Origin of the sequence: Glycomyces rhizosphaerae, from assembly GCF_042647865.1 — a bacterium.
Lineage (GTDB): Bacteria > Actinomycetota > Actinomycetes > Mycobacteriales > Micromonosporaceae > Glycomyces > Glycomyces rhizosphaerae.
The window spans coordinates 1-113237 of the sequence record NZ_JBHRWO010000008.1 but is presented as its reverse complement, the minus strand read 5'-3'; the positions used below and the strand labels follow the sequence as shown (position 1 = coordinate 113237).

Genomic DNA, 113237 nt, shown 5'->3' with positions numbered 1-113237 from the left:
TCAGCTGGTATGGGGAGCCGGAGAGCGCGGCCGTGGCCCCGGCGAGCAGCAGCGGGAAGAACGGGTTCGACAGTTCGGGGATCTCGATCCCGAGCGTGAACGTCTTGCCGCGCATGCCGCGGGCCGAGACGCTGGGCCGGTAGCCGAGCTGCTCGATCGCCGCCGCCACGCGCTCGCGCATGGCCGGGCTGACACCGTAGGCGTCGCGGATGACCTTGGAGACCGCGGCCCGCGAGACCCCCGCTTCACGCGCGACGTCCTCGATGGTGACCGAGCCCGTTGAGCTGCGCGATGCCGCCATTGGTACCTCCCCGCTGAGTGATGGAGATCAATCTACACATGTTGTAGAGCGATCTACAATACCCGGATTCGAGGAGATTTCCGGCCGTCCGGCGACGACGAAAAGGGGACCGGCCCCGTGAAGGAGCCGATCCCCTTGCGCCCGAAGAACTTCAGGCGGAAGATCCCGTGACGGTTCAGTCGGCCGTCAGGTGGAACATGACCGCCTGCACCGGCCACAGACCCGGCAGCTGCAGGCCGACCTCGGCGAGCACGCGTCCAGAGACCTGGACCGGGTCCTTGCCGAGCCATGGCGGCGTCGTCCAGCCGTGCTTCGCCGAGCCGATCTCGCCTCGCACCCGCAGCGTGTAGCGCCGCTCGGGGTCGAGGCCGTCGAGCCGGAGCCGTTCGGGCAGCGCGTCTTCGAGCGACGCGACCGTGGCGACGGTGAACACGGCCTGGGACCGGTCGGCCGCGACGACCCCGCGCACGCGCAGCGCCGGGTCCATCACGTCCGGGTGCACCACGGTGCCGGTGTGCAGCAGGCCGCGCAGCTCCTTGTAGAGCGCGGCGAACGCGGTGATCTGCTCGGTCTCTTCCTCGGTGCAGGACAACAGGTCCCATTCGAACCCGGCCGAGCCCTGCATGGAGGTCGCGATTCGGTAGGCGAGCGCCGTGGTCCGGCCGGAGGAGTGGGCGGGGGAGGGGCCGACGTGCGCGCCGATCAGCTCGGGCGGGAGCACGAGTTCGGTCCAGCGCTGGATGTCCTGGCGCTCGACGGGATCGTTCGAGTCGGAGGCCCAGACCCGGTCGGTGCGGGCCAGGATGCCGAGGTCGGTGCGGGCGCCGCCGGAGGAGCAGGACTCGATCTCCAGGCCCGGGTGGTCGGCCTTGAGCCGGTCGATGAGCCGGTAGGCCGCGAGGGTCTGCGGGTGCGTGCCCGGGGCGCCCTCGTGGACCGGTTCGACGAGGTCGCGGTTGTGGTCCCACTTGATGAAGGCGATGTCGAGTCGTTCGACCAGTGTGGACATCTGCGAGCGCACGTGCTCGAACGCCTCGGGGTTCGCCAGGTCCAGCACGTACTGCGTGCGGAACGAGAGCCCTTCCGGCGCGGGCACGGACGCGGGGTTGGCGAGCAGCCAGTCAGGATGCGCGCGGGCGAGATCGGAGTCGAGGTTCACCATCTCGGGCTCGAACCAGAGTCCGAACTGCATGCCGAGGGACCGGACGAGATCGGCCAGCGGCTCGAGGCCGTCGGGCCAGACCGCTGGGTCGACCTCCCAGTCGCCGAGCCCGGCCCGGTCGTGCCGGCGGGCCATGAACCAGCCGTCGTCGAGCACGAACCGCTCGACGCCGACCGCGGCCGCCTTGCGCGCCAGCGCTTCCAGGCGGACGGGGTCGTGGTCGAAGTACACGGCCTCCCAGACGTTGAGCACGAGCGGACGGGCCGTCTTCGGGTGCTGCGGGCGCTCGCGCATCCAGGTGTGGAAGCGGTCCGCGATGCCGTCGAGACCGGAGCCTGACCAGGAGAAGTACGCGGTCGGCGTGCGGTAGGAATCGCCGGTCTCCAGGCGGATCTCGCTGGGGCGCAGCAGTTCGCCCGCGCCGATGAGCGTCACGTGGTCGGTCGCGCGGTCGGTGCGGTGGCGCACGTCGGCGCTCCAGCCGAGGTGCACGGCCCACACCTCGCCGGTGCGGTTGCGCGGGGTTCCGTTGGAGGCCAAGGTGACCCACGGCGAGTCGTGGCCGCCGCGCCCGCGGCGCGATTCGCGTACGGTGCTGCCGCGCGGGATCGCGCTCGTCGCCGGGGCCTTCTCGCGGGCCCAGCGGCCGGTGAAGGAGGTGAGGTGGTCGGCGGTCTTGGGCACGGGGAGGGTCGCCTCCAGCCACGCGACCTCGACCGTGCCGCCGCCGTCGTTCCGCAGTTCGTGGTCGACCAGGACGAGTCCGCCCGCGCCGATCTCCAGCCGGGTCCAAAGCCTCAGGCCCGCTGCGGCGTCGACGGCCGTGACTTCGACGGCCGCATCCCCGGTCTGCTCCACGGTCGCTTCCCAGCGCGGGAAGAGCGGGCGCCCGTCGCGCGTCGCGAGCAGTGCCGGTCGGCCCGACCAGCCCTCGGACTCCTGCGGCGCCAAGGACAGCCGCCAGGCGGCGTCGAGGGTGCCGGGCGCGGTCTGGCGTCCGGTCAAGCCGGCGAGGCCGTCGAGGTCGGACTCCTCCAGAGGGCCGAGGTCGGCGCCCCAGTGCAGCACGGCCGGAAGGCCGGAGGGTCCGTGCTCGGCAAGGACGAGCGATACGCCGTCGCGGCGCAGGAGGGTCCAGGTTCCGTTGTTCACGATGTTCCTTCGAATGTGCGGATAAGGCTTGCGGCGCTTCGGATGTCGTCTGCGGCGGCACCGTGGCCCATTTCGGCATGTCGAAGGGCACGGTACAGGGCTTAACCGGGTTTAGGAAATCGGATTCTCACTCCATTCCAATGGTATGTGATATGTGATATGTTACTGCGAATCCGACTGCCCTTGCACAGCGGCGAGGCGAGGTCGGAGGTCAGACGGGTTCCAATGACGCCCACCCCCGACCCCCTGACACGGCCGACCGGCGCGAACTACCGATAGGAAATCCCCCCATGATCAAGAAAGCAACCCGCGCGGCGGCGGCGCTCGCCGCCGCAGCGCTGCTGCTCACCGCCTGTTCCGGTGGAGGCCAAGACGACGGCGACGGCGGCGGTGCGGACGGCACGCCCCAGACCGGCGGCACCGTCCACATGCTCCAGAACGCCGACTTCTCCTACCTCGACCCCGCCCGCGGCTGGGACGGCGGCGTCAACGCCTTCTACCGCCTCATCTACCGCGGCCTCACCATGCAGGCCGCGGGCGACGCCGAAGACCCGAACGCCGTCGTACCCGACATGGCCGAGGGCCTCGGCACCCCTTCGGAAGACGGCCTCACCTGGACCTACACCCTCAAAGAGGGCCTGAAGTTCGACAACGGCGACCCGATCACCTCCACGGAACTGAAATTCGGCATCTCCCGGGCCTGGGACCCCGAGATCGGCATCGGCTCGCCGTGGCTCCGCAACACCATCGAGGCCCCAAAGGACTACCAGGGCCCCTACCTCACCGGTGAGCACCCGGGCATCGAGACCCCCGACGAGCGGACCATCGTCTTCCACCTGAAAGCCCCTTTCCCGGAGTTCGACAACGTCGTGTCGCAGGTGAACGCGGTCCCGTTCCCGGTCGGCACCGGCGCGGGCGACGAGTTCATCAAGGACGTCATCGCCTCCGGCCCTTACACACTCGACTCGTACACCCCCGGCAGCTCCATCAAGCTGGTGCGCAACGAGCACTGGGACGCCGACACCGACGACGTGCGCAAGGCCTACCCGGACGCGTGGGAATTCGAGATCGGCCTCGAAGGCGCCACGATCGACGAGCGCCTCCTCGCCGGGCAGGGCTCCGACGTCAACGCCATCTCCGGCAAGATCCAGCCCGCCACCTTGGCGCGCATCCAGACTCCCGAACTGCAGGAGCGGGCGATCAGCGCCGACGCGTACTGCGTCACCTACATGGGCATGGACACCACCCAGGCCCCGTTCGACAAGCTCGAAGTGCGCCAGGCGATGAACTACGCCATCGACCGCACCTCGCTCCAGACGGCCTCGGGCGGCAACCAGCTCGCCCTCCCGGCCACCACGATCATTCCCGACGCGGTGAGCGGCCACAAGGACTTCGACCTCTACCCGAGCGAAGGCAACAACGGCGACCCCGAGAAGGCCCTCGAACTGCTCGAGTCGGTGGGCCTCGGGGACGGCTTCTCGTTCGTCCTCGACATCCGCTCGCAGCCGATCATGCAGGCGCAGGCCGAATCCATCCAGCAGGCTCTCGCCAAGATCAATGTGGACGTCCAGTTGAACGTCATCGACACCTCCACGTTCTACGAGACCATCGGCACGCCTTCGCAGATGAACGACGCCGCCATCACCGGGTGGTGCCCCGACTGGCCCTCCAGTTCCAGCACCATGGTCCCGCCGCTGGTCGACGGCCGCGTCATCACCGAGAAGGGCAACACCAACATCGCGCAGATCAACGACCCCGGCATCAACGCCCGCATCGACGAGATCCGGGCGATGACCGACCTCGAGGCGGCCAACGCCGAGTGGGGTGAGTTCGACGAGGAGGTCATGGCGCTGGCGCCGATCGCGCCGCTGCTCCAGGAGCCGAGCGTGTTCCTGCCGGGCGAGAACATCGCCGGGTACATCCCGAACACGAGCATGACCGACCTGACGATCATCGGCCTGAGCGACCCGTCGCAGGGCTGATTCCGATGACCAACACTTCGACTGAGCTCGAAGTCGAAGGCGCAGCCGGCGGCGAGGCGGGACATGCACCGGTCCCGTCCTCGCCGCCCGCTTCGGGGCGACGCCTCCTCCGCGCCTTCCTCCGCGACCGTGCGGCAGTCGCCTGCGGCGTCTACATCCTCCTGGTCATCCTGATGGCGGTGGCCGCGCCGCTGCTGGTCAAGATCAGCGGCTACGGGCCGCTCGAGTTCGACCAGGGCGCCGTCGACCCGAACCTGGGCGGCATCCCGCTCGGGGCCGCGGGCGGCATGGGTGCCGACCACTGGTTCGGCGTCGAACCGGGGAACGGGCGCGACATCTTCGCGCGCATCGTCTACGGAGCCAGGGTCTCGATGCTCATCGCCATCTCGGCGACGCTGCTGACGGGCATCCTAGGCGTGGTCTTCGGCCTCATCGCCGGATACTTCGGCGGCCGCATCGACATGGTGATCTCTCGCGTCATGGAGTTCCTCATGGCCTTCCCGGCGCTCATCTTCATGATCGCGGTCCTCTCGGCGCTGCCCGCCGAGAACCGCCAGTTCCTGCTGGTGCTGGTGATCTCGTTCTTCGGCTGGCCGTACCTGGCGCGCATCGTGCGCGGACAGACCATGTCGCTCAAGGAGAGAGAGTTCGTCGAGGCCGCGAAGGCCTCGGGGGCCACCAGCACGCAGATCATCTTCAAGGAGATCCTGCCGAACCTCTCCTCCACGATCATCGTGATGACCACCTTGGCGGTGCCCGGCTACGTCGGCACCGAGGCGGGCCTGTCGTTCCTCGGCGTCGGCGTCGTCCCGCCGACCCCCTCGTGGGGCCAGATGATCGCCAGCTCGGTGCCCTGGTACGCCGTCGATCCCGCCTACTTCCTCATCCCGGGGGCGTTCCTGTTCCTGCTCGTGCTCTCGTTCACCGTGCTCGGTGACCGCATCCGCAGACTGCTGGGGGAGGGGACGGCATGATCCGCTTCGTCGCCAACCGGGTGCTCGGCATGATCGTCGTGCTGTTCCTGGTGTGCCTGTTCACCTTCCTGATCTTCTTCGTCCTCTCGCCCGACCCGGCGGTGCAGATCTGCGGCAAGAACTGCACGCCGGAGGCGATCGACCAGATCCGCGCGAACCTCGGTCTCGACCAGCCGTTCTGGACCCAGTTCGGCACGTTCCTCGGAGGGCTCTTCGCCGGTCGCACCTACGGGACCGGGCCGAACGCGATCGACTGCGCCGCACCGTGCCTGGGCTACTCGTTCCAGTCGAGCCAGGCGGTCACCGACATGATCGTGCAGCGTCTGCCGGTCTCAGCGACCGTGGCCATCGGCGCGGCCGTGCTCTGGCTGCTCGCGGGCGTCGCCGGGGGCCTGCTCAGCGCCGTGCGCGAAGGTAAGTTCGCCGACCGCTTCATCGCGGGGCTCACGCTCACCGGTATGTCCATCCCGAACTACGTGCTGGCGCTCTCGCTCCAGTTCCTGCTCGTGGTCACCCTCGGCTGGCTCCCGTTCCCGCAGGCGGTGGCGTTCTCCGATGATCCGCTGCAGTGGTTCCAGAACTTCCTGATGCCCTGGATCGTGCTCGCCATCGGCATGGCGGCCGTCTACACCAGACTGACGCGAGCGAATGTGATCGAGACGCTGCAGGAGGACTACGTCCGCACCGCCCGCGCGAAGGGACTCAGCCCCGGCCTGGTCTGGCGGCGGCACGCGCTCCGCCCGGCGCTGACGCCGATCGTCACGATCTTCGGCATGGACTTCGCCGGCCTGCTCGGCGGGGCTCTCATCACCGAGACCGTGTTCGGGCTCAACGGCATCGGCAAGATGGCCGCCGACTCGATCACGAAGAACGACCAGCCGGTCATCATGGGCGTCACCCTGCTCGCGGCCTTCCTGGTCGTCGTCGGCAACATGGTGGTCGACCTGCTGTACACGGCCATCGACCCGCGGGTGCGAGTGGGGAGCACGGCATGAGCACATTGGACACACTGCTCCGGGTACGCGGCCTCACCGTCGGATTCCCGACCGCGCAAGGGCCCGGCGAGGTGGTCAAGTCGCTCGACTTCGACCTGGCCCGCGGCGGTGCGCTCGGCATCGTCGGGGAGTCCGGCTCCGGCAAGTCGATGACGAGCCTCGCGATCATGGGCCTGCTTCCCAAGGGCGCCAAGCGCACCGGCTCCATCGAGTTCGACGGCACCGAACTGACGGACCTGCCCGAACGCGCGATGCGCTCCTACCGGGGCGACCGGATCGCGATGATCTTCCAGGACCCGCTCTCCTCCCTCAATCCGTACTACACGGTGGGCACCCAGATCGCGGAGGCCTACCGCTCGCACCGCACCGGCGTGACCCGCCGCCAGGCCCGCGCCGTCGCGATCGAGGCGATGGAACGCGTCCACATCAACGACGCCGCAAGAAGAGTCGACCACTACCCGCACCAGTTCTCCGGCGGCATGCGCCAGCGCGTCATGATCGCGATGACCCTCAGCATGGACCCGGAGCTCATCATCGCCGACGAGCCGACCACCGCGCTCGACGTCACCGTTCAGGCTCAGATCCTCGACCTGCTGGCCGAGATCCGGGCCGACACCGGGGCGGGGCTCATCCTCATCACGCACGACCTCGCGGTCGTCAGCGAGGTCACCGACCACATCGTCGTCATGCGCGACGGCGACCTCGTCGAACAGGGCCCGGCCGAGCGGATCTTCACCGACCCGCAGGCGCCGTACACGCGGATGCTCCTGGACGCCGTGCCCCGCATCGACGACGAGATCGGGCTGCTGCGCACCATGTCGAACGCCGAGGAGGGCCGATGACCACCAGCGAAGCCGTGCCGCGCCAGGTCGCGCCGAGCGAGACCGCGGCACCCGAGACCCTGCTGCGCGCCCGCAACCTGGTCAAGGAGTTCACCGTCTCCGGCAACGGCCTCCTCGGCCGCTCCGGGAGGTTCCGCGCGGTCGACGACGTCTCACTCGAAGTGCGCAAGGGCGAGACCCTCGCGCTCGTCGGCGAATCGGGCTCGGGCAAGTCCACCACCGCCCGCCTGATCGCGCGGCTCATCGACACCACCAGCGGCACGATCGAGTTCGACGGCCGTGAAGTGCACGCGCTAACCGGAAAGGGCCTGCACTCGTTCCGCAGCGAAGTGCAGATGGTCTTCCAGGACCCGTACTCCTCGCTCAACCCCAAGCACACCGTGGAGCGGATCGTCACCGCGCCGCTGGCCTACCAGCGCCGCCCGATTCCCGGCGGCGCGCGCGCCTTCACCAGAGCGCTGCTCGACCGCGTCGGCCTCGACCCCGACCACGCGACCCGGTTCCCCGCTCAGTTCTCGGGCGGGCAGGCCCAGCGCATCGGCATCGCGCGCGCACTCGCGGTGTCGCCCAAGCTGATCATCGCCGACGAAGCCGTGTCGGCCCTCGACGTCTCGGTGCAGGCGCAGGTCATCAACCTGCTCCGCCGCCTCCAGGACGAGGAGGGCTTCAGCTACCTCTTCATCGCGCACGACCTCGCGGTGGTGCGGCAGATCGCCACCCGGGTGGCGGTGATGAACGGCGGCCGTATCGTCGAGACGGGCGACCGCGACTCCGTGTTCGGTGCGCCCCAAGACGACTACACGAAGAAGCTCCTCGCCGCGGTCCCGCGCATCCGTCCCGAGTGGGATGCGGCGAGAAGGCGGAACGAACAGGCCCGCCGCGAACGAGAGGGCACCGAACTGTGAATGAGCCGACCGCGGAGTACTCGATGCCGGGCATGTGGGTGCGCGAGCGCCGCGTTCCCGTCCCGCTGGACTGGTGGCACCCGGACGCCGGCGAGATCGAGGTCTTCGTCCGCGAACTCGTCGACCCCGACAAGCGCGGCGACGACCTGCCGCTCGTGACCTATCTGCAGGGCGGGCCGGGCGGGGCGAACCCCCGCCCGCTGGAGGCGAGCGGCTGGATCACCGAGGCCCTCAAGCACTACCGGGTCGTGCTCGTCGACCAGCGCGGCACCGGCCGCAGCACGCCGCTCGATGCGCAGGTCATCGCCGAGCTGGACGCCGAAGCGGGCGCCGACCACTTGGCGCACTTCCGCGCCGACTCGATCGTCCGCGACCTCGAACACGTCCGCGCCACCGTCTACAACGGACGAAAGTGGGCGACGCTCGCGCAGAGCTACGGCGGCTGGCTCACCCTCGCCTACCTCTCCCACGCCCCCGAAGCCCTCGCCGCCGCCTACGTGTGCGGCGGCATCCCCGGCAACCCGATGAGCGCCGAGGAGGTCTACCGCCGCACCTTCGACCGCGTCGCGTCCAAGACCGCCGAGTACTACCGCCGGTACCCGCAGGACGTCCAGCAGGTCGCCGCCATCGCCGACCGCCTTGCGGCCGAACCGGTCCTGCTCCCGGACGGCGACGTGCTCACTGTGCGCCGCTTCCAGTCCCTCGGCATCGACTTCGGCATGAAACCCGGCTTCGAACGCATGCACTGGCTCGTCGAGGACGCCTTCATCAGGGGCGACCGCCTCTCCGAAGGCTTCCTCGCCGGCGTCCTCGCCCGCACCTCCTCCGCCGGGAACCCGCTCTTCTGGACGCTCCAGGAGTCGATCTACGGCGACGGGCCCAACGGCCCCACCGCCTGGGCGGCGCAACGCGAACGCGACCGCCGCCCCGAATTCGACGAGAACGTACGACCGCTCCCGTTCACCGGCGAGATGGCCTTCCCGTGGATGTTCGAGGAAGTGCGGCTCCTGCGCGGCTTCGGCCCCGCCGTCCACGCCCTCGCCGAACGCCGCGAATGGAGCGCGATCCTCGACCCCGAACGCCTGGCGGCCAACGAGGTCCCCGTGGCCGCGGCCGTCTACTTCGACGACATGTTCGTCGACTCCGGACTGCAACTGGACACCCTGCGCGGCCTCGGCAACGCCCAAGGCTGGGTGACGAACGAATACGAGCACGACGGCATCGGCGCCGAGCGGGTCTTCGCCCGCCTGCGCGAGATGGTCCGCGATCGAGGAGGAGAACGGCGATGACCGACGCAAGGCCCCCGTACGCGGGCACCCGCTACCCGAGGATCGCCGAGCTCAAGGCGTTCACCGACTACATCGCCACCGGCTGGGGCACCGAGCCCGTCCCGGCGAACCCGGTCGCGGGCGCGGCCGAGGCCGCCGCCGAACATCGCCGCCGCCTCAGCGAGCGCCTGCCCGGCGAGACCGTCGTCGTCCACTCCGGCACCGCGCCCACCCGCAACGACGACAACGAATACCCCTTCCGCGCCGACAGCGACTTCGTGTGGCTCACCGGCTGCCAGGCCGAAGGCGCCGCCCTCGTCATGACCCCGCGCCCCGGCGGCCACGACGCCCGCCTCTACCTGCCCCCGCCGTTCCGCCCCGGCGAAACCGGCTTCTTCCGCGACATGAACCACGGCGAACTCTGGGTCGGCGCCTCACCCGGCCTGCCCGCCTGGGCCGAGGCGCTCCAGATAGACGTCGAACCGCTCAAAACCCTCGACGACGTGAACCTCAAAGGCGCGCTCACGATCCAGACGGTGAACCCGAACTTCGCGGCCGACCACGACCTCGAAACCTCGACACTCCTCGACCGCCACCTCTCCGTCCTCCGCATGGTCAAGGACGCGTGGGAGATCGAGCAGATGCGCCTCGCCGTCGACACCACCGTCGCGGGCTTCGCCGAAGTCGCCCGCGAGATCCCGCGCGCGATCCGCGACGGCCTCGGCGAGCGCTGGCTCCAAGGCACCTTCGACCGCCACGCCCGCACGCACGGCAACGGCGTCGGCTACACCACGATCGTCGGCTCCGGCTCCCACGCGCCCATCCTCCACTGGACCCGCTGTGACGGACCCGTGCTGCCCGACGCGACGCTCCTCCTCGACATGGGCGTGGAGGCAGACAGCCTCTACACGGCCGACGTCACCCGGACCCTCCCCGCGAGCGGCACCTTCAGCGCGCAGCAGCGCGAGATCCACGACCTCGTCGAGAAAGCCCACCGCGCCGGCATGGCGCACGTCCGCCCCGGCACGAAGTACCTCGACTTCCACTTCGCCGCAATGGAGGTCGTCGCGCAGGGCCTCCACGACTGGGGCCTCCTCCCCGTCTCCGTCGATGAATCCCTCTCCCCTGAAGGCCAGTACCACCGCCGCTACCTCGCCTGCGGCATCGGCCACCACCTCGGCCTCGACGTGCACGACTGCTCGCACGCCGAATACGAGGAGTACATGGACGCCGACCTCGAACCCGGCGTGGTCATGACCGTCGAACCCGGGATCTACTTCCACGCCAACGACCTCACGCTGCCGCCCGAACTGCGCGGCATCGGCGTACGCCTCGAAGACGACCTGCTCGTCACCGAGACCGGCGCCGAAGTGCTCTCCGACGCGCTCCCGATCGACGCGGCCGGCATCGAGGCCTGGACCCAGGCCCGCCTCCGGGAGGCCCCATGACCCAACGCCCCCGATTGCGGCCCTTCACACTCGGCGCGGTCCGCGTGGACGACGCGAGCGTCTTCGCGCGCGCCCGCGACGAGATGCTGCACCTCGCCCGCGTCTACCCCGTCGACCGCCTGCTCGCGGTCTTCCGCCGCAACGCCGGACTCGACACCCGCGGCGCGATCCCACCCGGCAACTGGGAGGACTTCGGCCATCCCGACGAGCGCGCTTGGAGCGAGGCGGACTACCCGGGCCGCGAGCACGCCCCCACCGCCAACCTCCTCCGCGGCCACTACGCCGGGCACTTCCTGTCGATGCTCGCCATGGCCGCCGCGGGCGAGGACGACCCCGCACTGCAATCCAAAGTGGATGAACTTGTGGCCGGGCTCGTCGAGATCCGGGACGCGCTGGCCGCCACGGGCCGCTACTCCCACTACGGCTTCCTCGCCGCATACGGCGAGTGGCAGTTCTCCCGGCTGGAGGACTGCGCGCCCTACGGTGAGATCTGGGCGCCCTACTACACCTGCCACAAGCTCATGGCCGGGCTCCTCGACGCATACGAACTCGTCGGGAACGAACAGGCTCTCGGCCTCGCCAACGCCATGGGCCGCTGGGTCCACCGCCGCCTCGTCCGGCTCGATCCCGAACGCCGCCAACGCATGTGGTCGCTCTACATCGCGGGCGAGTTCGGCGGCATGAACGAGACCCTGGCCCGGCTCAGCGCCGCCGCCGAGGAACCGCGGTTCCTGGAGACCGCGTCGTTCTTCGACCAGGAGAGCGTGCTCGAAGCGGGCGCTTCGGGCACCGACATCCTCACGGACATGCACGCCAATCAGCATCTGCCCCAGCTGATCGGCTATGTCGACGAGTACGAGCAGACCGGCGAGGCGCGCTACCTCGAAGCGGCGAAGGGCATCTGGGACCAGATCGTGCCTGGCCGCATGTACGCGCACGGCGGCACCGGCGAGAGCGAGCTGTGGGGCCCGCCGTCCACAGTCGCCGGGGACGTCGGCCACCGCAACGCCGAGACCTGCGCCAGCTACAACCTGCTGAAACTCGCGCGCAAGCTCTTCGCGCACACCCTCGATCCAACCTATATGGACTACTACGAGCGCACGGTCCTCAACCACGTCCTCGGCTCGCGCCGCGCCGTGCGCTCCGATACGAGCCCCGAGGTCACGTACATGTTCCCGGTCCACCCGGGTGCGTTCCGCGAGTATGACAACGTGGGCACCTGCTGCGGCGGCACCGGCCTGGAGAACCACGTCAAGTACCAGGACACGATCTACTTCCACGGGCAGGACGACCTCTACGTGAACCTGCCGATCGACTCCGAACTCGACTGGGAGGAAGCCGGGCTCCGCGTCCGGCTGCGCTCGGGCTACCCACTGGGTGAAAGCATCACGCTCGCCTTCGAAGGCATCGCGACCGAGGAGCGCACAGTCCACCTCCGCGTCCCCACCTGGGCCGCAGGCGACCTCGAACTGCGCCTCAACGGCGAACCGACCGAAGCGAAACCGATCCCTGGCCAGTACGTGTCCCTCACGCGCACTTGGCGTTCGGGCGACGAACTCCACCTCACCACCCCCGCCCGGCTCCGCGCCGAACCGGCAATCGACGACCCGCGCCAGTGCGCGATCTTCCTCGGCCCGACGCTGCTCCTGGCGCGCTCGGAGCTGACCACCTCGCTCCCATTCCCGCTCGCGGGCCGCCAAGAAGCTGACGGCGGCCTCATCACGGACACCACGGCAACCGAACTGCTCGCCGACCTGGCCCAGAGCGGCGTCGTGACGCTCGACGGCATCGAGTTCGAGCCCTGCTGGTCGGGCCAGGACACGAAGTACCACATGTACGTCCGCTCCCACGACGCCGAGATCGCGTTCGGCGCGGTCGAGTCCGGCAAACCTGCCGTCGCCATCGAGATCCTCGAAGAACCGTCGCCGTCAGGCTGGTACACGACCGCCCCCACGATCCGCCTCCACGCCCTCGAAGCCGACGCGTCCGCCGACACGGGCGACAGGCTCCGCCTGGAACTGCGGATCTCCGGCGGCGACTGGCAGCCGTACACCGCACCCGTGCTCGTCGAAACCGAAGGCGTGCAACGCATCGAAGCCCGCGTGACCGACGCCGACGGCCGCACCGGCACGACCGGCCGCGAGATCAGCGTCGACACGACCCCGCCGCGATCCCGTGCCACGGTGAAGGAACTCGGATCGAGCTGGGAGATCACCCTCCATGCGACCGACGAGGTCTCCGGTGTCGAGCGCGTCCAATGGGAGGGCCCGGGCACGTTCTGGGGGACCTTCCAGGAGGCCTTCGTGCGCGCCATCGGCCCCGAACCGCAGGTGATCGAGTACGCCGCGACCGACCGCGCGGGCAACGAGGAGCCGCGGCGGCGACTCGTGATCCCCGGGAAGGACGGCCCGCGGTGACTTCCCGGCGGCTGGAACCGGGCGAGAGCCTCCGCGTGCGCGTGGGCCGCATGCTGTCCCTCGCGATCATCTCCGGCGAACTCGCGCCGGGCACCCTCCTCACCGTGCCGAGGACCGCCGAGCAGTTCGCGGTGTCGGCGACCCCGGTGCGGGAGGCGATGCTCGACCTCGAGAAGCGCGGTTTCGTGGAGACGGTGCGCAACAAGGGCTTCCGGGTCACGGCGGTCAGCGACGCGCTGCTCCACGACATCGTCGAGATCCGGCTGCTGCTCGAACCGCCCGCCATGGCCCGTCTCGCGGGGGAGTTCCCGGCCGATCGCCTGGCGGACTTCCGCGCCCAGGCCGACGCGATCGTCGCCGGGGCCCGCTCGGGCGACCTTCCGTCCTATCTCCTCGCCGACCAGCGCTTCCACCTCGAACTGACCGCGCTGCTCGGCAACGAGGTGCTCGTCGAGACGATCGCGGACCTGCGCGAGCGCACCCGCCTCGTCGGGCTCGTCTCGATGGTCGAGTCGAGCAGGCTGCACCTCTCGGCAGACGAGCACCACCACCTCCTCGACCATCTCGCCGAGGGCGACGCGGACGCCGCGGAGACCCTGATGCGCCAACACATCCGCCACGCCATCGGCTGGTGGGCGGGCAGGGCCGAGGAGCCGAAACCGCGCTGACGGCGGCCGATCCGGTGGTCCGGCAGGAACTCCCGAGAGAACGACGCATTCATATACTTGACTACGTAAATTAAATATCGCTACGATCGTTCGGGAGCGCTCCCGAAAGGACGTTGCGATATGCGAAGCAAACGAAGCAGGCGGCTGGCCCTCACCACCGCGGCGGTCGCGGCCCTCGGCGCCGGGGCGCTGACGGTCGCCACCGCGAACCAAGCCCAGGCTGAAGACGGCTGCGAGGTCGACTACCGCGTCGTCAGCAATTGGGGCAGCGGTTTCCAGGCGAACGTCGCGATCACCGCCGCCGAACCCATCGACGGTTGGGAAGTGACCTGGGACTTCCCGGCAGGCACCCAGGTCTCCAGCGCCTGGAACGTCGACTGGAGCCAGAGCGGCACCGGTTTCACCGGCGCGGACGTCGGCTGGAACGCCGCCATCGCCTCCGGTCAGACCCGCGAGGTCTTCGGGTTCATCGGCTCCGGCAGCCCCGCCGCGCCGAGCGCGATCACCGTGAACGGCGACCTGTGCGACGGCCAGGTCGACCCGACCGACCCGCCCACCGATCCGACCGAGACGCCGACCGAGGACCCGCCCGGCGAGGCGGTCACGATCATGCCGCTCGGCGACTCCATCACCGGCAGCCCCGGCTGCTGGCGCGGCAACCTGTGGGACCTCCTCGACAAGGCCGGCCACGAAGTCGACTTCGTCGGCTCCCTCTCCCAGGCCTGCAACCCGACCGGCTCCGACCCCGACCACGAAGGCCACGGCGGCTTCCAGGTCACGCAGTCGGTCGCGAACGGCAGCGTCCGCGGCTGGCTCGAGCAGAACACCCCAGACGTGCTGATGATGCACTTCGCCACCAACGACGTCTGGTCGTCGATCCCGCCCGCGCAGATCCTCGCCGCCTACACCCAGATCGTCGCCGACCTGCGCGAACTCAACCCGGACGCGGTCATCCTGGTCGCCCAGATCATCCCGCTGGAACCGGACAACTGCGCCGACTGCCCGCAGCGGGCGATCGACTTCAACGCCCAGATCCCGGCCTGGGCCGCCGGGCAGACCACGGCCGAATCCCCGCTCATCGTGGTCGACCAATGGACCGGTTTCGACCCCGCCGTCGACACCTACGACGGCGTCCACCCCGACGAGGACGGGTACGTGAAGCTCGCCGCCAACTGGTTCGAGGCCCTCGACCCGATCCTCTCCTGATTGAGTGCCTGTCCTGACCGCCGGGCGCCGCAAACGGCGCTCGGCGGCGCATTTCAACCGAAACTTCTGCGTTCCGCCTGGACAAGGGCTGCATCAGGCTTACCGTGAGGTCATTTCCTGCTTTAGGAGGTCGAGATGGACGGGGAATCGAAGGCAGCCTGGGCCGCCAGCGGCATGGTGTTCGCCGCGGCCAGCATGATCATGATCGGCGTTTGGCAGGCGATCGAGGGGATCTTCGGGATCGCCACCGACGAGTTCTACGCCGAGGTGCAGGACTACGTGGTCAACATCGACACCACCGCCTGGGGCTGGGTGCACCTCATCCTCGGCGTGATCACGGCGCTCGTGGGCTTCGCGCTGTTCAGCGGGGCCACCTGGGCGCGCGTCCTCGGCATCACGCTGGCGTGCCTGGTGCTCATCAACAACTTCCTGTACCTGCCGTTCTACCCGTTCTGGTCGCTGCTGATCATCGCGCTGGCGGTCTTCAGCATCTGGGCCATGGCGGTCGCCCCGAGGCCTACGGAGGTCGAGTACCGCTAGGACGACGCACCGCGACGGGACGGCCGAACGGCCGTCCCGTTCGCCGTGTCCGGGGACCCACCCCACGCTTGGCGCCGCTCGCCCGTTGGGCGAGCGGCGCTGCTGTTTCGCGGCAGAGTCGCTAGCTTTCGCAAGCGACTCCGTCCTTGTCGCGGTCCAGGTGCTCGGCGTACTCAGGTTCGCTTGCCGGGATGTCAGTCGCCCCGTCAGCGCGAGCCTCGGCGCAGTTCTGGTACTCAGAGCCCTGCGCCGGCGCCTGCGAAGATCCGGACCAGGGCTCGCAGCCGGTGCCGTCGTTGTCGGCGTCCAGGTGTTCGCCGAACCTCGGGTGGTTCTCGTCGACGGGTGCCTGGCCCTCGGCGCGGGCCTCGTCGCAGTTCTCGAAGGGCTCCTCCGATTCCTCGGTGTCGGTCTCCTCCGTCTGCGTTTCGGCCGAGGTGCCGTCGTCCGACTCCTCCATCATCGCTTCGTCGTCGCCCGTGTCGAGCGGCTCCATGTCGACCAGTTCGAAGTCATGGGTGACTTCGTGCTCTTGCGTTCGTTCTCCGCCTGCGGGCGAAGTCGCGATGACGCCCAGGACGAGCGTCATGACCCCCGCTGCTTCGAGCAGCAGCCGAGGCAATGGGCTCTTTCGGTGAGAGTGCTCTTCGTGCCATCCGTTGTGGACTGACGGCGAGGACGGTGATCGCATCACTACCTCCAATAGCATCGCTTTCGTGCTATTCGACGACCCCTGCGGGATCCTCCTTCGACAGGATAGGTCGGCGGCTTGAGCCGAGCACTCAAGATCCGGAATCGATGCCCGAAGTCCCTGGTCACGACGGATGACGGCGCGCCTTCCGATTGCATTCGGCACGGGACGACGATGCCGAAAACAGCCAAAGGGCGCGCCGGTCGGAAAGCGAATCTAGAGCACGACGCCCTCGATCTCGAAGGTCTGCACCGTGTTCGCCGGGAACGCGCGGCTGAAGCGCTTGGACGCGACCTGCGTGTCGGTGAACCGCGCGTACCGCTCGGAGCCGCCGGTCTGGGTCGACCAGCGGGTGACCGTTCCATTGGGGACCGTGGCGAAGCGCGAGAGGTCGTACGTGATCGTCTGGGCCGTACCGTAGTTGGTCGTGACGAGCACGAGCCGCCGCGCGGCCGCGTCGTAGGCGGCGACGGTGTTCGCCTCGCCGCCGTCGATGATCCGCATGCCGGGCCGGATGTGGCGCGCGTACTGGGCGTACACGAAGTACTTGGTGTTCGCCGAGCCGAGCGAGCCGGTCTCGTTGTTGGCGTCGATGATGCCCCAGCCGCCGCCGTCGAGCACCTGCCAGTAGCACCAAGCGGTCGGGTGCAGCCAGCGGAAGTCGAGGTTCAGGTTGCGCGCCAGGCGCATCCCGGTGGCGTCGTTCTCGCCGTACTCGGAGTTCCAGAGCTTCTTCCCGGCCGCGCTGACGGCGCTGTAGACCGAGTCGCGCCTGCCGCCCTCGTACTGGTAGCCGTGGACGTTGACCTTCGTGATCTTGCCCTTGGCGGAGGCGGTGAGGCCGTTCCAGGTGCTCACGGCCTGGTCGTACAGGGACTCGTCGGAGGCCGTGATGGGCAGCCATGACAACCCGCGCGCGTCCAGTTCGGCGCGCAGGTGGTCGATGACGATCGACTGTGTCGACACGTTGAAGTGGCAGCCCTCCTGCGTGCCGGTGGCCGTCCACCAGTTCGCGATCGGCTCGTTGAACGGGTCGACGTAGTCGAAGTCGACGCCCCAGTTGTCGTGCGCGTACTTGGCGATGGTGGCCATGTAGACGGCGTGCTGCTGCCGGTTCCACGACTGGAGGTTGTCGGCGTTGCCGTCCGCGCCGCCGGAGGGGTTGTGGTTCACGCACATCCACCACATCGGCGAGTTCGAGAACAGCTCGAAGATGTTGGCGCCGCGGTCGCGGGCCTTCCACATGAGGTTGCGCTGGGCGCTGTCGACGAACCAGTCCCAACTGGAGGAGGCCGGGTCGCTGGAGTTCCAGTCCTTCCAGTAGCCGTCGATCTGGCGCGAGCGCATCATGTTCGGCGAGACGACCATGGACTCGCCGTCGATCGAGTTCCACGAGCACGCGCCCGCGTTGTAGCGCACGATGTTCATGCCCAGGCCGGGCAAGGTGGTGCCGCCGAAGGACACGGAGTTCCTGGTGAACATGATGTCGGCCAGGTCGTTCCGGTTCCCGAAGGCCCGGCCCCACCAGGCGAGCGAGGTGCCCCAGCCTTCCCAGGTGCCCCAGCTGGTGCCGGGGTTGACCGTGGTCGTGTAGTCGGCCTGGGCGGCGGAGGCGACGGCCCCCGAGCCCAGCGCGCCGACGCCGGCGGCGGTGAAGAGTGAACGGCGACGCATGGAGCCTCCAGAAGTGAGCGGTGGAGGCGATCATCGCAGCTGGTATCGAGAAAGTCAACTCCTTCTATTAAGCATGAGAAGAAGTGGCGTCAATGGGTCGTAATATCGACAGGCGTAGATATGATTTGATTGCCGAGGCAGCTCGACGCGGACACCTTCAGGCAGGGTCTTCCAGGGCCGCTTCGCGTTCGGTGCGCCAATCGGCGAGGTAGGGGAGGGCGGCGTCCCTGTTGTGGACCTTGCGGGTCGCTCGGGCCGCCGCGGCGACGGCGGCGAGGTCGGCCTCCTCGACCCGCCAGCCGTACGGATACGGATGGCGGCTCGTGAAGTGGTACATCCACAGCAGCACCAGGTCGCCGTCGTGCTCCAGGACCATCTCGATCCGGCGGGCGCCCCGTTCATGGCGCTCGATCTCCCAGCCGTGCGGACTGCGCGGGGTTGCGGTGAAGTCCGGGTCGTACATCCAGTTCCACCGGCCGTCCGCCATCGCCCGCGGCGCGTCCCGCGGTGTCGCGGCGATGACTTCGGCGAACGTCTCCGGCGTCCACGGGGCCGGGAAGAAGGTCGCCATCGCCACCTGGAGCTCCAGCGGTGTCAGCTGTGTCGAACGGGCGCCGTGCGGTTCCAGTGCGCCGCTGAGGATCTTGGAGGAGAGGGATGGCACTCCGTCGTCCACGAGCGCGACGTGCAGGCGCAGCAGCCTGGTGAACCGGTCGTGGTCCGCGGCTGTCGCAAACGGCGGCAAGGGGAGATCGTCGATGACCGGCCGCCCCCAGGGGGCGTTCTGGGCGTGGATGGAGCTCATCGTCCAAGTGTCCCGGACCCCCGCCCGTCATGCGGTTCAAGCGCCTTGCCGCGGGTACCCACAGTGGAGCGGGCCTCGAACCGAGCGGCCCTGAGAGAGGAGACGCCATGCGCGCGTCATACGTAGGACTGCTCGCCGGGATGCTGGTGGCCTTGGCGATCGTCGTGGGCGACACGATGGCCGTACTCATGGTCATCGTGCTCGGCGTGGTCGGATTCGTCGTCGGTGCCCTGCTGAGCGGGGAGCACCGCTCGTTCCGGCGGACCCGTCGCCGCCGACGCTGACGCGGGTAGGGTGGGGCCGTTCGTGGTCACAACCAGAGCCGAAAGGGCCTCATATGAGTGTCAGTGTGCTGTTCATCGGCGGTACCGGCCGGATCTCCACCTCCTGCGTGCGCGAGGCCGTACGCCAGGGCATGGATGTCACGGTGCTCAACCGCGGCAGGACCGGTGAGCGCACCCTCCCGCCCGAAGTCGCCATCCTCACCGGCGACGCGAACGACCCGGCCTCGGTGCGCGAGGCCCTCGGCGACCGCACCTTCGACGCCGTCGTCAACTGGGTCAACTTCACCCCCGACCAGGTCCGCCGCGACATCGACCTGTTCACCGGCCTCACCGACCAGTACCTGTTCATCAGCTCCGCCAGCGCCTACCAGACCCCGCCCTCGCACCTGCCCGTCACCGAGTCGACGCCCCTGAAGAACCCGTTCTGGCAGTACTCGCGCGACAAGATCGCCTGCGAGGAACTCCTCGTCAAGGCCTACCGCGAGGACGACTTCCCCGCCACGATCATCCGGCCCTCGCACACCTACGACGAGACGATGCTGCCCTTCGACGGCGGCTGGACCGTCGTGGAGCGCATGCGCGCGGGCAAGCCCGTCATCGTCCACGGCGACGGCACGTCACTGTGGACCATCACGCACGCCCGCGACTTCGCCGTCGGCTTCACCGGGCTCCTCGGCAAGGCCGACGCGATCGGCGAGGCCTTCCACATCACCGGCGACGAGGCCCCCACCTGGAACCAGATCTTCGGCTGGGTCGCCGAAGCCGCCGGCGTCGACCCGGACCTCGTCCACGTCGCCAGCGACGCCATCGCCGCCGCCGACCCCCGCTGGGGCGCAGGCCTCCTCGGCGACAAGGCCCACGCGATGGTCTTCGACAACAGCAAGGTCAAGCGCCTCGTCCCCGAGTTCGGTCTCGGCGCCACCCCGTACCGGCTCGGCGCCCGCGAGGTCATCGAATGGTACGACGCCCACCCCGACCACCAGACCGTCGACGCCGAAGCCGACAAGGTGATGGACTGGCTCGCCGAGACCTACGCGCCGCGCCCGATGCCCTAGTCGCCCACGAGCTCCCAGCCGTCGGGCTCGAGGTCCGCGTCCTCGCACAGGAGGGCACGGCCCTCGCGCACCCTGACCTTGTCGACGTACACGCCGCGGCCCTGATACGCCGGGTCGCTCGTGTACCGCCAACGCACCCGCGTCGTGCCGTCCGGCAGCGCCCCGCTCGCCTCGATCCACTGCCGCCCCGAATAACCCGAGAACGCGCCCGCGGTCCGCCAGCAGTGGTCCTCGGTGCGCAGGTCCAGTTCCACAGGCGCCCAGGTCGAACCGTCAGCACTCGCCTCCAGGACCGCCACGTCGGTCGCCTCGGTGTCGTACCACAGCGCGAACGAGACCGCGGCGCCCGAGACCGCGCGCGGCAGCGTCCCCGTCAGCGTCGCGGTGGCCGCATCCGCCTGCCCCGCATACCAAGCGCTCCTGCCGGACCAGGGCCTCCCGAGCGGCTTCACAGGCACCGCCCGGCCCATCGGCCGGCTCGCCGCCCGCCGGTACGCGCTGGCCGTGCCCCAGTTCCGGGTCGGATGGACGCGGTTGGTGAGCAGCACGAGCAGGGTCCCCGCGAGTGGGTCGAGCACGATCGAGGTACCGGTGTACCCGGTGTGGCCCACCGTGACCGGTGAGCTCATCGCGTCCATGTACCAGCGCTGGCCGAGCTGCCAGCCGAGGCCGCGCGCGGCGCTGTCGCCCATCCCGGCGTTCATGTCGGTGAAGATGAGCCGCGCGGTGTTCTCGGTGAGGATCTCGGCGCTCCCGTAACGGCCGCCGTTGAGGATCATCTGGCCGAAGACCGCGAGGTCCCAGGCGGTGGCGAAGACCCCGGCGTGCCCGGCGACGCCGCCGAAGGCCCACGCGTTCTCGTCGTGGACCTCGCCGTGGACCATGCCCCGGCCGGTCCACGGCTGGTACTCGGTGGCGGCGGTGCGGGCGCGGTCCGCCGGGTTGTACCCGGTGTCCTTGAGCCCCAGCGGTTCACAGATGAGCTCAGTGACCAGGGTGTCCAAAGGCTTCTCGGTGACGGTTTCGAGGATCTTGCCGAGGACGATGAGGTTGAGGTCGGAGTACTCGTAGCCGCTCCCTGGCGGGCGCCGCAGCGGCCGCGCGTAGATCGCCTCCATCCGGGCCTGCTCGTCGGGCAGGTTGTACAGGTTGATGAACGCGATCATCCCGGAGGTGTGAGACAGGAGCTGCCCCAAGGTGATCGGCGTCTTCTGGGAGTCGAGCGCGTCGAAGTCGGGCAGGTACTCGATCACGGGAACCTTGAGGTCGATCAGGCCGTCGTCCATCAGTGCGCCGGTCACGGTGGCCGTGAACAGCTTCGAGATCGAGGCCAGGTCGTAGACCGTGTCCGGTTCGGCCGGCGTCCATTCGCCTTGCGGCAGTTCGACGGCCGTCTTCGTCGCCTCGTCCCAACCGGAGTAGCGCAGCCGGTGCCCGCCGGCCTTGTGCTCGACGACCACGCCGTCACGCGCCGCGAGCACGGTGTAGCCGGGGAACGAAGGGGTCGGACCCTCCATGAAGGCCTCGAGGCCGGGCGCGATCCGGTCGATGTGCGCCGCCGTGAGCCGAGCGTCGTCACAGGAACCGTAACGCAGTTGTACAGGTATTTCAGGGAAGGTCACGTCGTACGGGCCGGCCGTGGGCGGGCCGGTTGGTTCGGGCATGGAGGGGATCTCCTCGGCGTTGGCGCGGGAGGCGAACGCGAGCGCCAACGCCGCCCCCGCCGCGCCCCCGAGCATGGTTCGACGCTGCATCGTGTCTCCTGGTTATCGTGCCATCACTAAGCGGTGCGGCGATAGAGCAAATACGATTCTCTTTGCTCGGAAAACGCATCCAATTCGTCGGCCCACAGCGTCGTCACGTCATCGACGTCCTCGCCCGCCTCGATCGCCAGGCGGACCGCCTGGTTGCCGGTGAGTTTGTCCAGCCAGAACGAGGTCGTGTCCTGCGAGCGCCACCCGTACTGCGGGAAGGCCCGGCGCTGCTCGATGATCATCGCCAGCGCCGTCCGGATCGGATCGAAGTCCCGGCGCGAGGTCACCTGGAGTTCGACGCCGCCGCAGACCTTGGCGGCCCACTTCGAGAACGTCGGCGTGAAGTACGCCTCGCGGAAGCGCGTCCCCGGGATCCCCTGCACCGACTCGGACCACGTGTGGTCGATCCCCGGGGCGCCCAGCAGTTCGAACGGCTTGGTGGTGCCGCGCCCCTCCGAGAGCGCGGTGGCCTCGAACAGGCAGGTCCCCGGGTACGCGACCGCGGTCGCCACAGTGGGCATGTTGGGGGAGGGCGCCACCCACGGCAGGCCCGTCTCCTCGAAGTACATGTCCCGCTTCCAGCCGCGCATCTTCACCACGGTGAGATCGGCAGGGGTGGTGACGAACTCGCCGTTGAACAGTGAAGCGAGCTCGCCCACGGTCATGCCGTGCCGCTGCGCGATCGGCTTGAGGCCCACGAACGTGGCGTGCTCGGGATGCAGCACCGGCCCGCTCGCGGCCTGTCCCGAGACCGGGTTCGGCCGGTCGAGCACCACGAACCGCAGCCCGAGCTGCCCGGCCGCCTCCAAAGCGAGGTACATGGTCCAGATGTACGTGTAGAACCGCGCGCCGACGTCCTGGATGTCGAAGACCAGCGTCTCGACCCCGGCCTCGGCCAGCAGCTCGGCCATCTGGTCCTTGTTGTTGTACGCGTTGTAGACCGGGATGCCGGTCTTCGGGTCGAGGAAGAAGTCCTCGCCCTCGCCGGCCTGGGAGACCCCGCGGAAGCCGTGCTCGGGCCCGAACACGGCCACGATGTCGACCTTGCCGCTGCCGTGCATGAGGTCCACTTCGTGGCTCAGGTCCGGGAGCACGCCGGTGGGGTTCGAGATCACCCCGACGCGCTGGCCGGCGAGTTCGGCGAAGTCGTCCTCGGCGAGGACTTCGATGCCCGTGGCGACGCGCCTGCCAAGGGCCTGGGCGGGGACGGCGGCCGTGGTCGACGCGGCGGTGGCGAGTGCCGCTCCGGCCAGTGCGCTCCCGAGGAGCCTTCTGCGCTGCATGGGATTCCCTATTCGTACGAGAGGCCGTGGCCGAAGCCGAAGAGGACCGATCCGGGGTCGTCCGCCCGCGGGATGTCCACCGGGAGCTTCCCTTCCGGGCTGCGATGCCCGAGGACGACGGCGACGGCCGATTCGAGGCCGTCGGCGGCGTACGAGTACGTCGCGAGGTAGGCGTTGACGTCGTCGGGGTAGTACGCGATGTCGTACGGGTTCCTGACGCCGAGCGCCACCACGGGCACGCCCGTCGCCGCGAGCGCCTTCACGAGGTCCACTTGGGTCGGATTGGCGGCGACCCCGTTGGTGGACACCACGATGAAGCCCTTCCCGTCGGCCGCCGCGACGGCGGCGTCGATCTGCGCCTGGGTGGGCGCGATGCCGGTGACGACGCGGGTCGGGCTGAAGCCGCGCTTCGTGAACTCGGCGGTGAGCACGTTGGTGGTGGTCTCGCCCCAGCCGGTGACGAGCACGGAGCCGCCGTCGGTGGGGATCGGCAGCGTCCCGTCATTCGTGACGAGCGTCGTGGTTCGGTCCGAGATCGCCTGGGCCGCTTCGAGGTTCGCGGCAGTGCCGACGATCTCCGCGACCGCGTCGGGGTCGGCATACGGGTCGTCGTACAGCCCCAGCCGGTACTTGAGGCAGAGGATCCGCAGGACCGACTCGTCGATGCGCTTCTCGGTCAGCTCGCCCTCGGCGACGGCGGTGAGGACCGCGTTGTACGCCAGGTCGAGGTCGACGGGCATGAGCAGCATGTCGATCCCGGCGAGCAGCGCGAGCACCGGAATGCGGTCGTCGCCGTAGCCTTCGCGCACGCCTTCCATGGCGAGCGAGTCGGTGACGATGACGCCCTCGTAGCCCAGTTCGTCGCGCAGCAGTCCGGTGAGGATCGGCTTCGACAGCGTCGCGGGCGTCAAGGTCGGGTCGAGGGCGGGGAACTGGATGTGGGCGCTCATGATCGCGCCGACCCCGGCGTCGATCGCGGCCCGGAACGGCGGCGCGTCGACCTCCTGCCACTCTTCGTAGGTGTGGTCGATCTGCGGCAGGTCGGTGTGGCTGTCGTCCTCGGTGTCGCCGTGGCCGGGGAAGTGCTTGACGGTGGCCGCGAGGTCCCCGCGGGCCTGGTAGCCCTCCACTTGCGCGGCGGCGAACCCGGCGACGTGCTCGGCGTCGGAACCGAAGGAGCGCACGCCGATCACCGGGTTGGCCGGGTTCACGTTGACGTCCGCGTCGGGCGCGAAGTTCACGTTGAGGCCCATCGCGCGAAGCTCGGCGCCGCTGATGACGGCGGCGTCTCGGGCGGCCCCGGGGTCGTGGGTCGCGCCGAGCGCCATCGCCCCGGGCAGTTGCGTGGCGGGCGGGCCGATGCGCACGACCAGGCCGTGCTCCTGGTCCGTGGCGATGAGCAGCGGGTCGCCGCCGTCCGCTGTGGACGCTGCCTGGAGTCCGTTGGAGAGGCCCGTGATCTGGTCCGGGTTCGCGACATTGTTCGACCAGGCGAAGTAGATGATGCCGCCGACCTTATAAGCGGCGATGAGTTCGGCGGCGTTGTTCACGCCGTGCGTCTCCTGGTTCTTGGCGACGTCGGCGGCCTCTTGGGTGTCCGCAGTGCGTCCGTAGGCGTAGACGGTGAAGAGCTGGCCGACCTTCTCTTCCAGCGACATGGCCTTCAAGCGGCGCTTGGCGAACCGCTGCGCGCCCCGGTCGCCGTGAGCCTGGGCGGCACCGGCGGTGGCGGCGGCCGCGGCGGCACCGAGGGCGGCGGCGAGCACGGTCCGGCGGGGATGGGTCTCCATTGAGCGGACTCCAGTCTGAGCGATGGGGCGGGCCGCGAGGTCCCTTTTCGACCGGCTTTGGCCCGATCCGCTCATCCTGGCAGAAAGCTTCAAGTCTAGGCAAGGCTGCGGAGCAAATTTTCAAGTGAAGGAACGATAACGATCCGTTTCCTTCATGATGAACGGCCGCCGCCCGGTGCTTCCTTCGAACGGCCGCCTCCGCGTAGGCTGCGTTGCATCGCGCCGCCGCAATGAGAAGAGGGCCCGCATGGCATCCGAGGTCGTCGTCGTGCACGCCAACGAGACACCGCCCGATTCGTGGGACGCCGCGGTGTTCCTCGCCGGACCCCTCCCCAGATCCGCCGAGGTCCCGGCGTGGAACCGCGAGGCGGTGGCGCTGCTGCGGGAGCGGTGGCGCCAGGAGGGCCGCCTGGTCGTCTTCACCCCTGAGCTGCGCGAGGGCGTGCTCGCCGACTACACGGGACAGGTCGAGTGGGAGCACCGGTGGCTGCACGCGGCCGACGTGATCCTGTTCTGGGTACCGCGCGACCTGGACACCATGCCCGCGTTCACGACCAACATCGAATGGGGCGCCTGGTACGACTCCGGGAAGGTCGTCTTCGGCGCACCCGTGGGAGCGCCCAAGAACGAGTATCTCCTGCATCTCGCCGCGTCCAGCGGCGTCCCCGTCGCGGACACGCTCGGCGGCGCGGCCGATGCCGCTCTCGCCATGGTCGACGCCGGCTCCCGCCGGGCCGGCGGCGAGCGGTCCGTGCCGCTCCTGGTGTGGCGCACCGACAGCTTCCAGTCGTGGTACGGCGCCCAGCGCGCCGCCGGGAACCGGTTGGTCGGCGCCCGCGTGGAGTGGACGTTCCGGGTCGGGCCCGGCCGCGAGGCCGTGCACTACTGGGCGGCGCAGGTCCAGGTCCACGTGGCCGCCGAGGACCGGGTGAAGTCGAACGAGGTCGTGATCTCGCGACCCGACACCGCCCAGGTCCTGCTGTACCGGCCCGGCCCGAGCCCGGAAGCGACGATCGTGGTGCTGGTGCGCGAGTTCCGGTCCCCGGCGTCGACGGCGGACGGGTTCGTGCACGAGCTGCCCGGCGGCAGCGGCGACGAGCCGGACGTCGCCGTGCAGGCGCTCGAGGAGGTCCGGGAGGAAACGGGTCTGCGCTTGGGCATTGACCGGATGCGGTTCGTCGGCGCCCGTCAGGTCGCCGCGACGGTGTCCGCCCACCGGTCGCACCTGTTCGCCGCCGAGCTCACCGCCGATGAACTCGATTGGCTTCGCGCGCATCAGGGAACTGCGAACGGCGTCGGCGAGACCGAGCGGACCTGGGTCGAGATCACGACCTTCGGCGACATGCTGGACGGCGCCCTGGTCGACTGGTCCACATTGGGCATGGTCGCCCGCGCGCTCAACCGCCCGAACGCGGCTTGAGGGGCGTCACTGGAGCGCCGGCCGCTCGAATTCGAGGGTCCCGCCGTCGGCGTCCAAGGTCGCCTCGAGCCCCAACGGGATCGTGAGCGCCGGGACGCAGTGGCCGAAGCCGAACTCCTCCACGACCGGGATGAACATCCCGATGAACTGCTCGTACAGGACCTCGCGGACCGCCTCGTACGGGCCGCAGTCGCCCCAGGAACCGAGCACGACCCCGGCGATACCGTCGAAGTACCCGGCCCGCCGCAGCTGCGTCAGGGCCCGGTCGATGCGGTACGGCGCCTCGCCGACGTCCTCGAGGAGGAGCAGCCCGCCGTCGACGTCCCGCCGGTGGTGGACGGTCCCGGCCTCGGCGGCCAGGATCGTCAGGGTCCCACCGAAAGTGACCCCGGTGGCCGTCCCGCCCCGCATCGGCTTGGCGGTGGGCGAGGCGATCCGCCGGACCCGTTCGGGTTCGAACAGGGTCAGCCGCAGATGCTCCTGCATCTCGGCGTTCTCGGCGAACGCCGACCAGCTCGGCATCGGACCGTGGACCTGGGACACCCCCAGTTCCAGGGCGATCGCCTCGTGCATCGCCGTCATGTCGCTGAAGCCGACGAACGCCTTCGGCTCGACCTGCCGCAGCGCTTCCCAGTCGATGTGCTCGAGCATCGTCTGCGAGCCGTAGCCGCCGCGCGCCGCGATCACGGCCGCGAACGACGGATCCAGCCACGCCCGCGCGAAATCGGTGGCCCGGTCGGCGGCGGCCCCCGCGAACAGGTGCCAGGTCGAATCCGCATGGGGCATCAGGACCGGCTCGAGGCCCCAACTGCGCAGGACCGCCAGACCGGCGTCCATGCCGCCCGGGGGAGTGGGGCTCGCGGGCGAGACGATCGCGACCCGGTCGCCCGGGACGAGCCGCCGCGGACGGCGCAGTTCCTTGAGGCTCAAGGCTTCAGCTCCAGTGTGAAGTCGGGGCCGGGGAACCCGAAGACCTGCGCGTACAGGGCGTGCTCGGCGAGCACCGCGTCCACGATGGTCGAGTCGCGCCGGAAGCCGTGCTGCTCGCCCTCGTACGTGCGGTAGGCGTGCGGGACGCCCTTGCCCGCAACGCGCGCAAGGAGCTTCTCGGCCTGCGCGGGCGGGCAGATCTCGTCCTCCAAGCCCTGCAGCAGGATGAACGGCACCTCGATGTCCTCGGCGTGGTGCACGGGGGACCGCTCGATCGAGCGCTCTTCGAGGACCCCGGGCGGGCCCACGAGCGAGTACACGTACTGCGATTCGAAATCGTGCGTGTCGTTCCCGCTCCAGCCCGAGAGGTCGAGGATCGGGTACTTCACCACCGCGCACGCGTAGACCCCACGGGTCGCAGGCGAGGTGAGCGACGCGGCCGCCGTCCAGCCCCCGGCGCTGCCGCCGCGGATCGCGAGCCGCGCCGGATCGGCGGTGCCCTCGGCCGCGAGGGCCCTCGCCACGGTCGCGCAGTCCTCCACGTCCACCTCGCCCCACCGCTCGCGCAGCCGCTCCCGGTACTCGCGGCCGTAGCCCGTCGACCCGCCGTAGTTCACCTCGACCACGCCGATGCCGCGCGACGTGAAGTAGGCCAGCTCCATGTCGAGCACCGCCCGCACGTGACTGGTCGGCCCACCGTGGACCCACACCGCATAGGGCGGCTTCTCGCCCTGGGGCCCTTCGAACTCCGGGTTCCGCGGCGCGTAGACGTGCGCATGGACGTCACGCCCCTCCGGGGACGTGAACGTCCGGTGCTCAGGGAAGGGGTACCAGCCGGGGTCGACCCGGTCCTCGTGCGCGGCGGCGACCACCTTCGCCGTGCCCTTGACGGTGTCGACCTCGACCACCGCATATCCCGTGCTCGGGCTCGCGGCCATGCCGTAGACCTTGTCGCCGACCGCGCAGATCCCCGCGGCCCAGTCGGTCCACGGGCCCTCGACCGGGTTCAACTTGCGCTCCCAGGCGTCGAAGATCCCGAGCCGGCTCTCGCCCCTGCCGTGGACCGCCGCGATGTCGCCGCTGGCGAGGATCTGGAACCACGGCTGCCCGAGCGTCCACATCGGGCCGGCGAACTCCTCCTCGGCGGCGTGGACCGTCCCGTGCTCGTTGTCGTACACGTCGACCCAGTGCAGGTTCCACCAGCCGCCCCGGTCACCCGCGTAGATGAGCTCGCTCCTGTTGGACCATTCGATCTGCGCCACCGACTGGTCGTGCACTCCCGCGATCCGGCGGGGACGCGAGAGGACACCGTCCTCGTCGACCGAAGCCAGCCACACTTCGGTCTCGTCCCAAGGCATGTGCGGGTGGTTCCACGCGATCCACGCGATCGCGCCGCCCTCCGGATGCAGCTTCGGCCCGGCCACGAACCGGTTGGCGTCGTCGGTCAGCTCGCGGACCTTCGCCCGGTCGTGCGCGGCGGAACCGTCGAGCGGCACCGCTGCGAGCATCCTGCGCACGTCGGTGGGCCGGCCCCCGGTGAACTCCTCCAGGACCGCCCAGACCTCCCCGAACTCCTCCATGATCATCGGCTCGCACCAGCGCAGGCCGCTCGGGACCGCCCCGACCGGCGTGAGCGGGCGCGGCTCGCCGCCGCCGTCCGGCTCGAACGCGTACAGCCGCTGGTCGGCGAAGTTCGCGAAGACCACGCGAGGACCGTCCTCGCTCGCGAACCCCGCCCATGGCATGCCGCCGTACTCGTGGACGCGGCTGCGCACGTTCCAAGGCGCGGGCAGGACCGATGCGGCCGTGCCGTCCGCGCGGCGCCGCACCAGGGTCCGCCGCCCGCCCTCCTCGGGACGCGGCTCGGTCCACCACAGCTCATCGCCGACCGCGCCGAGGAACCCCGGCCGCCCGTCCGCGGCCGCGACCAAGTCGACGGTGATGGGGGACTCCCAAGCGCCGTAAGGGGATTGCTGCACCATCGCGGTGTTCTCCTCTATGCGTTCCGCAGGAAGTCGTCCAGCACTCGCAGTCCGAAATGCAACCCGTCGACCGGCACCCGCTCGTCGACACCGTGCGCGAGCCGCCCGTATCCGAGCTCGGCGCTCTGCCCCAGCGGCGAGAAGCCGTAGCCGGTGATGCCGAGCTGCGCGAACTGCTTCGCGTCGGTGCCGCCGGACATGCAGAACGGCACCGGCCGGCCCTCCGGATCGAACTTCGCGATCGCCGCGCGCATCGCCGCGAACGTAGGGGAGTCGACCGGCGCACTCAGCGGCTGCGTGCGGTGCTGGTACTCCCAGTCCACGTCAGGCCCGCACAGTTCATCCATCGTGGCCTCGAATTCGGCCTCGCCGCCCGGCACCACCCGACCGTCCACTTCGGCGAACGCATGCTCGGGGATCACGTTCACCTTGTACCCCGCCTGCAGCACCGTGGGGTTCGCACTGTTGCGCAGCGTCGATTCGATCAACTGCGCGGCCGGGCCGAGCTTCGCCAGCAAACCGTCGACGTCGTCCAGGTCCGGTTCCGCGCCATAGATGTCGGCCAGCTCGTGGAGCGCCGCCCGCACCGTCGGCGTCAGCCGCAGCGGCCACTCGTGCGCGCCGATCCTCGCGATCGCGGCCGCGAGCTTGCTGACAGCGTTGTCCGGGTTGGTCTTCGAACCGTGACCGGCCGTACCCGAAGCCGAGAGCCGCAGCCACGCCGTCCCCCGCTCGCCCGCCCCGATCGGATAGAGCCGCAGGCCGTTCCCGCCGTGGAAGGTGAATCCGCCCGACTCCGAGACGCCCTCGGTACAGTCAGCGAACAGGTCCGCGTGCGCTGCGGCGAGGTACCCCGCGCCGTACTCGGCGCTGGCCTCCTCGTCGGCGGTGAACGCCACGACGATCGGCCGCCGCGGCCGGACCCCGGCCCTCGCCCAGGCCCGCACGGCCGCCAGGACCATCGCGTCCATGCTCTTCATGTCGATAGCCCCGCGGCCCCATAGCATCCCGTCGCGGATCTCGCCGGAGAACGGGTGGACGCTCCAGTCGGCGGCCTCGGCCGGCACCACGTCGAGATGGCCGTGCACGAGCAGCGCATCGGCGTCAGGGTCGGTCCCCTCGATCCGGGCGACCACATTGGAGCGGTTCGGGGCCTTCTCCACGATCTGCGCCTCGACGCCGACCTCGGCCAGCCTCGCGGCCGCGTACTCGGCGGCCTCCCGCTCGTTCCCGTCCCCGCCACCGTGATTGGTGGTGTCGATCCTGATCAGCTCCGACGTGAAGCGAACGACCTCATCGAGAGCGACCGCATCGATCGGCTCACCCATACTGCTCCTCCATCGCCGCCGAGGCGATCGTCGTGACGGCCTTGAAGCACCGGATGGCCTCGTACATCGTCGGCAGTTCGAACGCGATCCGCCGCTCGCCCTCGCGCTCCACACCCGGGATCACCGTCACCGCGCCGGCCAGGTGCTCGGCGTCGAACTCGACCTCGATCCGGTGCGGCCCCGCCTCCACGGGATCGCGCCGCCCGGCCAGCGCCACCGCTTCGGCCGCGCCCTTGCGGATCGCCCGGATCGCCCACTTCGGGGTCCGGCACGCGGCCGAGTACCGCGAGATGTAGTCCTTGACCGCGATGCCGACCGCCTTGGGCGCGTAGCCCTTCGCGTCCTCGATCGTCTTGTCGTCGCCGGTCACCATGATCACCGGGACCCCGAATTCGGCGGCGAGGGCCGCGTTCAAGCGGCCTTCGCTGGCGCGCACCCCGTCGAGCCACACACCGGTGATCGTGTTCGCCAGGTAGGTGTGCGCGAGCACGCCCTCCAGGCCCGCTCCGGCGTGGTAGCCGAGGAACACCACCGCATCCGCGCCCCGTACACCCTCCATCATGGAGAGATCCTTGTGGCGGCCGCTGATCACGGTGGCCGGCCATTCGAACCGCTCGGGCATGAGGTTGCGCATCGACCAGTGCGCGTCGTTGACGATGATCTCGCGCGCACCGCCTCGGTGCAGCCCCTCCACGGCGGCGTTCACCTCGTCGGTGAACAAGGGCCGCATCCGTTCCCAGCCGGGACCTCCCGGCAGCACGTCGTCGGGGCAGGTGACGCCGGTTGCGCCTTCCATATCGGCGCTGATCAGGATTTTCACACCGCCATCTTCGCACTTTCGTGCAACTCCCGGTCGAGATGGCACGCGACCAGGTGCGGTTTCGCCTCGGGCCCAAGGATCTTCAGGTCCTCGCTCCCGCACTGGTGCAGCACCTCGGCGGCGTTGCCCGAGGCCACTTCCTGGCAGCGGGGCCGGAACCGGCACCCGCCGGGGATCTTCGACGCGTCCGGCAGTTCACCGGCGAGCACGATCGGTTCCGCGACAGGGGAGTCGGGGAGGACCGACACGAGCGCCCGCGTGTACGGGTGCCGCGGCGCCGTGAGCACCTGCTCGACGGGGCCCTGCTCCACGATCCGGCCCAGGTACATGATCGCGATCCGGTCCGCGATGCTCCACGCCAGACCGAGGTCGTGCGTGATCACCAGTGCCCCGAGGCCCTGCTCTTCTTTGAGTCGCAACAGCAGCGAGAGGATCTCGCCGCGCACGGAAGCGTCCAGGGACGCCACCGGTTCGTCCGCGACCAGCAGGCTCGGCTGCAGCACCAGCGCCCCGGCGATGACCACGCGCTGGCGCTGGCCGCCCGAGAGCTCGTGCGGGTACGCGAGGAAGAACTGCTCGGGCGGGCGCAGGCCCGCGCGCGAGAGCGCCTCGGCGACCCTCCCGGGCTCGTCGTCGGTGATCCCGTGGATGCGCAGGCCCTCGGCCACCGCGTCGTAGACCGTGTGCCGCGGGTTCAGCGCACCGGTCGGGTCCTGCAGCACCAGCTGCACCTGCCGCCGGTACGCCTTGAGCGCCTTGGTCGAGAAGCGCAGCGGCTCCCCGCCGAACGCCACGGTCCCGCCCGTGGGGCGCTCCAGACCGAGCAGTGTGCGCGCCAACGTGGTCTTGCCGCAACCGGACTCGCCCGCCAGCGCCACGATCTCGCCCGGCGCCACGTCGAGGTCCACCCCGTCCACGGCGCGCGCGACCCGCCCGCCCGGCAGGCCGAACTCGACCCGCAGCTCCCTGGCGGTCAGCACCTTTTCATTGGACGCAGTGCTATTGGACGACAACGGGTTCACCTTCCTGGGCGACGAAACACGCACTGATCCGCGCGGGCCCGACCTCGAGCAGCTCCGGCGAGGACTCGCCGCACCGTTCCACCGCCACCGCGCACCGCGGCCGGAACGAGCAGCCTTCGGGCAGCCGCACCGGGTCCGGCGGGTCGCCGGCGAGGCCACCGGGCTTCTTGCGCGCGGCCGGGTCGCCGATCACCGGGAACGCCGCGCCGAGCGCCGCCGAATACGGGTGGCGCGCGTTCGCGAACACCTCGTGGGCGGGGCCCTGCTCGACGATCCGGCCCGCGTACATCACCGCGGCCCGGTCGCACACGGCCGACAGCACTGAAAGGTCGTGGCTGATCATCATCAGTCCCACGCCGCGTTCGGTGACGAGGTCCGAGATCAACTGCAGCACTTGGGCCTGCACCATCACGTCGAGAGCCGTCGTGGCCTCGTCGGCGATGATGAGGTCGGGGTCGCACGCGAGCGCCATCGCGATCATCACGCGCTGGCGCTGTCCGCCCGAGAGCTCGTGCGGGAAGCTGCGGGCCCGCGAAGGCGGCAGCCCGACGCGTTCCAGCAGCGCTTCGGCGCGTTTCGCGGCGTCAGCGGGAGTCGTCTTCTCGTGCACCAGGATCGGCTCGGCCACCTGCCGTCCGATCCGGTGCACCGCGTTGAGCGAGTGCATCGCCCCTTGGAACACGATCGACGCGCCGGTCCAGCGCACCGCCCGCAGCCGCCCCCAGCCCATCGCGAGCAGGTTCTCACCGTTGAGCAGGATCTCTCCGCTGACTTCGGCGCTCTTGGGCAGCAGCCGCAGCACCGCCATCGCCAGTGTCGACTTCCCGCAACCGGACTCGCCCGCGATGCCGAGCGTCTCTCCGGCGTCCACGGTCAGGTCCACGCCGCGCACGGCCGGGATGCGTCCGCGCGAACCGGTGTAGGTCACCCGCAGGTCCTTGAACTCCAGCAGCGTCACGACTGCTCACCTCGCAGCCTCGGATTGAACACGGCCTCCAGGGCCCGCCCGCACATCATGAACGCGAGCACGACCAGCAGGATCGCCAGGCCCGGCGGCAGCAGGTACCACCACGCGTGCGCCGAGACCGCACCGTTGTCGGAGGCGCGGTTGAGGATCGAACCCCAGGACACCACGCTCGGGTCGCCCAGGCCGAGCCATGCCAGGGACGATTCCATGAGGATCGCGGAGGGCACCAGCAAGGTGGCGCTGGCGAGCACCAGCGGCAGCACGTTCGGGAGGATGTGCTTGCTCATCAGGTGCCAGTGCCCGGCGCCGAGTGCCTTGGCGCGCTCGAGGAACGGTCGGGACTGCACCGTCAGGGTCTGCGCCCGCACGAGCCGGGTCGTGCCCGACCACGAGACGAGCGCGATGACGGTGATCGTGGTGGCCATGCTCCGGCCGAGCACGGCCAGCAGCGCGATGGCCACGACCAGGCTGGGCAGCACCATGAACCAGTCGGAGACGCGCAGCGCGATCCAGCCGTACCAGCCGCCCACGTGGCCGCTGGTGACGCCGACGGCGGTGCCGATGAGGATCGCCACCACGGTGGCCGTCAGTCCGATGAGGAGCGACAGGCGCGAGCCCCAGAGTGTGAGCGCCAGGACCGACCGGCCCGTCTCGTCGGTGCCGAGCGGGAACGCGGCGCTCGGCGGTTCCATGCGCCCGCCGGTGGCCTGCGTGACCGAGAGCGCCGACTCGTCGATGAGGATCGGCGCGCTGATCGCTAGGACCACGATGGCGCCCAAGAGGACCAGGCCGATCATGCCGGTGCGCTGGCTGCGGTAGGCGGCCCAGGACCGGGCGAAGGACTGCCGCCGCCGCGCCCGTCTGAGGGCGCCCGGTGAGACTGTTGTAGTCGTCATGACCTGCGAATCCTGGGATCGATGAACCAGTAGAGGATCTCGGCGCACAGCACCGCGAGGATGGTGGAGCTCGAGAAGAGCACGAACAGCGCCTGGAGCACGGGCCGGTCGGGGTAGAAGATCGACTGCACGAAGAGGCTGCCGAGGCCGGGCCAGCTGAAGACCGCTTCGGTGACGATGGAGCCGTTGACGACCGATCCGAGCGCGAGGAACACGAGCGTCACGGTGGGCAGCAGCGCGTTCGGCACGGCGTGCTTCTGCCGCACCTCGTCGTCGCGCAAGCCCTTGGCGCGGGCCGTGGTCAGGTAGTCGCTGCCGATCTCGTCCAAAATAGAGGACCGCATGATCATGAGGTACCCGGCGTAGACGACCGCCGTGTAGGTGAGCACCGGCAGCACCAGGTGGTGGCCGATGTCGAGCGCCTGCGACCAGAAGTCCGGCGGCGTGCTCGGCGAGCGCATCCCGTTGACGGGAAAGATCCCCAGGTAGCGGGCGAAGACCAGGATCACGATCATGCCGAGCCAGAACGTCGGCGCCGAGTACAGGAGCAGCCCGGCCGTGACGTGTCCCTTGTCGAACCGGCTGCCCTGCTTCCAGCCCGAGCGCGTCCCGATCCAGAAGCCGAGCAGGACCGCGAGCACCATCCCGGTGCCGGACAGCAGGAGTGTGGCCGGGAGCCGCTCCACGATGAGGTCGAAGATCGGGCGGCGGTACTGGAAGGACTCGCCGAGGTCCATGGTGAGCGTCCCGGCGATGTAATCCCAGAACTGCTGCCACAGCGGCTCGTCGAGCCCCATTTCGGCCCGCATCGCGGCGCGCTGCTCGGGCGTGACCGGCCGCTCCTTGGTGAGCTGGTCGATCGGGTCCCCGGCGATGAGCCGGAAGATGAAGAACGAGGAGAACAGCACCAACAGGAGTGACACGGCCGCCCCGCCGACGTGCCTGAGCACGTACCGGCCGAAGCCGCTCGAGGTCCGCTTCGAGGAACGCCCCGCGGACGGGGCCTCGACCGAGGCCCCGTCCGCGGGTAGGGAACTGTCCGTCATTCGCGCTCGTCAGCCGTCTTCTTGCGCCGCATCACGAACACGGCCGCGCCGGCCGCCGCGACGATCACGGCCGCGCCGATCGCGATCCACACCCACATCGGGACGCCGCCGGTCTCCTCGGCGTCCATGGGCTGCGCGGTGTAGTACGACCACGTGAAGCCCTGCTGGCCGGTGACCATGCCGCCCTCGGGCTGCGTGGTCATGCCGGTCACGCGGTCGTGGTTGTACGCCTCGAGCACGTTCTGGTAGTACAGCCAGATCACCGGTGCGTCCGTGTAGAGCAGCTCCTGCTGCCGCTTCACCAGCTCGGCCCGGGCGTCCGGGTCGGACTCGACCTTCTGCTGCGCGTGGAGCGCGTCGAACTCGGCGTTGCAGTAGGAGTTCTCGCTCGAGCGCTCCGAACCGTCGGTGAGGGTCGGCAGCACCGCGCAGGTGTGCATGCCCAGCTGCTCGGTCGGGTTCGGGCCCACGCCCCAACCGGAGAACGCGATGTCGAACTCGCCCAGGTACGCCAGGTCGTTCAGGCTGCCCTGCTCGATCGCCTCGGGCTTGGTCTCGATGCCCAGCTCGGCCCACCACTCGGACACGAAGTCCACGATGGTGGCGTACGCGGTGTTGTCGGCGTGGTGGTAGAACCGGAAGCTCAACCGCTCCCCGCCGCCCGGCATCGTCCGGATGCCGTCATCGCCGCGCGCGTACCCGGCCTCGTCGAGCATCCGGTTCGCCTCGGCGATGTCGAACTCGACCAAGGCGTCGCCGCCGTCCCAATGCCACTGCTCGAACAGCGACGGGATCAGCGAGGTCGCGGGTGTGCCGCTGCCGTCGAGGACGGTGTCCACGAGGGCCTGCTTGTCGATCGCGGTGTGCAGCGCCTGGCGCACCACCGGGTCCTTCAGTGCCGGATGCCCGTCGCCGAACTCGGTGCCGTCCTGCGTGACCGTGCCGTGGTTGATCGTGAGCGACACGTACCGGCGGCCCTGCACGTCATTGGTGGTCACATGGTCTTGGCTTTCGAGCGCGCCGATCTGGGCCGGGTTCAGCCCGCCCTGCATGCCGTTGCCGACGATGTCGACGTCACCGGCCTCGAGCGCGGCCACGGCCGCGTCGGTCTCGACGTAGTAGTCGTAGACGACCTCGTCGAAGCCCGGCGCGCCCTCCCAGTAGTCCTCATTGGCCTCGAGCCGGATGAACTCGTCGGTCTTGTACTCAGTGACCTGGAACGGGCCCGAGCCCACCAGCGGCAGCTCGTTCGCGTCGTCCGCCGAAGGATCGGCGTACTGGGACCAGATGTGCTCGGGGACGACGTACACCTCGCGGCTCAGCACCTCGGCCGGGGCCGGCTCGGCCAGCGTCAGCACGAACGTGGACTCGTCGGGCGCCTCGGCGCTCACCAGGTTCGCCGCGAAGTCGATGTTCCAGTCGCGGATCGCCTGGTTCTCGATGAGCAGGCCGTACGTGTAGGCGACGTCATCGGCCGTCAGCGGCTCGCCGTCGGACCAGGTGGCGCCCTCGCGGATCTTGAACGTCCACGTCAGACCGTCCTCGGACTCCTCCCACTCGGTCGCCAGGCCCGGGGTCGGCTCGTAGCCCTCGGCGCCGATCCGCACCAGCGTCTCGTACGTCATCATGCTGGTCTCGTAGGTGATGACGAACCGCCGCTTGAACGGGTTGAAGGTGTCGACCTCCTGGTTCGTGGCGATCAAGAGGCTGTCGACGTCGTTCTCTTGGGCTGCGGCGCTGGGCGAGGCCACCGCGAGCGCACCGGCCGACAGCGTCAGCGCGGCCACGGCGGAGAGGAACCGCCGTATCAGGGCATGGGGATTCATGGGGTGCAAGTCCTCGCATTCGATTCCAGGAGACGGGCGCGCCGGCGGGCGCGCCGCCGGTCCTCGATGTACCGACCAGAATGACGGAACACTTCTTGAGTTGTCAATGAAGTGAAGAAAGTTTTCATTGCCGCAACATGATACGACCCCGTCCCCCCGAACCCGGTGAGCGCCCAGAGCGACATCGCCGACCGCCTCGAGCGGAGGTCGTCACGGCCGTGCAGGCCGCCGCGGGGAACGCGACCCCGCTCATGGCCTACACGATCGTCTACGCCTTCTCGAACGTCGTCCTGCCGCTCCTGGGCCCGATCGTCGTCGTCATTGCCCACGCCCTCGGCTAAAGGCTCCAGGTCCCGTTGGTGTTCAACATGATCGAGTAGACCGAGTCCGTGGCGGTAATGAAGAGGCGGTTGCGCTTCGGGCCGCCGAAGACCAGGTTCGACACGCTGGGCTGCGGGATCGGGAGCGTCGCCAGGTGGGTGCCGTCAGGGTCGAAGCAGTACACGTCTGCCGCGGCGGCCCAGACCCGGCCCTCGACGTCCACGCGCAGGCCGTCGAGGCCCCCGCCCGGGGACGAGGCGAACACTTCGCCGCCGCTGAGCTTGCCGCCGTCGACATTGAAGCGGCGGATGTGGCCGCCCATGGTGTCGGCGATGTAGAGCACGGATTCGTCGGGGGAGAAGGCGAGCCCGTTGGGCCGCTGGAAGTCGTCGACGACCCGCTCCACATCGCCCGAGGGGTCGACCCGGTACACGTGGCAGCCGTCGATCTCCGGTTCCGACTTGTAACCCTCGTAGTCGCTGGTGATGCCGTAGGGCGGGTCGGTGAACCAGACCGCGCCGTCACTGGAGACGACGACGTCGTTGGGGCTGTTGAACCGCTTGCCCTCAAAGCGATCGGCGACCACGCTGATCGAGCCGTCCAGTTCGGTCCGGGTGACCCGCCGCTCCCCGTGCGAGCAGGACACCAGGCGCCCTTGGCGGTCGAGGGTGTGGCCGTTCGTGTACCCGGCGGGGGAGCGGAAGACGCTCACCGAGCCATCGGTCTCGTCCCAGCGCATGATCCGGTCGTTCGGGATGTCGCTGAACAGCAGGTACTTCCCGGAGGGCACGTACACCGGACCTTCGGTCCAGCGCCCGCCGGAGAACAGGCATTCGAGGTAGTCGTCGCCCGCGACCCTGAAGCGATCGTCGAATTTTCGGAAACCCACCGGATCATTGTGCATCGAAACTCCTCGATATAGCCTGTGTGCGACCGTGAACAGCTCGTTCCGGTCGATGTGTCCGGCATACAGCCGGACACACGTTAGCTGAAGCGAAGGTCGGCCGGGACGGGCCCGGCCGCCGCGAACAGACAGGATCGAAGATGGGACCGGCACTCCCCTATGAACGCAGACGGCTGCGCGCCGCCATCGCCGCCACCGCCGTGGCGGTGGTGGCCGCGGGCGGTACGGCGTTCACCGTCATGACGGCCGAGGCGGCCACTACGGGTTGCGAAGTCGACTACCAGGTCACCGCCGAGTGGCCCGGCGGCTTCAATGCCAATGTGGACATCACCAATCTCGGCGACACCGCGTTCGACCCATGGAAGCTCGAATGGGACTTCCCCGGCACGCAGAAAGTGGCGAACGCCTGGAACACCAGCGCAACGCAGTCCGGTGTGCACGTCATCGCCTCGGGCGTCGACTACAACAAGCGGCTCGCGTCCGCTTCAACGGCGAGCTTCGGCTTCACCGGCACCTTCGCCGGCAGCGCGAACGCCGTTCCGGAGTCCTTCCGGCTCAACGGCGTCGAGTGCACCGGCGACACCGGTGAACTGCCGACCGACCCGCCCACGAACGTCACCGCCTCACCCACGGAGGTCCCGACCGGCGGCACCGGCCAGGACGAGTGGAGCCCGCCCTCGAACCTCGTCCAGCCGCTCAACGAGGTCTGGGCCCACGTCGAGGACACCTACAACCTGAACTTCCGCAATTTCGGCTGGGACCAGATCATGGCCACCGGCGGCTCGATCAACTACTGCGTCCGTTGGGACTCGCGGAACTCGGTGTCGCTGCAGACCCGCGACGCGATCGAGGCGAAGCTCCAGCAGCAGTACGACCTCTGGTTCGACCAGATGGCCGGCTGGAACGAGTTCCCCTTCGACCAGATCGACGTCAACGTGGTCGGCTGGGCCGCTTACGACCGCAACCACCTGCAGTGGAGCGACTCCTCGGTGGACGTCTACATAGGGGACATCCGCGAGGACGCGCCCCAGTGCTCCGAGGCCTGCGGGCGGTTCTTCCACCAGGACGGGAACTACTCCCAGTGTCCGGGTGGCGCGGCGCATCACTACGACCAGAGCCTGTGGCTGACGCAGGGCATGGGCGGCGGCGCGGGCGGCGACTGGGGCCAGCGCATGGGCCAGGAGTACTTCGTGAACTCGTTGAACTCCAGCCAGATCACGATCTACCTCCACGAACTGGGCCACACGTTCGGCCTTGACGACTTCTATGACTGGACGCCGACGGGCCAGTGCTGCTTCATCATGAACGCGGGCTCCTCGGCGACGATCACCGAATTCGACCAGTGGATGCTGCGCGACTGGTGGCGCCACCTCAAGAGCCGCTACGGCTACTGACTCTCCGATCCGACGGCGGCGGACCTCCGGGTCCGCCGCCGTTCGCGTGACGCGAAACGCCCGAAAGGCGGACACGGTTGGTCGGCAACGACCGATAGCGTTTAGCATTGTCGAACGAGGCTTTGTCAAAGGCGGCATTGTCGAGGGCGGCACTGCCGAGTGCCGCCACCGAGGGAACGGAGGCGCGCGGATGGCCAAGAACATCCAGTCGCTCGAGCGGGCGGCGGCCATGCTGCGGCTGCTCGCGGGCGGCGAGCGGCGCCTCGGCCTGTCCGACATCGCCTCCTCGCTGGGCCTGGCGAAGGCGACGGCCCACGGCATCCTCCGCACCCTCCAGCACGAGGGCTTCGTGGAGCAGGACCCGGGCTCGGGCCGCTACCAGCTGGGCGCCGAGCTCCTGCGCCTGGGCACCACGTACCTCGACGTCCACGAGCTGCGCGCCCGCGCGCTGGTGTGGACCGACGACCTCGCGCGCTCCGGTGGCGAGGCGGTCTATCTCGGTGTGCTGCACCAGCAGGGCGTGCTCATCGTCCACCATGTCTTCCGCCCGGACGACAGCCGCCAGGTCCTCGAGGTCGGCGCGATGCAGCCGCTGCACTCCACAGCGCTCGGCAAGGTCCTCGCCGCGACCGACCCGGTGGCCCACGCCGAGCTCGTCGAGGCCAAGCGCGAGCCCTTCACGGCCCGCACGGTCACCGACCTCGACGACATCGAGCGGTCGCTGGAGCAGACCCGCGCCCAGGGCTACGCCATTGAGATCGAGGAGACCCTGGAAGGGGTGGCCGCGGTGTCGGCCCCGATCTTCGACCGGCGCCGCCTGGCGGTCGGGGCGGTCGGCATTACCGGCGCCGTCGAGCGGGTGTGCCGGGACGGCGAGCTGCGTCCGGAGCTCATCGCGGCGGTCCGCGACACGGCCCGCTCCGTCTCCCGCGATCTCGGGGCCAAGCCCTTCTAGCGTTTCGTCCCATTACGCCATATTTTTGCGGTTCCCATGTGACTCTGGTATGCCTGTCTTGCAGGCGTTTCGCACGGTTCGCAATTAAGGAAGTGATGGCCATCACATAGCACTTGACGCGTCGGTAATGAAGGAGAACACTTTCGTACATCGGTCGGCATTGTCGAACGCCTGACGGCTTCAGCGTTCGTCCCGCCTTCCGAGTCGAACAAGCCCTTCCAACGGGACCGCCGCCCCCCGGTGACGGACCCGGACGCAGACAAAGGAGTCGGTGTGTCCACTTCAGACATCATTCTCGGCGAGGTCGTCGGCACTGCGATGCTGATCCTCCTCGGCGCGGGCGTATGCGCCGCAGTCACCCTCAAGAAGTCCAAGGCCCAGAACGCGGGCTGGCTCGCCATCGCCTTCGGGTGGGGCTTCGCGGTCCTCACCGCCGCCTACATCTCGGCCGGCATCTCGGGCGCCCACCTCAACCCGGCGGTCACCCTCGGCCTCGCCGTCCAGGGCAATGTCCCCTGGGACCAGGTCGCGGTCTACATCGTCTCCCAGACGATCGGCGCGATCCTCGGCGCGACCCTCGCCTGGGCCGCCTACTACGGCCAGTTCCAAGCCCACATGGCCGAACTCGCCCTCCGCTCCGGCCCGGGCGCGCAGTCCACGGCCGAAGCGCAGGCCGCCGAGGCCGGCCCGGTCCTCGGCATCTTCTCCACCGCCCCCGAGATCCGCAACACCGCCCAGAACCTCGTCACCGAGATCATCGCGACCTTCGTGCTGGTCTTCGCGATCCTCACCCAGGGCCTCAACGACGCGGGCAACGGCCTCGGCGTCCTCGGCGTGCTCATCACCTCGCTCGTCGTCGTCAGCATCGGCCTCTCGCTCGGCGGCCCCACCGGCTACGCCATCAACCCGGCCCGCGACCTCGGCCCCCGCATCGCCCACGCGATCCTGCCCATCAAGGGCAAGGGCCGCTCCGACTGGGGTTACGCCTGGATCCCCGTCGTCGGCCCCGTCATCGGCGGCGTCCTCGCCGGACTCCTCTACAACGTTGCCCTCGGGTAGCGATGAGGACACAATCGACGTATCCATCGCCGACTCCCACCACGACAACGACGTTCTGGAGCGAACCATGACCGACACGCACACCGGCCCGTTCATCGCGGCCATCGACCAGGGCACCACCTCCTCGCGGTGCATCATCTTCGACCGCGACGGCCGGATCGTCGCCGTCGACCAGAAAGAGCACGAGCAGATCTTCCCCAAGCCCGGCTGGGTCGAGCACGACGCCGCCGAGATCTGGAAGAACGTCCAAGACGTGGTCGCCGGCGCGATGGTCAAGGCCGGCGCCTCCCGCGAGGACATCCTCTCCATCGGCATCACCAACCAGCGCGAGACCACCATGCTGTGGGACAAGCGCACCGGCAAGCCGGTCCACAACGCCATCGTCTGGCAGGACACCCGCACCGACGTGCTCTGCAAGAAGCTCGGCGGCGACGCCGGCCAGGACCGCTGGCGCCGCGAGACCGGCCTGCCCCTCGCCGCCTACTTCGCCGGCCCCAAGATCGCCTGGCTCCTCGACAACGTCGACGGCCTGCGCGAACGCGCCGAAGCAGGCGACCTCCTGTTCGGCACCATGGACTCCTGGGTCATCTGGAACCTCACCGGCGGCGTCAACGGCGGCGTGCACGTCACCGACGTCACCAACGCCTCCCGCACCCTCCTGATGAACCTCGAAGACCTCCAATGGAACGAGGAGATCGCGGCCGAGATGGGCGTGCCCCTGCAGGTGCTCCCCGAGATCCGCTCCTCCTCCGAGGTCTACGGCACCGTCACCGGCGGCCCCCTGGGCGGCCTCCTCGCGGGCGTCCCGGTCGCCTCCGCCCTCGGCGACCAGCAGGCCGCCCTGTTCGGACAGACCTGCTTCAGCGTCGGCGAGGCCAAGTCCACCTACGGCACCGGCACGTTCATGCTCATGAACACCGGCCCGAAGCTCATCCACTCCGAATCCGGTCTGCTCACCACCGTGGGCTACCGCATCGGCGACCAGGACCCGGTCTACGCCCTCGAAGGCTCGATCGCCGTCACCGGCTCGCTCGTCCAGTGGATGCGCGACCAGATGGGTCTCATCAAGACCGCCGCGGAGATCGAGACGCTCGCGATGTCCGTGGAGGACAACGGCGGCGCCTACTTCGTGCCGGCCTTCTCCGGGCTGTTCGCGCCCTACTGGCGCTCCGACGCCCGCGGCGTCATCGCCGGTCTCACCCGGTACGTCACCAAGGCGCACATCGCCCGTGCCGTCCTGGAGGCCACCGCCTGGCAGACCCGCGAGATCTCCGACGCCATGATCAAGGACTCCGGCGACGACCTCGTCGCGCTCAAGGTCGACGGCGGCATGACCTCCAACAACCTCCTCATGCAGTTCCTCGCCGACGTCCTCGACGCACCCGTCGTGCGCCCCATGGTCGCCGAGACCACCTGCCTCGGCGCCGCCTACGCCGCCGGCCTCGCCGTCGGCTTCTGGGACAACGTCGAAGACCTGCGCGCCAACTGGCGCCGCGCCGCCGAATGGACTCCCGACATGGACTCCGAAGTCCGCGACCGGGAATACAAGAACTGGCTCAAGGCCGTCCAGCGGACCATGGGCTGGCAGGACGAATAGGGAGCATCGCGATGACCACCTTGCAGCACGTCTCCGGCCCGGAGGCGAACCCGACCGGCCCCGTCCGCTTCACGCAGCGGGTGGGTCGCGCCGAACTGCGCGAGCAGCTCGCGAACGTCACGTTCGACCTGCTCGTCATCGGCGGCGGCATCCTGGGCATCTCCACCGCCTGGCACGCCGCCCAGTCGGGGCTGCGGGTGGCCCTCGTGGACGCCGGCGACTTCGCCGGCGCCACCTCCTCCGCCTCCTCCAAGCTCCTCCACGGCGGCCTGCGCTACCTCCAGACCGGCGCGGTCAAACTCGTGGCGGAGAACCACTTCGAGCGCCGCGCCGTCACCCGCCAGGTGGCGCCGCACCTCTCCCGCCCGCTCAAGTTCTACCTGCCCGTCTACAAAGGCGGCCCGCACGGCGCCGCGAAGCTCGGCGCGGGCGTCTTCGCCTACTCCGCGCTCTCGGGATTCGGCGACGGCGTCGGCCACCTGCTCAGCCCCGCCAAAGCCCGCGAGGCCGTGCCGGAACTGCGCGTCAAGGACCTCAAAGCCGTCGCCGTCTACGGCGACAGCCAGATGAACGACGCCCGCATGGCGCTCATGACCACCCGCGCGGCGGTCGACGCCGGCGCGGCCGTCCTCAACTACGCCGAGGTCACGGGCCTGCGCTTCACCGACGGCCGCGTCAGCGGAGCCGACCTGCGCGACAAGGTCGACGGCACCGAGTTCGGCGTGAACGCCCACGTCGTCCTCAACGCCACCGGCCCGTGGGTCGACCACCTGCGCCGCATGGAGAACCCGGCCGCGGACCCGTCGATCCGGCTCTCCAAGGGCGCGCACCTGGTGCTCAAGCGCACCGCCGACTGGGGCGCCGCGCTGGCGACGCCGGTCGACAAGTACCGCATCGCGTTCGCGCTGCCGTGGGAGGACATGCTCCTGCTCGGCACGACGGACGAGATCTACGAGGGCGACCCGGGGCAGGTCGCGCCGACCAAGGCCGATTTCAAGCAGATCCTCGACGAGGCGAGCGTCTCGGTGCGTTCGGAGCAGCTCAATCCCGAGCTGATCACGTACGCGTTCGCGGGCCTGCGGGTCCTGCCGGGCGGTCCGGGCGCGACCTCGAAGGCCAAGCGCGAGACGGTGGTGACCGAGGGGCGCGGCGGGATGCTCTCGGTGGCGGGCGGCAAGTGGACCACGTTCCGCCACATCGGACGGACCGTGATCAAGAAGCTCGCGGACCTGCCGGGCTACTCGCTCGGTTCGGAGATGGAGCCGATGGCGAACCTGCCGCACCGGCTGCCGCTGCCGGGCATCGCGAACCCGCACGCGGTGGAGCACCGGCTGCTCTCGGACGGCGGCGCGCCGCTGCCGAACCTCGGCGAGGACACCGCCAAGCACCTTGCGACGCACTACGGTTCGCTCGCCTTCGACATCACCCGCCTCGCGGGCGAGCACCCGGAGCTCGCCGAGCGCGTCCACCCGGACGCGCCGGAGATCATGGCCCAGGTGGTCTACGCCCGCGACCGCGAGTGGGCCCAGACGGCCGACGACGTGCTCCGCCGCCGCACCACCTTGATGATCCGCGGCCTCGACACCCCCGAGGTCCGCGCCAAAGTCCAAGCACTGCTCGACAAGAAATAAATGAGGGAGCGGCCGGGAGCGAGATCTGAGAGGTTCTCGCTCCCGGCCTTTTCGTGCACTTCCGCCGCTCGTTCGCTGTCGTACCCCTGCGCCAGAATTGCATTGGGGGTCCCGGTCTCGGCGACGCCTGCGAGCCGCAAATTGGCACAGTGTCCGTTTTCAAGGCTAGGGACGGGGATACCCCTTTAGTCTCGACCGGCGTCCGGGTGGATCGCCATGAACAGCGAGTAGGGCTTTGCGTCCGGACCGGGCTCCATGCTTGCGAGGTCGTCGAACAGTGCCTTGAACCGCTCAGTGATCTCGCGGTACTGCTCGTCGTTCAGCCGCAGCCCAAGCCGCGACGCGTTCACCTCGGCCGGGTCGTCCACCTGCGCGACCTCGGTTCGGAACGCTTCGAGCATCGCCCCGGCCAGGTCCGACCGGAACTCGTCACCCAGCTGCAGCGCCCAGGACTTCCGAGTCGCCAGGTACGGGATCTCCCGCGCACCCCGAGCCCCCACCCGCTCCTCCTGCGCCGCAAGGAAACCCGTCTCCACGAGCTTGCGCACGTGGTGCAGCGCCGTGGCCGGATTCGACCCGAGCCGTTGCGCGATCTCCTTGTTCGTCAAGGGTGCGTCGAGGCACAGGCGCAGGATGCGCAGGCGCACGGCCGAAGCCACGGCCTTCGCCTCGGCCTCGGTCGCCACCGGCCGATCGTCCTTGAACCTCTCGGAGCTGCGCTTCTCTGCCACGTGATCATCCTAGCGGCCTAATCGATTGACTTTCCCCAATTGATTGAGAATACTCAATCGCATGATCTCCCTCGGCGATCCCGGACCCGCCATGCCTGAAAAACCGGACCGGCTCGGGCTGCTGCGCGAACACGACTTCCGCGGCCTCTTCCTTTCCACCACCGTGGCCCAGTTCGGCTACCAGATCACCTCCCTCGCCCTGCCGCTCGCGGCGGTACTCGCGCTCGACGTCAGCGAGTTCGAGGTCGGCGTGCTCTCCTCCATGACGATGGTCGCGTTCCTGCTCATCGGCCTCCCCGCCGGCGCCTGGATCGACCGGATGCGCCGCCGCCGCGTCCTCATCGTGAGTGACATCGTGCGCGCCGCCGTGCTCCTCACCGTGCCCATCGCCTGGTGGGCCGACGCGCTCACCATCTGGCACCTTTACGCCGTCGCGTTCGTCATCGGCGTCTTCACCGTCTTCTTCGACGTCTCCTACCAGAGCTACCTGCCGCACCTCGTCGGCCGCCAGAAGCTAGTCGAAGGCAACGCCAAGCTCGAGACGGTGCGCTCGACCGCCCAACTCGGCGGCCCCGTGCTCGCCGGCCAGCTCATCGAATGGCTCACCGCGCCAGTGGCCCTCGCCTTCGACGCCGTCGCGATGGGCGCCTCCGCCCTGTTCCTGGTCCGCATCCGCCGCCGAGAGGCCAAACCCGAAGTCGCCCATGACGCCCGGATCTCCACCGAGATCAAGGAAGGCCTGGCCTTCGTCTTCCGCAACCGCATCCTGGCGTCCATCGTGGCCGCGACCAGCTGGTGGAACCTCTGGATGGGCGCGTATATGGCGATGATCGTGGTCTTCCTGCCGCGCGACATGGGGCTGACGGCCGGCGAGATCGGCCTGTTCTTCGCCGTGTTCGGTGTCGGCGGCCTCATCGGCGCGTTCGTGACCGGGCCCGTGACGGCCTGGCTGGGTGAGGGGCGCGCCATCTGGATCTCGACCATAGTGACCTCGCCCGGGATGCTCCTGCTCCCCGCCGCCGAACCGGGATGGCGCGTCTGGATCGCCGCCCTCGGCACGGGCGTCGTCGGCATTGGATCGGTGATCTACAACGTCAACCAGGTGAGCTTCCGCCAGCGCCTCACCCCCGATCGGCTGCTCGGCCGCATGAACGCCACGGTCCGGTTCCTCGCCTGGGGTCTCAGCGCTGTCGGCGCGCTCCTCGGCGGCGTCCTCGGCGAGTTCGTCGGGGCGAGGGGGACGCTCTGGATCGGTGCGATCGGCGTCTGCCTGGCCTTCCTCCCGGTCTTCTTCTCGCCGTTGCGGAACTTGCGCGACCTCCCGCACCCGGAGCCCGAGCCGGTCCCGGTGCCCTGAACCCGCACGGTCACTGACGACTCGCGAACGCCGCCAAGGCGTCGGCGAGCTCGTCATAGGTCGGCGCGAGGGCGCGCAGCGCGGCGGCGGCCTCGGCGGTCCGTCCGGCCACGAGGTCGTATTGAAGACCGCCCACGAGCCGGGCCTGCCTGGCGGTGATTGCTGATGCGGCCTCGGCGAAGCTTCCGAGCCGTGCATCGGCACAGTCAGCGCCTGCCGCCGCCAGGCAGGCCCCTGCATCGGCGAGCCGCCGGGTCCCGACCGCGATCGCAAAGCCCGCCAACTGGTCCCGGGCCTTGTCAGGAAGTCCGTCCTCGACCATCGCGGCGATCGTCTCGGCCGCCTCCCGGTTCGCGAGCGTCCCCTCCGAGACCGGAAAACCGTGGTCACCGCGGAGCCACGAGACCCACGTGGACGCGCTCGCGCGGATCGCCTCGACCGCGGTGACCTCCCGGGTCCGGACGAAACCGCGCCGCGACGTGTACGGCTCGCCGTACACGAGCGAGTCGGTTCGCCATGCGGCCGTGAACTGCTCTATCGGGAGCGTCGCGAACGGGAACCCGGCCGGATCGTGGAACCGGACCATGCCGCGTTCCACTCCGAGAACGATCACGTAATGGTCGGCGCCCCAAGGCGTGCCGCGCCCGGGTGCGTGGGTCAGCAGACCCATCTCGACCGGGCCGACAAGGAGCGGGTCAGCCGGACTCGCCGCCGTCAACCGCGCGGCGGCCTCCTCTGGTGTGCCGCCCGATTCGCGGACGCACTCCCAGCCGAGCGCGGCACTGGCCGCGTCGAGGGCGATGTCGCCCTCCCATCCGGCCGGGTCGAAGAACGGCGTGTCGCCGTCGAGCAGCTGCATCCCGAACGGCGAACCCGTGAGGACCTCGATGACGCCGGGCCCCGGCGAAGCGGGTCCCAGCGCCATCGAGAGCGAGTTGGCGTAGCAGTAGTGGCCGGAGCCGGTATAGGGCAGGAACATCGAAGCCTCCGATGAGTGAAGAACGGTTCCGCCCGACGCTACGATTTTCAATTCTTCAATACAATGGGGACGAAATTCGGATCACACCGATCCGGCGCGGGCATTCAGTTCTGCGCGTCGAAACCGGGGGAGTAGACGTAGCGTCCGCGCAGGTCCTCGCGCCAGTTGGCGAGGCGGCGGACCTGGAACGCGGGCGCCCAGTCCGGTTCCTGCGGCTCGATGCCGTACCGCGCGGCCGGTTCGAAACCGAAGCGGCCGTAGTAGTCCGGGTTCCCGAGCAGGATGATCATCGGTTCGTCCAGGGCGTCCGCCCCCGCGACGGCCGCGTGCATGAGAGCCGAGCCGATCCCCTTGCCGTGCAGCGCGGGGTCGACGCCGATCGGGCCGAGGCCGAGGATCCGCTCCCCGGCCAGGCGCCCGTACGAGCACACGACGTGCCCGACGGGCTTGCCGTCGGCCTCGGCCACCAGCGACAGCTGCGGTACCCAGTCCTCGCTGCCGCGCAGTGCGTCGACGATCGCGGCTTCGGTCCCGGAGGCGTAGTCGACCGTGGCGAAGGCGGCGTCGTGAAGGGCGTGGATGAGGGGCGCGTCGCCCTCGGTCTCGCGTCGAATGAGAGTCACCGGCCGAGTATCACAGCGCGTACGAACGCCCGCAACGGATTTGCGCCGGTCAGGCACGCCGCGCGACCTGGAGGTTGACCAGGCCGGTGACGGCCACGAAGACGGCCGCGGTGTAGTGCATGCCGAACGCGGCGGCGGCGCTGCCGCCGTTGAGCAGGATGGCCGTGCCGTCGCCGACGGGGACCAGCGCGATGCACAGCAAGGCCCAGCCGAGCGCCCGGCGCTGGCCCAGGGCCAGGAAGGTCAGTGGGATGACGCCCGTGACGAAGTCGCGGACGCCTTTCATGTTGAGGAACTGGGCTGCTTCGCCAGTGGGCCAGACGTCGAATCCGACGCCCGCGGCGCTCGCCTCGGGGAAGAAGAGGAAGGAGATGCCGAGGTAGAAGGCGAAGAGGATGGAGAGGATGGTGAGAACGTTGGCGGTGATGCGCAGTGCCATGGGGGGCTCCTTAGTCAGGGTAGGAAATCTAGCGTCGCTAGGTTCTATAGCGAAGCTACCATAGCCTTGCTCGAATAGCTAGCACTGCTAAGATGTGTCCATGGCTACACAGCAGCGCAAGGAGCGTGAACGCGCCCAAAGGGAATCGCTCATCGTCGAAGCCGCCCGAGAGATGGCCGAAGCGGACGGCTGGCCTTCGGTGACCGTGCGCAAACTCGCCGAGCGCATCGAGTACAGCCAGCCGGTCCTCTACAGCCACTTCGCAGGTCGCTCCGCGATCATCGACGCGGTCGCACTGCAGGGCTGTGCGGAACTGGCGGTGATACTTGACAAGGCAGGCGTCGCCGGACCCGAAGGCGGCGGGCTCGCGGCAGTGGCGCGCGCCTATCTCGACTTCGCCAACACCCAGCCGGCGGTCTTCGACGCGATCTTCTCCCTGGCTGAAGGCCTGCCGTTCGGTCCGGACGCGCCTGAGCCGCTCAAGGCCGCTTTCGCCTCCCTGTACAGGGTGTTCGCGCCGCTCGCCAAGGAGGGGCAGGACCCGGACGCCTTCACCGAGACCGGTTGGGCCGCGATTCACGGGCTCGCCGTGCTCAGCCGGACCAAGCGGCTGCGTCCGGATTTGGAGAGACATCGGCTCGAGATCCTGGTGCGGCAGTTCACCTCCGGCTGAGCAGCGCGTTCGTCAGGACTTGTCACGTTCCCAGGTGCCGCGGGGTCAGTACAGTTGGGCGACCATTGCGGAGGACCACATGAATGACGGCGTCTTTGACGAGCACGGTGCGGTGCAGCGCTTCGAGGAGCACCGCGACCACCTGCGGGCCGTGGCGTTCCGGATGCTCGGCAGCTCCGGGGAGGCGGACGATGCCGTCCAGGAAGCGTGGATGCGCTTTGCCCGCACCGAGACCGCGGACGTCGAGAACCTGCGCGGCTGGCTCACCACCGTGGTCTCGCGGATCTGCCTGAACCTGCTGCGCTCGCGACGGACCCGACGTGAGGACGCCCTCGACGCCGACCTCCCGCTGGCCGCCGCCCCGAGCGCCGGCGGCGATCCCGAGTCCGATGCGGTCATGGCCGACTCGGTGGGCCTCGCCCTCCAAGTGGTCATCGACGCGCTCGGTCCGGCCGAACGCGTGGCGTTCGTGCTGCACGACCTGTTCGGCGTGCCCTTCGACCGCATCGCCCCGGTCCTCGACCGAACCACCGAGGCGACGCGCCAGCTCGCCAGCCGCGCGAGAAGGCGCGTGCGCGAAGGCAGGGAGCGCGCTGAGGCGGATCGCGATGCGAGGCAGCAGAAGACGGTGGTCGATGCGTTCCTCGCCGCCGCCCGCGAAGGCCGCTTCGAGGACCTGCTCGCCGTGCTCGACCCGGGCATCATCGTGGTCGCCGACGAGGATGCCGTCGCGACCGGCTTCGCCGGACGCGAGGTCATCGGCGCGGCCGCGGTCGCCGCGATCTTCAACGGCCAGGCCAAAGACGCGATCACCGTGCTGGTCGACGGCCTCGCGGGCGCGATGTGGGCCCCGGGCGGCGCGCCGCGTTCGGTGCTGGCGTTCGCCGTGGTCGACGGCAGAGTCGCGGCGATCGACATCATGAACGATCCGGCGACGATCGCCGCGCGCGACATCGTGACGGTCGGCGACTGACAGGGCCCGGCCCGGCGTTGTCCGGGCAGGGGCGACGCCACCGGCGCCGGGAAAGAAGTGCCCTTATTCAAGGATCGCAGTGGGGTACGACAGTTACGAGGGCCGCGACCCTCCCGGGCCGGGTGGCGTTGCTCTCAACGCTGTTCGATGAGGACCTTCACGTCCCATGGGCCGAGGGGCAGCGGAGCGCCCGCGTCGTAGGCGGTTTCGTCGATCGCGTCGGTCACCGCCGCGGGCAGCGGGTACTCGACCTCGTTCCACGACCAGTTGTGCACGAACCGCACGGTGCGGCCCTCGCCGGTGACGCCGCCGGTCACCGTGAGGCTCGGGTGCTCGGGCCGCCACTCGCTCGCGGGGACGAGCCACTCGAACAGCGACTTCCCGAAGGCCGAGTTGGGGATCGTGCCCACATAGGTGACCCGGCCTTCGCCGTGCGCCTTCGTCGTCGCCGCCGGGAACCGGCCGTAGTGCGGGTGCACGTACTCGGCGAGGGTCTGCGCCCCCGCGGCGCCGGATGCGCCTTCGGCGTACAGCCCGTCAGCCCACTTCACCGCCGCCGCACCGGCATCCAGTGCGAGCGGCGAGCCCTCCGGGGCCCGGACGGCGACCTCGCTCGTGAGGTTCGCGAACTCCTCGTACCAGACTCCGGCCGCCTCGCTCAGCCGCGCGGGTTGCACGTCCCGGCGCGCCCGGGCCTCCTCGTCGGCGTATCCGGTGCGCGGACCCACGACGAGGTGCCCGCCCGCCGCCGCGTACGCGGTCAGCCAGTCGAGCAGGTCGTCGTCCTCCGCGTACAGCCCGGCGGCCACCAGGACCGGGTACGCCGCCACGGCCTCCTCCGGTGACCCCAACTGACCGGTGTGGACGATCCGTGCCTGGGCGCCGGCGTCGAACGCGCCCCGGTAGAACGGGCCGTGGATGACCTCGAACGAGCGGTGCTCAGGGCCGCCCTGGTCGTTCTGGATCTGCGGCTCGGCCGCGAGCGCCCACTCGCTGCGCTTGGAGTACAGCACCGCCACTTCTGCGCCGGGCACCAGACCGTCAAGGGCCGCACCGGTCTTGCGCAGTTCCTTGCCGATCTGCGTCAGCTCGCGGTAGGTCCGCCCGGGCTGCCCGCTGTGCGGGAGCACCCCGCCCCAGTACGTCTCCGTTCCGAAGTGGAGTGTCTGCCACTGCCAGTACTCGATCATGGACGCGCCGCGCGACACCAGCGCCCACGCGGCCTGGCGCCACTGCCCGTCGTACGCCGGCTCGTTCCACCACGGCATGCCGATGGCCTGCGCGTTGGTCTCCGTGACCAGGTACGGCGCCTGCTTCGAGGAGTACATGCGGTCGGCGGAGTGGTAGAGCGCCCAGGCGCCCTTGGTGTTCCAGTCGATGGCGTCGCCGCCGTCGGAGGCCGGCATCGCGAGCCCGTCCTGCATCGCGTAGTACGGGTTCCCGGCGGTCACGTCCAGGCTCCCGGTGAGTGACGGGTCGTCGATCCCGGGGCGCGAGTAGGAGATGCACGTGGTCACGAACTGGTCCTCGCGCGCGTACTCGCGGGCGAGTTCGGCCTGCCAGCCGATGAACTCGGTGGTCAGGTCGGCCTGGAACTTGCGCCACGCCAGCGTGTACTGCGGCTGGGCGTTCCCGTCGGGACGCCACAGGTCGGCCCAGGTGGTGAGGCGGTGGGACCAGTAGACCAGGCCCCATTCGCGGTTGAGGGTCTCCACGTCGCCGTACTGGTGCCGCAGCCGGTCGACGAACTGCTGGAAGACGCCCTCGTTGTGGTAGATCCGCAGGCCGGGCTCGTTGTCGACCTGAAAGCCGATCACGGCCGGGTGTTCGGCGTACCGAGCCATGATCTTGCGGATGACCCGCTCGGCGTGGAACTTGAACGCGGCGTGCGTGTAGTCGACCTCCTGGCGACCGCCCCAGTCGAGGCGCTCGCCGGTGCGGTGCTCCCCGGCGATCTCGGGGTAGAGGCGCACGAGCCACGGCGGGACGGCGTACGTCGGGGTGCCGAGGATGACGGCGATGCCGCGCTCGTGCGCGCCGTCGAGGACCGGCTGCAGCCAGTCGAGTTCGAACCGCCCGTTCTCGGGTTCCCAAGTGCTCCAGACGGATTCGCCGACGCGGATGACCGAGAACCCCGCCTCGGCCATGAGGTCGAGGTCGGACTTGAGCCGCGCCCGCGCGGCCTCGGTGTCGAATCCGTCGGCGGCGTCCGGCTGGTACTCGAAGTAGTACGCGGCCCCGAACAGGATCGGGTTCGGCCAGTGACTCATCTGCGACTCCTTCTGACTACGTAGTCAGCCGTACCGTACGCAACCCCGGGAGCGTATGTCAACCCTCATCCCGCCGCCCCGATTTCGCATCGGAGACAGACGAACGAGGGGCCGCCCGCGAAAGCGGACGGCCCCTCGTTCGTTCGATCAGTATTCGACGCCCAGCGCCCGACCCGACTCCTCGGCATCGATCGGCGTCTCGACCGTCTCGTCCTCGGCCAGCTCCGCCAGGCGGATCGGCGAGGCGATCGGCCGCTTCGCGAACCCGACCGGGTCCACGCCCGCCAGCTCCGCCACGTTCCGCCCGCACACCCGGCCCTGGCACAAGCCGAGCCCGGCGCCGCTCACGAGCTTGAGCGAGCGCACCGCGCCCACGTCCCGCTCATCGACGGCACGGAACAGCGTGTCCCTCGTGACCTCCTCGCACCGGCACACGATCGTGTCGTCGCGAAGCCAGTCCTGCCAGCCCGACTGCACCGGGTAGGCCGCGTTCAGCGCCGCCGCGAACCGCCGGCCCGAACGCACCCGCGCCATCGCCCGCAGCGGCGGCTCCACCGCCCCGCCGACGAACTTCGCGGCCGCCGCGCCCGCGACGGTCCCCTCGTTCGCCGCCAGATCGGCCCCGCCGATGCCCGTCAGCTCCCCGGCCGCGAACACCCCGGGAGTCGAAGTCCCTTGCACCGCATCGACGACGACGAACCCGTCCTCCACCCGGCACCGGGCCGCCAGAGCGAGCTCGAGCTGCGGCGTGAACCCGAACCCGACGGCCACCGCGTCCGCCTCCACGCGCCGCTCCGAACCCGGCACCGGATTCCACAGCGCGTCCAGCCTCGCCAGGGTCACCGACTCCACGCAATCGGTGCCGTGCGCCTCGACCACGGCCGTGCGCGACCGGTACGGCACCCGGTGCCGCACGAGCGTCCCCGCATACCGAGCGAGTTCACCCGTCTTCGACCAACCCGCAAGCGCCCCAGTCGCCTGCGCTTTGAAAGGACGTGCAAGCCACCCGGTCACCGCCGCGTTCGCCTCCGCGACCTCCACGACCCGCGCGCCCGCGCCGATCAGCGAGGCCGCCACCGGCAGCAGGAACGGCCCGGTCCCGCCCACGACCACCCGGTCGCCGACCGCCACACCCTGGCCCTTCGCGAGCGCCTGCGCCGCACCGGCGGTGAACACCCCCGGCAGATCCCAGCCCGGGAACGGCAGCGCGCGATCGTAAGCGCCCGTAGCGAGCACGAGCGCCCGCGCCTCCACCGCCCGACCCTTGCGGTTCGGGTCGTCGGCCGCACCGATCCGCAGGTGGACTCGATGCCCGCCGTCGACCGGCTCGATCGCCCACACGGCCGCGTTCGCGACGTGCTCCACGTTCTCGGGAAGCTCGAACTTGTCGCCGGACGCCATCGCGTCCTGCCGGTGGTACTGCCCGCCGAGTTTCGCGCCCGCGTCGATGAGCACCACCTCGACGCCGTGCAGCGCAGCGGCATTCGCCGCCGCCATCCCCGCCGGTCCCGCGCCGATCACCACGATGCGCCTCATGACGGCAGCTCCGCCCCGGCCTGGGTTCGGATGTCGTCGCCGTCGGCGACCATCCGCTGGCACGCCCGCACGTCCGGCACCCCGTTCACCTTCACCAGGCAGTCGAAGCAGACCCCGATGCCGCAGAACAGCCCCCGCGGCCGGTCACCGCCGCGCGTGGTCCGCCACGAGCGGACCCCTCGCGCGAGCAGCACACCCGCGACGGTCTGGCCTTCTTCGGCCTCGATCTCTTCGCCGTCGAACCGCACTCTCACGTCCGCACCTCCGCGATCACCGCGGGCCGGTCGACCCGGAAGCGGACCGGGTCCACTTCGGGCTCCCGCCCGCTCATCAGATCCGCCAGCAGCCGCCCCGTCGCCGGAGCCAGCCCGATCCCCGCGCCCTCGTGCCCGGACGCGTGCCACAGGCCGGGGAACCGCGGGTCCTCGCCGATCACCGGCAGGTGGTCGGGGGTGTACGGCCGGAAACCGCCGTACGTCCGCATCACCGGCACGCCCGCCAGGACCGGGAACAGCTTGACTGCACTGCGCGCCAACCGCCGCAGCACTTCGACCTGCAGGGACTCGTCGAAGCCGACGCGCTGGCGGCTCGACCCGATGAGCACCGTGCCCGTGGCGGTCGACTCGACCACCGCCGACACCTGCAGGTCCACATCCGAACTCGCCACGGCCGCAACGTAATCGGCGGCATAGACCTTGCGGCCCACGACATGGGGGAGCGGGGCGGTCACCAGGACCATGCCCCGGCGCGGCAGCACCTCGATCGGTGCGCCCGCCGCCGCGCTGAAATGCCCGGACCAGGGCCCGCACGCGTTGACGACCGCGCCGCACGGCACCGTCTCGTCGCCCACGCGGACGCCGGCGACCGCGCCGGTACGGTCGATGACCAGGCCGTGCGCCTCGGACCAGCCGCGCACTGCGCCGCCGCGGGCGCGTACCGCCGCCAGCAGTGCTGTCGCGGCGAGCACCGGCTGCAGCTGCGCGTCCCCGGGGTAGTGGACGGCCCCGGCCACGTGCTCGGTCAGGTGCGGCTCCATCGCGCGGGCCGCATCGGGGGCCACGTCGATCGCCTCGACGCCGACAGCGCGCTGCGCCTCAGCGAGGATCGCGAGCGGGCCCACGGCGTCCTGATCGGTGGCGACCACCAATCCGCCCTTGGGTTCCCATTCGACCCGAGCGACCTCGTCGCCGAGCTCGGCTCGAAGCGACTCCAGCAGCTCGGGCCACAGCCGCCGCGAGGCGACGGCCAAGTCCAGTTCCGGTCCGGGGGCCTTGTCGGACAGCAGCACATTGCCCTCGCCCCCGGCCGTGGTCCCCCCTGCGGGGGCGCCCCGGTCGAGCACGAGCACGCGCTTGCCGTCGGCGCTGAGCGCCTCGGCGCACGCGGCGCCGATGATTCCGGCCCCGATCACGACCACGTCAGCCGTCTCGATCCGACTCACCTGCCCCTCCGAACTCGCACGATCAGAGAGTATGCCCGACTCCGGCCCCGGTTACACGGTGGTCCAGAGGCCGTTTCGGCGCTCCCGCATCGTGGAAACGACGCGACCGCCCGCACGCCCGGCCCTTACCCTTTCGACCAGCGCCGACGAAGGACCGATGCCCGAGGAACCCCGGATCGAAGGCCCGGTGCTCGAACGCGACCTCGTGCGCCCCGAGCCCCTCGGCCACCACGCCCCGACCGGGGCGACGACGCCGAGCGCGGCATTCAGTGAGTATGCCGCTCGACCGGGAACGCGCCGCTGACCAGCAGCTTCCGCAACGTGTAAGAGCCCGGTCCCGAGCCGCGTTCGGCGAGCAGATCGAGTACGTCGCCACCGGGCGCCCCGCCGAGCAATGCCGTCAGCTCGGGGAGATGCTCGGGCTGAACGGTGTAGAAGTACTCGACCTCGTCCTTGCCGACGAACTCGTCGAGCCCGGGATCGATGTCGTGACCGTCCACATGGAGGGCGCCGTCCGCGTCGAGATAGGCCCACATGTAATGCGACTCAGGCGGGTTGTGCTCGGCTCGCAGCGACACCCGCCGCGCCTCGTGATCGTTCATCGCCCTATTCAAGTACGCCGGGCCGGGCGCGGTCGGGGCGGGCCCTACCGCCACACCGACCTGACCGCGAGCGCCTACCGGGCCGCATTCACCCGCACTCCGGCCCGAACGCCGCCGGTCACGGGTGCCGGACGAGCTGGATCGTGCCGCCGACTATCGTGCCTCCCGCCTTCTCCAGCAGCCCTTTCGAAGCCAGGTTCGCCGCATCGCACTCGGTGGCGACCTTGGTGTGGCCGCGCTCGCGCAGCACCCGGAACGCCGCACCCAGCAGCGCCCCCGCCACCCCGCGGCCCCGGTACGGCCGCGCCGCGGCGACCAGGCCGAGGCGCGGCCCGGACTCGTTCATCCAGATCCGCACCATCCCGGCGAAACGCTCCGCCGCGGGGTCCCAAGCCACCGGATAGACCGCCGGATCATAGGCGTCCCCGCTGTGCTCCTCGGCCCAGAATTCCGCACTCGAAACCCAGCCCCGCATGCCTGGCGAGTCGGCACACACCTCGTCGTTGAAACGCCGCACCGCGTCCATGCCGAACCGCTCCGGCGGTCCGACCTCGAACCCGGCCAGCGCCGCGTCGTTCCAGTCGGCCGCCGTCGTGACCGGCAGGGTCCAGTCGTGCTCGTACCGGTCGCCGACGAACCCGGCGGCCGCGAGCCGCCGCTGCAGGCCGGTCTCGTGAATGTCGGACACCGTGTACACCGGCCGCGTCGCGCCGATCGCGTCGCAGAGCGCCGCGATCGGCTCCGATTCGATCGGGTTGAACCAAGCGAACCGCTTGCCGTCCGGGCGGTCCCACATGTGCGCCGTCCCGACCAGGCGCTCGCCGCCCCGGGCCTCCCAACGGTCCTCGATCTGCCTGACCTCCATTGCAACCCTTCCTATCCGCGCCTCGGCGGGGTGCCGTAGACAGGACGGTACTCGGCGAATTCGGTGGTGAAGAGCGCCAGGCCTTCGGTGATGCCGGGCAGGCGGCGCTCGACCCCGTGGACGGCCTCGGTCGGCATGAATCCGGAGACGTAGCCGGTCGTCTCGGTCGAGAACTGGCCCTTGATGTTCGACCGCGCCTCGCCGAGCGTCTTCAGGACCGCGTTGCCGGTCCCGGACGGGAACTCCACATGGAAGCTGTTGACCGGCTCGCAGACCTCGGTGCCCGCCTCCTTGAGCATCACGTCCAGGAGGAACGCGGTGACCGCCCTGAAGTCGTTCGCCGTGCTCGCCTTGCCGATATAACCGGTCGCCGTCAAAAGCACCCGGCAGTCGGTGACCGCCCAGCCGTACAGGCCCCGTTTCAAGACCTTGTGGACGGTCTCTTCGACCGCGTTGCGCAGCGTGCGCGTCAACGAGCCGCGCTCCACTTCGAGCCCGTAGGAGAGGCCTGATCCAGGCTCGCCCGGTTCGATCCGGAGGCCCACGGTGGCGATGTGGGGCGTCTGCTGCCAAGGGCCCATCTCGTGCAAGGCGGAAGCGGTTCGGAGCGGGCGCTCGATGTGGATCGCGCGCGTCTCCTCGAACTCGACGGCGATGCCGAACTCCTCGTCCAGCAGCGAGGCCACGACCTCTTTCTGCACCTCGCCATAGAGCCGCACGGCCATCTCCTCGGACAGCTCGTCCAGGTGCGGGTCCACGAGCGGGTCCCGCTCGGCCAGGCTCAGCAGCGCCCGGTTGAGCGGAATCCGGTCGCCCGGCTCGGCCGGGCGCACCACGGTCTCCAGCGTCGGCGGCGTGAAAAAGCCGCCGCTCGCCAAAGCCGATTCCGAGCCGATCGCGTCGCCGATACGGACCTCGGTGAGGCCCTTGACCTTCGCGATGCTCCCGGGCTCCGCGACGGCCGTCACCGCCTCGGTGCCCGTGGCGAACACTTCGACGCCCGTCACCTTGCCTTCGAACGACTCGACGGTCCCGTCGACCCGGCGGAACGACCGCAGCTGCTCTCGCGGCGCGATCCGGCCGCTGTGCAGCCGGATGTACGCGACCTTCTGACCCGCCGCGCCGTGCTCGACCTTGAACACCGTCCCGACCGGCTCGCCCTCCGGATTCCGTTGCGGCACCGGCAGATACCGCCGGATGCCCTCGGTCAGGGCCGCCACGCCCGCACCCGTCACGGCCGAACCGAAATAGACCGGATGCGCCCCGCCCGACCTGACCTGCGCGGCCAGCTCCGCCTCGCAGTCGAGCGAATCGGGGTCGTCGAGGTACGCGGCCAGGAACTCGTCCGAGCCTGCGGTGAGCATTTCGATCGCTTGATCGGTGAACGTCGGGTCGCCGAATGCGAACGGCACCGCGGTCGCCTCACCGGTGCCGATCTCGCGGACCGTGCCCATCGGCAGCAGCCGCGGACTGAGCATCTCGGCGAGGTCCTCCAGCAGGTCCGCCTCGCGAGCCCCGCGGCGGTCGATCTTGTTGACGAACAGGAGCGTCGGCACGCCCAGCCGCTCCAATGTGCGGAACAGGACCCGCGTCTGCGCCTGCACGCCTTCGACGGCCGAGACCACGAGGACCGCGCCGTCGAGCACGCGCAGCGCCCGCTCCACCTCGGCGATGAAGTCGGTGTGTCCGGGAGTGTCGATGAGGTTGACGGTGAGGTCGTCCAACTGGAACGCGACCACCGCCGACTGGATGGTGATGCCGCGACGCCGCTCCAGATCCATGGAGTCGGTCTGCGTACTGCCGGCATCGACGCTGCCGACGCTGTCGATGATGCCCGCGCCGAACAGGAGGCGCTCGGTCAGGCTGGTCTTACCGGCGTCGACATGGGCGAGAATGCCCAGGTTGAGATACGAACTGGGAGACGACAATGCAAGTCCTCGAGAGTGAGATCGGCTGGAATCGGACGGAGCACTCCGAGGCTTGGCGCATTGCGATCTCCTTCTACGGCGAGGACTGACACGTCGGATCCGACGATGTGCCCGAGGGTAGGGCCGCTCCAGGGGCCGCGCAAGCGAATTAACGCGCAAGCAGCCGCTAGCATCCGGGGCATGGACCAGACCACCCTTCAAGACGCCCTGGCCGCGGAAGAGATCAAGGCCGCCAACGAACTCACCCGGCGCTGGCTCACCTCCCGCGCCGAGATCCCCGCGGTCGCCTCCGGGCTCGGCATCTGGCCCCTGCTCGCCGTGCTCGCCACCGGCGCCGTCGAGGCCACCCGCGAAGAACTGCTGGAAGCGGCCGGCATTGACATCGGCCAGGCCGCGTACGTCCCGGCCGCGCTGATCGACGCCGCCAGGTCGGCCCCCGCCCTCCGCTTCGCCTTGGCGGCCTGGGCCGGACCCAGGATCGCCCTCGACCCCGAATGGGTCGCCGGCATGCCGGTCGACGCCATCGGCTCCCTCACCGGCGACCCCGCCGTCGACAAGCCCGCCCTCGACGCCTGGGCCTCCCGAAACACCGACGGACTCATCGAGCAGATGCCGATCAACCTCGAGGAACCGATCGAACTGCTCATCGCCAGCGCCCTGTCGGTGCGCACGACGTGGCGCACGCCGTTCGAGGAGCGCTACGGTCCCTTCGCAAGCGGCCCTTGGGAGGGTCGGGGCAAGGTCCTCACGGCCGCCTATAAGGAGGAGGTCGTGCGCGTCGGCCCAGACGCGGCCGTGCTCACCGTGCAGGGCGATGACGACATCGACGTGCTGCTCGCACTCGGCCGCGAGGAGACGCCGGCCCAGGAGGTCATGTCGACCCTCATCGACGCCGCAGCCGACCCCCGCTGGGGCCGCCCGGCAAGCGACCTCACCGCGGGCGCGCCGTCGATAGGCGTCACCTTTCGCGAGTACCAGGGTCCCGACCCGCAGACCACCCCCGAGACGACGGCGACCGTGCCCGCGTTCGCGCTCGACAGCGACCTGAACCTCCTCGACGACGCTGCCGCGCTCGGCCTCGAACTGGCCTCCGACGACGAACTCGCCCAGTTCGACCGCCTAGCCGCCCAACGCCTCTACGTCAGCCAGGCAAGGCAGACCGCCACGGCGGTCTTCAGCGCCACCGGTTTCGAAGCCGCGGCCGTCACCGCGTTCGGCATGGCCTACACGGGCTTCCCCGCGCAGACGCACCCGCACCGGACCGCCGTGGTCACCTTCGACCGGTCCTTCGCCTACCTCGCCCGCCACCGCCCTTCAGGCCTCATCCTCATCGCCGGCTGGGTCACCGAGCCGGGGGACTAGCTTGCCGCCGAACGAGATCACGAACATCCGATGGGTCACGCCCTTCTACGACACCCGGGGCCGGTTCCGCCGCGGCCCCTGGCGGACCCGCGGGAGCATCCTCTGCGCCGTCTACTTCGAGGACGTCCTGCGCATCGGCGACGACCTCGCAGCACTCACCGTGCGCGGCACCGGCGACTTCGACCTCCTCATGGGACTCGGCCGAGAACGGACGCCGGGAGCGGAGGTCGAAGCGGCCCTGTCCGCAGCGGTCGCGCCCGATTGGGGCCGACCCGCGACCGAGGCCGTCGCGGACCTCGGCGTCGGCGTCCTCGAATACGATTCCACCGGCCCGCGCCCCGGCCCGGACACCGAAGTGCTCGCGCCGCGCCTCCGGCTCGCCGACGGCACCGTCTTCAACGAGTTCGGCTTCGGCGACACCGAGACCGCTCCACCCGACTCCACTTCGGCCGACCGTGCGCCCGCCGCACCCGAGGATCAGGGTGAAGGCCCGCGGCACCGGCACCGAGCCGTACGGATCACGTTCAACCGCCCCTTCGCCTATCACGTCCGGCAGCGCTCCTCAGGCGCCGTCGCCAAGACCGGCTGGGTCGCCGATCCGATGGAGGCGGCTTCGGGGCACTAGCATCCAGGGCATGGGAACCGAGACGACTATCCAGGACGCACTGACCGCGCGCGAGATCAAGGCCGCCAACGGACTCACGCGGCGGTGGTTCGCCTCCCGGCCATCGGTTCCGGCCGTCGCCTCCGGGCTCGGCATCTGGCCGCTGCTCGCCGCGCTGGCGACCGGAGCGGTCGACGGGACCCGCGATGAGCTCCTGGCCGCCGCCGGCATCGACGCCGACCAGGCCACCAGGCTTCCCGCCGCACTGCTCGAAGCGGCTCTGTCGACCCCGGCGATCCGGCTCGCGCTCGCAGTCTGGGCCGGGGCCCTGGTCACGCTCGACCCTGAATGGACTGCGGGCCTGCCCGTGAACGCGGTCGGGTCGCTCACCGGCGACCCCGCCACCGACAAGGCCGCCCTCGACGAATGGGCCTCCCGCAACACCGACGGGCTCATCGAACGGATGCCGCTGGATTTCAGTCAATCGATCGATATCGTCCTCGCAAGCGCACTGTCCGTGCGGACCACCTGGGTGACGCCGTTCCAGGACTCCGGCCGCGTCTTCAATCAAGGGCCTTGGGCCGGGCTCGGGCGCTGCCGCGCGCTCACCGCGACCCTCCACGACGATCTCCTGCGCGTCGCCGAAGACGCCTCGGTACTCACCCTCCCCGGCGACGGCGACATCGACGTGCTCCTGGGCCTCGGCCGCGAAGACCTTGCGCCCCAAGCGGTCATGGGCACCCTCATCGACGCCGCGACCGATCCCGCCTGGGGCCGTTCGTCGACCGAGCTCGCGGTGGGGGAGCGGGCCGTGGGTGTCGAGGTCACCGAGTACAAGTCCATGCGGCCGCAGACCGGCCCCGAGATCGACGTCCAGACCGTACGCTTCAAACTCGACAGCGATCTCGACCTCGGCGACGACGCCCCCGCGCTCGGGCTCGTGCTCGCCTCCGACCAGGACCGGGCCCGGTTCGACCGCCTTGCAGCCGAACCGGTCTTCGTGAGCCAGGCCAGGCAGACCGCCATGGCGGTCTTCAGCGCCACCGGTTTCGAGGCCGCCGCGGTCACCGCGATCGCCATGGCCCGCGCCGCGGGCGTCCCGAAACTCGACCACCGGCACGTCCGCGCCTCGGTGCGCTTCGACCGGCCCTTCGCCTACCTCGCCCGGCACCGCCCGTCAGGCCTCATCCTCATCGCCGGTTGGGTCGACCGGCCCGAGATCGCCTAGTCCTCGTCCAGCGGCGCGGCGTGCCAGGTCCAATCCGGGCTCCGCTTCGCGTGCCCGTCGAGCTCGCCGCGCCCCGTGGCCCACAGCAAGGTCGGCCACGGGGCGGTGCCCTCGGGCGCCTCGGGGAAGAGCCGCGCCAGCGCCGGGGCGACCAGGTCCGCCGGAGCAGTGAAGTCGACGCCGAGACCCTGCGTCAGGTCGAAGGCGTGCGCGAGGGTCTCGACCACGCCCATCGCCGCGAAGCCCTCGGGATCGGCGGTGCCCCAGATGTGCCATGACCGCGCCGTCGCGGGACGGGCGTCGACCACGGCCGCGACCAGGCCGCCCATCATCAGCAGAACCTCGATCCCGGCCTCGGGGCCCGCCTCGCGGTCGGTGATGATCGGCAGCGGTTGCTCCCCTGGACGCTGCCACGTGATCGTCGGACGTCCCTGGAGGTACGGCACCTGCGGCGCGAGCCGGAGCGCGTACGAGAACAGGCCGTTGTTCAAGTGGTCCAAGGCGTCCCAGCAGTCGCAGTCCATCGGCCCGGCCTGGTTGCCCCAGGCCTCGACGGGTGCGGGGCGCAACGCCTCCGCGGTAAGGGCAACGGCCCGTTCGACATCGGCACCGGTTACGGGGATTCTCGACATCTTCGGACCCTAACCGCCCGAGCCGCCTCGGGCAACCCTGATCAGTCGCCCTGCCACGCGTGCCAGAGCCCGGCATAGACCCCGCCCGCCGCGAGCAGTTCGTCGTGCGGGCCCTCTTCGGCGATCCGCCCGTCCTCGACCACCGCGATCCGGTCGGCCGAGGCCGCCGCCTGCAACTGGTGGGCGATCGCGATGACCGTGCGGCCCGCGAGCGCCGCCGCGAGCGCGGCCTCCACATTGCCAGCGCTGGCAGGGTCGATCCCCGCCGTGGCCTCGTCGAGGATCACGATCGGCGGGTCGGCGATCACGACGCGTGCGAGCGCGATCTGCTGCGCCTCAGCGGTAGTCAGCTTGCGATGCTCGGGGCCGAGCATCGTGTCCAGCCCGGCCGCGGCGGCCCACCCGGCGTCGACGCGACGAAGCGCCTCGAGCAGGTGCGCGTCGTCGGCGTCCGGTGCGGCCAGGATCAGGTTCTCGCGCAGGGTCGCGGTGAACACGTAATGCTCCTGGGTCACGAGCACCACGCGGCGGCGCAGATCCTCGACCGCGATGTCGCACACCGGCACCCCGCCGAGCAGGGCCGATCCGGTCCGCGGCCGGTCGATGCCCGCGAGCAGGCGCGCGATCGTCGACTTCCCGGCCCCCGAAGGCCCGACCACGACCAGTCGCTCGCCCTGCCTCGGGTGGAGGCTGAGTCCGTGCAGCACGTCAGGGCCGTCGCCGTACCCGAACGTCACGGTGTCGAGGACCAGGTCGGTCCCGTCCGGCTCGGCCTCGCGAGGCGTCGCTTCGATCAGCCCGACGCCCGCGATCCGTGCGAGCGCCGCCGAACCCTGCTGGAACTCGCTGAGATGGATCATGACCCCGTTGGTCGGGTTGGCGATGCGCACGACCACGGTGATCGCCGCGACCGCCGTGCCGAGGCTCAGGCCGCCCTCGGTGTACCACAGGCCGGCGGCGACGATCGTGAGCAGCAGCTGCAACCGATTGAGCCAGAGCAGGAGGAAGAAGAACTCGACCTGGAGCCGGATGAGCCGCATGAACCGCTCGAACAGGGTCGTGCCCCGCGCGTAACCGAGCGCGCGCCTTTCCTGCTGCATCGCGAGGGCGGCCACCGTCCGAGCCCCGCTGCCCGAAGCGGACAGGGTCTCGGCAGCCTCGCTCATGGCCGCGCGCTGCGCGGTGAACACCAGGTTCGCCTGGCGCAGATACCGGCGCGCCGCGAGCATCAGCGGCGGCAGCGTCAGCAGCGAGACCAGGCCCAGCAGCGGGTGGACCACGAAGAGCGCGAGGTACAGGACGAGCACTTCTATGAGGGAGGTGACGATCGTGGGTCCGTTGTCGCGCAGCAGGTCCGCGACCATGTTCACGTCGGACGCCGTTCGGGTGCCGAGGTCGCCGCGCCCGGCCTGCTCGACCCGGTCGAGCGGCAGCGCGAGCACCCGGGCCACGACGTCCTCGCGCAGCCGCGCCGCCGCCCGCTCGCCGAACCGGTAGCCCGCGCGCCGGCCCAGGCGGCTGAGCACGAACTGGACGGCGACGCAGACGAGGATGACGCCGCACGCCAAGTTGACGTCGCCCGCGTCCCAGCCCGCGCCGATGCCGTCGACGACCCGGCCCAGCAGAACCGGTACGGCGACGCTGAATCCGGCCGCGAGCGTGTACATGACCAGGACCTGCACCGCCGGGCCCTTGTCCGCGGCGAGCAGGTCCAGGAACGCCCGCCGCACCTGCGCCGGGCTCGCGATCGGCAGGCGCGATTGTGTGTCGGTGGCGCTCATGCGGACTCCTCATGCCTCACGAGACGGCGGTATTCGGGGTCGGCCAGCAGCTCGGCGTGCGACCCTGCGGCGTGCACTTTGCCCTCGACCATCCACACCACTCGGTCGGCGTGGGCCAACCACAGCGGCGAGGCCGTCACCACCAGCGTCGACAGTGCCGCGCGTGCGACGGCCACCCGTGCGGCGATGAGCGATTCGGTGTGCGAGTCCACCGCCGAGGTCGGCTCGACCGCCAGCAGGGTCCGCGGTTCGGCCGCGAGCGCGCGGGCGAGCCGGAGCCGCTGGCGCTGGCCGCCCGAGAGGTTCCGCCCGCCTTCGGCGATGCGCCCGTCGAGCGAACCCCCGAGCGCCGTGTACACGTCACGGGCGCAAGCGGTCGCGAGCGCGGCCGACGCCGCGTCGGGGTCGACCCGCAGCGTCTCGGCGAGCGTCGCGTCGAAGAGGTAGTCCTCGTCGGTGAGCAGCATGATCCGCTCGCGCACGTCCGCGAGCGCATACGCCTCCAGAGGATTCGCGCCCCAGCTCGCTTCGGAGTCGCGGTAGCGGGCCAGCCGCTCGCAGGCCTCCAGTGCCGGGGCGGTCTCGGCGGTGACGAGCACGGTGACCCCGGTGTCCGGGACGGCCAGGCCCGAATCGGGGTCGCGCAGCTCTCCGCCTTCGCCGCGGAGCGTCCCCTGGTCGTCCACATCGGTCGCGATGGCGAGGAACCGGGTGAGGCGACCGGCGGCCACCCAGCTCGCGACCAGGTAGCTCGCGGAGATGATGAAGTTCCCCGAGACGGCGATGAAGATGGTCGCGAAGCTGAACGCCGAAGTGAGGCCGCCGATGGTGAGTGAGCCGTCGACGGCGAGGAGCGCACCGACCCAGGTGATGACGGCGACGAACACGATCGGCATCGAGTTGCGCAGGGCGTGGATCCACGAGCTGGAGTTCGCCACCGCGTAGCCGCGGTCGCGCAGCGCCGTCGACTGGTCCTTGTACCGCGCGGTGAACAGCAGGTCCCCGCCGATGCCGCGGAGCACCCGCAGGCCGCCGACGATGTCGGCCGCTTGCGCGGTGAGCCCGCCGATCATGTCCCGGTAGTCGGCCTGGCGGCGCTGGAGGCGCTTCAGGAGCGGCCCGGCGACGAGGGCGGTGACGACGCTTCCGGCGACCACGATGCCGCCGAGCAGGGGGTGGATCGACCACACCAGGGCGGAGCCGATGATGAACATGGCGAGGTTGTTGACCAGGAACCCGATCTCGGTGACCGTATGGGCCGCCTTGCGCATGTCCTCGCTGGGCAGGTTCACCAGCTCACCGGCGGAGACTCGTCCGCGCACGCCGGTTCCGGCCGTGTTGAGGTGGTCGGTGAGCCGCTCGACGATGACCTGCTGGTTGACGGCGGCGGCGCGGTTGAACTGCCGGTAGCCGAGCACCCAGAACGTCGGCTGCGCGGTGACGGCGATGGCCATGAGCCCCAACCAGAACGCGAAGTCGCCGCCGTCGCGGGCGATGAGGCCTTCGTCGACGACCCGGCCGAGCATCCACAGCTGCGCCATCGAGGTGCCGCCCGCGAGCAGAAAGAACATGGAGCCCAAGGCGATCCGGCCGGTGTGGGGCCGGGCGAGGTCGACGAGCAGGCGCAGCGGGGTGAGTGCCGGTCTCGACCGTGCCGACTTACGGCTCGCAAGCTTCGCCGAGGACGCTTGCGAGCCGGAAATGTGCAGTGCCGACGGCCGTGGTCTGGAGGGCATGGGAACCAAGCTTACCGGCCGACCGGTATTGCGAGAACCGCATAAACCGTCGGCTTCCCGACCCTGCCGAGATCGTCCGTCCTGTTTGAGCAGCACCTCCGCGGGATACCCCTGGGTCCAAGAGCGACAGATAATCGAACCGAATGGAATTGTCATGCCTTACGTCGCCACACGCCATAACCCCGTCATCGTGCACATCATCGCGGCGGTCTTCTGGCTCATCGCGCTGATCATCCTGCTGCACCTCGCGTTCGTCCTCCTGGAGGCCAACCCCGGCAACCCGCTGGTGGACTTCATGGCCGATCTGGCCAACTGGTTCTCCTGGCTGTTCCGGGACATGTTCACCGGGATCGAGGACCCGAAGGTCCGTGCCGTCGTCAACTACGGCATCGCGGCCCTTGTCTTCCTGGCGATCGGCGGGGTCGTCTCGGGCGTCGGCGGCCGCCGACGCGGTCACAACTGACCTTCCCTTGAGTTGAACTTTCAAGTTTTTGTGCCGAGGGCCACGAAACCCGATGGCGCTCGCAAGTGGTTAGGAATGCCTTACCTAATCTGCTCGCGTGTCCGACGCCCTCACCTCGAATGAAGCGGTCCGCAGTCGAATCCCGACGCGGACCGCCGCGGTGTTCGCCGTCGGCATTGCAGCCCTTGCCGTCTGCATCGCGCTCAGCCTCGCCCTCGGCACCCGGCCCGTGCCGCCGGGCACCGTCCTCGACGCGCTCCTCGGCGATGACGCGAGCCGCGACGCCATCGCCGTCACCGGCATTCGCCTGCCCCGCACCATCATCGGCATCGTCGTCGGTGCCGCCCTCGGCCTCGCCGGAGCCGTCTGCCAAGGGGTCACCCGCAACCCCCTCGCCTCGCCCACCACCCTCGGCGTCAACGCCGGCGCCGCGCTCGCCGTCGTCGCCGCCATCCACCTGCTCGGCCTCGCCCGCCCCGCCGAGTTCCTGCCCTTCGCCCTGGCCGGGGCCGCGCTCGCCGCCATCGCCGTGTTCGCCCTCGCCCGCGGCGCCGGCGACCTCGACCCGGTCCGCTTGGCGCTCAGCGGAACCGTGCTCGCCTCGGTCCTCGCGGCCTGGACCTCCGCGCTCCTGCTCGCCTCCGAGCAGACTCTCGACGAGGCCCGCTTCTGGCTCGTCGGCTCCCTCGCGGGACGCAGCCTCGGCATGCTCGTCCCCGTCGCCGCCCCGCTCATCGCCGGGACGCTGCTCGCGTTCTTCGTCGCGCCCGCCCTCAACGCCCTGAGCCTCGGCGACGACTCGGCCTCGGCCCTCGGCGTCCCCGTCGCCCGCACCCGGCTCCTCGGCGGCATCGCCGTCGTCCTCCTCGCCGCCTCCGCGGTGGCCGTCGTCGGACCGATCGCCTTCATCGGCCTCGCCGCACCGCACCTCGTGCGCTTCGCCGTCGGGCCCGACCTTCGCCTGCTCCTGCCCGGCTGCCTCATCGGCGGCCCGGCGCTCCTGCTGGCCGCCGACGTCCTCGGACGGATGCTCTTGCGCCCCACTGAGATCGAAGTCGGCATCGTCACCGCCTTCCTCGGTGCGCCCCTCCTCGCCGTCCTCGCCCGGAAGGCCGCCCGATGAGCACCGAAGAGCGACATGGCGAAGCCGAAGGGACCGCCGCACCTGTCGACGGCCGTCGAGCCATCGCGGATCCACCGCCCGCTTCGCGCCGCCTCGGCGCCATCGCCCGCCAGCGCCGCCGCATCGCGCTCCTGGCCTTGGCAGGGCTCGTCCTCCTCGCCGCCGCGATGCTCGCCGGGATCTGCCTGGGCCAGAACAACCTCAGCCCCGCCCGCGCCCTCAACGCGCTCTTCCTCGGCACCGGCGAGCGCGGCGACGTGCTCCTCGTCGGGCGCTTCCGCACGCCTCGCGTGCTCAGCGCCGCCATCGCCGGGGCCGGCCTCGCCGTCGCGGGCGCGGTCCTCCAACGCGTGGCCCGCAATCCCCTCGCGAGCCCCGACGTCGTCGGCATCACCGGCGGCGCCTCGCTCGGCGCGACGGCCGCCGTCGCCCTCGGTCTCGCCGCACCGCTCACCCCGCTCGCGGCCCTCGGCGGCGGCCTCTGCGCCGCAGGCATCCTGACCCTTCTCGCTTGGAAAGGCGGCATCAGCCCGACCCGCCTCGTCCTGGTCGGCCTCGCCGTCCAAGCCGGACTGACCGCCGCCGTCAACCTCTTCATCGTCCGCTTCCCCGCCGAACTCGCCTCCTCCGCACTGCACTGGACCACCGGATCCCTATACGGCCGCAACTGGAACGAGACGATCATCGGCGCCGCCGCCACCGCGGTCGCCCTCACCGCCGCCTTCGCGCTCCACCGCCGCGCCGCCGTCCTCGACCTCGGCGACGACGCCGCCGGAGCCCTCGGCGTCCGCCCCGGTCCCGCCCGCCTTCAGCTGCTCGCGGTCGCCGTCGTCCTCGCCTCGCTCGCGGTCGCCCTCACCGGCCCCGTCGGCTTCGTCGCCCTCGCCGTCCCGCACCTCGTCCGCCGCCTCGCCGGGCCGCCGACCGCGGGCACCCTCGCACTGAACGCCCTCACCGGCGCGCTCCTGCTCCTCACCGCCGACCTCGTCGCCCAGCACGCGCTGCCGCTCGACGGCATCCCCGTCGGCGTCGTCACCGCCACCCTGGGCGCGCCGTTCCTGCTCGTGCTCATGGCCCGCCAGAACCGACCCGATCCGAGGACCACCGGATGACCAACGACCAGGGCGCCATCACCGCCGCGGGCCTGCGCCTCGGCTACGGCCGCAACATCATCGTCGACGACCTCGACCTCACGCTCCCCGGCGGCGCGGTCACCGCCATCGTCGGCCCCAACGCCTGCGGCAAGTCCACGCTCCTGCGCGGCCTCGCCCGCCTCCTCGCCCCCGACGCCGGGACCGTCGCCATCGACGGCGAGGACGTCCACCGCATGAGCGCCCGCGCCCTCGCCCGCCGCCTCGGCCTCCTCCCGCAGCAGCCCACCGCCCCCGAAGGCATCAGCGTCGAAGCGCTGGTCCGCCTCGGCCGCTACCCCCACCAGCGCGCCCTGCGCCCCTGGTCCGAAGCCGACAGCGCCGCCGTCGAGACCGCCTTGGCGCGCACCGAGACCGCTGAGCTCCGGGACCTCCCGGTCGACCACCTCTCCGGCGGCCAGCGCCAGCGGGCCTGGATCGCACTCGCGCTCGCCCAGGACACGCCGCTGCTCCTGCTCGACGAGCCGACCACGTTCCTCGACCTGCGCCACCAGCTCGACGTGCTCGACCTGGTGTCCGACCTCAACGCCCACCACGACCGCACCGTCGTCATGGTCCTGCACGACCTCGGCCAGGCCGCCCGCTACGCCGACCACCTCGTGGTCATGCGCGGCGGCGTTCCCGCGGCCGTCGGCGCACCCGCCGACGTGCTCACGGCCGACCTCGTGGAAGACGTCTTCGGCGTCGCCTGCAGCGTCGTCCCCGACCCCGAGACCGGCACCCCGCTGGTGGTCCCGCGCGCGAGCGCCCGGCACCGCCGCTCCTGACACCCCGCCACCCGAAAGGAACCCATCACATGAAGTCCACGAGGAGCGGTCTGCGCGCCGCCGCGGCACTGCTGGCGACCGCCGCGCTGGCCGCCACGGCCGCTTGCGGCGCGGCGACCGCGACCGGCGACGCCGCCGAGCAGCAATCCGACGCGACCGGCGCGTTCCCGCGCACCATCGCCCACGTCATGGGCGAGACCGAGATCCCGGCCCGGCCCGAGCGGGTCGTGGTCCTCGACTCCGGCGAGCTGGACGACGTGACGCTCCTCGGCATCGAGCCGGTCGGCGCGGTCTCCCCGCACTTCAAGAGCACCGGCGGCTTCCCCGACTACCTGGCCTCGATGACCGAGAACACTGTGGACGTCGGCCCGATGGAGGAGCCCGACCTGGAGAAGATCGCCGAGCTCGCGCCGGACCTGATCCTCTCCTCGAAGATCCGCCACGAGGCCCTCTACGAGGACCTCTCGGCCATCGCGCCCACGGTGTTCACGGAGACCACCGGCGTGGCGTGGAAGGAGAACCTCGCGGTCCACGCCGAGGCCCTCGGCCTCGAAGACGAAGCGGCCGAAGCGCTCGAGGCCTACGAGGCCCAGGCCGCGGCCCTCGGCACCGAGATCGAAGCGGCCTACGGCGAGATGCCCACCGTGTCGATCGTCCGGTTCGTCGCGGGCCCGACCCGCCTGTACCAGAAGGCCACCTTCTCCGGCGTGATCCTCGAAGACGTCGGCGTCGCCCGCCCCGAATCGCAGGACGTGGACGACTTCGCCCTCGAAGTCGGCCCCGAGCAGATCGACCTCGCCGACGCCGACCTGCTCTTCGTCACCGCGGCCGACATCCCGGAGAACACCGAGCAGGAAGCGGCCATGGACAACCCGCTGTGGGCCGAGATGGAAGCGGTCAAGAACGACAAGGTCTTCAACGTCGCCGACGAGATCTGGATGAGCGGCATCGGCATCCAGGCCGCCCGCCTCGTCCTCGCCGACCTGGCGAACGCCGCCGGGGTCGACCTCCCGGGCGCCGAATAACAAGCCCCCGGCCGCGCCCTCCTCGAACGGGGCGCGGCCGGGCCCTCGCTGTGCCGACCTGTTCCGGAAGGCCGCGACGCGTAGCGGGCGCTAGCACGTTGTTCGCCGTTCGGCAGGCGCATCAGGGTATTTGGGAAATCCGGACAGGGGCTCTCGGGCGCGGTGTTATGGAGTCGTCGTCCGGTCCGTAGAGCGCGAAAGGCGTGCTCGACCGGCGCGGCGTCAGGAGGATGAGTCCGATGCGCATGTTGTTGAAGGTGCAGGTCCCGGCCGACGGAGGCCAGCAGATCTCCGATGAGGAGTGGCCGAAGAAGCTCAAGCAGATGCTGGAGATGCTCAAGCCGGAGGCCGCCTACTTCTCCCCGCAGGACGGGATGCGGACCATGATGATCTTCTTCGACATGCAGAAGGAGTCCATGATGCCGGTCGTCACCACGCCCCTGTTCGACGAGCTGAACGCGAAGGTCACGCTCTCGCCCGCCATGAACGTCGATGACCTCATGGCCGGGTTGAAGCAGGCGAAGAACAACCGCTGACCGCCGAAAGACGCGTCAGGGCCCGGCCGCACAGCGGCCGGGCCCTTCGCCGCAGTCCTCAGGCAGCGCTCTGCCAGTCCAAGTCGGCCTGGCTCACGACCGTGCCGAAGCGGGGGAAGTTCAGTTCCACCGCCGCATCATGCTCCCTTCGACTCAGGGCGCTCATCGCGTCCTCGACGAACACCAGGTCGTACCCGTGGTCGGAGGCGGACCGCGCGGTCGATTCGACCCCGAGGTTGGTCATGATTCCGGCCATCACCAGGGTCTCGGCCCCGACGCGGTTCAGGGCCGCGTCGAGGTCGGTGCCGTGGAAGCCGCCGATGGTGCGCTTGACGACGACCACATCCGCCAGTGCCGTGATCGGCTGGGCCAGTTCGCTTCCCGGCGGCTGCTCGTCCACGTTCGGTCGCTCCACCCGGATGGCCACCACCGGGGCGCCCGCTTTGCGGGCGCCCTCGGCGAGGGCCGTCGCCGTTTCCAGCACGGACGAACCTGATCGCGGCTCCATCCGCAACTCCAGGAGCCTCGGCATCAGGTCGACCAGGACGATCGCAGTCCGCTGGGGGTCAAGAAGAGTCATGCGGCCACAGTAGTCAGTCGGCGTCGCGCATCCGCAGGAGCTTTCTGGCCTCGACCGTCGAGATCGCCGGTCGCTGCGCCAGCGCCGCCGCCTCCGCCGCCCGCATGACCAGCTGTTCGTTGCCCGTGACCGGCCGCCGCCTCGCGAACGAGACCGTGTCCTCCATGCCCACCCGCAGATGGCCCCCGTGGGCCAGCGAGGCGAACATGACCGGGAGCGTCGTCCTGCCGATGCCCGTGGCGGAGAAGGTGGTTCCCTCCGGCAGGTACCGGCGCACCCCCTCGGCGAACGCGGTCACCGTCGACGCGTCGCCCGCCGCGCCTCCCGGCACGCCGAGCACGAAGTCCACGTGCACGTGGCCGCCGAACGGCAGCTCGTGCAGGTTCAGGAGGCGTTCCAGCGCCGCCAGGTGGCCCAGGTCGAACAGCTCGTACTCCGGCACGACCGCCTTGTCCTGCATGCGCTCGTGCAGTTCGACGATGAACTCCCAGCGGTTCATGAAGACGTCCTCGCCGAAGTTCACCGTCCCCATCGTGCAGGAGGCCATGTCCGGTTCCGCGTCGAGGACGGCGAGCCGCGCCCGCTCCCCGTCGCGGACCGAGCCGCCCGTCGACAGCTGCACGATGAGGTCCGTCGTGTCCCGAAGGGCCGCAACGGCGTCCCGCAGGCGCACCGGGTCGAGGGTCGGTCGGGCGTCGTCGTCGCGCAGGTGCACGTGGATGATCGAGGCGCCGGCCTGCTCGCACCGCTTCGCGGTGTCGGCCAGCTCCTCCAGCGTCACCGGCAGCGCCGGGACCTCGGCCTTGTCGACCTCGGCCCCGGTGGGCGCCACCGTGATCAGCGTCCCGGTCACGCGACCTCCGCCGTCTCGTCGTGCAGGGCCGCGGCCAGGCGCGACCGCGCCGCGGCCTCGTTCCCGTCCTCCTTGGCGCGCATCGGCGGGTGCATGTTCGCCCACCACTGCTGCCCCGCTTTGGGAAGCGTGTCGATCGGGTCGTAGAACGGGTACCGGCGGGTGAGCGCGTCGGGGTCGTCGGCCTCGATCGACGTGCGGTAGTTCTTGGTCCAGTACGAGATCCCGAGTTCGCGGTCGTACTCGGAGAGCTGGTGGACCCAGCGCTTGCCGACCATCGGCACGTCGCAGATGATCCGGGGGGTCGCGTACCCGGGGAGGTAGCCCATGATCGCGGTCTGCAGGTCCTGGGCCTGCGCGACGGAGGTGCGCCAGTGCTCGGCGTTGGGGATCATGTCGCACATGTAGAAGTAGTACGGCAGGATGTTCGCCTCGCCCTGCAGGGCGAAGCACAGGTCGAGCAGGTCGGCCTGGGTGTCGTTGACGCCGCGCATGAGCACGCCCTGGTTGCGCACGTCGCGCACGCCGGCGTCGAGCATCGCCGCCGCGGCCTTCGCCACGGTCGGGGTCACCGAGTTGGCGTGGTTGATGTGGGTGTGGATCGCCAGGTTGACCCCCTGGCCGGCCGCGCGCTTGGCGACGCGGGCCATGCCCTCGACGATCTCGTCCTGCAGCCAGTGCTGGGGGAGACCCATCAAGGCCTTGGTGGCGAGGCGGATGTCGCGGATGGTCTCCACGTCCAGGAGCCGGTCGAGGAACCGTTCGAGCTGCTTCCACGGCAGGTTCGCCACGTCGCCGCCCGAGACGACCACGTCCCGCACGCCCGGATGCGCCACAAGGTAATCGAGGATCGCCGACTGCCGGTCGACCGGCTTCAGCGCCAGCCGCCGCTTGTCCACCGTGGGCGTCGAATTGCCCACGAGGTCCATGCGCGTGCAGTGCCCGCAGTACTGGGGGCACGTCGAGAGCAGCTCGGCGAGCACCTTCGTCGGGTACCGGTGGGTGAGGCCTTCGACCGCCCACATGTCGTGCTCGTGCAGCGAGTCGCGGGTCGCGAACGGGTGCGAGGGCCAGTCGGTGTGCCGGTCCGAAGCCACCGGGAGCATGTAGCGGCGCACCGGGTCGGCGTAGAACGCGTCGGTCCACGAGCCCGGGGCGGTCTCCTCGATCGCGGGCGCCATCGTGTTGAGCATCTGCGGCGGCAGCAGCATCGACATGGTCGCCGAGTGCGCCATGTCCGAGGCGAGGTCCTCGTAGAACGACTCGTGGAGCCGATCGCCCACGACCTCGCGGAGCTGCTTGACGTTCTTGACGCAGTGCACGCGCTGCCACTGCGCCGAAGCCCAGTCGGCCTCGGTCACGTCGCCCCAGCCGGGGAACCGCGTCCAATCCGGCTCCTCCAGCCGACGACGCCGGTACTGGTACGGCTGCTCGATCACGGGCACTGTGTCTCCCGCTGGTCGATCCGACACCTTCTCACCTCCATGTCCGGGCTGGTAGCCCGGGAATACGCGTGGATAGGGATGCCCATCCTTGTGACGAGGATAACCTTCCGTTACTGTAGTGCGCTAGGTCCCGCATATTGAGACTCTATAAATACCCTGCTACCAGGAAGGGCGGCAACGATGTCGACAGGCTCACCGGTCGGATCGCACCGAGTCGTCAGCCCCGCCGGAGCGCTGCCACAAGCAGCGGATCGGCTCGACTCAGACCCCGATATCGCCGACGATGAAGTCCGCATCAGCGTCGAGCGACTCAACCTCGACGCGGCCTCCTACCGGCAGCTCCACACCGCCCACGGCGGTGACGGCGAGGCCATCCGGGCCGAGGTGCTCGCGATCATCGATCGCCGCGGCAAGATGCACAACCCCGTGACCGGCTCCGGCGGCATGCTCATCGGCACCGTCGACGCCGTCGGCCCCCGCTCGCCGCTCGGCCTCAAAGCCGGCCAGAAGGTCGCCACCCTCGTCTCGCTCACCCTCACCCCGCTGCACATTGATGACGGATTGGCGCGCTGGGACGGCAATTCCGAGCAGGTTCCGGCCAGCGGCCACGCAATCCTCTTCGGCCGCTCCATCGCCGCCCCCCTCCCCGATGACCTGCCCGAACACCTCGCGCTCGCCGTCCTCGACGTGTGCGGCGCGCCCGCGCTCGTGCGCCGGGTCGTCGCCCGCCGCACGCACGGCGCCACCACGGTCGCCGTCCTCGGCGCGGCCGGGAAGTCCGGTTCGCTCTCGCTCGCCGCCGCGCGGGACGCCCACGCAGCGAAGGTCCTCGCCGTCGTCCGCGACGAGAACGAGGCCGCCCAGCTGCTCGGCTCCGGCCTCGCCGACGACATCGTCGTCGCCGACGCCACCGCCCCGCTCCCTCTCGCCAGGAAGGTCACCGAGGCCCTCGACGGGCGCGGCGCCGACGTCACCGTCGTCTGCGTCGACGTCCCCGGCTGCGAACACGGCGCGATCCTCTCGACCGCCACCGGCGGCACGGTCATCTTCTTCTCCATGGCCACCTCGTTCCCGACCGCCGCCCTCGGCGCCGAAGGCCTGGCCGCCGACGTCGAGATGCTCATCGGCAACGGCTACGTCCCCGGCCACGCCGACTACGCGCTCCACCTCTTCCGCGAGAACCCGCACCTCAGGGACCTCTTCATCGACCGAGTGGGGACGGAGGACTGACATGACCGCCGAACTCCCGCTCGACCCCGCCGTCGTCGCCAACGCCCGCCGCCTTGCAGCGAAGGCCGCCCAACCCGTCGTGGACCTGGCCCGCAGCCACACCACCGTCTCCGTCGAACGCGCCACGCTCCGCCTCGCCGGACTCACCGGCGCCGACCCCGACGGCATCCCGTGGGTCAACCGCCTCGCCGACGCCGTCGCCGACCAGGTCGGCATCGAACACGGCATCGCCCTCCCGGTCTTCCACGCGCTCAAGGACTTCCCCGACCTCGACCGCCTCGCTCACGCCGCCGCCGCGGACGGCGTCCGCTTCACCCTCCCCACGGGAAGCGACGCCGCGACCGCCCGCGAACACGCCCAGGCCGCGGTCCGCACGGGCTTCGACCGCGTCGACGCCTCCCGCCGCCGCCGCGACCAGCTCGTCACCGAGATCGGCGACCCGCCCCAGCGCCCCTGGATCTACCTCATCGTCGCCACCGGCGACATCTACGAGGACATCCCGCAAGCGCAGGCCGCCGCCAAGGCCGGAGCCGACGTCATCGCCGTCATCCGCTCCACCGGGCAGTCCCTCCTGGACTACGTCCCCGAAGGCGCCACCCGCGAGGGCTTCGCCGGGACCTACGCCACCGGCGAGAACTTCCGGCTCATGCGCGCCGCCCTCGACGAGACCTCCCGCGAGGTCGGCCGCTACATCCGCCTCACCAACTACGCGTCCGGGCTCTGCATGCCCGAGATCGCCGCGCTGGCGGGGATGCACCGGCTCGACATGATGCTCAACGACTCGATGTACGGCATCCTGTTCCGCGACATCAACCCGATCCGCACCTTCGTGGACCAGCGCTTCTCGCGCCAGGTCCACGCCCGCGCCGGGATCATCATCAACACCGGCGAGGACAACTACCTGACCACGGCCGACGCGGTCGAGGCCGCCCACACCGTGACCGTCTCGCAGCTGCTCAACGAGCGCTTCGCGCACGAGGCCGGGCTCCCCGACCCGCTGCTCGGGCTCGGGCACGCCTTCGAGATCAATCCTGAAGTGCCCGAATCGTTCCGGCTGGAACTCGCGCACGCGCTGCTGGCCCGCCAGCTGTTCCCCGACGCGCCGCTGAAGTGGATGCCGCCGACCAAGCACATGACCGGCGACGTGTTCCGCGGCAACCTCCTCGACGGGTTCTTCAACCTCGCCGGGGTCATGACCGGGCAGTCGATCCTGCTGGTCGGCATGATGACCGAAGCGGTCGTCACCCCCTGGCTCTCGGACCGCGACATCGCCCTCCAGAACGTGCGGTACGTGCTCAGCGCCTGCGCCGGGCTCGCCGAGGACTTCCATCCGCCCAAGGACGGCTTCATCGCGAACCGCGCCAACGAGGTGCTCGGCGAGGCCGTGGACCTCCTGGGCCGCATTGTGGACGACGGCCTGCTCAACGCCATCGCCGACGGCACCTTCGGGATCATGAAGCGCCCCGCCGACGGCGGCCGGGGCCTCGACGGGGTCGCGAAGCGCGCCGACGACTACTGGAATCCGGCCACGGACGAGCTGGACAGGACGAGCCCCGACCAAGACGCCCTGAAGGAGGACTCCCGGTGAGCCGCATCGTCAGGCCCTACGGGGACACCACCGGCGACGGCATGGTGCAGCTCTCCTTCACCCTGCCCGTCCCGCACGACAAACGCGCCGAGGGCGCGGCCCTCCAACTCGCCGCCAAGATGGGCCTCGACGGCGCGATGCTCGTGCACGCCAAGCCCATCGGCGAGGGCTACACGTTCTTCGTGGTCTACGGCGCGTCCACGCACCTCGTCAACCTCGACGAGGTCAAAGTGGTCGAGAAGGACTACCCCCATATGAGCCCCAAGGAGGTCAACGACGCCATCCGCGAGCGGCTCGGCCGCAAGCTGTGCGTCGTGGGCGCCTGCATCGGCACCGACGCGCACACCGTCGGCATCGACGCGATCCTCAACATCAAGGGCGTGGCGGGGGAGAAGGGCCTGGAGTACTACCGCGAGCTGCGCGTGGTCAACCTCGGCGCGCAGGTCGCCGTGCCCGACCTCGTCAACCGCGCCGTCGACGAAGAGGCCGACGCGGTGCTCGTGAGCCAGGTCGTCACCCAGAAGGACGCCCACCTCCACAACACCCGCGAGATGGCGGCCGCGTTCCGTGAGGCCCTGCCGCCTGGGAAGCGCCCGCTGCTCGTCGTCGGCGGCCCCCGCTTCGACGAGGGCGCGGCGAACGACCTCGGCGTCGACCGCATCTTCACCCGCGGCACCACCCCGTCCGATGTGGCCTCCTACCTCGTCCACCGGCTCGTGACCATGAAGACCGCACCCCTGAAGGACCCCGTATGAGCGCCAACCACGACGGTGTCACCGTGACCCATCGCCGCTACATCCCCTACGGCCACGCCCACTACGGCGGGAACCTCGTGGACGGCGCCTACGGCCTCGGCATGTTCGGCGACGTGGCCACCGAGCTGTGCGTCCTCACCGACGGCGATGAGGGCCTGTTCGCGTCCTATGCGGACGTCCAGTTCAAGGCGCCCGTGAAGGCCGGCGACGTCGTGGAGGCCACCGCCACGGTGGTGCGCACCGGACGCCGCAGCCGCACCGTCGAATTCACGCTCGCAGTCGTGTGCCGCGCCGATCCCGAACGCGGCGAGTCCGCGGCGGTCGTGCTGGACGAGCCGATCATCGCCACCACCGCCACGGGCACCGTGGTCGTTCCATGAGCGGAGCCGTCGTCTGCGTCGACGTCGGATCGACCTACACCAAGGCCGCCGTCGTCGACGCGGACGACGGCGACCTCCTCGGCACCGCCTCGCGCCCGACCACGATCGGCACCGACGTCATGGAAGGCCTCCGCACCGCCGTCGCGGAGGCGACCCCCAAGGGCGCCACCGTCATCGACACCCTCGTCTGCTCTTCCGCAGGCGGGGGCCTGCGCCTGGCCGTGATCGGCAACGAGCCCCTGGTCACCGCCCGCGCCGCCTACCGGGCCGGGCTCAGCGCCGGGGCCCGCGTCGTCGACGTGCGCGCGGGGGACCTCGCGGCGGGGGACTTCCTCGAGCTCGCCGCCGCCCGCCCCGACGTGATCCTCTTGGCCGGAGGCACCGACGGCGGGGACGAGACGGCCTTGCGCGCCCACGCCGAAGCCCTCGCCGCCTCCGGCTCTCGCACCCCGGTCGTCCTGGCGGGCAACGCCAACGCCGCCGCCGACATCGCAGCGCTCCTCACCGGAGCCGGGATCGACACGACCCGCGTCGCGAACGTCCTGCCGCGCATCGGCGTCCTCAATCCCGTGCCCGCCCGCACCGCGCTCCGCGAGGTCTTCCTCCGTCACGTGATCGCCGGGAAGCACCTCTCCGCCAGCGCCGACTTCACCCGCATGGTCAAGGCCGCCACCCCGGACGCCGTGCTCACCGGTGTGGAACTCCTGGCGGAGCGCACCGGCGCCGACCTGCTCGTGGTCGACGTCGGCGGCGCGACCACCGACGTCTACTCGGTGCTCACCCCCGACGCCGAACGCGAGGGCCCGCGCGCCGAAGTCGCCGGAACCGCTTGGCGTTCGAGAACAGTGGAAGGCGACCTCGGCGTCCGCCACACCGCCGTCGGCATCACCGAGGCCGCCGACGAGGAAGACCTCGCCGCGAGCTGGGACCTGCCGGAGGCGGCCCGCCTGCGCGCCGCGAACCCGGCCTTCCGCGCCACCGACCCCGCCGACGACGCCGAACTGAGCGCGCTGGCCGCCCGGATCGCGGTGCGCCGCCACGCGCGCGGCGAGCGGATCGGCGGACCCACCGAGCCGCTGCGCGGCGGCAAGGACCTCGCGGCCGTGAGCCTCGTCGTCGGCTCCGGCGGGATCCTCCGCCGCGACCCCGAGGCCGCCGTGTGGCTGCGCGAAGCGGTCGGCGCCGACACCTCCGGCGGCGTCCGGCCGCCCAAGGACGCCCGCTTCGCGATCGACGCCGACTACCGGCTCGCCCCGGCCGGGCTCCTCGCCGCGAACGGCCACCGCAATGCCGCAATTGGACTCCTGGAGTCCACATCGTTCTGATCCGGGGCAACCGCTCGCCCAGCCCGCGGCGTACTGCATGTGGACATCCCTCAACACCCTGCAAGCCAACGAAGGGCGACCATGGAACGACGCGATGTAATCAAGCTCGGGGCCGCAGTGACCGCGGGCGGGGCCATCCTGGGCTCCGCCTCCGCCGCGCACGCGGAGCAGGTGAGCACGCAGGCCGCCGCCACCTCGGCGGCCCAGATCAAGGCGATCTGGGACTACGAGACCGGCAACGCCGGCGGCACCTGGCAGGGCTACGTGACCCTCCTCAACGGCAGCGGCGCCCCCGTCGTCGCCGTGGACCAGGGCTCGACGAGCGTCCAGACGGCCGCGAGCATCAACAAGCTGGGCATCGCCCTCGGCGTGCTCGACAAGATCGACCGGGGCGAACTGGCCCTGGACGACCGGATCACCCTCACGTCCGACATCATCCTCACCGGCTCGGGCTTCTACTTCCACCAGACCGCTTACGGCGACGAGATCACCGTCGCCAACGTGCTGGTCGCGATGCTCCTGACCTCCGACAACACCTCGGTGCGGCTGTGCGGCCTGGTCTGCCCGCCCGCCGAGATCAACGAGACCCTGGCTGCGAAGGGCTTCACCGACACCCGCGTGATCCCCAACCCCGCCAACCCGAACCGCATGTGGCTCGGCGACACCACCACCTTCGAGACCAACGACCTCCTGACCCGCCTGGCGAAGGGCGAGCTGCTCTCGGCCAAGAGCACGAGCTTCTTCCTGAACATCCTGAAGGGACTCAGCGGCTACCACGACGGCTTCCGCCGCAACATGTCCTCGGTCGAACGCGCGCGCGTCGCCATGAAGTACGGCGCGGACGACGCCACCCGCAGCGAGTCCGGCGTGGTCTACAGCGCCGCCGGCGCCCCGGCCCTCGTCTACTCGTTCATGGCGCAGTACGACGACAACTGGGGCAACTACGGCGCGACCCACCCGGCCGTGCAGGCCCACGCGAAGATGGGCCGCAAGATGCTCAACGCCGTGAACGCGTCCGCCGTGGCCGCGTCCGACGCGGTCACGCTCGAAGTCGAGCCGGAAGCGCTCAACGCCGACCTGGTGCAGTAGGCGAATCGGAGCCCCCGGCAGCAATGCGGCCGGGGGCTTTGTCATGAAAAGCGGGTTCATCGTGCAAGTGTTAGCCGACGTGAATCCCCAGGCCACCGACCCGCAATGCGGTGTTCATCGATGGTTGTGACAGTCTGGTGCGCGACCTGGCATTTCCAGGCCCGGCCCCGGGCTCTCGGCCCTCCCTCGGAAAGCGACAACGACATGTCCACAGCACCACGCACGATCGACCGGCGCCGCCTCCTCACCGGCTCGGCCGCCGTCGCCGCAGGCATCGCGGCCGCCGCAGTCGCCGAGCCGGCCTCGGCCGAGCCGACCACTAGCGCGCTCCAGTCCACAATCGATCCGACGTCGGGCGCGTCCCTCCGCACCACCGCCCAGTACGCCCAGTACGACGGCCCCGCCTTCGTGGACACCTACGCCACCAACATCACCGAGAACCAGACCGCCGAGAGCAACGCCGCCGTCCGCATCCTCAGCGGCTTCCAGGACGTCTGGCAGACCGGCCCCGAATGGAACAACGGCACCGTCGTCGACGAAGACCTGCTCGAAGACAACATGGCCTACAGCGCCGACCTCACCGGCGCACGCACCCTCGCGGAAGCCAAGCAGGCCTTCATCTTCGACCGCCAGCACCAGAGCTACAGCGCCATCGGCGGCCTCGGCCCCCTCGAAGCCCTCTACAAGACCGGCGCGAAGGCCGTCACCGCCATCACCAGCGCCCCCGACGGCATTCCCGCCGGCAAGATCAGCGACTCGGTCCCGCCCGGCGCCCCGGCCGGGTCCGCCAACGGCGCCGGCGCCACCGACTCCGAACTCGGCAAGGTCGCCCTCCTCGTCAACACGGTCCGTGGCAACTTCACCTCCTCGAACCCCAGCAAGTTCGCGTACCTCTACCCGCGCCCCTACCGGATGAACGAGGACAGCGAAGTCGCCGAAACCGGCGGCATCCCCGTCCTCGGCATCCCGGCCTACGACTCGAAGGTCCTCGTGGCCCCGCAGCTGCTGCGCCAGCGCTCCGACATTCCCGCGGAAGACGGCGGCTTCCCCTCCGGCCATGCCAACGCCGCGTGGCTCGCGGCCTTCGCGCTGGCCTACGCCGTCCCGGAGCGGTTCCAGGAGCTGCTCACCCGCGCCTCCGACGTCGCGCACTCGCGCATCATGGCGGGCATGCACTCGGTGGTCGACGTCGTCGGCGGTCGCATCCTCGGCACCGCCTTGGCCGCCGCCGTGCTGCACAACCCGGCCACCGCCCAGATCAAGGCGGACGGCCGCGAACAGGCGCTCGCCTACTTCACCGCCGCCACGGGCGTCTCGGCCGACGGGCTGCACGCCTACGCGCACCGCGAGGGCCCCGACACCGACCTGTACGCCGACCGCGAGGCCAACCGCGAGCGCTACCGCGAACGCCTCACCTACTTCCTGGAGCGGTCCGGCTCGGACGCCGCCATGATCGTCCCCAAGGGAGCGGAAGTCCTCCTGGAGACCCGCCTGCCGTACCTGGACGCCGAGCAGCGCCGCGAGGTCCTGGCCACGACCGCGCTCAAGTCGGGCTACCCGATCCTGAACGGGCCCGAGCAGTGGGGCCGCCTGGACTACTTCACCGCCGCCGACGGCTACGCCCGCTTCAACGCCGATGTCGCCGTCGCCATGGACGCCGCCCAGGGCGGTTTCAGCGCCGCCGACACCTGGCGCAACGACATCGGCGGCTCCGGCAAGATCACCAAGACCGGCACCGGTTCGCTCACCCTCACCGGCGACAACTCGTTCTCCGGCGGCGTGCTCGTCCAGGAGGGCACACTCCGCGCGGCCTCCGCGAACGCCCTCGGCAAGGGCGGCGTCACCGTCACCGGCGGGACCCTCGCCGTCGACGCCGACCAGCTCGAACTGCGCGCCTACGCCCAGTCGAACGCGGCCCTCCAGGTCGTGCTGAACGCCGAAGGCGAACCGGCCCTTGAGGTCGCCAACAAGGTCACCCTCGGCTCCGGTGCCGTCCTGAAGATCGCCCTCGACCCGCAGCGCCCGCCCGTCGCGGGCGTCTCGCTCCCGCTGGCCGAGGCCGAGGAGATCGTCGGCACCTTCGCCGAAGTCGTCCTCGACCTCCCCGGCTACACCGCCACGCTCGAATACTCGAAGAAGCGCATCGAAGTCCGCATCGACGCCGCCTGACCTGAATCGGCCCCGGCCGCGGCCGGGGCCGATCGAAATCCCTACAAATCCCAGTCCGTACATTTGTGCGATTCAATTTGGAAATCAAGGCTCAAATCTCCCTAGGCTTCATGGCATCACCTCCGAAAGGAAAACCATGAGCGCCGACGAAGTCCTCGCCTACTACACCCAGCCCGGCCCGCTCTCCGACGCCGGAGCCCACCGCGACGCATTGCTCGCCGTCCCGTCCGACATCCCCGGGATCCTCGCCGCCGTCCAAGGCGTCCTCGTGCACCAGGACCTCGCGGGCGTCTACGGCTTCGACATGCCCGAAGATCGCCGCGAGACCGCGCACTTCCGTTCAACCGGTCCGATCCTCGGGCGTGTCCTCGACGAGGACCCCCGCCCCCTGACCGAGGCGCGCACGCCCGAACGCCGGATCGCCTGCACCTGCCGCACCTTCAGCCTCGTCGCGGTCGCGGCCATGCGAGCCCACGGCATCCCCGCCCGCGCCCGCTGCGGCTTCGGCAACTACTTCGATGCCGGCTGGCACATCGACCACTGGGTCGCCGAGTATTGGGACGGCGAACGCTGGATCCTCGCCGACGCCCAGATGGACCCGCTGCTCACCAAGGTGATCGGTTTCGACTTCGACCCGGCCGACGTGCCGCGCGACCGATTCGTCGTCGGCGGGCAGGCCTGGATCGCCTACCGCGACGGGCGACTCGACGCCGACAAGTGCGGCCTGACCATTCCCGGCGAACAAGGTGCGTGGTGGATCGCCTCCAACCTCGTCCGCGACGTCGCCTCCCTGTCCAACATGGAGTTGCTGCCCTGGGACGTGTGGGGCGTGATGCCCGAACCCGACGACGAGATCACCAAGGACTTGACCGCCCTCTTCGACGAACTCGCCGCGGTCACGGTCGATCCGGCGACCGCCGCCGACGCCCGCTCACACTACGAAGCCGACGACCGACTCCGTGTCCCCGCCCAGGTGCGCAACCATGTGCGCAGCCGCCTCGAGACGGTGATCCCGGTCGACTGACCTGCCCGTGCTGTACGGTTCGGTGCGTATCCCACACAAAAGGAGTGACCAACAGTGGACGTGGAGCGCACCGAGCTGCCCGGAATCGGCGTGCGGTTCGAATTCGAGACCAAACGCCATGTGCGCCTAGGTATCGTGGCCCATCGCGAAGGCCGCCGCGATTTCATCATCTACGACCCCGACGACCCGGACTCGATGCTCGACTGCATCGTCTTCTCGGCCGACGAGTCGGCCGCGATCGGTGAACTGCTCGGCGGCGCCCGCATCGTCGAGAAGCTCAACCGGCTGCACCACGAGATCGACAACCTCGTCTCCCGCCAACTGCACGTGGACGCCACCAGCCCCTACGCCGACCGGCCCCTCGGCGACACGCGCGCCCGCACTCGCACCGGCGCCTCGATCGTCGCCATCGTCCGCGCCGACGGCGTCGAGACCGGCCCGCCCCCGTCCTCGATCCTGCGCGTCGGCGACCGCCTGGTGACCATCGGGACGCAGGAGGCCGTCGACTCGGTCGACCGGATCCTGCGCGGTCTCGAATAATGCACGGGACCGTCGCGCTTCTCCTTGAGCTCGGCCTCCTCATCGGAGCCCTCGGTCTGCTCGGAGCCTTCGCCGGCAAGTTCGGCATCTCCGCCATCCCCCTCTACCTCCTCGCCGGCCTCGCCTTCGGCCACGGCGGCATCTACGAGATGCACGCCATCACCGGATTCCTCGACGTCGGCGCCGAAGTGGGCGTCGTCCTGCTCCTGTTCACCCTCGGCCTGGAGTACACGCCGCGCGAACTGCTCGGCACCATGAAGACCTCCTGGCTCGGCGCCGTCGTCGACCTCGTCCTCAACGCCGCGCCCGGCGTCGCCTGCGCGCTCCTGCTCGGCTGGGGCCCCGCGGCCGCGGTCGTCTTCGGCGGCGTCACCTACGTCTCGTCCTCGGGCATCATCGCAAAGGTCCTCACCGACCTCGGCTGGCTCGGCAACCGCGAAACGCCGACCATCCTCGCGCTCCTGGTCGCCGAAGACATGATCATGGCGCTCTACCTGCCGATCCTCACCACGATCCTGGCCGGGCTCGCGTTCGCCCAAGCCGCCGTCGGCCTCGGCGTCGCCCTGCTGGCCGTCGCCCTGGCCTTCGTGGTCGCCTCCCGCTTCGGCGGGCTGCTCTCGCGGTTCCTCAGCTCCCCGAACGAGGAGATCCTGATGCTCAAGGTCATGGGCATCGTCCTCGTCGTGGCCGGGCTCGCCGAGAAAGTGCACGTCTCGGCCGCGGTCGGCGCGTTCATCGTCGGCATGGCCCTCTCCGGTGAAGTCTCGCGCCAAGCCGAAGAGACCCTCGAACCGCTCAAGAACCTGTTCGCGGCGGTCTTCTTCGTCAACTTCGGCCTCGAGACCGACCCGACCGCGCTGCCACCGGTGCTCCCGGTGGCGATCGCGCTGGCGGTCTGCACGATCGCGACGAAGTTCGCCACGGGCTGGTGGGCGGCCGGCCGATCCGGCTCGGCCTTCACCGGCAAGCTCCGCGCCGGACTCGTGCTCCTCCCGCGCGGCGAGTTCTCGATCGTCATCGCGGGACTCGGCGTGACGGCGGGGCTGAATCCCGCGCTCGGTTCCGTCGCCGCAGCGTACGTGCTGATCCTCGCCGCCCTCGGCCCGCTCGCGCCGCGCCTGGCGGGGCCGATCGTGGCGAAGCGCCGCAAGAAGAACCGCGCGAAACGCCTCGCCGAGGCAGCGACGTGACAATGCGGGGCGCGAGGCCGGCGCCCCGCACCGGATCGCCGTGACCGATGAGGCGGGTGCGAAAGAGATCACCGCACTCCCAGAAGTCGGTGTCAGGGCCAAGTTGAACGCTCGCCCTTGCGATGCGCAGCCACGGCCCGGAGCTGATCGGAATGCCCGGTGAAGGTGATGTCCCGCAAGCGCCCGGCCACCGTCCAGATTGCGACTGTGCCCGCGTCGTGGTCCCACGAGAGGCAACGGTCGTCGAATGCCTGGGCCGCTTCGGGGCGGAACGCCACCGGTTTCAAGGTCGCCTTCGACGCGCGCCTGCCTTGCAGCCGCCCGGCTTTGATCATTCCGGCGATTGCGGCGTAAGCACCGCAAGTCTTCATGATGACCAGCTGCGCCACCTGCGATCCGAGCCCGCGGGCTCTCAATTCGGCATAGGCGAGCTGGCGCAGCGCGTATTCGCGCGGCAACCCCTTGTTCGTAGGCGACGACAGCAGTCCAGTTCGCGGCCTCATTGACAGCACGCAGCGTCGCTGCCAGCGCCGCCGCTTGCTCCGGCGTCGGCAACAGCTTCACCTGCACCATCTGCCTGCCCATTCCCACAACGATAAGGTCGAGGTATGACAACAACTCCGGCCCCAGCGGCTCCGGGCCCCAGTGATCCTGGTCGCACACCTGCTGAAACCGCGAACCCGCTCCGCCCGCAAGACGAGGTCGTCGACATCGCCCGCGACCTCATCCGCATCGACACCACCAACACCGGCGACAACGCGACCGCCAAAGGCGAGCGCGCCGCCGCCGAGTACGTCGCGGAGAAGCTCGCCGAAGTCGGCCTCGAAGCCAAGATCTACGAGTCCGCGCCCGGCCGCGCCTCGGTCGCCTGCCGCTACCCCGGCGCCGACCCCACCCGCGGGGCCCTCCTCCTCCACGGCCACCTCGACGTCGTCCCCGCCGAAGCCAGCGAATGGACCGTCCACCCCTTCAGCGGCGAGATCAAGGACGGCTACCTCTTCGGCCGCGGCGCCGTCGACATGAAGGACTTCGACGCCATGCTCCTCGCGCTCGTGCGCGACTGGAAGCGCCGAGGCAAGGTCCCCCCGCGCGACCTCGTCCTCCTCTTCACCGCCGACGAAGAGGCCGGCTCCGACTACGGCGCCCGCTTCATGGTCGAGCAGCACCCCGAGGTCTTCGAAGGCGTCACCGAAGCGGTCGGCGAAGTCGGCGGATTCTCCATGACCCTGCCCAACGACCTGCGCGTCTACGTGGTCCAGACCGCGGAGAAGGGCCTCGACTGGCTCCGCCTGCGCGCCACCGGCCGCCCCGGCCACGGCTCGATGCTCCACGACGACAACGCCGTCACCCGCCTCACCCGCGCCGTCGCCAACATCGGCCAGCACGAGTTCCCGGTCGAGATGACCCCCACGGTCCGCCAGTTCCTCGAGTCCGTCTCCGAACTCACCGGCATCGCATTCGACCCGAACAACCCCGACGAGACCGTCGCCAAGCTCGGCCCGGTCGCCCGCCTCATCGGCGCGACCCTGCGCAACACGGCGAACCCGACCCGCCTCAACGCGGGCTACAAGACCAACGTCATCCCGTCCACCGCCGAAGCCGTCCTCGACTGCCGCTCCCTGCCGGGCCGCAACGACGAACTCGAAGCCACCCTCCGCGAACTCGCCGGGGCCGGCATCGACTTCGAATACGAGATCCGCCAGCCCGGCTACGAGACCAGCTTCGACGGCGTCCTCGTCGACGCCATGGCCGATGCGATCCGCCAGGCCGACCCCGGCGCCCGCACCGTCCCGTACATGCTCTCGGGCGGCACCGACGCCAAGGCCTTCGCCACCCTCGGCATCCGCTGCTTCGGCTTCGCGCCGCTCAAGCTGCCCGCCGACCTCGACTTCACCGCCCTGTTCCACGGCATCGACGAGCGCGTGCCGCTCGACGGCCTCCAGTTCGGCGTCGACGTGATGGACCGCTTCATCTCCCGCTCCTAGCAGCGAGAACCCAACGGGCCCTAGGCCGGTGAGCACGCTCACCGGCATAGGGCCCGTCGATTCCTGGACACCTCGCCCCGATCGACGCTACAATCGGCGGCGATGTTGATTTTCCTTTAGAAAGCAGCCAGGTCCCGCGTAGAGCCGAGCTCCGCGAAGGCCGCAAGGCACGCATCGCAATCCAAGAAGCCAAGAGCCTTCCGCGCGCGTGCCGTTCTCCCTTCCATTCCTGAACGACTGCTTTCTGGAGGCGCGCATGTTCCGCCATGCCCAACTGACCCTTGTAGACACCACCAAGCGCTACGCCGACCACCTCGTCCTCGACCGGGTCACCTTCGCCGTCAAACCGGGGGAGAAGCTCGGCGTCATCGGCGACAACGGATCCGGCAAGTCCACCCTGCTCAGGCTCCTCGCCTCCGTCGAGGAACCCGACAACGGCGAACTCACCGTCGCCTCCCCAGGCGGCATCGGCTACCTGCCGCAGCAACTCGACCTGCCCGAACAGGGCACGGTCGCCGACGCGATCGACCTCGCGCTGGCCGACCTGCGCGACATCGAGAAGGCGATGCGCGAGGCCGAACAGGACATCGCCGACGGCGACGAGGCCGCAGGCGACGTCTACGCCGACCTGTTGGCGCACTTCGAAGCCCGCGAAGGCTGGGAAGCCGACGTGCGCGTCGACCAGGCGCTTGAGGTCCTCGGGCTCCCAGGCCTCGACCGAAGCCGCCCCTTGGGGACGCTCTCGGGCGGCGAACGCTCGCGGCTGATGCTGGCCGCGACCCTCGCGGCCAGGCCCGCGCTGTTGCTGCTCGACGAACCGTCGAACGACCTCGACGACGACGCCGTCACCTGGCTCGAAGCGCAACTGCGCGACTGGCCCGGAACGGTGGTCGCCGTGACCCACGACAGGGCGTTCCTGGAGGCCGTCACCACGACGATGCTCGAAGTGGCCGACCGAAAAGCCCGCCGCTACGGCAACGGCTACGCCGGATACCTCATTGCAAAGGAGACCGAACGCCATCAGGCGCAAGAAGCCTATGAGACCTGGAAGATCGAAGTCGATCGCCAAGGACATCGTGGACCACAATGCGGGCCGACTCGGAGCCATCCCCCGCAAGCTGGAGAAGCCCGGTTCGGGTGCAGGAGCCTTCAGGGCCCGCAGCCGCACCCACGGCGCGAGTAGCCGCATCAAGGTCGCGAAGCAGATGCTCGAACGCCTGCTGGCCGCCCCGGTCCCGAAGCCCCCCGAGCAGATGCGGTTCGAGTCCGCGCTGGAGACCACCAGCGCCGGAACCGAAGCGCCAGCCTTGGCGCTCAAGGGCATCCGAGTAGGCGACCGGCTCAAGGTCGACGACCTGTCGATCGCCCAAGGCGAACGAATCCTGATCACCGGCCCGAACGGAGCGGGCAAGACCACGCTCATGCGAGTCCTCGCCGGCGAACTCGAACCCGACGAGGGAGCGGTCGACCGCACCGGAGCGATCGGCCACCTGCGACAGCTGGCGGGCCCCGGTTCAGGTCGCCAATCGGTGCTGCGCGCCTTCGCCGAAGGCCGGGTCGGCACGCTCGAGGAGCACGCCGAGGCACTGGACCGCCTGGGGCTGTTCACACACGACCGGTTCGGCACCCCGGTGTCGGCCCTCTCGGTCGGCCAGCGCCGCCGCCTCGAACTGGCCAGGCTGGTCACGAGGCCGGTGGACGTCCTCCTGCTCGACGAGCCGACCAACCACCTGTCGCCGATGCTGGCGGAGCAACTCCAGGAGGCCCTGGTGGACTATCGGGGAACGGTGATCCTGGTCAGCCACGACCGCCGCCTCAGAACGTCCTTCCAAGGCCGCCAGCTGCAAATGGACGCGGGCTCGGTCATGGCGAACCTCTAGACGGTTGGAAAAGCGGCGGGCGGCGATCGGCAAGCGCCCGCCGCTTCGACCGGGAGGGGAGTTCCCGCCGGTGTCCCGCCGGTGTTCCGCCTTGTGATCGACCCCGCCGGTCACCAAGATGGTCCTGATCGACTCGGCCTTCAGCGCCCAAGTCATCTTCCTGTTGCGAAACGCATTGGCCCGCAAACTCATTCAAGTACCCAGGAGTCGGATATGACCGCAATCGACCGTCGGCAGTTCAACAGATCGCTCCTCGCCGTTCCCGCCGCCGCCCTGCTCGGCACGGGCCTTGGCGCGCTCGCTCCCGCCGCTGCCTCGGCCGCCCCCGCCGACTGGGATGCGCATTTTCTGGCGGGCATGGCGAACGGCGAACTCCTGCACCGCATGCGAACGGGTGACGGATCCTGGGGCACGGGCTGGAGCAAGGTCGCCACTCCTCCCGCCACGCTGTACCGCGTCTCCTGTGTCGGCATGAACGGGAACCTCCACACCGTCGCAACCCTCAACGGCGGGACACCGGACTACGGCGTCCGGCGCAGCGCCGACGGTTCCTGGACCGCATTCACGCCGATCCCCTCGGAATCGGGTCCCACAACCGGCGCCGTCCATGTCGCGGTGACCGCGCTCAACGGGGTGCTGCACGTCTTCGGCGCTTCCGAAGGCGGCGGCGCCCTGTACCACACCGTCCGCAATACGGACGGCGTCTGGCAGCCCCGCTGGGTGACGCTCAAGACCTTCGGGCGCATCAGCCACATCGCCACCACCAAAGTCGGCTCGACGATCGACACCGCCGTCATCGCCGACGGCAGGCTGTTCCACGCCATTCGCTCCTCGGGCGGGACATGGAGCGGCTGGGGCAACATCGAGAGCGCGGCCGGTGACATCGGGGACCCGTACCACGTTGCCGTGGCGGGAATCGGCTCGCAGCTCCATGTCGTGGCGCTGAACGGCTCCAGCGGTGTCTTCCACGCCATCCGCAGGGCGGACGCCACCTGGCAGCCGTTCAGGAAGGTGGCTGTTTTCAACAACTACAGGCCTTTCGAGGTCAGTGCCGCCAACGTCGGGGGCGAACTGCAGGTCGGGATCATCGATCTCGCCACCAACGGCACCCAGGCCGTCAGGCACTCCATCCGCCGAACCGACGGAACGTGGCGGTCCGTCAGCACCGTCTCCCGCACCGGTTTCACCGGTGAACCGGGGGTTCTGGCAATGGCCGCCATCCAGTAGGCCAGGGGTTCACCTCGAGTCCGGGGGCCGCCGCACCGGCCGGTGATGTCTACCATGGAGGACACAGCTCAATCGACTGATCCCGTGCACGAAAGCGGTGGCCGTTGGATCTCGTTGCCCCCTCGCCTTCCCCGACGATCTTCAATCCGGTTCCCGGCGACACCGCCATAGTGGAGTGGCTGCTCGGTCTACTGGGATTCCCGACGGTCATCATCGGCCTCGTGGTGATCGCGATGTCGATCGAATCGCTCTACGCCCGCGCCAGACAGGTCGTCCGGGGGGCGGTCGTCACCCGCCGCGCGGCCGGCGTTGCGGGTGCGTGGCTGGTGCGTCAGCCTCCGGTCCGCGTGCTCATGATCTGGCTGGTGACCGCCTGCGTCCTCGCGGCGCAGGCGGTCATGCTCGGGTTGAGCTGTATCGCGGGCGGTTTTCTCGCCTCGCCGTTCGACCCCGGACGCTCCGAGGTGCTGCTGGACGTCGTGCAGCACTCCCCGATCCTGCTGATCGATCCGGGCTTTATAGGCGCCAATGTGCGGCTTGACTGGATCTCCGCGATCTTCGTGCTCTGGTCGCTGATCTGGCTGCTGGTTGCGTACAGGGTCGGCGAAGGCGCCGCGGCGCTCACGGGGTTCATGGCCTTCCCGTTCTGGTTCTTCGCCGTCGGGGCGGGGATCTGGGTGGTCCTCTCGGTCGCGATCGACCTGCTCTTCGGGATCCTGACCTGGACGTTCACCGGGCCGGAGGCGTGGTCGATCACCAAGGGCACCTATGAGCAGGGGATGGTCGGCATCGCGGCCTGGTCGCTCGGCTACAGCCTGGCGTGCGCGGCTGCGCTGTACGCCACCGGCGTCCTGTTCAAGACCTGGGCCAAGGTGAACGCCGACCCGATCGGGGAATCGGGGCCTTGAGTCTGCGGTACGGGTGATGATGGAGGCGAGCGCTTGTGATCCGAGGAGGCAGGACATGCCGAAAACATCGAAAGCGACCGCAGACGAGACCATCCGCCTCGAAGGCTACGAAGGCCATGCCACCGAGCTGGACACCGGGTACACGGTGGTCTTCGAGTCCTACACGGCCGACGCCGACCTCACCGAGTACTTCAAGGGCCTGCCGGAGGACCGCTGCCAGTGCCCCCACTGGGGTTACGTCTTCAACGGGAAGGTCACCTTCAAGACCGCCGACGGCGACGAGACCTTCGAAGCCGGGGACGCCTACCACGTCGGCCCGGGGCACACGCCGATTCTCTACGCGGGGACCGACGTCGTCGAGTTCAGTCCCACCGAGGAGCTGAACCGCACGATCGAGGTGGTCTCGAAGAACATGGAGGCGGCGGCCTGAGCACCGCTCGAACGCGCCGGCAGGTCACCGGTGCGCCAAGACCAGTTCCCTTCCCGCCGAGGCGCATTGCGACGCGTACTCTGCCGGGGGCGAGCCGATCAGGTCCTTGAAGTCGTGGGTGAAGTGGGCCTGGTCAGACCATCCCAGTTCGGCCGCGAGCCGGGCCAGATCGGCGCCGGGGTCCTCGGCGAGGCGGTCGGCCGCGTCGTGGATGCGGTACCGCCGGATGAGCGTCTTCGGGCCGAGCCCGATGTAGTCCTGGAACAGCCGCTGCAAGGTCTTGGGGGACATGAAGAACCGTGCGGCCACCTGGTCGACCCGGGTGATCTCCCGGTCCTCCAGCATGGCCTTCACGGCCGCCAGCAGCCGCCCGTAGCGCCGATCGGGCGCGTCGGGCATGCGGGCCGCCAGGAATCCGGAGACCACTTGGATGGCGTCGATATCGTCGCCGCTCATCACGATCGAGTTGAGCTCGTCGGCTTCGGCGCCGAACACCGTGGCCGCGCCCGCCGACCAGTCCGCCAGAGCCGTCCCTTTCACGCCGCTGAAGGCGGTGAATCCGCCGGGTCGGAACTTGACCCCGAACACCCGGCCCCTGCCCGTGAGCGGGTGCCGCGAGACCGCGATCCCCGGGCCGTGCAGCTCCGCGCCGATGACCGGCATGAAGCTCAAATTCACGCACGGATGCGGGATGACCACCGACTCGTACGCGGTCCCTTCGGGGAGGTCCCAGCGCACCGACCAGTACCGCTCCACGTACTGGCCGAGCAGTCCCGTCTCGCGGTATCGCCGCAGGTCTATGAACCGCACCGCCTCGTGCGGCCGCAGGATGCCCTTGTCGCTGGCGGTGGCTCCGTTCACGTCCCGAATGCTAACCGCCGGGTATGACGCTTTTTTACAAGCGAGTCCGAGGTGCGGACGCGAGACTGGTGCCATGAGTGAGAACAAGGTGAACCCGATCCCTGACGGCTACCACACGATCACGCCGTTCATCGTCGTCAACGATGGCGCCAAGGCCATCGAGTTCTACAAGGAGGTCTTCGGCGCGAAGGTCCTGACCCGCAACGACATGCCCGACGGCACCGTCGCGCACTGCGAGATCCAGATCGGCGACTCGATCGTGCAGCTCGGCGACGCCAACCCCGCCTGGGGCATGGCCTCGCCCGACGCGGAGCAGATCACCGAGAGCCTCGTCCTCTACGTCGAGGACTGCGACGCGGTCTACGCCAAGGCCGTCGAGGCGGGGGCCATCGTCCGCGAAGAGCCCGCGGTGTTCCTCACCGGCGACCGCTTCGCGTCCATCGCCGACCCGTTCGGGCGCCGCTGGTCGATCATGACCCGCGTCGAGGACGTCTCCCGCGAGGAAGGCGAACGCCGCGTCGACGAATGGCTCGCCTCCATGGGCGAAGGCCAGTAGCAGCAACGAAAGCAGGGGCGGGCCGTGCACATTTGCGGCTCGCAAGCAGCCTCGACGAAGCTTGCGAGCCGCAACTGAGCAGAGCCGTGGCCCGCCCCTTGCTCAGTAACTCTCGGGATATCCCACCGTGGGCGCCGACACGTCATCGAGCGCCAGGCGGATCTCCGGCGGCAGGAACAGCTGTTCGGCCGCCAGCGAAGCCCGCAGCTGGGTCGCGTTGCGGGCGCCCACGATCGCCGAGGCCACGCCCGGCTGGTCGCGGACCCAGGCGAGCGCCACCTCCAGCGGGCTCACCCCGAGCCCTTCGGCCGCCGTCGCGCACGCCTCGACGATCCCGGCCGACCGCTCGTCCAGGTACACCCCGGCGAACCGCGACCACTGCGCCGAGACCGCCCGCGAATCCGCGGGCCGCCCGAACCGGTACTTGCCCGTCAGCACTCCGCGTCCGAGCGGGGACCACGCGAGCACGCCCATCTCCAGGGCGAGGCACGCCGGCAGCACCTCCCGCTCGACTCCGCGCTGCAGCAGCGAGTACTCGACCTGGTTGGCGACGATCGGCGTCCGGCCCGGCCACGCCGACTGCCATGCGAACGCGCGCGCCGTCTGCCAGCCCGTGTGGTTCGACAAGCCGACATAGCGGACCTTCCCGCTCGACACCGCCGAGTCGAGCACCGACATGGTCTCCTCCAGCGGCGTGTCCGGGTCGTACACGTGCAGGATCCAGAGGTCGATGTAGTCGGTGCCGAGCCGCCGCAGCGACCCCTCGAGTGACCGCATCAGCCACCCGCGAGACGTGTCCCGCTTGCGCGGCGCCCCGTCCGTGCGCACCCCGGCCTTCGTCGCGATGTGCAGCTCCGAGCGCGCCACGATCTTGCCGATGAGCTGGCCGATCACCGCTTCCGCCGCACCCTGCCCGAACACGTCGGCGGTGTCCACGAGCGTGCCGCCGGCCTCCACGAACGTCTGCAGCTGCGCTGCGGCATCCTCAAGGCCGGCCTCGTCGGTGGTCCACGTCATCGTCCCCAGGCCTAGCGAGGAGACTTCGATGCCGCTGCGTCCAAGTGGTCGGCGTTCCATGACCACACAAGTTACATCGAGCAACCTTCGCATGAAAGCCTCAGGTGCACTTGGTAGGACAACAAGTGCGTCTCGGTCGCGAAATGCCGGCACTGGCCGGTCGGCCGGTATTCGAAATAAGATCGCGGTCATGGATTCCTGGACCGCACCGCACCTGCCCGCCCTGCCCGGCCACGGCCCCGCCCTGCGCCTGCACGACACCGCTTCGGCGGGCCAGCTCGAAACGGTCAAGCCCGGCTCCGAGCGCGCCTCGATGTACGTCTGCGGCATCACCCCCTACGACGCCACCCACCTCGGCCACGCCGCCACGATGATCACCTTCGACCTCGTGCACCGCTACTGGCTCGACCAGGGCATCGACGTCCACTACGCCCAGAACGTTACCGACGTCGACGAGCCCCTCTTCGAACGTGCCGAACGCGACGGCACCGACTGGCAGGTCCTCGGCCTGCGCGAGACCGCCCTCTACCGCGAGGACATGGAGGCGCTCGGGGTCCTCCCGCCCCGCCACTACATCGGCGCCGTCGAATCCATCCCCTCCGTCGGCCAGGCCATCGCCCGCCTCCTGGAGAGCGGCGCCGCCTACCGCCACGAATCAGGTGACATCTATTACGCCGTCGAATCCAACCCTGAGTTCGGCAGCGAATCGAACTACGACCGCGAGACCATGCTCCGCTACGCCCGCGAACGCGGCGGCGACCCCGACCGCGAGGGCAAGCGCGACCCGCTCGACCCGATCCTGTGGAACGCCCCCCGCGACGGCGAGCCGTCCTGGGACTCGCCCGTCGGCCCGGGCCGCCCCGGCTGGCACATCGAATGCACCTGCATCGCCCTCGACTACCTCGGTGAGCGCATCGACGTCCAGGGCGGCGGCAACGACCTCATCTACCCCCACCACGAGTTCTCCGCCGCCCACGCCGAGTCCCTCACCGGCGCAAGGCCCTTCGCCCGCGCCTACGTCCACACCGGCATGATCGGCCTCGACGGCGAGAAGATGTCGAAGTCCCTCGGCAACCTCGTGTTCGTCTCCAAACTCCGCGCCGAAGGCGTCGACCCCGCCGCCGTCCGCCTCGCCCTCCTCGCCGACCACTACCGCTCCGACCGGCAGTGGAGCGCCGCCAAGCTGGCCGAAGCCGAACTGCGCGTGGGCCGCTGGCGCGAGGCCGTCTCCCGTGAACTCGCCGTCCCGGCAGGAGCCATGCTCAAGGCCGTTCGCGAACGCCTGGCCGACGACCTCGACACCGCCGGAGCGCTCGCCGCCGTCGACGACTGGGCCAACGAGACCCTCACCAATGGAGGCGAAGACCCCTCGGCTCCGACCCTCGCCCGCGACACGATCGGAGGATTGCTCGGCATAGACTGCACGCGCTGATTGTGCGAAATGCCGAGTATCGGTACGCTCACAGTTGAGCGTGGCCGACTCCCCGCGTCCCCCCTGGAGTCGAATTGAAGATCCTGCTGCTGGCGTCCGCTTTCAACGGCCTGACCCAGCGCGTCTGGTGCGCCCTGCGCGAGCAGGGGCACGAGGTCGGCGTCGAACTCGCCCCGGCTCACAGCACCCCCGAGTCGATGACCCGCGCGGTCGAGCGCGTCGACCCCGACCTCATCCTGTGTCCCTTCCTCAAACACCGTGTGCCCGAAGAGGTCTGGAGCCGCTGGACCACCGTGATCGTCCACCCCGGACCGGTGGGCGACCGCGGCCCCTCCTCGCTCGACCACACGATCCTCGGCCGGGGCCCCCGCTGGGGCGTCACCGCGCTCTCGGCGGTCGAGGAGATGGACGCCGGACCCGTCTGGGCCTGCTCCACATTCGACGTCCCCGAGGGCATCACCAAATCGGCGCTCTACAACAGCCGCGTCGCCGACGCCGCCATGGAATGCGTCGCCACCGTGATCCGCAAGGTCGCGAACGGCGACCGCCCCGTCCCCGCCGACGAACACCCCCGCGCCATCCCCGGCACCGGCGAACTGCCGCTGCTGCGACGCAACGCCTTCGCCCTCGACTGGCGCGCCTCGGCCACCGAACTCGCCCGCCGCATCGCCGCCGCCGACGGCGCCCCCGGCGCGCCCGCCGTCCTCGACGGCCGCACCTACTGCCTCTTCGACGCCGCCGCCACCAGCGAGCACACCGGCGCCGAACCCGGCACCATCGTCGGCCGCGACTGCGAATCCATCGCCTTCGCCACCGGCCGCGGCACCCTCTGGGTCGGCTACGCCGCCCTCCTCGAGAAGAAGCGCGGACTCAAACTCCCGGCCGCCATGGTCATCGACGCCGCGAGCGCGCCCTTCAAACCCGCGCCCGAGGCCATCGCCGAATCCCTCTACCGCCGCGAAGGCGACATCGGCTACCTCACGATCCGCTCCTACAGCGGCGCCATGCACACCGAGCAGTGCCGCCGCCTCACCGGCGCCGTCGAGAAGGCCCTCACCGAGGACACCCGCATCCTCGTCATCACCGGCACCGAGCACGCCTTCTCCAACGGCATCCACCTCGGCGTCATCGACGCCGCCCCCGACCCCGCCGCCGAAGCCTGGAACAACATCAACGCCATCGACGAGCTCTGCCTCGCGATCGCCCAGGCCGAGCAGCTCACCGTCGCCGCGTTCTCCGCGAGCGCCGGCGCCGGCGGCGTCATGACCGCCCTCTGCGCCGACGTCACCGTCGCCCGCGACGGCGTCGTCCTCAACCCCTATTACGACATGGGCATCTACGGCTCCGAGCTGCACACCTGGTCGGTCGCCAACCGCGTGGGCGCGCAGACCGCCGCCCGCCTCCTCGGCGAGAAGCTCCCGATCTCCGCCGCCGAGGCCAAGCAGATCGGCCTCATCGGCGCCGTCGGCCCCCGCGACTGGGACGAGTTCCAGCGCTGGCTGCGCGCCGTCGCGATCGGCTACAACGAGCCGGTCACGCGCGGGCGCATGTTCGCCGCCAAGGCCCGCCGCCGCGCCGAGTCGAAGCCCCTGTCGTACTACCAGACCATCGAGCTGGCCGAGATGGCCCGCGACATGTTCGACGACCGCCACGGCTTCCACGCCAAGCGCCGCGCGTTCCTCGGCAAGTCGGCCCCGGCCGAGACGCCGGAGAAGCTCCGCTTCCGCTGAACCGGGGCCGTGCCGGCCGGAGAAGGGTTGCCAGTCTCCCGACTGCGTTGACAGGCGGCATCCCACCTGATGGACTGTTCCTATGTTCGAAGAAGGACAGTACTTCGCGCCGGTCAACACCGACGCCGACGGCACGGTCGTCGTGGAACTGGGTGAGAACCACCCGGGCTTCGCCGACCCCGAGTACCGCGACCGGCGCAACGCCATCGCGGCCCTCGCAATGGATTGGAAACCCGGCCTACCCATGCCGACCGTTTCCTATACCGACACTGAACACGAGATATGGCGGCTGGTCAGCGCCGAACTCGCCATCAAGCATCAAGCCCTGGCCAACCACGAGTACCTGGAGGGCGCCGAGCGCCTCAAACTCCCCGCCGACCACATCCCGCAGCTCCACGAGGTCTCCGAGTCCCTGGAGCCGCTCACGGGCTTCAGCTACGTACCCGCGGCGGGGCTCGTGCCCCTGCGCGAGTTCTACGGGGTGCTCGCCGAGGGGAAGTTCCACGCGACCCAGTACATCCGCCACCACTCGGTGCCGCTGTACACGCCCGAGCCGGACGTCATCCACGAGGTCATCGGCCACGCCAACGCCCTCGCCTCGCCGCGGTTCGCCGCGCTCTACCGCGTCGCCGGTGAGGCGGCCCGCCGCGTCCATTCCGAGGACGCGCTCGAGTTCGTCTCCCGCGTCTTCTGGTTCACCCTCGAGTTCGGGGTCATGAGCGAGAAGGACGGCCTGAAGGCCTACGGCGCGGGCATCCTGTCCTCGTACGGGGAGATCGACGAGTTCCGGGGCATGGAGATCATGCCGCTCGACCTGGTCACCATGGGCACCATCGACTACGACATCACGAAGTACCAGGACCACCTCTTCGACGCGGGGTCGATGGAGCAGCTGGAGGACGTGGTGGGGGAGTTCTGGGCGACCTGCGACGACGAGTCGATCGAGCGCCTCAAGGCGGACGCCCGCTGACCGAACCGGTCACCGCACGGCGAAGCGGCCGGGCGCATCGCCCGGCCGCACGAACGCCGTCCCGCGGTTCAGCCGCCGCTCTTGAGCGCGGCCATGCGGGCTAGTACAGTCCCGCTTCGTACTTCGGGCCGTACTTGTCGACGAGCTCTTCCAAAGTCGCCTCGACGACCTGGGTCTCCTTGACCAGCTGCGCGTGCTGGGGCAGCGCGTCGGGCGTCCAGGTCTCGGGCTTCCAGATGCCCGAACGCATGGAGGCCTTGCCGCAGTGGAAGTAGATCGTGTCGATCTCGATCACCAGCGCCAGAACCGGCTTGTGGCCCTTGACGACCATGTCCTCGAAGAACGGCGCGTCCGAGACGACCCGGGCACGCCCGTTGATCCGCAGCGTCTCGCGCCGGCCCGGGATCAGCGAGAGCAGGCCGACATGGGGGTTGGCGAGCACGTTGTGGTAGCCGTCGACGCGGTGGTTGCCCTTGCGCTCGGGGATGGCGAGGGTCGAGTCGTCGAGCACGTGGACGAGCTTCCCGGCCGGGTCGCCCTTGGGGGAGGCGTCGCAGTTGCCCTCGGCATCGGCGGTCGCGAGCACGCAGTAGGGGGAGGCGGCGAGCCATTCGCGGTCGCGTTCGTGGAGCTTCGCCCGCTCCTTGGTGGCGGCCTGGGGCATCACCTCGCCCACGATCTCACGGAGCTTGGCGGGATCGGTGACTTCGGTCCACAGGTGACTGTCGAGCGTGTCCATCTGGGTCCCTTCGAAAGAGACGGCCATTACGACCCGATGCTACGCCCTCATTCGCGTTCTGGGCCAGACCCGACTCGGCGCTCGTCCGCGTCGGCGATGCCGTCGCGCACGCCCATGCGGACGATCCAGTACATGACATAGGTGCCGATGATGAAGAAGATCAATCCGAGGAAGAATTCCATACCGCGAATCCTATTCGTCCCTGTGTGATCTTCGTCCGACACGGTGCCCATCCTGTGAAACCGAGTTCCCACTTGGCGGCACTCCCCAGTACCCTTGACCCCGTGTCTGCGAAGAGTCTTTTCCTTGATGTCCTGAGCCGCCGCGTCGTGATCGCCGACGGCGGTATGGGCACCATGCTGCAGACCTTCGACCCCACGATGGAGGACTACGACGGCCACGAGGGTCTCTCCGACATCCTGTGCTTGACCCGCCCCGACATCGTGCTCGGCATCCACGACGCCTACCTGGCCGCCGGGGCCGACTGCGTCGAGACCAACAGCTTCAACGCGAACTACGGCGGCCTCGTCGAATACGACATCGTCGACCGCGCCCGCGAGATCGCCCACGCGGCCGCGAGCCTCGCCCGCCAGAAGGCCGACGAGTACTCGACTCCCGAGTGGCCCCGTTTCGTCCTCGGCTCGATGGGCGGCGGCACCCGCCTGCCCACCCTCGGCCACGCCCCCATGGCGCTGCTGCGCGACCACTACCAGGAATGCGTCCTCGGCCTCATCGAAGGCGGCGCCGACGCCATCCTCGTCGAGACCGCCCAGGACCTCCTCCAGGCCAAGGCCGCCGTCATCGGCGCCAAGCGCGCCAACGCCGAACTCGGCACGAAGGTCCCGATCATCGCCCAGGTCACCGTCGAGACCACCGGCACCATGCTCGTCGGCGGCGAGATCGGCGCGGCCCTGGCCAGCCTCGCCTCCCTCGGCATCGACATGATCGGCCTCAACTGCGCCACCGGGCCGGAGGAGATGAGCGAGCACATCCGCTACCTCTCCCGTCACTCGCCGGTCCCGATCTCGGTCATGCCCAACGCGGGCCTGCCGACCCTCGGCCCCAACGGCGCGGTCTACCCGCTGACCCCCGAGGAGCTCGCCGACGCCCACGAGGACTTCGTCAAGAACTTCGGCGTGAGCCTCGTCGGCGGCTGCTGCGGCACCACGCCCGACCACATCAGGGCCGTCCGCGCCCGCCTCGGCGGCTCCCCTGAGAACCTGATCAAGCCCAAGGAGCGCACCCCCGTCCTCGAACCGGGCGTCTCCTCCTCCTACCACCACGTCCCCTACCTCCAGGACGCCTCGATCCTCAACGTCGGCGAGCGCACGAACGCCAACGGCTCCAAGGCCTTCCGCGACGCCATGCTCGCCGCCGACTACGACCGCTGCGTCGAGATCGCCCGCGAGCAGGCCGGCGGCGGCTCCCACCTGCTCGACCTCTGCGTCGACTACGTCGGCCGCGACGGGGCCGTGGACATGAACGTCCTCGCCTCCCGTTTCGCCACGGCCTCCACGCTCCCGATCATGCTCGACTCCACCGAGCCGAACGTGGTCGAAGCCGGCCTCGACGCCCTCGGCGGCAAATGCATCGTCAACTCCGTCAACTTCGAGGACGGCGACGGCCCGAACTCCCGCTACCAGCGCATGATGCCGCTCGTCGCCGAGCACGGCGCGGGCGTCGTCGCCCTGTGCATCGACGAGGAGGGCCAGGCCCGCGACCGCGACTGGAAGGTCCGCGTCGCCTCCCGCCTCATCGACGACCTCACCGGCACCTGGGGCATGAAGGTCCAGGACATCTTCGTCGACGCCCTCACCTTCCCCATCTCCACCGGCCAGGAGGAGACCCGCAAGGACGGCATCGAGACCATCGCCGCCATCCGGGAGATCGCCCGCCTCTACCCGGGCGTCAACTTCACCCTCGGCGTCTCCAACATCTCCTTCGGCCTCAACCCGGCCGCCCGCCAGGTCCTCAACTCCGTGTTCCTCAACGAATGCGTCGAAGCGGGCCTCACCAGCGCGATCGTCCACTCCTCGAAGATCCTGCCGATGGCCTCGATCCCCGAGGAGCAGAAGCAGGTCGCCCTCGACATGGTCTACGACCGCCGCGCCGAGGACTACGACCCGCTCCAGAAGCTCATCGAGATCTTCGACGGCGTCAGCCTCGCCGGCACCAAGGAGGCCCGCGCCGAAGCCCTCGCCGCGCTCCCGCTGGACGAACGCCTCGCGCAGCGGATCATCGACGGCGACAAGAACGGCCTGGACACCGACCTCGACGACGCCATGGCCGCAGGCCGGCGGCCGCTCGACATCATCAACGACAACCTCCTCGAAGGCATGAAGGTCGTCGGCGACCGCTTCGGCTCCGGCCAGATGCAGCTGCCGTTCGTCCTCCAGTCCGCCGAGGCCATGAAGTTCGCCGTCGCCCACCTCGAACCCCACATGGACAAGGCCGACAGCACCGACAAGGGCACCATCGTGCTCGCCACCGTCCGCGGCGACGTCCACGACATCGGCAAGAACCTCGTCGACATCATCCTGTCCAACAACGGCTACACCGTCGTCAACCTCGGCATCAAGCAGCCCATCAACGCCATCCTCGACGCCGCCGAAGAGCACAAGGCGGACGTCATCGGCATGAGCGGCCTGCTCGTCAAGTCGACGGTGATCATGAAGGACAACCTCGCCGAGATGATGGCCCGCAGCCTCCACCGGCGCTGGCCCGTCCTCCTCGGCGGCGCCGCGCTCACCCGCGCCTACGTCGAGGACGACCTGCGCGAGATGTTCGACGGCGGCCAGGTCCACTACGCCCGCGACGCCTTCGAGGGCCTCGACCTCATGAACAAGGTCATGACCGCCCGCCGCACCGGCGTCGACATCGTCGACCCCGAGAAGGAGGCGAAGATCGCCCTGCGCCGCGAACGCCGCGCCAAGCAGGCCACGATGGTCGCCGAGACCCTGCCGCCCCTCGACGACACCTCGGTGCGCTCCGACGTCGCCACCGACGTCGAGATCCCGGTCCCGCCGTTCTACGGCTCGCGCGTCGTCAAGGGCATCCCGACGGCCGAGTACGCCGCGCTGCTCGACGAGCGCGCCACCTTCCTCGGCCAGTGGGGCCTCAAGCCCGCCCGCGGCGACGGCCCCTCCTACGAGGAGCTGGTCGAGACCGAGGGCCGCCCGCGCCTGCGCTACTGGCTCGACCGGCTGGCCACCGACAACGTCCTCGAGGCGAAGGTCGTGTACGCGTACTTCCCGGCGTACTCCGAGGGCAACACCCTCGTCGTCCTCGACGAGAACGGCCACGCCGAGCGCGCCCGCTTCACCTTCCCGCGCCAGCGGCAGGGCCGCCGCCAGTGCCTGGCGGACTTCTTCCGCGCCAAGGACGGCGAGCAGCTCGACGTCCTCGGGATGCAGCTGGTCACCTTGGGCTCCAAGGTCTCCGAGTACACGAACGAGCTGTTCCAGGCGAACGCCTACCGCGACTACCTCGAAGTCCACGGCCTCACCGTGCAGCTCACCGAGTCGCTCGCCGAGTACTGGCACCGGCGCATGCGCCGCGAATGGGTGCTGCCCTCGGGCGGCACCGTCGCCGACGCCGACCCCGGTGACCTCAAGGGCTACTTCGACGTCGACTTCCGCGGCTGCCGCTACTCGTTCGGCTACCCGGCCTGCCCCGAACTGGCCGACCGCGCCACGCTCGTCGAGCTCCTCGGCGCCGACCGCATCGGCGTGGAACTGTCCGAAGGGGACCAACTCCACCCGGAGCAGTCCACCGACGCGATCGTCCTCCACCACCCAGAAGCGAGCTACTTCAACGCCAAATAGCCCCGGGAGGTGCCGTACCAATTTACGGCTCGCAAGCTTCGCCAAGGGTGTGCCTTTGGGGCGCCGGGCACCGAGCCCGAAGCCGCGTTCACCCGGCCGTCAACGGCCCGGCACCATAGAGCCATGTCGCACGAACTCGTCGCCTATCTCGGCGTCATGGACGCCGGGAAGTCCACCCTCGCGCTCCAGTACCACCACTCCCTCGGCGGCACCGGCGTCGTCTACACCTCCATGGACCGCGGGGGAGAAGGCGTCGTCTCCAGCCGCATCGGCCTCAGCCACGAGGCCCGCGAGGTCAAACCAGGCTTCGACATCTACGACGACCTCGCCGCGATCAAACCCCCGTACGTGATCGTCGACGAAGTCCAGTTCCTCGAAGCCCCCAAGCAGATCAACCACCTCGCCGACGCCGTCGACGGCCTCGGCCTCGACGTCTACGCCTTCGGCCTCAAGACCGACTTCCTCGGCCGCCTCTTCCCGGCCACCCAGCGGCTCATCGAACTCGCCGACCGCGTCGAAGAACTCCCCGTCCGCGTCAACTGCTGGTGCGGCGAACGCGGCACCCACAACGCGCGCCTCCGCGACGGCGTCATGGTCTTCTCCGGCGACCTCGTCGAGGTCGGCGACATGGACTCCTACACCGTCCTGTGCCGCCGCCACCACCGCTCCGGCCTCGCTTGAGGCGTGTGAGCCTCCTCGCGGGCACGCCCCAAGACAGGCCTCGCCAAAGACGACGCCCGTAATGTTGACCGTGTGACTGACCTACCGGAAGCCGCGTTCCCGCAAGCCGTGCTCTTCGACATGGACGGCACCCTCGTCGACAGCGAGATCGTCTGGGACACCGGCATCGAAGAACTCGCCGAGATCCTCGGCGGCGCGCTCGACCCCGCCGTCCGCGCCCGCATGGTCGGCACCAACGAAGACGCCTCCGTCGTCATGCTCCTCGAAAGCCTCGGCATCCCCCTCACCGAAGCACCCCACCGCCAGACCTGGCTGCGCACCCGCATGAAGGAACTCTTCGCCCAAGGCGTCGCATGGAAGCCCGGCGCGCGCGAACTCCTCCTCGAATGCCGCGCCGCCGGCATCCCGACCGCGCTCGTCACCTCGACGCCGCGCGAACTCGCCGACCTCATCATCGGCCACGTCGGCCCCGACAACTTCGACCTCACCATCTGCGGCGACGAGGTCGACCACCGCAAACCCGACCCCGACCCCTACCTCACCGCCGCCGCCAAGCTCGGCGTCGACGTCGAGCGCTCCGTGGCCTTGGAAGACTCCGTCTCCGGCGTCGCCTCCGCCCTGGCCTCAGGCGCGGTCACCATCGCGATCCCGAGCGAGGTCGAGCTCCCCGCCGACCTCGATGTCCTGCGCCTCGACTCGCTCGACGGCATCGACCTGGCGTACCTGCGCACCCTCGGGTAAACCCGTTGACTGCCTGGGCGACTGACACCAGTCTGTCCCCATGGAGCCCAGTCACGTCATCGTCAAAGCCCTAGCGGACCCCGAACGCCTTCGCCTCTTTGCCGACATCGTCCTCGCGGACCCCGGCGCGAGCGTCACCGAGCTGAAAGAGCGCCATCCGCACGCCGAGAAAGCGCTCATCCGCCTCTTCGACGCCGGTCTCGTCACCCGCGAGGACGGCAAGGTCCGCGCCGCACCCGGCGCCTTCAGAGCCGCCGCCGCGGCCGCCCGCGAAGCGGCACCCGCCGCGCCGCCGGGCACGAGTCCCGAAGTGGCCCAGCTGTACTCCAACGGCCGCATCAGCGTCATGCCGGTGAACCGCCGCACCCGGGTCGCGCTCCTGCGCGACATCGCGCGCCGCCGCTTCGAGTTCGACCGCGTCTACACCGAAGCCGAGATCACCGAGACACTCGCCGCCGAATACCACGACCCGCTCCAACTGCGCCGCGACCTGATCGACGAACTCCTGCTCGAACGCACCCTGGGCGGCAAGGAATACCGCCGCCGCGAGGCCCCGCCGATCACCGGCACATAGCGAAACGCCCCGGGAAATCCCGGGGCGTCCGTCCTCTCACTCCCGCGACAAGATCGCGTCGCGGTGCTGATCGCCCCAGTCCTCCAAGGGCTTCAAAGCCACGCTCAACGATTCGCCCAGCGGCGTCAGCGAGTACTCCACACGCGGCGGCACCTCCGCGTACAGCTCCCGGTGCACCACCCCGCTCGCCTCCATCTGACGCAGATTCTCGGCCAGCACCTTCTCGCTCACACCGTCGAGCTTCCGCCGGATCTGCCCGAACCTGACAGGCCCCTCGGCGAGCACCCACATCAAGTGCATCTTCCACTTGCCGCCGACAACATCGATCGCGATCGACATCCCGCACGTTTGATCTACGTCACTCGTCGCCTGCATCGCGGCCCTCCCGACCATATTTCGAACGTCCCGGTAAGTAACCCCACCTGGAAGTGCGGTCTTGCGAAGCCTACCCGGCACGACCGACCATAGATCCTGTCAAGACACACAGGAATCCACCACTTACCAAGGGGCACAACATGTCTGCGAAGCAATCCGTCACCGTGATCGGCCTCGGTCCGATGGGCCGCGCCACCGCCAAGATCCTCCTCGCGGCCGGCGTCGACGTCACCGTCTGGAACCGCACCCCCGGCAAGGCCGAAGCCCTCGCCGAACTCGGCGCCAAGCCTGCCGCCACTGTCGCCGAGGCCATCGCCGCCAACGACACGATCCTGCTCTCCCTCATCCACTACGACGCCATGTACGGCGTCCTCGAACAAGGCCCCGCCGACCTCACCGGCAAGACCATCGTCAACCTCTCCTCCGACTCCCCGGCCAACACCGCCAAAGGCGCCGGCTGGGTCCTCGACCGCGGCGCCCGCTTCCTCACCGGCGCCTACATGACCCAGAGCGACGACATTCAGCACCCCGCCTCGCACCTGTACATCAGCGGCCCCAAAGAACTCCACGACGAACTGCGGCCCCTGCTCGAACTGCTCTGCACCAACGAATACCTCGGCGCCGACTACGGACTCGCGCAGCTCTACTACCAGGCCGGACTCGCCATGTTCCACGCCTACCTCACCTCGCTCCAACAGGCGCTGGCGATGATCGAGCGCTCCGGCGGCAGCGTCGACACGTTCATCGAACTCACCAAGGACGACGCCCAGAGCCAGCGCGACTTCACGCTCTACTTCGCCGAGGCCGCCAAGCAGGGGGGCTGGGGCGACCTGGCGGCACTCAAGATGATGCACGCCGGAGCCCAGCACGTCATCGACGCCAGCGAGGACGCGGGCGTGGACGCCGCCCTCACCCGAACCATCCAGGACTACTACCAGCGCGCCCTCGACGCCACCGAGAAGACCGGCGAGGTCGTGCCGGTCTACCAGATCTTCCGCAACGCCGCCGGATAGAAAGCCGCACACGATGCCTTCCATCACCGTCCTCGGCCTCGGCGCCATGGGCTCGGCCATCGCCGCACGCCTCCGCGTCCACGGCCACGCCGTCACCGTGTGGAACCGCAGCCCGGACAAGACCGAACCGCACGCCGAAGCCGGCGCGAACGCCGCCGCCACCATTGAAGAAGCGGTCGCTGCGAGCGACACTGTCCTCGTCGTCCTGCTCGACCACGCCAGCGTCCGCGAACGGCTCGACCCGGTCGCCGCCGAACTCAAAGGCAAGACCGTCGTCAACCTGGTCACCACCACACCGAACCAGGCCCGCGACACCGCGGCCTGGGCCGCCGAGCACGACATCCCGTACGTCGACGGCGCCATCATGGCGGTCCCGTCGATGATCGGCGAACCGCACGCCCGCCTCCTCTACTCCGGCGACGAGCACGCGTACAACGCCGTCCTCCCCGTCCTCGAGCAGCTCGGCACCGCCGAGTTCACGGGGGAGGACCCGGGAGTCGCCTCGCTCAAGGACATGGCCCTGCTCTCCGCCATGGACCTCATGGTCCTCGGCTACGTCCAGGCCATCGCCATGATGCGCACCGCCGGAACCCCGGCGGTCGATACGGCCGCCGAAGTCGAGGCCTGGCTCGCCGCCATGCTCCCGCACGGCAGGGAACTCGCGGCGATCGTCGACGGCGGCACCTACGACACCGGCGGCCAGAGCGTCGACTTCGACCGCTTCGGCATCGCCTCGCTCATCACCGCCAGCCGCGAACAGGGCGTCCGGGCCGACCTCCTCGAACCGCACCAGAAGCTCCTCGAAGAGCTCGCCGCCACCGGCCACGGCGACAGCGACTGGATCCGCGTCATCGAACGACTCACCATCCGCTGAGCAACCACCGCAGGGGAAACCACCATGTCAAAGGGCACCATCAGCATCCTCGGCCTCGGCGCCATGGGCTCGGCCATCGCCGCACGCCTCCGCGAGACCGGATACGCCACCACCGTCTGGAACCGCACCGCCGCCAAGACCGAACCGCACGTCAAAGCCGGCGCGATCGCAGTCGCCACGATCAGTGAAGCCGCGCAGGCAAGCGACATCGTCGTAGCGGTCCTCCTCGACCACGCCAGCGTCCGCGAGAACCTCGAACCCGCAGCCACCGAACTGAAGGGCAAGGTCCTCGTCAACCTGACCACCACCACGCCGAACGAATCCCGCGCCACCGCCGCCTGGGCCGCCGACCACGGCATCACCTACCTCGACGGCGCCATCATGGCCGTCCCGGCCATGATCGGCCGGCCCGGTTCACGCCTCCTCTACTCGGGAGACGAGAACGCCTACGCCATCACCAAACCCGCCCTCGAAACCCTCGGCGCAACCGACTTCGAAGGCACCGACGCCGGACTCGCCTCGCTCAAGGACATGGCGCTCCTGTCCGCCATGTACGCGATGTTCGGCGGAGTGCTGCAAGCGGTCGCGATGATGCGCACCGTCGGCGTACCCGCTACGCAGACCGCCAGGGACGTCACCGCCTGGCTCAGCGCGGTCGTCCCGCTGGCGGAACCGACTGTGGCCGTCGTCGACAGCGGCGAGTACGACCCAGCGCCCGGCCAGGACGTGGCCTTCACCAGGACAGCGGTCAGATCACTCATAACCGCCGCCCGCGAACAGGGGATCGGCGCGGACTTCCTCGAGCCGCTCGTCAAACACCTCGACGAACTCGCCGCCACCGGCCGCGACACCGCCGACTGGGTCAGCGTCATCGAGCAGCTCTCGATCGCTGACTGAGCACCGCTGGGGGCGGGCCGACTACCGGTCCGCCCCCAGCAGCGCCAACTTGTCGTAGTCGTCCGTCCCCGGCGCGGCCGTCAACGTCACCAGCATCTGCCCCGAACCGTCCGCCACCCGGAACTGGTCCTTGTACAGCTCGAGCAGGCCCACGATCGGATGATCGAACCGCACCGACCCGATATTGCAGTCCTTCACCTCGGCCTGCGCCCACAGCTCCGCGAAGAACCGGTGCCGCACCGACAACTCGCCGATCAGCCCCGTCAACTCCTTGTCGTCGGGGAACAGCGCCGCCATCTTCCGCAACTGCGCCACCGTCTCCCACGAGCACACCGCCTCCCAGTCCGGGAAGTACGCCCGCGAGTCGTCGTCGAACAGCAGCCGCACGAAGTTCGGATTCGACCCCAGATCCCAGCCGAACCCGCCGTACAGCAAGCGCGCCAAACGATTCGACGCCAGCACGTCCTGCCGATGGTTCATGATCAACGCCGGGAACCCGTCGATCGCCGCCAGCATCGTCTGCAGCGACGGCCGCACCCCGGCGGCCGCCTGCAGCGGACCCAACCGCGAATTCCCCGCCAACCGGTGCAGATGGGCCCGCGTCGTCTCGTCCAGGCGCAGCGCCCGCGCCACCGCGTCCAGCACCTGATCCGACGGGTGCTTCGCCCGCCCCTGCTCGAGTCGCGTGTAGTAGTCCACGCTCACCCCGGCCAGCAGCGCCAACTCCTCCCGGCGCAGCCCCGGCACCCGCCGCCGCGCGTCCTCGCGCAGCCCCACATCCGCCGGGTTCACACGCGCACGCCGCGCCTGCAGGAACTTCCCCAGGTCCACCACGTCCTCGAGCTTGTGGATCTCGGCCTTGTCGGTATCTGTCGCATCAGGTGTCATCCCGCAAACCTCCGCGGCAAGTATCGCCGCGATCGCCCGCCGATGCCTAGGTCTGTCAGTCCTAGGGTCGAACGACCCCAGGTCGAACAGACGTCTGGCAGCCCCTCCGAAACCGCCGCAGCATGGTCCGCATGAGAACCCACATCGTCTACGCCCACCCGCACAACGGCTCCCTCAACGCCGCCCTCCGCGACGAAGCCGTCCAGACCCTCGAAGGACTCGGCCACACCGTCACCGTCTCCGACCTCTACGCCATGGACTTCAAAGCCGTCGCCGACTACGACGACTTCGGCCCCACCGAGAACGAGCACTTCATGGCCGCCGCGGGCGAAGCCTGGGACAAAGGCGAGATCGCGGAGGACATCAAGGCCGAACAGGCCAAGCTCCTCGCCGCCAACAACGTGATCCTCCAGTTCCCGCTGTGGTGGTTCACGGTGCCCGCCATCATGAAGGGCTGGATGGACCGGGTCTTCACCAACGGTTTCGGCTACCGCCCCTCCCGTGACTGGAAGCGCTACGGGGACGGTCTCCTCGCGGGCAGACGCGCCATGATCGTCGTGACCACCGGCGCGGCCGACGTGCATCTCTCCGAGCGCGGTATCAACGGCGACATCAACGACCTGCTCTTCCCGATCCAGCACGGCGTCCTCTTCTACACCGGCATGGAGGTGCTCCCTCCTGTGGTCGTCACCGGCGCCGGCTGGCAGGTCGAGTACCCGGACATGGTCAAGCACCTGCAAGGACGCCTCGAGACCCTCGCCGAGACCGAGCCGATCGCCTACCGCAAGCAGACCGAGGACTACGACGAGCACAAGCGCCTCCTGCCCGGCCGCGAGACCGAGGGCACCACCGGATTCGCCCTGCACATCGCCTAGGACGCCAAAAGCCGGAGCGGCGCAACGCCGCTCCGGCTCGGACTCACCGCGTACCTACCGCACTATTCGAACGGGAACTTGTCGGCGAACGCCGGCTTCAGGTCGTCGACCCACACCGCGTTCTCGTCGAACTTCGCGTAGAACGGACGCCCCACGAGGTCAGGATCCCTGGCCTGGAGCATCCGCAGCGCGAACACCTTCTCCTCGCCGATCTCCACGATCCCGTCCACCGCCACCTTGCCGGGCGTCGCCGACATCGACGGACCCCGCACGGTCCGGCACAGCCCCGAGACCTGGCTGAACGCGTCGCGGAAGATCTCCCACGCGCGCGCCAGCGGCACCGAGAAGTAGTCCTGCGGACCCGTGTCGCGCTCGACGAACATGTAATAGGGGATCATCCCCATCCGGTGCTGGGTCTTCCACATCCCGGCCCACTGCTCCGCGTCGTCGTTGATCGTCCTGATCAGCGGCGCCTGCGTCCGGATCACCGCACCGGTCGCACGGATCCGTCGCACCGCCTCCTGGACGAGCTCCGACTCCAGTTCCTTCTGGTGCGAGAAGTGCGCCATGAACGCCAGGTTCTTCCCCGACGCCACCACCCGCTCGAACAGCCGCAGCGTGTCATCAGCGTCGGGGTCCGTCACGAACCGCTGCGGCCAGTAGGCCAGCGCCTTCGATCCGATCCGGATCGACTCCACGTGCTCGAGCTCGAGCAGCGGCTCGATGTACCGCCGCAGCACCGGCTCGCCCATGATCATCGGGTCGCCGCCGGTCAGCAGCACACTGCTCACCTCGGTGTGGTCCCGCACGTAGCCCGTCAGCTGCTCGACGTCGTTGTTGGCCATCTTCAGGTCGGCGATGCCGACGAACTGCGCCCAGCGGAAGCAGTAGGTGCAGTACGCGTGGCAGGTCTGACCCTGCTGCGGGAAGAAGAGCACCGTCTCGCGGTACTTGTGCTGCAGGCCCGGGATCGGCTCTTCGCCGGCCTTGGGGATGTTCAGCTGCAGCTGCCCCGCCGGATGCGGATTGAGCTTGAACCTGATCGCATTGGCCGCTGCCGTGACCTCCTGCTTGGAGGCGTCGTTCTGCAGCAGGCCCGCGATGTGGTCGACGTCCTCGGCCGGCAGCATGTCCTCCTGCGGGAAGACCAGCCGGAACATCGGATCCTCGGTCGCGCGGTCCCAGTCGATCAGTTCGTCGACGACATAGGCGTTCGTCCGGAACGGAAGGACCGATGCCACGGCCCTCGTCCGGAGCCGCTGCTCCTCGGTCAGCGGCGCTCGCTGGAGCAACTCGTCCAGGTGGCGGATGGTGTAGGCCTGGAAGCGCCTACCGGTGTTTTCAGGAGCAGTCACGAGAACCCCCTCCTCTTGCGATATCGGTTTGCAACTGGGCAGGCAGGCCTGGTTACAAGACAAGTGCGCGAAACCAACGACCACCGTGCCGCCCTGCAGGCGATTCCGCCTGCGCTCGGCTCCGTGACCTTTCGACCACGGATGGTGCACCCGATGCTTTCGCGCACACTGTGCGTGAATATGAAATTTTCAGGCGTTTGTGACGACCCTAACCCAGGGTCGCATCGAGCGAAATCGGGACCGCCTTCAGCGCCTGACTCACCGGGCAACCTTCCTTCGCGCCGTTCGCGATCTTCTCGAATTCGGCGGCGTCGATCCCGGGAATGACCGCGTTGACCGTCAGCGCGATGTCGGTGATCCCGGTACCCGGCTTGAAGGTGACCGCAGCTTCGGTGACGATCTCGTCCGCCTTGTAGCCGGCCTTCGCCAGCGCTCCGGAGAACGCCATGGAGAAGCAGGAGGTGTGCGCCGCCGCGATGAGTTCCTCGGGGCTGGTCATGCCCTCGGGGTTGTGCGTGCGCGCGGCCCAGGTGACCGGCGTGTCCGGGAGACCGGAGGACACGAAGCTGGTGACGCCGGCACCCTCCTGCAGGTCGCCGGTCCATCGGGTGCGTGCGTTGCGAGTGGCTGACATGCCTTCTCCTCTGATTGGAGTTCCTTCGCTCGCAGGCTAACAGCCGAAGCTGGAGCCAGGGGGCAGTCCGCGACGGCGGCTGAGCATGCGGTTCGGTCGCCGTCTTTGCGGAAGCCCTTGATGTCTCCCCTGGTCAAGCGTATCGTTGAATGGAAGGCCACCCCCCTGGTTTCGGCCCCTTCAAGGGTGTGTATATTTGTCTTTGCCCGCGGGGGAACGGAACGGCCGAGAAAGACCAGGCCGGTTCGGAGATCACGGAGGCACGCGACAAGCTCTGAGGAGCGCTGGCGCGGTCCGAGATCGAGACGCGGGAATCCTGAGACTCCATAGAGGCTCAATCGCATGTGATGAGGGTCAATGACCCCCAGTTCGACGTTGCGAATTGAGACTAGTAATGTTGTTCGGGTTGCTCCAGCTGAGGCCGAATCCTTAAATGTGGATCGACTTGGGTTGGCGTGTTGTTTGAGAACTCAACAGGGTGTTT

At 69.7% G+C, this 113237-nt stretch carries 102 protein-coding genes and 1 pseudogene (1 of these 103 running past the window's edge); 59 read left to right on the top strand and 44 right to left on the bottom strand.

The window, feature by feature from the left end; translation table 11 throughout:
* Positions 1-301 carry the 5' end (the start) of a LacI family DNA-binding transcriptional regulator gene (locus ACFO8M_RS08655; RefSeq protein WP_387973378.1) on the bottom strand. 773 nt of this gene lie to the left of the window's left edge, so only the first 301 of its 1074 coding nucleotides appear in the window; the start codon lies at positions 299-301; the stop codon falls past the left edge of the window.
* Positions 302-476: 175 nt separating this feature from the next.
* Positions 477-2615 (bottom strand): alpha-galactosidase, encoded by a 2139-nt coding sequence (locus ACFO8M_RS08650; RefSeq protein ID WP_387973376.1) that lies wholly within the window; start codon positions 2613-2615, stop codon positions 477-479.
* A gap of 290 nt (positions 2616-2905) precedes the next feature.
* On the opposite strand from ACFO8M_RS08650, the gene ACFO8M_RS08645 reads away from it, so the two are divergent.
* The 11 genes from ACFO8M_RS08645 to ACFO8M_RS08595 all read left to right on the top strand — a co-directional run bounded on the left by ACFO8M_RS08645 (position 2906) and on the right by ACFO8M_RS08595 (position 15860).
* Positions 2906-4597: an ABC transporter substrate-binding protein gene (locus ACFO8M_RS08645; protein WP_387973373.1), complete on the top strand. Its 1692-nt coding sequence runs from the start codon at positions 2906-2908 to the stop codon at positions 4595-4597.
* 5 nt (positions 4598-4602) lie between these two features.
* Positions 4603-5571 carry an ABC transporter permease gene (locus ACFO8M_RS08640; RefSeq protein WP_387973370.1) on the top strand — a complete coding sequence of 323 codons (969 nt, stop codon included), beginning with the start codon at positions 4603-4605 and terminating at the stop codon, positions 5569-5571.
* On the top strand, positions 5568-6566 hold the full coding sequence (locus ACFO8M_RS08635; protein WP_387973367.1) for an ABC transporter permease: 999 nt from the start codon (positions 5568-5570) through the stop codon (positions 6564-6566). The genes ACFO8M_RS08640 and ACFO8M_RS08635 overlap by 4 nt, the downstream gene beginning before the upstream one ends.
* Complete coding sequence (locus tag ACFO8M_RS08630) at positions 6563-7408, top strand: ABC transporter ATP-binding protein (RefSeq protein WP_387973365.1); 846 nt, start codon at positions 6563-6565, stop codon at positions 7406-7408. Before ACFO8M_RS08635 ends, ACFO8M_RS08630 begins: the two co-directional genes overlap by 4 nt.
* Positions 7405-8313, top strand: a complete 909-nt coding sequence (locus ACFO8M_RS08625) for an ATP-binding cassette domain-containing protein (RefSeq protein WP_387973362.1) — start codon at positions 7405-7407, stop codon at positions 8311-8313. Before ACFO8M_RS08630 ends, ACFO8M_RS08625 begins: the two co-directional genes overlap by 4 nt.
* Positions 8310-9602: an alpha/beta fold hydrolase gene (locus tag ACFO8M_RS08620; RefSeq protein WP_387973359.1), complete on the top strand. Its 1293-nt coding sequence runs from the start codon at positions 8310-8312 to the stop codon at positions 9600-9602. Before ACFO8M_RS08625 ends, ACFO8M_RS08620 begins: the two co-directional genes overlap by 4 nt.
* Positions 9599-11029: an aminopeptidase P family protein gene (locus tag ACFO8M_RS08615; RefSeq protein ID WP_387973356.1), complete on the top strand. Its 1431-nt coding sequence runs from the start codon at positions 9599-9601 to the stop codon at positions 11027-11029. The genes ACFO8M_RS08620 and ACFO8M_RS08615 overlap by 4 nt, the downstream gene beginning before the upstream one ends.
* Positions 11026-13446, top strand: a complete 2421-nt coding sequence (locus tag ACFO8M_RS08610; protein WP_387973353.1) for a beta-L-arabinofuranosidase domain-containing protein — start codon at positions 11026-11028, stop codon at positions 13444-13446. Before ACFO8M_RS08615 ends, ACFO8M_RS08610 begins: the two co-directional genes overlap by 4 nt.
* Positions 13443-14114, top strand: a complete 672-nt coding sequence (locus tag ACFO8M_RS08605; protein WP_387973351.1) for a GntR family transcriptional regulator — start codon at positions 13443-13445, stop codon at positions 14112-14114. The genes ACFO8M_RS08610 and ACFO8M_RS08605 overlap by 4 nt, the downstream gene beginning before the upstream one ends.
* 120 nt (positions 14115-14234) lie before the next feature.
* On the top strand, positions 14235-15320 hold the full coding sequence (locus ACFO8M_RS08600) for a cellulose binding domain-containing protein (RefSeq protein WP_387973348.1): 1086 nt from the start codon (positions 14235-14237) through the stop codon (positions 15318-15320).
* A 135-nt stretch (positions 15321-15455) separates the two neighbouring features.
* Positions 15456-15860, top strand: a complete 405-nt coding sequence (locus ACFO8M_RS08595; protein ID WP_387973345.1) for a DUF7144 family membrane protein — start codon at positions 15456-15458, stop codon at positions 15858-15860.
* Positions 15861-15981: 121 nt separating this feature from the next.
* Here the strand turns inward: ACFO8M_RS08595 and ACFO8M_RS08590 are convergent, their stop codons facing one another.
* The 3 genes from ACFO8M_RS08590 to ACFO8M_RS08580 form a co-directional block, all read right to left on the bottom strand.
* The gene (locus ACFO8M_RS08590) at positions 15982-16449 is read right to left on the bottom strand and encodes an excalibur calcium-binding domain-containing protein (RefSeq protein WP_387973342.1); all 468 of its coding nucleotides are present in this window, start codon (positions 16447-16449) and stop codon (positions 15982-15984) included.
* 318 nt (positions 16450-16767) lie between these two features.
* Positions 16768-18225: a glycoside hydrolase gene (locus tag ACFO8M_RS08585; protein WP_387973339.1), complete on the bottom strand. Its 1458-nt coding sequence runs from the start codon at positions 18223-18225 to the stop codon at positions 16768-16770.
* 157 nt (positions 18226-18382) lie between these two features.
* Positions 18383-19030, bottom strand: a complete 648-nt coding sequence (locus tag ACFO8M_RS08580; RefSeq protein WP_387973336.1) for a hypothetical protein — start codon at positions 19028-19030, stop codon at positions 18383-18385.
* A gap of 107 nt (positions 19031-19137) precedes the next feature.
* On the opposite strand from ACFO8M_RS08580, the gene ACFO8M_RS08575 reads away from it, so the two are divergent.
* Both ACFO8M_RS08575 and ACFO8M_RS08570 read left to right on the top strand, forming a co-directional pair.
* Positions 19138-19314: a hypothetical protein gene (locus ACFO8M_RS08575; RefSeq protein ID WP_387973333.1), complete on the top strand. Its 177-nt coding sequence runs from the start codon at positions 19138-19140 to the stop codon at positions 19312-19314.
* A 53-nt stretch (positions 19315-19367) separates the two neighbouring features.
* Positions 19368-20369 carry an SDR family oxidoreductase gene (locus tag ACFO8M_RS08570; protein WP_387973331.1) on the top strand — a complete coding sequence of 334 codons (1002 nt, stop codon included), beginning with the start codon at positions 19368-19370 and terminating at the stop codon, positions 20367-20369.
* On the opposite strand, the gene ACFO8M_RS08565 is transcribed toward ACFO8M_RS08570, so the two are convergent.
* From ACFO8M_RS08565 to ACFO8M_RS08555, 3 genes are read right to left on the bottom strand one after another with little or no spacing between them, the layout of a single operon-like run.
* The gene (locus ACFO8M_RS08565) at positions 20366-22123 is read right to left on the bottom strand and encodes a serine hydrolase (protein ID WP_387973328.1); all 1758 of its coding nucleotides are present in this window, start codon (positions 22121-22123) and stop codon (positions 20366-20368) included. The two genes, ACFO8M_RS08570 and ACFO8M_RS08565, sit on opposite strands and share 4 nt — an antisense overlap.
* A gap of 26 nt (positions 22124-22149) precedes the next feature.
* Positions 22150-23406, bottom strand: a complete 1257-nt coding sequence (locus ACFO8M_RS08560) for an exo-beta-N-acetylmuramidase NamZ family protein (RefSeq protein ID WP_387973325.1) — start codon at positions 23404-23406, stop codon at positions 22150-22152.
* An 8-nt stretch (positions 23407-23414) separates the two neighbouring features.
* Complete coding sequence (locus ACFO8M_RS08555) at positions 23415-25196, bottom strand: glycoside hydrolase family 3 protein (RefSeq protein ID WP_387973322.1); 1782 nt, start codon at positions 25194-25196, stop codon at positions 23415-23417.
* A 247-nt stretch (positions 25197-25443) separates the two neighbouring features.
* Between ACFO8M_RS08555 and ACFO8M_RS08550 the strand changes: the two genes are divergently transcribed.
* A complete protein-coding gene (locus tag ACFO8M_RS08550) occupies positions 25444-26616 on the top strand; it encodes a nucleoside 2-deoxyribosyltransferase domain-containing protein (protein ID WP_387973319.1) in 1173 nt (390 codons plus the stop codon).
* Positions 26617-26622: 6 nt separating this feature from the next.
* Here the strand turns inward: ACFO8M_RS08550 and ACFO8M_RS08545 are convergent, their stop codons facing one another.
* Genes ACFO8M_RS08545 through ACFO8M_RS08505 form a run of 9 tightly spaced genes read right to left on the bottom strand, consistent with a single transcriptional unit; the run spans position 26623 to position 37433 of the window.
* Complete coding sequence (locus ACFO8M_RS08545; protein WP_387973316.1) at positions 26623-27546, bottom strand: S66 peptidase family protein; 924 nt, start codon at positions 27544-27546, stop codon at positions 26623-26625.
* Entirely contained in the window at positions 27543-29528 is a 1986-nt protein-coding gene (locus tag ACFO8M_RS08540; RefSeq protein ID WP_387973314.1) for an alpha/beta hydrolase family protein, read from the bottom strand. The genes ACFO8M_RS08545 and ACFO8M_RS08540 overlap by 4 nt, the downstream gene beginning before the upstream one ends.
* A 14-nt stretch (positions 29529-29542) precedes the next feature.
* The gene (locus ACFO8M_RS08535; protein ID WP_387973311.1) at positions 29543-30856 is read right to left on the bottom strand and encodes a M20/M25/M40 family metallo-hydrolase; all 1314 of its coding nucleotides are present in this window, start codon (positions 30854-30856) and stop codon (positions 29543-29545) included.
* The gene (locus ACFO8M_RS08530; RefSeq protein ID WP_387973308.1) at positions 30849-31676 is read right to left on the bottom strand and encodes a M55 family metallopeptidase; all 828 of its coding nucleotides are present in this window, start codon (positions 31674-31676) and stop codon (positions 30849-30851) included. The genes ACFO8M_RS08535 and ACFO8M_RS08530 overlap by 8 nt, the downstream gene beginning before the upstream one ends.
* A complete protein-coding gene (locus tag ACFO8M_RS08525) occupies positions 31673-32689 on the bottom strand; it encodes an ABC transporter ATP-binding protein (protein ID WP_387973305.1) in 1017 nt (338 codons plus the stop codon). Before ACFO8M_RS08525 ends, ACFO8M_RS08530 begins: the two co-directional genes overlap by 4 nt.
* Positions 32676-33656: an ABC transporter ATP-binding protein gene (locus ACFO8M_RS08520; RefSeq protein ID WP_387973301.1), complete on the bottom strand. Its 981-nt coding sequence runs from the start codon at positions 33654-33656 to the stop codon at positions 32676-32678. The genes ACFO8M_RS08525 and ACFO8M_RS08520 overlap by 14 nt, the downstream gene beginning before the upstream one ends.
* Positions 33653-34561 (bottom strand): ABC transporter permease, encoded by a 909-nt coding sequence (locus ACFO8M_RS08515; RefSeq protein ID WP_387973298.1) that lies wholly within the window; start codon positions 34559-34561, stop codon positions 33653-33655. Before ACFO8M_RS08515 ends, ACFO8M_RS08520 begins: the two co-directional genes overlap by 4 nt.
* Positions 34558-35607, bottom strand: coding sequence for an ABC transporter permease (locus ACFO8M_RS08510; protein WP_387973294.1), 1050 nt, complete (start codon positions 35605-35607; stop codon positions 34558-34560). The genes ACFO8M_RS08515 and ACFO8M_RS08510 overlap by 4 nt, the downstream gene beginning before the upstream one ends.
* Positions 35604-37433: an ABC transporter substrate-binding protein gene (locus tag ACFO8M_RS08505; protein WP_387973291.1), complete on the bottom strand. Its 1830-nt coding sequence runs from the start codon at positions 37431-37433 to the stop codon at positions 35604-35606. The genes ACFO8M_RS08510 and ACFO8M_RS08505 overlap by 4 nt, the downstream gene beginning before the upstream one ends.
* 137 nt (positions 37434-37570) lie before the next feature.
* Here ACFO8M_RS08505 and ACFO8M_RS08500 point away from each other — a divergent pair, with 137 nt between their 5' ends.
* Complete coding sequence (locus ACFO8M_RS08500; RefSeq protein WP_387973288.1) at positions 37571-37774, top strand: hypothetical protein; 204 nt, start codon at positions 37571-37573, stop codon at positions 37772-37774.
* Here ACFO8M_RS08500 and ACFO8M_RS08495 read toward each other — a convergent pair.
* Positions 37771-38658, bottom strand: a complete 888-nt coding sequence (locus ACFO8M_RS08495; RefSeq protein WP_387973285.1) for an SMP-30/gluconolactonase/LRE family protein — start codon at positions 38656-38658, stop codon at positions 37771-37773. The genes ACFO8M_RS08500 and ACFO8M_RS08495 overlap by 4 nt on opposite strands.
* Before the next feature lie 140 nt (positions 38659-38798).
* Between ACFO8M_RS08495 and ACFO8M_RS08490 the strand changes: the two genes are divergently transcribed.
* The 5 genes from ACFO8M_RS08490 (at position 38799) to ACFO8M_RS08470 (ending at position 45294) form a co-directional block, all read left to right on the top strand.
* A complete protein-coding gene (locus tag ACFO8M_RS08490; RefSeq protein ID WP_387973282.1) occupies positions 38799-40052 on the top strand; it encodes a cellulose-binding domain-containing protein in 1254 nt (417 codons plus the stop codon).
* A 190-nt stretch (positions 40053-40242) separates the two neighbouring features.
* Positions 40243-41007, top strand: coding sequence for an IclR family transcriptional regulator (locus ACFO8M_RS08485; RefSeq protein ID WP_387973279.1), 765 nt, complete (start codon positions 40243-40245; stop codon positions 41005-41007).
* Between the two features lie 273 nt (positions 41008-41280).
* Complete coding sequence (locus ACFO8M_RS08480) at positions 41281-42066, top strand: MIP/aquaporin family protein (protein ID WP_387973276.1); 786 nt, start codon at positions 41281-41283, stop codon at positions 42064-42066.
* 67 nt (positions 42067-42133) lie between these two features.
* Positions 42134-43663, top strand: coding sequence for a glycerol kinase GlpK (gene glpK / locus ACFO8M_RS08475; RefSeq protein WP_387973273.1), 1530 nt, complete (start codon positions 42134-42136; stop codon positions 43661-43663).
* Positions 43664-43674: 11 nt separating this feature from the next.
* A complete protein-coding gene (locus ACFO8M_RS08470; protein ID WP_387973270.1) occupies positions 43675-45294 on the top strand; it encodes a glycerol-3-phosphate dehydrogenase/oxidase in 1620 nt (539 codons plus the stop codon).
* Positions 45295-45479: 185 nt separating this feature from the next.
* Here the strand turns inward: ACFO8M_RS08470 and ACFO8M_RS08465 are convergent, their stop codons facing one another.
* Positions 45480-46025, bottom strand: coding sequence for an ArsR/SmtB family transcription factor (locus ACFO8M_RS08465; protein WP_387973267.1), 546 nt, complete (start codon positions 46023-46025; stop codon positions 45480-45482).
* A 91-nt stretch (positions 46026-46116) separates the two neighbouring features.
* Between ACFO8M_RS08465 and ACFO8M_RS08460 the strand changes: the two genes are divergently transcribed.
* Positions 46117-47382, top strand: a complete 1266-nt coding sequence (locus tag ACFO8M_RS08460) for an MFS transporter (RefSeq protein WP_387973264.1) — start codon at positions 46117-46119, stop codon at positions 47380-47382.
* Positions 47383-47392: 10 nt separating this feature from the next.
* Here ACFO8M_RS08460 and ACFO8M_RS08455 read toward each other — a convergent pair whose 3' ends face one another.
* The 3 genes from ACFO8M_RS08455 to ACFO8M_RS08445 form a co-directional block, all read right to left on the bottom strand.
* Positions 47393-48361, bottom strand: a complete 969-nt coding sequence (locus ACFO8M_RS08455) for a hypothetical protein (protein WP_387973262.1) — start codon at positions 48359-48361, stop codon at positions 47393-47395.
* Between the two features lie 104 nt (positions 48362-48465).
* Complete coding sequence (locus ACFO8M_RS08450) at positions 48466-48984, bottom strand: GNAT family N-acetyltransferase (protein WP_387973259.1); 519 nt, start codon at positions 48982-48984, stop codon at positions 48466-48468.
* Positions 48985-49033: 49 nt separating this feature from the next.
* Entirely contained in the window at positions 49034-49423 is a 390-nt protein-coding gene (locus tag ACFO8M_RS08445; protein WP_387973256.1) for a DUF4267 domain-containing protein, read from the bottom strand.
* Between the two features lie 100 nt (positions 49424-49523).
* On the opposite strand from ACFO8M_RS08445, the gene ACFO8M_RS08440 reads away from it, so the two are divergent.
* On the top strand, positions 49524-50096 hold the full coding sequence (locus tag ACFO8M_RS08440) for a TetR/AcrR family transcriptional regulator (protein WP_387973253.1): 573 nt from the start codon (positions 49524-49526) through the stop codon (positions 50094-50096).
* A gap of 79 nt (positions 50097-50175) precedes the next feature.
* Positions 50176-51069, top strand: a complete 894-nt coding sequence (locus tag ACFO8M_RS08435) for a sigma-70 family RNA polymerase sigma factor (RefSeq protein ID WP_387973250.1) — start codon at positions 50176-50178, stop codon at positions 51067-51069.
* Between the two features lie 134 nt (positions 51070-51203).
* Here the strand turns inward: ACFO8M_RS08435 and ACFO8M_RS08430 are convergent, their stop codons facing one another.
* The 7 genes from ACFO8M_RS08430 to ACFO8M_RS08400 form a co-directional block, all read right to left on the bottom strand.
* A complete protein-coding gene (locus ACFO8M_RS08430; RefSeq protein WP_387973247.1) occupies positions 51204-53339 on the bottom strand; it encodes a beta-galactosidase in 2136 nt (711 codons plus the stop codon).
* A gap of 147 nt (positions 53340-53486) precedes the next feature.
* The gene (locus tag ACFO8M_RS08425; protein WP_387973244.1) at positions 53487-54875 is read right to left on the bottom strand and encodes an FAD-dependent oxidoreductase; all 1389 of its coding nucleotides are present in this window, start codon (positions 54873-54875) and stop codon (positions 53487-53489) included.
* The gene (locus tag ACFO8M_RS08420) at positions 54872-55129 is read right to left on the bottom strand and encodes a (2Fe-2S)-binding protein (RefSeq protein ID WP_387973241.1); all 258 of its coding nucleotides are present in this window, start codon (positions 55127-55129) and stop codon (positions 54872-54874) included. Before ACFO8M_RS08420 ends, ACFO8M_RS08425 begins: the two co-directional genes overlap by 4 nt.
* The gene (locus ACFO8M_RS08415; protein ID WP_387973697.1) at positions 55126-56307 is read right to left on the bottom strand and encodes an NAD(P)/FAD-dependent oxidoreductase; all 1182 of its coding nucleotides are present in this window, start codon (positions 56305-56307) and stop codon (positions 55126-55128) included. Before ACFO8M_RS08415 ends, ACFO8M_RS08420 begins: the two co-directional genes overlap by 4 nt.
* 275 nt (positions 56308-56582) lie before the next feature.
* Positions 56583-56918, bottom strand: coding sequence for a hypothetical protein (locus ACFO8M_RS08410; RefSeq protein WP_387973238.1), 336 nt, complete (start codon positions 56916-56918; stop codon positions 56583-56585).
* Positions 56919-57036: 118 nt separating this feature from the next.
* Positions 57037-57783, bottom strand: coding sequence for a GNAT family N-acetyltransferase (locus tag ACFO8M_RS08405; RefSeq protein WP_387973235.1), 747 nt, complete (start codon positions 57781-57783; stop codon positions 57037-57039).
* An 11-nt stretch (positions 57784-57794) separates the two neighbouring features.
* The gene (locus ACFO8M_RS08400; RefSeq protein ID WP_387973232.1) at positions 57795-59711 is read right to left on the bottom strand and encodes a GTP-binding protein; all 1917 of its coding nucleotides are present in this window, start codon (positions 59709-59711) and stop codon (positions 57795-57797) included.
* Positions 59712-59891: 180 nt separating this feature from the next.
* On the opposite strand from ACFO8M_RS08400, the gene ACFO8M_RS08395 reads away from it, so the two are divergent.
* Genes ACFO8M_RS08395 through ACFO8M_RS08385 form a run of 3 tightly spaced genes read left to right on the top strand, consistent with a single transcriptional unit; the run spans position 59892 to position 62905 of the window.
* Complete coding sequence (locus ACFO8M_RS08395) at positions 59892-61073, top strand: serpin family protein (RefSeq protein ID WP_387973229.1); 1182 nt, start codon at positions 59892-59894, stop codon at positions 61071-61073.
* A 1-nt stretch (position 61074) separates the two neighbouring features.
* Complete coding sequence (locus tag ACFO8M_RS08390; protein ID WP_387973226.1) at positions 61075-61698, top strand: hypothetical protein; 624 nt, start codon at positions 61075-61077, stop codon at positions 61696-61698.
* A 10-nt stretch (positions 61699-61708) separates the two neighbouring features.
* A complete protein-coding gene (locus ACFO8M_RS08385) occupies positions 61709-62905 on the top strand; it encodes a serpin family protein (RefSeq protein WP_387973223.1) in 1197 nt (398 codons plus the stop codon).
* On the opposite strand, the gene ACFO8M_RS08380 is transcribed toward ACFO8M_RS08385, so the two are convergent.
* From ACFO8M_RS08380 to ACFO8M_RS08370, 3 genes are read right to left on the bottom strand one after another with little or no spacing between them, the layout of a single operon-like run.
* The gene (locus ACFO8M_RS08380; RefSeq protein WP_387973220.1) at positions 62902-63537 is read right to left on the bottom strand and encodes a hypothetical protein; all 636 of its coding nucleotides are present in this window, start codon (positions 63535-63537) and stop codon (positions 62902-62904) included. The two genes, ACFO8M_RS08385 and ACFO8M_RS08380, sit on opposite strands and share 4 nt — an antisense overlap.
* 41 nt (positions 63538-63578) lie before the next feature.
* The gene (locus ACFO8M_RS08375) at positions 63579-65318 is read right to left on the bottom strand and encodes an ABC transporter ATP-binding protein (RefSeq protein WP_387973217.1); all 1740 of its coding nucleotides are present in this window, start codon (positions 65316-65318) and stop codon (positions 63579-63581) included.
* Positions 65315-67054, bottom strand: coding sequence for an ABC transporter transmembrane domain-containing protein (locus ACFO8M_RS08370; RefSeq protein ID WP_387973214.1), 1740 nt, complete (start codon positions 67052-67054; stop codon positions 65315-65317). Before ACFO8M_RS08370 ends, ACFO8M_RS08375 begins: the two co-directional genes overlap by 4 nt.
* 154 nt (positions 67055-67208) lie before the next feature.
* On the opposite strand from ACFO8M_RS08370, the gene ACFO8M_RS08365 reads away from it, so the two are divergent.
* From ACFO8M_RS08365 to ACFO8M_RS08340, 6 genes are all read left to right on the top strand, one after another.
* Positions 67209-67517, top strand: coding sequence for a hypothetical protein (locus ACFO8M_RS08365; protein ID WP_387973211.1), 309 nt, complete (start codon positions 67209-67211; stop codon positions 67515-67517).
* Positions 67518-67614: 97 nt separating this feature from the next.
* The gene (locus tag ACFO8M_RS08360) at positions 67615-68640 is read left to right on the top strand and encodes a FecCD family ABC transporter permease (RefSeq protein WP_387973208.1); all 1026 of its coding nucleotides are present in this window, start codon (positions 67615-67617) and stop codon (positions 68638-68640) included.
* A complete protein-coding gene (locus ACFO8M_RS08355; RefSeq protein ID WP_387973205.1) occupies positions 68637-69752 on the top strand; it encodes a FecCD family ABC transporter permease in 1116 nt (371 codons plus the stop codon). Before ACFO8M_RS08360 ends, ACFO8M_RS08355 begins: the two co-directional genes overlap by 4 nt.
* Positions 69749-70558 (top strand): ABC transporter ATP-binding protein, encoded by an 810-nt coding sequence (locus ACFO8M_RS08350; protein WP_387973202.1) that lies wholly within the window; start codon positions 69749-69751, stop codon positions 70556-70558. The genes ACFO8M_RS08355 and ACFO8M_RS08350 overlap by 4 nt, the downstream gene beginning before the upstream one ends.
* A gap of 29 nt (positions 70559-70587) precedes the next feature.
* A complete protein-coding gene (locus ACFO8M_RS08345; protein ID WP_387973200.1) occupies positions 70588-71583 on the top strand; it encodes an ABC transporter substrate-binding protein in 996 nt (331 codons plus the stop codon).
* 239 nt (positions 71584-71822) lie between these two features.
* Positions 71823-72119, top strand: coding sequence for a hypothetical protein (locus ACFO8M_RS08340; protein WP_387973197.1), 297 nt, complete (start codon positions 71823-71825; stop codon positions 72117-72119).
* A 58-nt stretch (positions 72120-72177) separates the two neighbouring features.
* On the opposite strand, the gene ACFO8M_RS08335 is transcribed toward ACFO8M_RS08340, so the two are convergent.
* The 3 genes from ACFO8M_RS08335 to ACFO8M_RS08325 are packed head-to-tail and all read right to left on the bottom strand — an operon-like array spanning position 72178 to position 74997.
* Positions 72178-72699 carry an isochorismatase family protein gene (locus ACFO8M_RS08335; RefSeq protein ID WP_387973194.1) on the bottom strand — a complete coding sequence of 174 codons (522 nt, stop codon included), beginning with the start codon at positions 72697-72699 and terminating at the stop codon, positions 72178-72180.
* A gap of 13 nt (positions 72700-72712) precedes the next feature.
* Positions 72713-73552, bottom strand: a complete 840-nt coding sequence (locus tag ACFO8M_RS08330; protein ID WP_387973191.1) for a BKACE family enzyme — start codon at positions 73550-73552, stop codon at positions 72713-72715.
* Positions 73549-74997 carry a KamA family radical SAM protein gene (locus tag ACFO8M_RS08325; RefSeq protein ID WP_387973694.1) on the bottom strand — a complete coding sequence of 483 codons (1449 nt, stop codon included), beginning with the start codon at positions 74995-74997 and terminating at the stop codon, positions 73549-73551. Before ACFO8M_RS08325 ends, ACFO8M_RS08330 begins: the two co-directional genes overlap by 4 nt.
* A 180-nt stretch (positions 74998-75177) precedes the next feature.
* On the opposite strand from ACFO8M_RS08325, the gene kdd reads away from it, so the two are divergent.
* The 10 genes from kdd to ACFO8M_RS08275 all read left to right on the top strand — a co-directional run bounded on the left by kdd (position 75178) and on the right by ACFO8M_RS08275 (position 86287).
* The gene (gene kdd / locus ACFO8M_RS08320; RefSeq protein ID WP_387973188.1) at positions 75178-76227 is read left to right on the top strand and encodes an L-erythro-3,5-diaminohexanoate dehydrogenase; all 1050 of its coding nucleotides are present in this window, start codon (positions 75178-75180) and stop codon (positions 76225-76227) included.
* Between the two features lies 1 nt (position 76228).
* Entirely contained in the window at positions 76229-77815 is a 1587-nt protein-coding gene (kamD, locus tag ACFO8M_RS08315; protein ID WP_387973186.1) for a lysine 5,6-aminomutase subunit alpha, read from the top strand.
* Positions 77812-78570, top strand: a complete 759-nt coding sequence (gene kamE / locus ACFO8M_RS08310; protein WP_387973184.1) for a lysine 5,6-aminomutase subunit beta — start codon at positions 77812-77814, stop codon at positions 78568-78570. Before kamD ends, kamE begins: the two co-directional genes overlap by 4 nt.
* A complete protein-coding gene (kal, locus tag ACFO8M_RS08305) occupies positions 78567-78950 on the top strand; it encodes a 3-aminobutyryl-CoA ammonia lyase (RefSeq protein ID WP_387973181.1) in 384 nt (127 codons plus the stop codon). The genes kamE and kal overlap by 4 nt, the downstream gene beginning before the upstream one ends.
* Positions 78947-80275 carry a glutamate mutase L gene (locus ACFO8M_RS08300; RefSeq protein WP_387973178.1) on the top strand — a complete coding sequence of 443 codons (1329 nt, stop codon included), beginning with the start codon at positions 78947-78949 and terminating at the stop codon, positions 80273-80275. The genes kal and ACFO8M_RS08300 overlap by 4 nt, the downstream gene beginning before the upstream one ends.
* Before the next feature lie 81 nt (positions 80276-80356).
* Positions 80357-81364 (top strand): serine hydrolase, encoded by a 1008-nt coding sequence (locus ACFO8M_RS08295; protein ID WP_387973175.1) that lies wholly within the window; start codon positions 80357-80359, stop codon positions 81362-81364.
* Between the two features lie 204 nt (positions 81365-81568).
* Positions 81569-83533, top strand: a complete 1965-nt coding sequence (locus ACFO8M_RS08290; RefSeq protein WP_387973172.1) for a phosphatase PAP2 family protein — start codon at positions 81569-81571, stop codon at positions 83531-83533.
* A gap of 136 nt (positions 83534-83669) precedes the next feature.
* Complete coding sequence (locus ACFO8M_RS08285) at positions 83670-84557, top strand: transglutaminase-like domain-containing protein (protein ID WP_387973170.1); 888 nt, start codon at positions 83670-83672, stop codon at positions 84555-84557.
* A 54-nt stretch (positions 84558-84611) separates the two neighbouring features.
* Positions 84612-85097: a cation:proton antiporter regulatory subunit gene (locus ACFO8M_RS08280; RefSeq protein ID WP_387973167.1), complete on the top strand. Its 486-nt coding sequence runs from the start codon at positions 84612-84614 to the stop codon at positions 85095-85097.
* A complete protein-coding gene (locus ACFO8M_RS08275; RefSeq protein WP_387973163.1) occupies positions 85097-86287 on the top strand; it encodes a cation:proton antiporter in 1191 nt (396 codons plus the stop codon). The genes ACFO8M_RS08280 and ACFO8M_RS08275 overlap by 1 nt, the downstream gene beginning before the upstream one ends.
* 92 nt (positions 86288-86379) lie before the next feature.
* Here the strand turns inward: ACFO8M_RS08275 and ACFO8M_RS08270 are convergent, their stop codons facing one another.
* The gene (locus ACFO8M_RS08270) at positions 86380-86745 is read right to left on the bottom strand and encodes a hypothetical protein (RefSeq protein ID WP_387973160.1); all 366 of its coding nucleotides are present in this window, start codon (positions 86743-86745) and stop codon (positions 86380-86382) included.
* A 150-nt stretch (positions 86746-86895) separates the two neighbouring features.
* Between ACFO8M_RS08270 and ACFO8M_RS08265 the strand changes: the two genes are divergently transcribed.
* The 5 genes and pseudogenes from ACFO8M_RS08265 to ACFO8M_RS08245 all read left to right on the top strand — a co-directional run bounded on the left by ACFO8M_RS08265 (position 86896) and on the right by ACFO8M_RS08245 (position 92717).
* The gene (locus ACFO8M_RS08265) at positions 86896-88272 is read left to right on the top strand and encodes a M20/M25/M40 family metallo-hydrolase (RefSeq protein ID WP_387973157.1); all 1377 of its coding nucleotides are present in this window, start codon (positions 86896-86898) and stop codon (positions 88270-88272) included.
* Between the two features lie 256 nt (positions 88273-88528).
* Positions 88529-90152, top strand: a pseudogene (gene abc-f / locus ACFO8M_RS08260) (ribosomal protection-like ABC-F family protein).
* A 213-nt stretch (positions 90153-90365) separates the two neighbouring features.
* A complete protein-coding gene (locus ACFO8M_RS08255; protein ID WP_387973155.1) occupies positions 90366-91379 on the top strand; it encodes a hypothetical protein in 1014 nt (337 codons plus the stop codon).
* 104 nt (positions 91380-91483) lie between these two features.
* On the top strand, positions 91484-92287 hold the full coding sequence (locus ACFO8M_RS08250) for a hypothetical protein (RefSeq protein WP_387973152.1): 804 nt from the start codon (positions 91484-91486) through the stop codon (positions 92285-92287).
* A 55-nt stretch (positions 92288-92342) separates the two neighbouring features.
* Complete coding sequence (locus ACFO8M_RS08245) at positions 92343-92717, top strand: cupin domain-containing protein (RefSeq protein WP_387973149.1); 375 nt, start codon at positions 92343-92345, stop codon at positions 92715-92717.
* A gap of 24 nt (positions 92718-92741) precedes the next feature.
* On the opposite strand, the gene ACFO8M_RS08240 is transcribed toward ACFO8M_RS08245, so the two are convergent.
* On the bottom strand, positions 92742-93578 hold the full coding sequence (locus ACFO8M_RS08240) for an AraC family transcriptional regulator (RefSeq protein WP_387973147.1): 837 nt from the start codon (positions 93576-93578) through the stop codon (positions 92742-92744).
* Between the two features lie 73 nt (positions 93579-93651).
* Between ACFO8M_RS08240 and ACFO8M_RS08235 the strand changes: the two genes are divergently transcribed.
* Entirely contained in the window at positions 93652-94134 is a 483-nt protein-coding gene (locus tag ACFO8M_RS08235) for a VOC family protein (RefSeq protein ID WP_387973144.1), read from the top strand.
* Between the two features lie 102 nt (positions 94135-94236).
* Here ACFO8M_RS08235 and ACFO8M_RS08230 read toward each other — a convergent pair whose 3' ends face one another.
* Complete coding sequence (locus ACFO8M_RS08230) at positions 94237-95211, bottom strand: aldo/keto reductase (protein WP_387973141.1); 975 nt, start codon at positions 95209-95211, stop codon at positions 94237-94239.
* Positions 95212-95341: 130 nt separating this feature from the next.
* On the opposite strand from ACFO8M_RS08230, the gene mshC reads away from it, so the two are divergent.
* The 3 genes from mshC to ACFO8M_RS08215 all read left to right on the top strand — a co-directional run bounded on the left by mshC (position 95342) and on the right by ACFO8M_RS08215 (position 99283).
* Positions 95342-96583: a cysteine--1-D-myo-inosityl 2-amino-2-deoxy-alpha-D-glucopyranoside ligase gene (gene mshC / locus ACFO8M_RS08225; protein WP_387973138.1), complete on the top strand. Its 1242-nt coding sequence runs from the start codon at positions 95342-95344 to the stop codon at positions 96581-96583.
* Between the two features lie 74 nt (positions 96584-96657).
* Positions 96658-98313, top strand: coding sequence for an enoyl-CoA hydratase-related protein (locus ACFO8M_RS08220; RefSeq protein WP_387973135.1), 1656 nt, complete (start codon positions 96658-96660; stop codon positions 98311-98313).
* Between the two features lie 82 nt (positions 98314-98395).
* Complete coding sequence (locus ACFO8M_RS08215; RefSeq protein ID WP_387973132.1) at positions 98396-99283, top strand: phenylalanine 4-monooxygenase; 888 nt, start codon at positions 98396-98398, stop codon at positions 99281-99283.
* A 100-nt stretch (positions 99284-99383) separates the two neighbouring features.
* Here ACFO8M_RS08215 and ACFO8M_RS08210 read toward each other — a convergent pair whose 3' ends face one another.
* Together ACFO8M_RS08210 and ACFO8M_RS08205 are read right to left on the bottom strand one after the other, a co-directional pair.
* A complete protein-coding gene (locus ACFO8M_RS08210; RefSeq protein WP_387973130.1) occupies positions 99384-100049 on the bottom strand; it encodes a pyridoxamine 5'-phosphate oxidase family protein in 666 nt (221 codons plus the stop codon).
* Positions 100050-100069: 20 nt separating this feature from the next.
* Positions 100070-100204, bottom strand: coding sequence for a hypothetical protein (locus ACFO8M_RS08205; RefSeq protein ID WP_387973127.1), 135 nt, complete (start codon positions 100202-100204; stop codon positions 100070-100072).
* A gap of 102 nt (positions 100205-100306) precedes the next feature.
* Between ACFO8M_RS08205 and metH the strand changes: the two genes are divergently transcribed.
* From metH to ACFO8M_RS08185, 4 genes are all read left to right on the top strand, one after another.
* Positions 100307-103846 (top strand): methionine synthase, encoded by a 3540-nt coding sequence (gene metH / locus ACFO8M_RS08200; protein WP_387973125.1) that lies wholly within the window; start codon positions 100307-100309, stop codon positions 103844-103846.
* A 123-nt stretch (positions 103847-103969) separates the two neighbouring features.
* Entirely contained in the window at positions 103970-104527 is a 558-nt protein-coding gene (locus ACFO8M_RS08195; protein ID WP_387973122.1) for a thymidine kinase, read from the top strand.
* 72 nt (positions 104528-104599) lie between these two features.
* A complete protein-coding gene (locus ACFO8M_RS08190) occupies positions 104600-105268 on the top strand; it encodes an HAD family hydrolase (RefSeq protein WP_387973119.1) in 669 nt (222 codons plus the stop codon).
* Positions 105269-105308: 40 nt separating this feature from the next.
* Positions 105309-105842 carry a DUF2087 domain-containing protein gene (locus tag ACFO8M_RS08185; protein ID WP_387973116.1) on the top strand — a complete coding sequence of 178 codons (534 nt, stop codon included), beginning with the start codon at positions 105309-105311 and terminating at the stop codon, positions 105840-105842.
* Between the two features lie 36 nt (positions 105843-105878).
* On the opposite strand, the gene ACFO8M_RS08180 is transcribed toward ACFO8M_RS08185, so the two are convergent.
* Positions 105879-106217, bottom strand: a complete 339-nt coding sequence (locus ACFO8M_RS08180) for a winged helix-turn-helix transcriptional regulator (protein ID WP_387973113.1) — start codon at positions 106215-106217, stop codon at positions 105879-105881.
* Positions 106218-106357: 140 nt separating this feature from the next.
* Between ACFO8M_RS08180 and ACFO8M_RS08175 the strand changes: the two genes are divergently transcribed.
* The 3 genes from ACFO8M_RS08175 to ACFO8M_RS08165 are packed head-to-tail and all read left to right on the top strand — an operon-like array spanning position 106358 to position 109001.
* Complete coding sequence (locus tag ACFO8M_RS08175; RefSeq protein ID WP_387973110.1) at positions 106358-107230, top strand: NAD(P)-dependent oxidoreductase; 873 nt, start codon at positions 106358-106360, stop codon at positions 107228-107230.
* Between the two features lie 13 nt (positions 107231-107243).
* Positions 107244-108104 carry an NAD(P)-dependent oxidoreductase gene (locus ACFO8M_RS08170; protein ID WP_387973107.1) on the top strand — a complete coding sequence of 287 codons (861 nt, stop codon included), beginning with the start codon at positions 107244-107246 and terminating at the stop codon, positions 108102-108104.
* Positions 108105-108128: 24 nt separating this feature from the next.
* Positions 108129-109001 carry an NAD(P)-dependent oxidoreductase gene (locus ACFO8M_RS08165; protein WP_387973105.1) on the top strand — a complete coding sequence of 291 codons (873 nt, stop codon included), beginning with the start codon at positions 108129-108131 and terminating at the stop codon, positions 108999-109001.
* A 21-nt stretch (positions 109002-109022) separates the two neighbouring features.
* Here ACFO8M_RS08165 and ACFO8M_RS08160 read toward each other — a convergent pair whose 3' ends face one another.
* Positions 109023-109889, bottom strand: coding sequence for a helix-turn-helix transcriptional regulator (locus ACFO8M_RS08160; protein ID WP_387973102.1), 867 nt, complete (start codon positions 109887-109889; stop codon positions 109023-109025).
* Between the two features lie 131 nt (positions 109890-110020).
* Here ACFO8M_RS08160 and ACFO8M_RS08155 point away from each other — a divergent pair, with 131 nt between their 5' ends.
* Positions 110021-110764, top strand: a complete 744-nt coding sequence (locus ACFO8M_RS08155) for an NAD(P)H-dependent oxidoreductase (RefSeq protein WP_387973099.1) — start codon at positions 110021-110023, stop codon at positions 110762-110764.
* Positions 110765-110826: 62 nt separating this feature from the next.
* Here ACFO8M_RS08155 and ACFO8M_RS08150 read toward each other — a convergent pair whose 3' ends face one another.
* Together ACFO8M_RS08150 and ACFO8M_RS08145 are read right to left on the bottom strand one after the other, a co-directional pair.
* Positions 110827-112119, bottom strand: a complete 1293-nt coding sequence (locus ACFO8M_RS08150; RefSeq protein WP_387973097.1) for a KamA family radical SAM protein — start codon at positions 112117-112119, stop codon at positions 110827-110829.
* Positions 112120-112327: 208 nt separating this feature from the next.
* Complete coding sequence (locus ACFO8M_RS08145; protein ID WP_387973094.1) at positions 112328-112753, bottom strand: OsmC family peroxiredoxin; 426 nt, start codon at positions 112751-112753, stop codon at positions 112328-112330.
* Positions 112754-113237: the final 484 nt, after the last annotated feature.

What these genes read in the sequence shown, in the direction of transcription:
- ACFO8M_RS08645 (WP_387973373.1), top strand. Translation starts at nt 2,906, where the DNA reads ATGATCAAGAAAGCAACCCGCGCGGCGGCGGCGCTCGCCGCCGCAGCG.
- ACFO8M_RS08640 (WP_387973370.1), top strand. Translation starts at nt 4,603, where the DNA reads ATGACCAACACTTCGACTGAGCTCGAAGTCGAAGGCGCAGCCGGCGGC.
- ACFO8M_RS08635 (WP_387973367.1), top strand. Translation starts at nt 5,568, where the DNA reads ATGATCCGCTTCGTCGCCAACCGGGTGCTCGGCATGATCGTCGTGCTG.
- ACFO8M_RS08630 (WP_387973365.1), top strand. Translation starts at nt 6,563, where the DNA reads ATGAGCACATTGGACACACTGCTCCGGGTACGCGGCCTCACCGTCGGA.
- ACFO8M_RS08625 (WP_387973362.1), top strand. Translation starts at nt 7,405, where the DNA reads ATGACCACCAGCGAAGCCGTGCCGCGCCAGGTCGCGCCGAGCGAGACC.
- ACFO8M_RS08615 (WP_387973356.1), top strand. Translation starts at nt 9,599, where the DNA reads ATGACCGACGCAAGGCCCCCGTACGCGGGCACCCGCTACCCGAGGATC.
- ACFO8M_RS08610 (WP_387973353.1), top strand. Translation starts at nt 11,026, where the DNA reads ATGACCCAACGCCCCCGATTGCGGCCCTTCACACTCGGCGCGGTCCGC.
- ACFO8M_RS08600 (WP_387973348.1), top strand. Translation starts at nt 14,235, where the DNA reads ATGCGAAGCAAACGAAGCAGGCGGCTGGCCCTCACCACCGCGGCGGTC.
- ACFO8M_RS08595 (WP_387973345.1), top strand. Translation starts at nt 15,456, where the DNA reads ATGGACGGGGAATCGAAGGCAGCCTGGGCCGCCAGCGGCATGGTGTTC.
- ACFO8M_RS08590 (WP_387973342.1), bottom strand. Translation starts at nt 16,449, where the DNA reads ATGACGCTCGTCCTGGGCGTCATCGCGACTTCGCCCGCAGGCGGAGAA.
- ACFO8M_RS08585 (WP_387973339.1), bottom strand. Translation starts at nt 18,225, where the DNA reads ATGCGTCGCCGTTCACTCTTCACCGCCGCCGGCGTCGGCGCGCTGGGC.
- ACFO8M_RS08580 (WP_387973336.1), bottom strand. Translation starts at nt 19,030, where the DNA reads ATGAGCTCCATCCACGCCCAGAACGCCCCCTGGGGGCGGCCGGTCATC.
- ACFO8M_RS08575 (WP_387973333.1), top strand. Translation starts at nt 19,138, where the DNA reads ATGCGCGCGTCATACGTAGGACTGCTCGCCGGGATGCTGGTGGCCTTG.
- ACFO8M_RS08570 (WP_387973331.1), top strand. Translation starts at nt 19,368, where the DNA reads ATGAGTGTCAGTGTGCTGTTCATCGGCGGTACCGGCCGGATCTCCACC.
- ACFO8M_RS08565 (WP_387973328.1), bottom strand. Translation starts at nt 22,123, where the DNA reads ATGCAGCGTCGAACCATGCTCGGGGGCGCGGCGGGGGCGGCGTTGGCG.
- ACFO8M_RS08560 (WP_387973325.1), bottom strand. Translation starts at nt 23,406, where the DNA reads ATGCAGCGCAGAAGGCTCCTCGGGAGCGCACTGGCCGGAGCGGCACTC.
- ACFO8M_RS08555 (WP_387973322.1), bottom strand. Translation starts at nt 25,196, where the DNA reads ATGGAGACCCATCCCCGCCGGACCGTGCTCGCCGCCGCCCTCGGTGCC.
- ACFO8M_RS08550 (WP_387973319.1), top strand. Translation starts at nt 25,444, where the DNA reads ATGGCATCCGAGGTCGTCGTCGTGCACGCCAACGAGACACCGCCCGAT.
- ACFO8M_RS08540 (WP_387973314.1), bottom strand. Translation starts at nt 29,528, where the DNA reads ATGGTGCAGCAATCCCCTTACGGCGCTTGGGAGTCCCCCATCACCGTC.
- ACFO8M_RS08535 (WP_387973311.1), bottom strand. Translation starts at nt 30,856, where the DNA reads ATGGGTGAGCCGATCGATGCGGTCGCTCTCGATGAGGTCGTTCGCTTC.
- ACFO8M_RS08515 (WP_387973298.1), bottom strand. Translation starts at nt 34,561, where the DNA reads ATGACGACTACAACAGTCTCACCGGGCGCCCTCAGACGGGCGCGGCGG.
- ACFO8M_RS08510 (WP_387973294.1), bottom strand. Translation starts at nt 35,607, where the DNA reads ATGACGGACAGTTCCCTACCCGCGGACGGGGCCTCGGTCGAGGCCCCG.
- ACFO8M_RS08505 (WP_387973291.1), bottom strand. Translation starts at nt 37,433, where the DNA reads ATGAATCCCCATGCCCTGATACGGCGGTTCCTCTCCGCCGTGGCCGCG.
- ACFO8M_RS08500 (WP_387973288.1), top strand. Translation starts at nt 37,571, where the DNA reads ATGATACGACCCCGTCCCCCCGAACCCGGTGAGCGCCCAGAGCGACAT.
- ACFO8M_RS08495 (WP_387973285.1), bottom strand. Translation starts at nt 38,658, where the DNA reads ATGCACAATGATCCGGTGGGTTTCCGAAAATTCGACGATCGCTTCAGG.
- ACFO8M_RS08490 (WP_387973282.1), top strand. Translation starts at nt 38,799, where the DNA reads ATGGGACCGGCACTCCCCTATGAACGCAGACGGCTGCGCGCCGCCATC.
- ACFO8M_RS08485 (WP_387973279.1), top strand. Translation starts at nt 40,243, where the DNA reads ATGGCCAAGAACATCCAGTCGCTCGAGCGGGCGGCGGCCATGCTGCGG.
- glpK (WP_387973273.1), top strand. Translation starts at nt 42,134, where the DNA reads ATGACCGACACGCACACCGGCCCGTTCATCGCGGCCATCGACCAGGGC.
- ACFO8M_RS08470 (WP_387973270.1), top strand. Translation starts at nt 43,675, where the DNA reads ATGACCACCTTGCAGCACGTCTCCGGCCCGGAGGCGAACCCGACCGGC.
- ACFO8M_RS08460 (WP_387973264.1), top strand. Translation starts at nt 46,117, where the DNA reads ATGCCTGAAAAACCGGACCGGCTCGGGCTGCTGCGCGAACACGACTTC.
- ACFO8M_RS08455 (WP_387973262.1), bottom strand. Translation starts at nt 48,361, where the DNA reads ATGTTCCTGCCCTATACCGGCTCCGGCCACTACTGCTACGCCAACTCG.
- ACFO8M_RS08445 (WP_387973256.1), bottom strand. Translation starts at nt 49,423, where the DNA reads ATGGCACTGCGCATCACCGCCAACGTTCTCACCATCCTCTCCATCCTC.
- ACFO8M_RS08440 (WP_387973253.1), top strand. Translation starts at nt 49,524, where the DNA reads ATGGCTACACAGCAGCGCAAGGAGCGTGAACGCGCCCAAAGGGAATCG.
- ACFO8M_RS08435 (WP_387973250.1), top strand. Translation starts at nt 50,176, where the DNA reads ATGAATGACGGCGTCTTTGACGAGCACGGTGCGGTGCAGCGCTTCGAG.
- ACFO8M_RS08430 (WP_387973247.1), bottom strand. Translation starts at nt 53,339, where the DNA reads ATGAGTCACTGGCCGAACCCGATCCTGTTCGGGGCCGCGTACTACTTC.
- ACFO8M_RS08425 (WP_387973244.1), bottom strand. Translation starts at nt 54,875, where the DNA reads ATGAGGCGCATCGTGGTGATCGGCGCGGGACCGGCGGGGATGGCGGCG.
- ACFO8M_RS08410 (WP_387973238.1), bottom strand. Translation starts at nt 56,918, where the DNA reads ATGAACGATCACGAGGCGCGGCGGGTGTCGCTGCGAGCCGAGCACAAC.
- ACFO8M_RS08405 (WP_387973235.1), bottom strand. Translation starts at nt 57,783, where the DNA reads ATGGAGGTCAGGCAGATCGAGGACCGTTGGGAGGCCCGGGGCGGCGAG.
- ACFO8M_RS08395 (WP_387973229.1), top strand. Translation starts at nt 59,892, where the DNA reads ATGGACCAGACCACCCTTCAAGACGCCCTGGCCGCGGAAGAGATCAAG.
- ACFO8M_RS08385 (WP_387973223.1), top strand. Translation starts at nt 61,709, where the DNA reads ATGGGAACCGAGACGACTATCCAGGACGCACTGACCGCGCGCGAGATC.
- ACFO8M_RS08380 (WP_387973220.1), bottom strand. Translation starts at nt 63,537, where the DNA reads ATGTCGAGAATCCCCGTAACCGGTGCCGATGTCGAACGGGCCGTTGCC.
- ACFO8M_RS08375 (WP_387973217.1), bottom strand. Translation starts at nt 65,318, where the DNA reads ATGAGCGCCACCGACACACAATCGCGCCTGCCGATCGCGAGCCCGGCG.
- ACFO8M_RS08370 (WP_387973214.1), bottom strand. Translation starts at nt 67,054, where the DNA reads ATGCCCTCCAGACCACGGCCGTCGGCACTGCACATTTCCGGCTCGCAA.
- ACFO8M_RS08365 (WP_387973211.1), top strand. Translation starts at nt 67,209, where the DNA reads ATGCCTTACGTCGCCACACGCCATAACCCCGTCATCGTGCACATCATC.
- ACFO8M_RS08355 (WP_387973205.1), top strand. Translation starts at nt 68,637, where the DNA reads ATGAGCACCGAAGAGCGACATGGCGAAGCCGAAGGGACCGCCGCACCT.
- ACFO8M_RS08350 (WP_387973202.1), top strand. Translation starts at nt 69,749, where the DNA reads ATGACCAACGACCAGGGCGCCATCACCGCCGCGGGCCTGCGCCTCGGC.
- ACFO8M_RS08345 (WP_387973200.1), top strand. Translation starts at nt 70,588, where the DNA reads ATGAAGTCCACGAGGAGCGGTCTGCGCGCCGCCGCGGCACTGCTGGCG.
- ACFO8M_RS08340 (WP_387973197.1), top strand. Translation starts at nt 71,823, where the DNA reads ATGCGCATGTTGTTGAAGGTGCAGGTCCCGGCCGACGGAGGCCAGCAG.
- ACFO8M_RS08335 (WP_387973194.1), bottom strand. Translation starts at nt 72,699, where the DNA reads ATGACTCTTCTTGACCCCCAGCGGACTGCGATCGTCCTGGTCGACCTG.
- kdd (WP_387973188.1), top strand. Translation starts at nt 75,178, where the DNA reads ATGTCGACAGGCTCACCGGTCGGATCGCACCGAGTCGTCAGCCCCGCC.
- kamD (WP_387973186.1), top strand. Translation starts at nt 76,229, where the DNA reads ATGACCGCCGAACTCCCGCTCGACCCCGCCGTCGTCGCCAACGCCCGC.
- kal (WP_387973181.1), top strand. Translation starts at nt 78,567, where the DNA reads ATGAGCGCCAACCACGACGGTGTCACCGTGACCCATCGCCGCTACATC.
- ACFO8M_RS08300 (WP_387973178.1), top strand. Translation starts at nt 78,947, where the DNA reads ATGAGCGGAGCCGTCGTCTGCGTCGACGTCGGATCGACCTACACCAAG.
- ACFO8M_RS08295 (WP_387973175.1), top strand. Translation starts at nt 80,357, where the DNA reads ATGGAACGACGCGATGTAATCAAGCTCGGGGCCGCAGTGACCGCGGGC.
- ACFO8M_RS08290 (WP_387973172.1), top strand. Translation starts at nt 81,569, where the DNA reads ATGTCCACAGCACCACGCACGATCGACCGGCGCCGCCTCCTCACCGGC.
- ACFO8M_RS08285 (WP_387973170.1), top strand. Translation starts at nt 83,670, where the DNA reads ATGAGCGCCGACGAAGTCCTCGCCTACTACACCCAGCCCGGCCCGCTC.
- ACFO8M_RS08275 (WP_387973163.1), top strand. Translation starts at nt 85,097, where the DNA reads ATGCACGGGACCGTCGCGCTTCTCCTTGAGCTCGGCCTCCTCATCGGA.
- ACFO8M_RS08265 (WP_387973157.1), top strand. Translation starts at nt 86,896, where the DNA reads ATGACAACAACTCCGGCCCCAGCGGCTCCGGGCCCCAGTGATCCTGGT.
- ACFO8M_RS08255 (WP_387973155.1), top strand. Translation starts at nt 90,366, where the DNA reads ATGACCGCAATCGACCGTCGGCAGTTCAACAGATCGCTCCTCGCCGTT.
- ACFO8M_RS08245 (WP_387973149.1), top strand. Translation starts at nt 92,343, where the DNA reads ATGCCGAAAACATCGAAAGCGACCGCAGACGAGACCATCCGCCTCGAA.
- ACFO8M_RS08235 (WP_387973144.1), top strand. Translation starts at nt 93,652, where the DNA reads ATGAGTGAGAACAAGGTGAACCCGATCCCTGACGGCTACCACACGATC.
- ACFO8M_RS08230 (WP_387973141.1), bottom strand. Translation starts at nt 95,211, where the DNA reads ATGGAACGCCGACCACTTGGACGCAGCGGCATCGAAGTCTCCTCGCTA.
- mshC (WP_387973138.1), top strand. Translation starts at nt 95,342, where the DNA reads ATGGATTCCTGGACCGCACCGCACCTGCCCGCCCTGCCCGGCCACGGC.
- ACFO8M_RS08215 (WP_387973132.1), top strand. Translation starts at nt 98,396, where the DNA reads ATGTTCGAAGAAGGACAGTACTTCGCGCCGGTCAACACCGACGCCGAC.
- ACFO8M_RS08210 (WP_387973130.1), bottom strand. Translation starts at nt 100,049, where the DNA reads ATGGCCGTCTCTTTCGAAGGGACCCAGATGGACACGCTCGACAGTCAC.
- ACFO8M_RS08205 (WP_387973127.1), bottom strand. Translation starts at nt 100,204, where the DNA reads ATGGAATTCTTCCTCGGATTGATCTTCTTCATCATCGGCACCTATGTC.
- ACFO8M_RS08195 (WP_387973122.1), top strand. Translation starts at nt 103,970, where the DNA reads ATGTCGCACGAACTCGTCGCCTATCTCGGCGTCATGGACGCCGGGAAG.
- ACFO8M_RS08185 (WP_387973116.1), top strand. Translation starts at nt 105,309, where the DNA reads ATGGAGCCCAGTCACGTCATCGTCAAAGCCCTAGCGGACCCCGAACGC.
- ACFO8M_RS08180 (WP_387973113.1), bottom strand. Translation starts at nt 106,217, where the DNA reads ATGCAGGCGACGAGTGACGTAGATCAAACGTGCGGGATGTCGATCGCG.
- ACFO8M_RS08175 (WP_387973110.1), top strand. Translation starts at nt 106,358, where the DNA reads ATGTCTGCGAAGCAATCCGTCACCGTGATCGGCCTCGGTCCGATGGGC.
- ACFO8M_RS08170 (WP_387973107.1), top strand. Translation starts at nt 107,244, where the DNA reads ATGCCTTCCATCACCGTCCTCGGCCTCGGCGCCATGGGCTCGGCCATC.
- ACFO8M_RS08165 (WP_387973105.1), top strand. Translation starts at nt 108,129, where the DNA reads ATGTCAAAGGGCACCATCAGCATCCTCGGCCTCGGCGCCATGGGCTCG.
- ACFO8M_RS08160 (WP_387973102.1), bottom strand. Translation starts at nt 109,889, where the DNA reads ATGACACCTGATGCGACAGATACCGACAAGGCCGAGATCCACAAGCTC.
- ACFO8M_RS08155 (WP_387973099.1), top strand. Translation starts at nt 110,021, where the DNA reads ATGAGAACCCACATCGTCTACGCCCACCCGCACAACGGCTCCCTCAAC.
- ACFO8M_RS08145 (WP_387973094.1), bottom strand. Translation starts at nt 112,753, where the DNA reads ATGTCAGCCACTCGCAACGCACGCACCCGATGGACCGGCGACCTGCAG.